The 115,343-nt window shown below is 54.1% G+C and carries 94 protein-coding genes, 1 tRNA gene and 1 pseudogene; 30 read left to right on the top strand and 66 right to left on the bottom strand.

The genetic code is table 11. The features are described 5' to 3' along the window. The 15 genes and pseudogenes from VOI14_RS05815 to VOI14_RS05885 all read right to left on the bottom strand — a co-directional run. A pseudogene (locus VOI14_RS05815) lies at positions 1-111 on the bottom strand (translation initiation factor IF-3); the annotation flags it as partial. 2 nt (positions 112-113) lie between these two features. Next, positions 114-2,039 carry a threonine--tRNA ligase gene (thrS, locus tag VOI14_RS05820; protein ID WP_323751095.1) on the bottom strand — a complete coding sequence of 642 codons (1,926 nt, stop codon included), beginning with the start codon at positions 2,037-2,039 and terminating at the stop codon, positions 114-116. Positions 2,040-2,197: 158 nt separating this feature from the next. Then, the gene (locus VOI14_RS05825) at positions 2,198-4,798 is read right to left on the bottom strand and encodes a TRAP transporter permease (RefSeq protein WP_323751096.1); all 2,601 of its coding nucleotides are present in this window, start codon (positions 4,796-4,798) and stop codon (positions 2,198-2,200) included. Between the two features lie 79 nt (positions 4,799-4,877). Next, the gene (locus tag VOI14_RS05830) at positions 4,878-5,861 is read right to left on the bottom strand and encodes a TAXI family TRAP transporter solute-binding subunit (RefSeq protein WP_323751097.1); all 984 of its coding nucleotides are present in this window, start codon (positions 5,859-5,861) and stop codon (positions 4,878-4,880) included. A 187-nt stretch (positions 5,862-6,048) separates the two neighbouring features. Beyond that, positions 6,049-8,439 carry an efflux RND transporter permease subunit gene (locus tag VOI14_RS05835; RefSeq protein WP_323751098.1) on the bottom strand — a complete coding sequence of 797 codons (2,391 nt, stop codon included), beginning with the start codon at positions 8,437-8,439 and terminating at the stop codon, positions 6,049-6,051. A 45-nt stretch (positions 8,440-8,484) separates the two neighbouring features. Next, the gene (locus tag VOI14_RS05840) at positions 8,485-9,633 is read right to left on the bottom strand and encodes a WD40/YVTN/BNR-like repeat-containing protein (protein ID WP_323751099.1); all 1,149 of its coding nucleotides are present in this window, start codon (positions 9,631-9,633) and stop codon (positions 8,485-8,487) included. 133 nt (positions 9,634-9,766) lie between these two features. Then, positions 9,767-11,155: a DUF1329 domain-containing protein gene (locus VOI14_RS05845; protein WP_323751100.1), complete on the bottom strand. Its 1,389-nt coding sequence runs from the start codon at positions 11,153-11,155 to the stop codon at positions 9,767-9,769. A 202-nt stretch (positions 11,156-11,357) separates the two neighbouring features. Next, complete coding sequence (pepN, locus tag VOI14_RS05850) at positions 11,358-14,000, bottom strand: aminopeptidase N (protein ID WP_323751101.1); 2,643 nt, start codon at positions 13,998-14,000, stop codon at positions 11,358-11,360. 31 nt (positions 14,001-14,031) lie between these two features. After that, positions 14,032-14,868: a DUF2797 domain-containing protein gene (locus tag VOI14_RS05855; protein WP_323751102.1), complete on the bottom strand. Its 837-nt coding sequence runs from the start codon at positions 14,866-14,868 to the stop codon at positions 14,032-14,034. Continuing rightward, positions 14,865-15,167, bottom strand: coding sequence for a YeaC family protein (locus tag VOI14_RS05860; protein WP_323751103.1), 303 nt, complete (start codon positions 15,165-15,167; stop codon positions 14,865-14,867). Before VOI14_RS05860 ends, VOI14_RS05855 begins: the two co-directional genes overlap by 4 nt. Positions 15,168-15,312: 145 nt before the next feature. Continuing rightward, complete coding sequence (locus tag VOI14_RS05865; protein ID WP_323751104.1) at positions 15,313-15,996, bottom strand: rhomboid family intramembrane serine protease; 684 nt, start codon at positions 15,994-15,996, stop codon at positions 15,313-15,315. Positions 15,997-16,013: 17 nt separating this feature from the next. Then, positions 16,014-17,027 (bottom strand): metallophosphoesterase, encoded by a 1,014-nt coding sequence (locus VOI14_RS05870; RefSeq protein ID WP_323751105.1) that lies wholly within the window; start codon positions 17,025-17,027, stop codon positions 16,014-16,016. Between the two features lie 2 nt (positions 17,028-17,029). Further along, complete coding sequence (locus tag VOI14_RS05875; protein ID WP_323751106.1) at positions 17,030-17,914, bottom strand: NAD(+) kinase; 885 nt, start codon at positions 17,912-17,914, stop codon at positions 17,030-17,032. A gap of 113 nt (positions 17,915-18,027) precedes the next feature. After that, positions 18,028-19,251 (bottom strand): DNA repair protein, encoded by a 1,224-nt coding sequence (locus VOI14_RS05880; protein ID WP_323751107.1) that lies wholly within the window; start codon positions 19,249-19,251, stop codon positions 18,028-18,030. 133 nt (positions 19,252-19,384) lie between these two features. Continuing rightward, positions 19,385-21,448, bottom strand: coding sequence for an NADPH-dependent 2,4-dienoyl-CoA reductase (locus VOI14_RS05885; RefSeq protein ID WP_323751108.1), 2,064 nt, complete (start codon positions 21,446-21,448; stop codon positions 19,385-19,387). A 138-nt stretch (positions 21,449-21,586) separates the two neighbouring features. On the opposite strand from VOI14_RS05885, the gene VOI14_RS05890 reads away from it, so the two are divergent. Continuing rightward, complete coding sequence (locus VOI14_RS05890; protein ID WP_323751109.1) at positions 21,587-22,630, top strand: AraC family transcriptional regulator; 1,044 nt, start codon at positions 21,587-21,589, stop codon at positions 22,628-22,630. Positions 22,631-22,666: 36 nt separating this feature from the next. On the opposite strand, the gene VOI14_RS05895 is transcribed toward VOI14_RS05890, so the two are convergent. Further along, positions 22,667-22,743: transfer RNA gene (locus tag VOI14_RS05895), tRNA-Asp, on the bottom strand. A gap of 119 nt (positions 22,744-22,862) precedes the next feature. Beyond that, the gene (locus tag VOI14_RS05900) at positions 22,863-23,894 is read right to left on the bottom strand and encodes an AraC family transcriptional regulator (protein WP_323751110.1); all 1,032 of its coding nucleotides are present in this window, start codon (positions 23,892-23,894) and stop codon (positions 22,863-22,865) included. Positions 23,895-24,158: 264 nt separating this feature from the next. Here VOI14_RS05900 and VOI14_RS05905 point away from each other — a divergent pair, with 264 nt between their 5' ends. Next, the gene (locus tag VOI14_RS05905; RefSeq protein ID WP_323751111.1) at positions 24,159-25,037 is read left to right on the top strand and encodes a MaoC/PaaZ C-terminal domain-containing protein; all 879 of its coding nucleotides are present in this window, start codon (positions 24,159-24,161) and stop codon (positions 25,035-25,037) included. Positions 25,038-25,085: 48 nt separating this feature from the next. Here the strand turns inward: VOI14_RS05905 and VOI14_RS05910 are convergent, their stop codons facing one another. From VOI14_RS05910 to VOI14_RS05920, 3 genes are read right to left on the bottom strand one after another with little or no spacing between them, the layout of a single operon-like run. Then, positions 25,086-26,651, bottom strand: a complete 1,566-nt coding sequence (locus VOI14_RS05910; protein ID WP_323751112.1) for a response regulator — start codon at positions 26,649-26,651, stop codon at positions 25,086-25,088. A gap of 52 nt (positions 26,652-26,703) precedes the next feature. Then, positions 26,704-27,324, bottom strand: a complete 621-nt coding sequence (fixJ, locus tag VOI14_RS05915; RefSeq protein ID WP_114333194.1) for a response regulator FixJ — start codon at positions 27,322-27,324, stop codon at positions 26,704-26,706. Positions 27,325-27,362: 38 nt separating this feature from the next. Next, on the bottom strand, positions 27,363-29,771 hold the full coding sequence (locus VOI14_RS05920) for a Lon protease family protein (protein WP_323751113.1): 2,409 nt from the start codon (positions 29,769-29,771) through the stop codon (positions 27,363-27,365). A gap of 239 nt (positions 29,772-30,010) precedes the next feature. Here VOI14_RS05920 and VOI14_RS05925 point away from each other — a divergent pair, with 239 nt between their 5' ends. Beyond that, complete coding sequence (locus tag VOI14_RS05925) at positions 30,011-30,388, top strand: PilZ domain-containing protein (protein ID WP_323751114.1); 378 nt, start codon at positions 30,011-30,013, stop codon at positions 30,386-30,388. Here VOI14_RS05925 and VOI14_RS05930 read toward each other — a convergent pair whose 3' ends face one another. The 4 genes from VOI14_RS05930 to VOI14_RS05945 form a co-directional block, all read right to left on the bottom strand. Beyond that, on the bottom strand, positions 30,389-30,850 hold the full coding sequence (locus VOI14_RS05930) for a flavodoxin family protein (protein WP_323751115.1): 462 nt from the start codon (positions 30,848-30,850) through the stop codon (positions 30,389-30,391). 22 nt (positions 30,851-30,872) lie between these two features. Further along, a complete protein-coding gene (gene recA, locus VOI14_RS05935) occupies positions 30,873-31,919 on the bottom strand; it encodes a recombinase RecA (RefSeq protein WP_133006085.1) in 1,047 nt (348 codons plus the stop codon). A 166-nt stretch (positions 31,920-32,085) separates the two neighbouring features. Further along, positions 32,086-32,586, bottom strand: a complete 501-nt coding sequence (locus VOI14_RS05940; protein ID WP_323751116.1) for a nicotinamide-nucleotide amidohydrolase family protein — start codon at positions 32,584-32,586, stop codon at positions 32,086-32,088. Continuing rightward, positions 32,561-33,694 carry an FAD-dependent oxidoreductase gene (locus VOI14_RS05945; protein ID WP_323751117.1) on the bottom strand — a complete coding sequence of 378 codons (1,134 nt, stop codon included), beginning with the start codon at positions 33,692-33,694 and terminating at the stop codon, positions 32,561-32,563. The genes VOI14_RS05940 and VOI14_RS05945 overlap by 26 nt, the downstream gene beginning before the upstream one ends. A 128-nt stretch (positions 33,695-33,822) precedes the next feature. Between VOI14_RS05945 and VOI14_RS05950 the strand changes: the two genes are divergently transcribed. The 4 genes from VOI14_RS05950 to fdxA all read left to right on the top strand — a co-directional run bounded on the left by VOI14_RS05950 (position 33,823) and on the right by fdxA (position 38,375). Further along, on the top strand, positions 33,823-34,521 hold the full coding sequence (locus VOI14_RS05950) for a TIGR04283 family arsenosugar biosynthesis glycosyltransferase (protein ID WP_323751118.1): 699 nt from the start codon (positions 33,823-33,825) through the stop codon (positions 34,519-34,521). Beyond that, entirely contained in the window at positions 34,518-35,147 is a 630-nt protein-coding gene (locus VOI14_RS05955; protein WP_323751119.1) for a TIGR04282 family arsenosugar biosynthesis glycosyltransferase, read from the top strand. The genes VOI14_RS05950 and VOI14_RS05955 overlap by 4 nt, the downstream gene beginning before the upstream one ends. A gap of 100 nt (positions 35,148-35,247) precedes the next feature. Beyond that, positions 35,248-37,890, top strand: a complete 2,643-nt coding sequence (gene mutS / locus VOI14_RS05960) for a DNA mismatch repair protein MutS (protein ID WP_323751120.1) — start codon at positions 35,248-35,250, stop codon at positions 37,888-37,890. 161 nt (positions 37,891-38,051) lie between these two features. Further along, complete coding sequence (gene fdxA, locus VOI14_RS05965) at positions 38,052-38,375, top strand: ferredoxin FdxA (RefSeq protein ID WP_133006102.1); 324 nt, start codon at positions 38,052-38,054, stop codon at positions 38,373-38,375. Positions 38,376-38,463: 88 nt separating this feature from the next. Here fdxA and VOI14_RS05970 read toward each other — a convergent pair whose 3' ends face one another. The 4 genes from VOI14_RS05970 to VOI14_RS05985 form a co-directional block, all read right to left on the bottom strand. After that, on the bottom strand, positions 38,464-39,492 hold the full coding sequence (locus VOI14_RS05970; RefSeq protein WP_323751121.1) for a hypothetical protein: 1,029 nt from the start codon (positions 39,490-39,492) through the stop codon (positions 38,464-38,466). 133 nt (positions 39,493-39,625) lie between these two features. Beyond that, a complete protein-coding gene (locus VOI14_RS05975) occupies positions 39,626-40,576 on the bottom strand; it encodes a DegV family protein (RefSeq protein WP_323751122.1) in 951 nt (316 codons plus the stop codon). A 191-nt stretch (positions 40,577-40,767) separates the two neighbouring features. Then, positions 40,768-42,144, bottom strand: a complete 1,377-nt coding sequence (locus VOI14_RS05980; RefSeq protein ID WP_323751123.1) for a solute carrier family 23 protein — start codon at positions 42,142-42,144, stop codon at positions 40,768-40,770. Positions 42,145-42,237: 93 nt separating this feature from the next. Beyond that, positions 42,238-43,866 carry an acyl-CoA synthetase gene (locus tag VOI14_RS05985; RefSeq protein WP_323751124.1) on the bottom strand — a complete coding sequence of 543 codons (1,629 nt, stop codon included), beginning with the start codon at positions 43,864-43,866 and terminating at the stop codon, positions 42,238-42,240. A 147-nt stretch (positions 43,867-44,013) separates the two neighbouring features. On the opposite strand from VOI14_RS05985, the gene VOI14_RS05990 reads away from it, so the two are divergent. The 4 genes from VOI14_RS05990 to VOI14_RS06005 are packed head-to-tail and all read left to right on the top strand — an operon-like array spanning position 44,014 to position 48,242. Beyond that, positions 44,014-45,510: a PAS domain S-box protein gene (locus VOI14_RS05990; protein ID WP_323751125.1), complete on the top strand. Its 1,497-nt coding sequence runs from the start codon at positions 44,014-44,016 to the stop codon at positions 45,508-45,510. Then, on the top strand, positions 45,503-46,153 hold the full coding sequence (locus VOI14_RS05995) for a response regulator transcription factor (protein ID WP_323751126.1): 651 nt from the start codon (positions 45,503-45,505) through the stop codon (positions 46,151-46,153). The genes VOI14_RS05990 and VOI14_RS05995 overlap by 8 nt, the downstream gene beginning before the upstream one ends. Before the next feature lie 45 nt (positions 46,154-46,198). Then, positions 46,199-47,005: a PhzF family phenazine biosynthesis protein gene (locus tag VOI14_RS06000; protein ID WP_323751127.1), complete on the top strand. Its 807-nt coding sequence runs from the start codon at positions 46,199-46,201 to the stop codon at positions 47,003-47,005. Positions 47,006-47,051: 46 nt separating this feature from the next. Then, positions 47,052-48,242 (top strand): NAD(P)/FAD-dependent oxidoreductase, encoded by a 1,191-nt coding sequence (locus VOI14_RS06005; protein ID WP_323751128.1) that lies wholly within the window; start codon positions 47,052-47,054, stop codon positions 48,240-48,242. 5 nt (positions 48,243-48,247) lie between these two features. Here the strand turns inward: VOI14_RS06005 and VOI14_RS06010 are convergent, their stop codons facing one another. From VOI14_RS06010 to VOI14_RS06020, 3 genes are all read right to left on the bottom strand, one after another. Further along, a complete protein-coding gene (locus tag VOI14_RS06010) occupies positions 48,248-49,807 on the bottom strand; it encodes a phospholipase D family protein (RefSeq protein WP_323751129.1) in 1,560 nt (519 codons plus the stop codon). Between the two features lie 15 nt (positions 49,808-49,822). Continuing rightward, entirely contained in the window at positions 49,823-50,674 is an 852-nt protein-coding gene (locus VOI14_RS06015) for a universal stress protein (RefSeq protein WP_323751285.1), read from the bottom strand. 77 nt (positions 50,675-50,751) lie between these two features. Then, a complete protein-coding gene (locus VOI14_RS06020) occupies positions 50,752-52,239 on the bottom strand; it encodes a SulP family inorganic anion transporter (protein ID WP_323751130.1) in 1,488 nt (495 codons plus the stop codon). Between the two features lie 324 nt (positions 52,240-52,563). On the opposite strand from VOI14_RS06020, the gene VOI14_RS06025 reads away from it, so the two are divergent. The 3 genes from VOI14_RS06025 (at position 52,564) to VOI14_RS06035 (ending at position 56,297) form a co-directional block, all read left to right on the top strand. Continuing rightward, on the top strand, positions 52,564-53,844 hold the full coding sequence (locus VOI14_RS06025) for an MgtC/SapB family protein (protein WP_323751131.1): 1,281 nt from the start codon (positions 52,564-52,566) through the stop codon (positions 53,842-53,844). A 114-nt stretch (positions 53,845-53,958) separates the two neighbouring features. Next, positions 53,959-54,741: a co-chaperone DjlA gene (gene djlA, locus VOI14_RS06030; RefSeq protein ID WP_323751132.1), complete on the top strand. Its 783-nt coding sequence runs from the start codon at positions 53,959-53,961 to the stop codon at positions 54,739-54,741. Between the two features lie 134 nt (positions 54,742-54,875). Continuing rightward, complete coding sequence (locus VOI14_RS06035) at positions 54,876-56,297, top strand: amidase (RefSeq protein WP_323751133.1); 1,422 nt, start codon at positions 54,876-54,878, stop codon at positions 56,295-56,297. Here the strand turns inward: VOI14_RS06035 and VOI14_RS06040 are convergent. Further along, positions 56,294-57,013: a pseudouridine synthase gene (locus VOI14_RS06040; RefSeq protein ID WP_323751134.1), complete on the bottom strand. Its 720-nt coding sequence runs from the start codon at positions 57,011-57,013 to the stop codon at positions 56,294-56,296. The genes VOI14_RS06035 and VOI14_RS06040 overlap by 4 nt on opposite strands. 108 nt (positions 57,014-57,121) lie before the next feature. Between VOI14_RS06040 and VOI14_RS06045 the strand changes: the two genes are divergently transcribed. Next, positions 57,122-58,747 carry a methyl-accepting chemotaxis protein gene (locus VOI14_RS06045; protein WP_323751135.1) on the top strand — a complete coding sequence of 542 codons (1,626 nt, stop codon included), beginning with the start codon at positions 57,122-57,124 and terminating at the stop codon, positions 58,745-58,747. Positions 58,748-58,755: 8 nt separating this feature from the next. On the opposite strand, the gene VOI14_RS06050 is transcribed toward VOI14_RS06045, so the two are convergent. Beyond that, positions 58,756-61,833 (bottom strand): efflux RND transporter permease subunit, encoded by a 3,078-nt coding sequence (locus VOI14_RS06050; RefSeq protein ID WP_323751136.1) that lies wholly within the window; start codon positions 61,831-61,833, stop codon positions 58,756-58,758. A gap of 5 nt (positions 61,834-61,838) precedes the next feature. Beyond that, positions 61,839-62,921, bottom strand: coding sequence for an efflux RND transporter periplasmic adaptor subunit (locus VOI14_RS06055; RefSeq protein WP_323751137.1), 1,083 nt, complete (start codon positions 62,919-62,921; stop codon positions 61,839-61,841). A 331-nt stretch (positions 62,922-63,252) separates the two neighbouring features. Here VOI14_RS06055 and ilvG point away from each other — a divergent pair, with 331 nt between their 5' ends. From ilvG to ilvD, 3 genes are all read left to right on the top strand, one after another. Next, on the top strand, positions 63,253-64,953 hold the full coding sequence (gene ilvG / locus VOI14_RS06060) for an acetolactate synthase 2 catalytic subunit (RefSeq protein WP_323751138.1): 1,701 nt from the start codon (positions 63,253-63,255) through the stop codon (positions 64,951-64,953). Next, entirely contained in the window at positions 64,950-65,228 is a 279-nt protein-coding gene (locus VOI14_RS06065) for an ACT domain-containing protein (protein WP_323751139.1), read from the top strand. The genes ilvG and VOI14_RS06065 overlap by 4 nt, the downstream gene beginning before the upstream one ends. A gap of 161 nt (positions 65,229-65,389) precedes the next feature. Then, entirely contained in the window at positions 65,390-67,066 is a 1,677-nt protein-coding gene (gene ilvD, locus VOI14_RS06070) for a dihydroxy-acid dehydratase (protein WP_323751140.1), read from the top strand. 49 nt (positions 67,067-67,115) lie between these two features. Here the strand turns inward: ilvD and VOI14_RS06075 are convergent, their stop codons facing one another. From VOI14_RS06075 to VOI14_RS06085, 3 genes are all read right to left on the bottom strand, one after another. Further along, the gene (locus VOI14_RS06075; RefSeq protein ID WP_323751141.1) at positions 67,116-68,294 is read right to left on the bottom strand and encodes an acetyl-CoA C-acyltransferase; all 1,179 of its coding nucleotides are present in this window, start codon (positions 68,292-68,294) and stop codon (positions 67,116-67,118) included. 403 nt (positions 68,295-68,697) lie between these two features. Beyond that, a complete protein-coding gene (locus tag VOI14_RS06080; RefSeq protein WP_323751142.1) occupies positions 68,698-69,846 on the bottom strand; it encodes an acyl-CoA dehydrogenase family protein in 1,149 nt (382 codons plus the stop codon). A 23-nt stretch (positions 69,847-69,869) separates the two neighbouring features. Then, positions 69,870-70,631 (bottom strand): SDR family NAD(P)-dependent oxidoreductase, encoded by a 762-nt coding sequence (locus VOI14_RS06085; RefSeq protein WP_323751143.1) that lies wholly within the window; start codon positions 70,629-70,631, stop codon positions 69,870-69,872. 320 nt (positions 70,632-70,951) lie between these two features. Here VOI14_RS06085 and VOI14_RS06090 point away from each other — a divergent pair, with 320 nt between their 5' ends. The 8 genes from VOI14_RS06090 to VOI14_RS06125 all read left to right on the top strand — a co-directional run bounded on the left by VOI14_RS06090 (position 70,952) and on the right by VOI14_RS06125 (position 80,416). Then, complete coding sequence (locus VOI14_RS06090) at positions 70,952-71,404, top strand: MerR family DNA-binding transcriptional regulator (protein WP_323751144.1); 453 nt, start codon at positions 70,952-70,954, stop codon at positions 71,402-71,404. Between the two features lie 37 nt (positions 71,405-71,441). Continuing rightward, on the top strand, positions 71,442-72,608 hold the full coding sequence (locus VOI14_RS06095; RefSeq protein ID WP_323751145.1) for an isovaleryl-CoA dehydrogenase: 1,167 nt from the start codon (positions 71,442-71,444) through the stop codon (positions 72,606-72,608). Positions 72,609-72,778: 170 nt separating this feature from the next. Then, the gene (locus tag VOI14_RS06100; protein WP_323751146.1) at positions 72,779-74,386 is read left to right on the top strand and encodes a carboxyl transferase domain-containing protein; all 1,608 of its coding nucleotides are present in this window, start codon (positions 72,779-72,781) and stop codon (positions 74,384-74,386) included. Positions 74,387-74,398: 12 nt separating this feature from the next. After that, positions 74,399-75,205, top strand: a complete 807-nt coding sequence (locus VOI14_RS06105; RefSeq protein WP_323751147.1) for an enoyl-CoA hydratase/isomerase family protein — start codon at positions 74,399-74,401, stop codon at positions 75,203-75,205. Then, positions 75,205-77,193 (top strand): acetyl/propionyl/methylcrotonyl-CoA carboxylase subunit alpha, encoded by a 1,989-nt coding sequence (locus tag VOI14_RS06110; protein WP_323751148.1) that lies wholly within the window; start codon positions 75,205-75,207, stop codon positions 77,191-77,193. The genes VOI14_RS06105 and VOI14_RS06110 overlap by 1 nt, the downstream gene beginning before the upstream one ends. Continuing rightward, complete coding sequence (locus VOI14_RS06115) at positions 77,193-78,101, top strand: hydroxymethylglutaryl-CoA lyase (RefSeq protein WP_323751149.1); 909 nt, start codon at positions 77,193-77,195, stop codon at positions 78,099-78,101. Before VOI14_RS06110 ends, VOI14_RS06115 begins: the two co-directional genes overlap by 1 nt. Beyond that, positions 78,098-78,676 (top strand): peroxidase-related enzyme, encoded by a 579-nt coding sequence (locus tag VOI14_RS06120; RefSeq protein ID WP_323751150.1) that lies wholly within the window; start codon positions 78,098-78,100, stop codon positions 78,674-78,676. Before VOI14_RS06115 ends, VOI14_RS06120 begins: the two co-directional genes overlap by 4 nt. Positions 78,677-78,733: 57 nt before the next feature. Further along, on the top strand, positions 78,734-80,416 hold the full coding sequence (locus VOI14_RS06125; RefSeq protein WP_323751286.1) for an AMP-binding protein: 1,683 nt from the start codon (positions 78,734-78,736) through the stop codon (positions 80,414-80,416). Between the two features lie 58 nt (positions 80,417-80,474). On the opposite strand, the gene VOI14_RS06130 is transcribed toward VOI14_RS06125, so the two are convergent. After that, positions 80,475-81,383, bottom strand: coding sequence for a bestrophin family protein (locus tag VOI14_RS06130; protein WP_323751151.1), 909 nt, complete (start codon positions 81,381-81,383; stop codon positions 80,475-80,477). A gap of 167 nt (positions 81,384-81,550) precedes the next feature. Between VOI14_RS06130 and VOI14_RS06135 the strand changes: the two genes are divergently transcribed. Continuing rightward, positions 81,551-82,264, top strand: a complete 714-nt coding sequence (locus VOI14_RS06135) for an SGNH/GDSL hydrolase family protein (RefSeq protein ID WP_323751152.1) — start codon at positions 81,551-81,553, stop codon at positions 82,262-82,264. 108 nt (positions 82,265-82,372) lie between these two features. Continuing rightward, on the top strand, positions 82,373-83,680 hold the full coding sequence (locus tag VOI14_RS06140) for a short-chain fatty acid transporter (protein ID WP_323751153.1): 1,308 nt from the start codon (positions 82,373-82,375) through the stop codon (positions 83,678-83,680). A gap of 69 nt (positions 83,681-83,749) precedes the next feature. Here VOI14_RS06140 and VOI14_RS06145 read toward each other — a convergent pair whose 3' ends face one another. From VOI14_RS06145 to VOI14_RS06200, 12 genes are all read right to left on the bottom strand, one after another. After that, on the bottom strand, positions 83,750-84,745 hold the full coding sequence (locus VOI14_RS06145) for a branched-chain amino acid ABC transporter permease (RefSeq protein ID WP_323751154.1): 996 nt from the start codon (positions 84,743-84,745) through the stop codon (positions 83,750-83,752). Between the two features lie 2 nt (positions 84,746-84,747). Then, positions 84,748-85,635, bottom strand: a complete 888-nt coding sequence (locus VOI14_RS06150; protein WP_323751155.1) for a branched-chain amino acid ABC transporter permease — start codon at positions 85,633-85,635, stop codon at positions 84,748-84,750. Positions 85,636-85,740: 105 nt separating this feature from the next. Further along, positions 85,741-86,952 carry an ABC transporter substrate-binding protein gene (locus VOI14_RS06155; RefSeq protein WP_323751156.1) on the bottom strand — a complete coding sequence of 404 codons (1,212 nt, stop codon included), beginning with the start codon at positions 86,950-86,952 and terminating at the stop codon, positions 85,741-85,743. 72 nt (positions 86,953-87,024) lie between these two features. Next, complete coding sequence (locus VOI14_RS06160) at positions 87,025-87,747, bottom strand: ABC transporter ATP-binding protein (protein WP_323751157.1); 723 nt, start codon at positions 87,745-87,747, stop codon at positions 87,025-87,027. Further along, complete coding sequence (locus tag VOI14_RS06165) at positions 87,744-88,550, bottom strand: ABC transporter ATP-binding protein (protein WP_323751158.1); 807 nt, start codon at positions 88,548-88,550, stop codon at positions 87,744-87,746. Before VOI14_RS06165 ends, VOI14_RS06160 begins: the two co-directional genes overlap by 4 nt. An 82-nt stretch (positions 88,551-88,632) precedes the next feature. Then, positions 88,633-89,052, bottom strand: coding sequence for a PaaI family thioesterase (locus VOI14_RS06170; RefSeq protein ID WP_323751159.1), 420 nt, complete (start codon positions 89,050-89,052; stop codon positions 88,633-88,635). Beyond that, the gene (locus VOI14_RS06175; protein ID WP_323751160.1) at positions 89,049-90,698 is read right to left on the bottom strand and encodes an AMP-binding protein; all 1,650 of its coding nucleotides are present in this window, start codon (positions 90,696-90,698) and stop codon (positions 89,049-89,051) included. Before VOI14_RS06175 ends, VOI14_RS06170 begins: the two co-directional genes overlap by 4 nt. Positions 90,699-90,822: 124 nt before the next feature. Then, positions 90,823-91,710: a 3-hydroxyisobutyrate dehydrogenase gene (gene mmsB, locus VOI14_RS06180; protein ID WP_323751161.1), complete on the bottom strand. Its 888-nt coding sequence runs from the start codon at positions 91,708-91,710 to the stop codon at positions 90,823-90,825. 40 nt (positions 91,711-91,750) lie between these two features. Then, complete coding sequence (locus VOI14_RS06185; RefSeq protein ID WP_323751162.1) at positions 91,751-92,833, bottom strand: enoyl-CoA hydratase/isomerase family protein; 1,083 nt, start codon at positions 92,831-92,833, stop codon at positions 91,751-91,753. A gap of 12 nt (positions 92,834-92,845) precedes the next feature. Then, positions 92,846-93,625 (bottom strand): enoyl-CoA hydratase, encoded by a 780-nt coding sequence (locus VOI14_RS06190; protein ID WP_323751163.1) that lies wholly within the window; start codon positions 93,623-93,625, stop codon positions 92,846-92,848. 30 nt (positions 93,626-93,655) lie between these two features. After that, the gene (locus VOI14_RS06195; protein ID WP_323751164.1) at positions 93,656-94,822 is read right to left on the bottom strand and encodes an acyl-CoA dehydrogenase family protein; all 1,167 of its coding nucleotides are present in this window, start codon (positions 94,820-94,822) and stop codon (positions 93,656-93,658) included. Positions 94,823-94,844: 22 nt separating this feature from the next. Beyond that, a complete protein-coding gene (locus tag VOI14_RS06200; protein WP_323751165.1) occupies positions 94,845-96,338 on the bottom strand; it encodes a CoA-acylating methylmalonate-semialdehyde dehydrogenase in 1,494 nt (497 codons plus the stop codon). Between the two features lie 147 nt (positions 96,339-96,485). Between VOI14_RS06200 and VOI14_RS06205 the strand changes: the two genes are divergently transcribed. After that, complete coding sequence (locus tag VOI14_RS06205; protein ID WP_323751166.1) at positions 96,486-97,388, top strand: AraC family transcriptional regulator; 903 nt, start codon at positions 96,486-96,488, stop codon at positions 97,386-97,388. Between the two features lie 100 nt (positions 97,389-97,488). Next, positions 97,489-98,466, top strand: a complete 978-nt coding sequence (locus VOI14_RS06210; protein WP_323751167.1) for an XdhC family protein — start codon at positions 97,489-97,491, stop codon at positions 98,464-98,466. On the opposite strand, the gene VOI14_RS06215 is transcribed toward VOI14_RS06210, so the two are convergent. The 16 genes from VOI14_RS06215 to VOI14_RS06290 form a co-directional block, all read right to left on the bottom strand. Next, positions 98,450-100,489, bottom strand: coding sequence for a CocE/NonD family hydrolase (locus VOI14_RS06215; RefSeq protein ID WP_323751168.1), 2,040 nt, complete (start codon positions 100,487-100,489; stop codon positions 98,450-98,452). The genes VOI14_RS06210 and VOI14_RS06215 overlap by 17 nt on opposite strands. Positions 100,490-100,732: 243 nt before the next feature. After that, positions 100,733-101,101, bottom strand: coding sequence for an STAS domain-containing protein (locus VOI14_RS06220; RefSeq protein WP_323751169.1), 369 nt, complete (start codon positions 101,099-101,101; stop codon positions 100,733-100,735). Then, positions 101,092-101,520 (bottom strand): ATP-binding protein, encoded by a 429-nt coding sequence (locus VOI14_RS06225; RefSeq protein ID WP_323751170.1) that lies wholly within the window; start codon positions 101,518-101,520, stop codon positions 101,092-101,094. The genes VOI14_RS06220 and VOI14_RS06225 overlap by 10 nt, the downstream gene beginning before the upstream one ends. Next, the gene (locus tag VOI14_RS06230) at positions 101,517-103,841 is read right to left on the bottom strand and encodes a GAF domain-containing SpoIIE family protein phosphatase (RefSeq protein ID WP_323751171.1); all 2,325 of its coding nucleotides are present in this window, start codon (positions 103,839-103,841) and stop codon (positions 101,517-101,519) included. Before VOI14_RS06230 ends, VOI14_RS06225 begins: the two co-directional genes overlap by 4 nt. A 6-nt stretch (positions 103,842-103,847) precedes the next feature. Further along, positions 103,848-104,948: a peptidoglycan-binding domain-containing protein gene (locus tag VOI14_RS06235; protein ID WP_323751172.1), complete on the bottom strand. Its 1,101-nt coding sequence runs from the start codon at positions 104,946-104,948 to the stop codon at positions 103,848-103,850. A gap of 211 nt (positions 104,949-105,159) precedes the next feature. Next, positions 105,160-106,965 carry a pilus assembly protein TadG-related protein gene (locus VOI14_RS06240; RefSeq protein WP_323751173.1) on the bottom strand — a complete coding sequence of 602 codons (1,806 nt, stop codon included), beginning with the start codon at positions 106,963-106,965 and terminating at the stop codon, positions 105,160-105,162. Further along, positions 106,943-107,215: a hypothetical protein gene (locus VOI14_RS06245; protein WP_323751174.1), complete on the bottom strand. Its 273-nt coding sequence runs from the start codon at positions 107,213-107,215 to the stop codon at positions 106,943-106,945. Before VOI14_RS06245 ends, VOI14_RS06240 begins: the two co-directional genes overlap by 23 nt. Further along, the gene (locus VOI14_RS06250) at positions 107,215-107,913 is read right to left on the bottom strand and encodes a hypothetical protein (RefSeq protein WP_323751175.1); all 699 of its coding nucleotides are present in this window, start codon (positions 107,911-107,913) and stop codon (positions 107,215-107,217) included. The genes VOI14_RS06245 and VOI14_RS06250 overlap by 1 nt, the downstream gene beginning before the upstream one ends. A 56-nt stretch (positions 107,914-107,969) precedes the next feature. Further along, positions 107,970-108,842, bottom strand: a complete 873-nt coding sequence (locus tag VOI14_RS06255; protein WP_323751176.1) for a type II secretion system F family protein — start codon at positions 108,840-108,842, stop codon at positions 107,970-107,972. Then, a complete protein-coding gene (locus VOI14_RS06260; RefSeq protein ID WP_323751177.1) occupies positions 108,835-109,752 on the bottom strand; it encodes a type II secretion system F family protein in 918 nt (305 codons plus the stop codon). Before VOI14_RS06260 ends, VOI14_RS06255 begins: the two co-directional genes overlap by 8 nt. Next, positions 109,749-110,942: a CpaF family protein gene (locus VOI14_RS06265; protein ID WP_323751178.1), complete on the bottom strand. Its 1,194-nt coding sequence runs from the start codon at positions 110,940-110,942 to the stop codon at positions 109,749-109,751. Before VOI14_RS06265 ends, VOI14_RS06260 begins: the two co-directional genes overlap by 4 nt. Before the next feature lie 14 nt (positions 110,943-110,956). After that, on the bottom strand, positions 110,957-112,132 hold the full coding sequence (locus VOI14_RS06270) for a response regulator receiver-like protein (protein ID WP_323751179.1): 1,176 nt from the start codon (positions 112,130-112,132) through the stop codon (positions 110,957-110,959). Between the two features lie 13 nt (positions 112,133-112,145). Next, complete coding sequence (locus tag VOI14_RS06275) at positions 112,146-113,330, bottom strand: type II and III secretion system protein family protein (protein WP_323751180.1); 1,185 nt, start codon at positions 113,328-113,330, stop codon at positions 112,146-112,148. Then, positions 113,320-114,255: a Flp pilus assembly protein CpaB gene (gene cpaB / locus VOI14_RS06280; RefSeq protein WP_323751181.1), complete on the bottom strand. Its 936-nt coding sequence runs from the start codon at positions 114,253-114,255 to the stop codon at positions 113,320-113,322. Before cpaB ends, VOI14_RS06275 begins: the two co-directional genes overlap by 11 nt. A gap of 54 nt (positions 114,256-114,309) precedes the next feature. Beyond that, positions 114,310-114,786, bottom strand: a complete 477-nt coding sequence (locus VOI14_RS06285; RefSeq protein WP_323751182.1) for a TadE/TadG family type IV pilus assembly protein — start codon at positions 114,784-114,786, stop codon at positions 114,310-114,312. Between the two features lie 35 nt (positions 114,787-114,821). Beyond that, positions 114,822-115,025, bottom strand: a complete 204-nt coding sequence (locus VOI14_RS06290; RefSeq protein ID WP_323751183.1) for a hypothetical protein — start codon at positions 115,023-115,025, stop codon at positions 114,822-114,824. Positions 115,026-115,343: the final 318 nt, after the last annotated feature.

The raw sequence follows: 115,343 nt of genomic DNA on the forward strand, positions 1-115,343 counted from the left end.
AACAACACCAACCTGATTGCCTTCGGCATCGATCAAGCGGACTTCAGTTGCGTCAATATTCTCATTGATAGGCGCTTTTGGAGTACGCCCCCGATTCGCTCGCTGTTTAATAATTAGATCTCCGTTTTAGTTTTGCCTTTGCGTTGAATGTCATCAGCCAATAGCTGTTCAAACGCTTCAAGCGATAGGGTCCCTAAATCTTCACCTTTACGGGTGCGCACGGCCACCGCATTGTTCTCGATTTCCTTGTCGCCTACAACGACAAGATAGGGAACCTTGTTAAGAGTATGCTCGCGGATTTTAAAGCCGATCTTCTCGTTTCTCAAGTCAGCATTTACCCGATATCCCAAAGAATCCCATTTTTTGGCCAAATTCTGACAATAATCACGCTGATTATCCGTGATATTCAAGACCGCAATCTGTGTCGGGGCCAGCCAGGTGGGGAACGCACCTTCATATTCTTCGATCAGTATACCGATAAATCGCTCAAAAGACCCGAGAACGGCACGATGCAGCATAACCGGCGTTTTCCGTTCGGAATTATCGGCCACATACTGAGCACCCAAACGGCCGGGCATCGAGAAATCTACCTGAATCGTACCGCACTGCCAAACACGACCGATGCAGTCTTTCAGAGAGAATTCAATTTTGGGTCCGTAGAAGGCACCTTCGCCCGGCAACAGTTCCCAGTCAACACCTGCACGGTTCAACGCTTCTTCCAGTGCGGCCTCTGATTTGTCCCACACCTCATCTGAACCTACACGTTTTTCCGGGCGGGTGGATAATTTGTAGAGAATTTCGGAGAAGCCGAAGTCTTCATAAACTTCGTGCAGCAGATGGATAAACGCTGACACCTCTTGCTGAATCGCATCCTCTTCGCAGAAGATGTGAGCATCATCCTGAGTAAACCCGCGAACTCGCATCAAGCCGTGCAGCGCACCGGAAGCTTCGTTACGGTGACAGGAGCCAAACTCGGCCAATCGCAGCGGCAAATCCTTGTAGCTTTTGAGTCCTTGGTTGAACACCTGCACGTGACAGGGGCAGTTCATCGGCTTAATGGCGTAATCGTGCTTCTCGGATTCGGTGGTAAACATGGCGTCTGAGAACTTGTCCCAGTGCCCGGATTTTTCCCAAAGGGTGCGAGAAACCACCTGCGGTGTTTTGATTTCCTGATAACCATGATTGCGCAGCTTACCGCGCATATACTGCTCGATCTCCTGATACAGCGACCAACCATCCGGATGCCAGAACACCATACCCGGCGACTCTTCCTGCATATGAAACAGCTTCAGCTTTTTACCGATCTTCCGGTGGTCACGCTTTTCAGCTTCTTCCAGACGATTCAGGTACGCCTTGAGTTCCTTTTTATTACCCCAAGCCGTGCCATAAACCCGCTGCAGCTGCTCATTGTTATGATCGCCACGCCAGAAGGCACCAGCTACCTTGGTCAGCTTGAACGCTTTCAGCTTGCCAGTGTTTGGCACGTGAGGGCCACGACACAAGTCGATGAAGTCACCCTGACGATAGAATGACAAGTCCTCATCACCGGGAATGTCTTCGATGATCTGAACTTTGTAATCCTCGCCCATGCCTTCAAATAGCTTAACGGCATCCTCTCGGGACATCACCGAACGGGAAACCGGAATATCCTGTTTGGCCAACTCTTCCATCCGCTTTTCAATACGCGCCAAATCTTCGTTGGTGAACGGACGATCGTATTTGAAATCGTAGTAGAAACCATTGTCCACAACTGGCCCGATGGTCACCTGAGCTTCAGGGAACAACTCTTTCACCGCCATTGCCAAAAGGTGAGCGGTAGAGTGTCGAACAACATCCACGCCGTCTTCATCACGCTCCGTTACGATAGCCAGCTCAGCATCGTCTTCAATCAGATGGCTGGTATCCACAAGCTGACCATCCACTTTCCCTGCCAAGGCTGCTTTCGCCAAGCCTGCGCCGATATCAGCGGCAACGTCGTGAACGGTAACGGGTTCTGCAAAACTACGGTGACTGCCATCTGGCAGGGTAATGACGGGCATGGAGTTCTCCTGATGGTTTCTCAGCGGTGATCTATACCAAAGATCACATGGTTGTCAGCTTCCGCGACACAAACCGCGGGCCGATTTGACGGCGAGTTTAACAGAAAAAAGCCCGGCAACAATGCCGGGCTTCTACCAACACTAACCTACCCTTGAATTTACGCGGGCTGAGGCTGAGTTTCTTCTCTGGCCTTGCGCCTCAGCTGGCCATAAGCCACAAACCCGAGCAACATCAAGGCAGGAATAAACACCAACTCCCGCGGCGGCCGATCCAGCCTTGCCTGAACCGCTTCAATGGTCCAACCAAACTGAATACCCGCTTTTTCGGCAGGGCTACCGAAGTTGACGAAGTCCACCGCCAATGCGCCATCAAACTCCGACACTTCCAGACCCGCAGCGGCCAATCGCTCCGCGCCAGTCTCCCCAGCAGGCATATCAAGCTGCACGTAGGTGGTTACGTCGCTGCCGTCGAGAGACATTCCCGACACTCTGAACACCACATCCTCGTCTTTAGGCGCTGTTTCAACATACTCCATGATGGCTTCGCCCTGACGCTCTTCATAGGGAGGGTAAACCATGTCCCAGAAGAACCCGGGGCGGAACAAGGCAAAGGTAATCAACAACAGCGCCAGAGTTTCCCACCAACGCGTACGGGTGAACCAGAAGCCCTGTGTGGCCGCCGAGAACACCAACATCGCCGTCACTGCGCTGGCAATGGTGACCAACAGATCAATCCATCCTGTAAGCCCAATCAGGAGCAACTGCGTGTTGAAGATAAACATGAACGGCAAAATGGCTGTCCGAATATCGTAGGTAAAGCCCTGAATACCCGTTCGTATCGGATCTGCTCCGGAAATGGCGGCCGCCGCATAGGCGGCCAACCCCACGGGCGGCGTATCATCCGCCAGTATTCCAAAATAAAATACGAACAGGTGGACCGCAATTAGCGGGACCAACAGGCCATTTTGAGCGCCGAGGGTCACAATCACCGGCGCCATCAGAGTAGACACCACAATGTAGTTTGCCGTGGTCGGCAGCCCCATGCCCAGCACCAGGCTGATCACCGCTGTGAACAGAAGCATCAACAACAGATTGCCGCCGGACAAGAACTCCACGAACTGGGTCATCACCAACCCAATACCCGTCAGCGTCACCGTTCCCACCACGATGCCAGCCGTCGCGGTCGCGACGCCGATGCCGACCATGTTACGGCCGCCGGTGGCAAGCGAGTGGAATAGATCTGAAATCCCGCCAACAAACTCGCTCATCAAGCCGCCGTGTTTGCGGAAGAAGGCTTTCAGAGGCCGTTGAGTTATAACGATAAAGACCATGAACAAGGTTGCCCAGAAAGCGGACAACTGCGGCGAAAAACGCTCAACTGTCAAACACCAGACCAACACAACAACCGGCAACAGGTAATACAAGCCGGTTTTGACCGTTGGCCCCACCTCCGGAAGCTCACCCATATCCTTTTCAGGGTCGTCGACTTCCAGTTCCGGGAACTTCGTGGCGTATCCGACAAGCACACAGTAAGTAATCAGAAGAGCACCGCCAAGCACCCATATCGCAGCCGAGCCCAAATACTCTTTGGTCCAACCGATGCCGAAGTAAACGATTGCCGTTAGGGCAAACAAACCAAGTAACACAACCACCCAGTTCAACATCCGCTGCGCCAGTGTTGGGCGATTCAATCGCTCAATGCCCTGCATGTTCAATTTGCAGGCCTCAAGGTGCACGATGTAAACCAAGGCAACGTAGGAGATAAGCGCTGGAAGAATGGCATGTTTAATAACTTCCAGGTAGGAAATACCAACGTACTCAACCATCAGGAAGGCCGCAGCGCCCATGATTGGAGGCGTTAACTGGCCATTGGTAGACGCCGCCACTTCAACCGCGCCGGCTTTGGTGGCCGGAAAACCCACACGTTTCATCAATGGAATGGTGAACGTACCCGTTGTCACCACATTGGCAATAGATGAACCGGAGATAACACCACTGAGGCCGCTCGACACCACCGCAGCCTTAGCCGGCCCACCTTTCATGTGCCCAAGCATGGCGTAGGCTACTTTGATGAAGTAATTACCCGCTCCTGCGCGCTCCAACAAAGCGCCGAAGAGCACAAACAGGAAGACGAAGCTGGTGGAAACGCCCAACGCGACGCCGAAGACACCCTCGGTGCCCAGCCATTGATGGGAGGCCAGCTTATTAAGGCTCACACCTTTGTGAGAGATCACGTCCGGCATATATGGGCCGGCCAGCGAATAACCAATAAACACCGCCGCGACAACCGTTAACGGGAGTCCAAGTGCTCGACGGGTGGCTTCCAAGAGCAAAACCAAACCACCCAAAGCGACCCAGAGATCTTGAGTAATGGGTGCCCCGGGACGTTGAGCGAGTTGATCGTAGAAAACGTATAGATAAGAGGCCGCAGCCGCGGCTGCGGCTGCCAAGACCCAATCGTAAATGGGCACTTTGGTTGTGTGCACACCCTTTAACATAGGGAATGCAGAAAAAGCCAAAAACACGGCAAACGCCAAATGGATTGAACGCGCTTCTGTAGAATTGAAAATGCCGAAATTCAGAATGAACGGAAGTGGTGATGCAATCCAAAGCTGAAACAAAGACCAGCAAACTGGAATGATAAAGAGGATTACTGCCGCAGGCCCGACAAGCGCCCTGCCCCCGGTTTCCGTCTGTAACACCTGTTCAACTTTGGCAGCATCCACACTCGCGCCGGGACCGGAGTCATTCTTTGTCATTGAATGTACCTGTGATGTGTAGATAACTCGATGGGGAATTCAGGGCGAGCCAAGCTCGCCCTGATACGTGCACAGCCTGTTAGTCGATCAGACCGGCTTCACGATAGTACTTGGCCGCACCCGGGTGCAGAGGCGCACTCAGGGCATCAGCAACCATCTCTTCTTTCTTCAGGTTGCCAAACGCAGGATGCAGACGCTTGAAGCTATCGAAATTCTCGAACACCGCCTTCACGACCGCGTAGACCACGTCATCCGGCACGTCAGTGGACGACACGAATGTTGCAGCCACACCAAAGGTAGTTACGTCCTGGTCGGAGCCACGATACATACCGCCCGGGATGGTCGCTTGACGATAATACGGGTTGTCTGCGATCAACTTCTGGCTGGCTTTGTTGTCAACGTTCACGACAACACTGTCGCACGAGGTGGTCGCTTCTTTGATGGCACCAGACGGGTGACCAACGGTGTAGAAGAAGGCGTCGATGTTACCATCACACAGAGCCTGGGACTGCTCTGCTGCCTTGATTTCAGCGGCCAGAGAGAACTTATCCATATCCCAGCCCATGGCATCCATCAATACTTCAGCGGTCGCACGCTGACCTGAACCCGGGTTGCCTACAGAGACCCGCTTGCCTTCCAGGTCTTCAAAGTTCTTGATACCGGAGCCCTTGCTGGCAATTACGGTAAACGGCTCTGGGTGCAGAGAGAAGACCGCGCGCAACTTCTCGTTCTTGCCGGCATCTTCGAACTGACTTGTTCCGTTAAATGCGTGGTACTGCCAGTCAGACTGGGCAACAGCCAAGTCCAGCTCGCCAGCGCGGATAGCGTTCAGGTTGTATACCGAACCGCCGGTACTCTCAACAGAACAACGGATACCGTGCTCTTTGCGATCCATATTGACCAGACGACAGATTGCGCCACCTGCCGGATAATAAACACCTGTTACGCCACCGGTACCGATCGTCACAAAACGCTGGTCCTGGGCTGAAACAGAAGTGGATGCAGATCCAAGGCTAATGGCGGCTGCTACGGCCATTGCGGACGCTTTGAGTTTCAGTGTCATGTGTACTCTTCCCTTTCTAGGTGATTATTGTCACTCGCCCATTCATTCCTACGGGCAAATCTTTCGCTCGAATTAAAACATAGAACACATCGGTCGATAAATAAAGAAACGATTGTGTCGCTAAACAGCTGAACGGAAAACAAAAAAAGCCCGCAAATGCGGGCTTTTTCATAGTTTTAAGCCACTATCAGGACTTGGCAGCTGCTCTTGCCTTGGCCAGCATTTTATCTGGCCGCAACAGGAACCTCGCCAACGCTGGCAACAGCCATATGGCACCTACCATGTTCCACAGGAACATAAAGAACAGCAGGAAGCCCATATCGGCCTGGAATTTGATCGGTGAGAATATCCAGGTCACCACACCAAGCCCCAGTGTTACACCAGTAAAGATAACAGCCTTGCCTGTTGAGCGTAGAGTTTCATAGTACGCCTCTTGCAAGGTTTTCCCTTCCAGCAGGAAGTGCTCCAGCTTGCTGTAGATATAGATGCCGTAATCCACACCGATACCAACACCCAGAGCAATGACCGGCAAAGTTGCCACTTTAATACCGATACCAGACATTGCCATGATGGCTTCACACAGAATCGAGGTCAGCCCCAGCGGTATCACGATACACGCTACTGCGCGCAGCGAGCGGAACGTCAGGAAGCAAAGCAAACTCACCACGCTGTATACCAACAAGAGCATGATGTCTTTGGCGCCCGAAATCACTTCGTTAGTGGCGGCTTCGATACCTGCGTTACCGGCGGCCAGCAAGAACGTATGCTCTTCGTTGCTGTTAGCCTGAGCGAAGGCCTCGGTCCGTTCGATAACGGTCTGCAGGGTCTCTGCTTTGTGGTCTTCCAAGAACACCAAGACCGGAGTCAAATCGCAACTTGTGTTAATCAGGCCCGAAGGCGCATCACGAATGGAAGCGTTGATAATGGTCTGGTTACGAGAAATCTCAAACCATTTCCAGTTACCTTCGTTAAGCGCCTTGGTCACCAATTTAGACACGTCCGCCAACGACACAGAACCCTGAACACCCGGGGTGTTCTGTAGTTCCCACTGCAGGCTATCCATCGCCCGAAGCACGTTGTACTGAGTACATTGCTCTTCCGGCGTCTTCACCATGACAACCAACACATCAGCACTGGTGGAGTAGTTGTCGATGATAAAGGCATTGTCTTTATTGTAACGGGAGTCTGCTCGCAGCTCGGGCGCACCTTGATCAAGGTCACCGACTTTCAAGTCCTGCTTGTAGTACATACCCAGCCCAAGACCAATGACAGCGATCAGCAACGAGATGGGAGCCACACCCGGATGGGAGAAATAAGACATGATGCGCCACTTGCGATCCTGCTTCTCACCATGATTCTGTACGTGGCGCACACCACCCTTCGAAATGCCAATGTAAGACATGATCAAAACGTGCAGCACGAGATTGGTCACGATAACGAACGCAACACCCAAGCCCGCCGCCACGGCCAAGTCGCGGATGACGTCGATCTCGATGAACACCAGAGTCAAGAAGCCCATAGCGTCAGAAATCAAAGCCAGCATGCCCGGGATATACAAAGCACGGAAGGCCAGACGGGCCGAGGTAACAGCATCGAAGCCTTTGGCCGACTCAACGGCCATCGCGTTAACGATCTGAACACCGTGACTGATACCAATGGCGAAAACCAAAAAGGGAACCAATACCGAATATGGGTCCAAGCCATACCCCAGCAATTTCAGTGCACCCAGTTGCCAAAACACGGCAATGATCGAAGTGAACACCGGCACCAGCGTTCCAGCGATGCAGCGTGAGTACCAAAACAGCAGCAGTGTGGTCAGCAGAATCGTAATACCCGCGAACCAAGCGATCGAACCGATACCTTCAATCAAGTCACCCACTTTCTTGGCAAAGCCAACGATGTGGATACTGATTTCAGGGTTTTGCCCCTCATACTTGCTGCGAATTTTCTCTTCTAGCTGACGAGAGAACTCGGCGTAGTCCAAAGCCTCGCCGGTTTCAGGGTTTTTCTCATACAGCGGTGCGTACACCACAGTTGAGCGGAAGTTGTCTGAAATCAGACGCCCGACTTCGTTAGAACGCAGTACGTTCTGACGCAACTTCTCAAGACTTTCCCGGGACCCGTCGTAGTTATCAGGGATCACCGTACCGCCCTGGAAGCCCTGTTCGGTGACTTCTACCCAGCGAACGTTTGACGTCCAAAGTGACTTCAGGCCCGAACGATCCACGCCGTTGAGATAAAACATCTCATCAGTGATCTGCTTCAGGGTTTCCATATACTCGGGGTCAAAAATATCGCCGTCCTCAACCGCTACGGCAATGCGGACAAAGTTGCCCAGATTTTCCAGATCATCCCGATGGTCGAGCATGTTCACAATATATGGATGCTCAAGCGGTATCATCCGCTCAAAGCTGGCATCCGGCTGAATCTTGGCCGCGTTGTAGCCAAGGAACAGCGTCAGCACGAAAAATCCGATTAGAATCAGTGCCCGGTTATTAAAAAGCAAACGCTCAAGAAACGGTTCCGCTTTTGGCGTTGTCAGGTAATGGTCACCCCTGTCATGCATCGGGTCAGACATTAATAAGCCCTCTATCCTTTAATCCGTTGATGCCACACCAGGGCGTTATTTAAGGTTCTTGCCGTGAGAATCGGCGAATTTCACTCCGCCCTCACCGACCAGCAAAAGATTGGTCCCGGACAGCGGAACGGCACCCATGACACTTCCCCGATCATTGCGGAAGTATGCATCGAAGCTTTGACCGCCATTGGCACTCATCAAAACAGCGCCACCGTTGCCCACCAAAGTAATGCGACCATCTTCTGTCACGATCGCATTATTCAATGTGGTATTGCCTTCATTCGGAACGATGGTCCAGCTACGCCCCAAATCACTTGAAAAAATCGTGGTGCCACGCAGGCCGAATGCCAATATTTCATTGGCACTGCCGGTGCCAGTAACACCAAACAGCGATCCCGGGTATGGGCTTTCGCGCATTTCCCAGGTATCACCGTTATCGACAGACACATGAATCTGCCCCGCTTCCCCTACCAGCACGAGCGCACCACCGGCAACCCGATTAATGCTGTTGTAGTGAAAGTTTTGCGCGTTATCGATGAAAGGTGACCAGTCCTGCCATGATTCACCACCGTCCTGAGTGCGCAGAATCATGCCGTAGGCCCCCACTGCAAAGCCGTGTTCATCATTCTCGAACCAGACATCGAGCAGGGGGTTAACAGGCCCCACTTCCAAATCGGCTTCCGCATTTTCGAGGGTAAAGATCAAATCATCCAGCGCCCACTCAAGATCGTCTTTCTGATCTTCGGGGGCCTGTTCGATGACCTCTTCCATTTCCGCAATCTGCTCTTTCTTGCTTTCAATGGTCAAAGCTGCAGCCTTGAGACCATCGAACTGCAAGGTCCAGTTTTCACCAGCATCTAACGAATGCAGCAGAACACCACTATGCCCAACGGCCCAACCATGGTTTTCGGTACCAAAATCCAAGGCCGTCAGTGTTACCGAAACAGGCACATCAGCCTGAGTCCAGGTTTCACCTTCGTTATCGGAGTAAATAATGTGGCCACGCTCACCAACCGCAACAATACGATCACCAGCGCGGGTCACATCATTCAGCAACGACTCGGGAGCCAGCTCGGTATCCCGTGCTGGAATATCAATGATATCTGTGAGCGCAGACGCCGAGGGGGCTGCCAATGCCATGGAGAGGCCCAGACAGGCAGAACCCAGTGTCGCGCACTTGAACCTATTAGCCATTCAAATTGCCTTTACGTTGATTGAATCATGAAACGGTTGCCGCAGATGCCGCAAGCAGACCGCAAGCACTATGCTGTCGGTCTTGATCACACTTCCTACTGCAGCGACAAGCTGTCGCCCGCCGCCTTTCGATTTATCGCACACTGCGCCGACGCAAAGAGGACGGTGAGAAATAACGTCTATTCGGGACATCGTCGGTGAAAACGCGCGTATTCGGCTCTTCAGTATCCAAGCCAAGTACGTGATATCGACGAGCCTGAAGATCATGATAGACATCAAGCGCCGTCCAAACGCCAGGCAGCTCATAGTAGTTCTTCAGAATACCCATGGTGACACGCCATAAATTGCCTCGACCGTCATATTGATCCAACAGAGCCGTATTCCAGCTATCCGCATCGACATAGAAACGGCGCTTTCCGTAGATATGACGCTCATCGTCTTTCAAGGTAGCCTCGACAACGTGGACACGATGCAGCTCCCAGCGGGTGAGGTCCGGATTAAGGTGGGTCACTCCCAGAATCTCGGAGTAAGGCGTGTCTTTCTCGCCAATCCGGTAGTTGTTATAGGGAATGTAAATCTCTTTCAAACCCTCGTAGTTCCAGTTGTAGCGATCCATCGCACCGTTAAAGATATCGGTGTCGTCGGCCGTACGCAGGTTATCCGCAGCAGCGATTGGTGAGTCATACCCAAGGTTAGGCGCACGGCGAACACGACGCTGACCCGCGTTGTATCCCCAGCCGTTACGCGGACTCACAATCTGATTAAGGGTTTCATGGACCAGAATAGCGCCACCCGCCAATCGCGGTGGAGACTGGGTGAACGACAGGTAATAGAAGATCACGTTATCCAGATCTTTTTCACCGCCTTCAGGATTGTAGAAATTGACGAAGGCTTCTTGCTGTGAGGTAACCAGACTGTAGTCGCCATTGGTTTGCACAGCCACTTCGCTGCTACGACGGGTAACTGAGATACCGCGCCAGCGCACCAGATGGTTCCAGATTACCTGCCATGCTTTTTCTTCATCCGATCCGTGCAAAATCGGGAAGGGATAACCGCCGAAAGCGCCCTCCAGGCCTTCTGCTTCGCCCACTATCCGGGCGTTGGTAGCATTTTTCTTGATATTTTTTTCAATCCAGCCTGGCACCGCATGAGTACGGCGCGACTGATAAACCGGAATCCGGAAAGTCGTCGGGTAGGTTTCGAACATGGCCTTGACGCCATCGGACAGATGTTCGCTGTACTGCTCCATATTGGAAGCATTAATTTCGAACAGGACCTCGTCGTCCGGGAATGGATCAATGTGATGCTGCCCACTGCCTTCATAGCCGGCAGGTGGCTCTGTCAGACCTCCGGTCCAAGCTGGAATCGTTCCAGCGTCGTTACCCGCCTTTATCGATCCCATTGGTGTGAGATCATTACCAAGACGTGCGGCCTGGCTTGAAGATACGGCGGCAGAAACCGGCAACGCAGCGAATGACAATGCCAACAGCCCACCGAGCCATACACTCTTCTTATAGTTCATTGTGTAACCTTAAAGTCGTCTGAAAGCCTCTAACGGGCCGTCTTGTTATTGTCTGACACTACTCAAACTTTCTTTCAGGTTAGCCGATTGAGCAACAAAGTCTATCGACCAAAAGTGCGATTTTGTATCCAGTCAGTGTCCGCCACCGTTGGCCCCACCCTCTACACGGGGCCAACGGCGTCTTGGTTCCATTACCTCTGCATCAATCGGCCAAACTTTTCACAACGACCTCATAAACATCGCGGGAAAGCTCATTTTTATTGCGTACACGCTCTAAAGCAGCCTTCATCTGTTCCCCATACTGAGGGGCAAATTTTTTCCATCGAGTCAGGGGTGAAATCAAACGTGCAGCAATCTGTGGATTGCTATCGTCGAGCCTGCACACCTGGTCCGCCAGGAACTGATAACCGCTGCCATCCGCATTATGGAACGCTGCCAGATTCTGACTGGCAAACGCCCCAACCACCGAACGAACCTTATTCGGGTTCTTCCAATCGAACGCTGCATGCTGAAGAAGCTCCCGAATTTGTGGCAACTGCCCAGCCTGATGACTAGCGGCCTGAACCGAGAACCACATTTCAACGACCTGAGGATCATCGCTGAACTGATCGTAGAACTCGGCCAAAGCCTGCTCACGCTCATCCACGAATTCGGAATTCACCAACGCGCGCAAGGCTCCCAAGCGATCCGTCATATTGTCAGCTGCGCGATATTGGTCGCGCGCGAAGGCCAAGCCCTGAGCATCCTTGATGTGCAGAAGCCACGCCAGTGCGGTATTGCGAAGACTGCGAAGTGCAATGGCATCCGGTGTCAGTTGGTAATCCGCTTGCATTTGGCTGCGCTGATAACACGCCACCAACTCGTCTCGAAGCGACTCCGCCAGGTGGGTCAGCACTCGCTGGCGTGCCTCATGGATAGCCGGTACATCGGCTTGCTCAGCCAGTTCGACCAAATAGGCTTCTGAAGGCAACAGCAGCATTTTCGCCACCAGCGCCTGATCCAACGAGGCATCGTTCAGCAAACTGCGATAAGCCTCCACCAATCTCGGCTCAATCTCGGCATCATCTGCCGCACCGATCAAGGACTGAATCACATCAACAGCCAGACGCTGGCCAGCATCCCAACGGTTAAACCCGTCAGGATCATGGCTCATCAAAAACAGTAACTGCTCACGGCTCCACGGATACTGCACACGAACCGGTGCGGAAAAATTCTGAAGCAACGAAGGCACCGGGCGCTCGGGCACACCATAGAATTCGAAACTGTGCTCAGTCTCGGTCAGCTCGAGCACACGCTCAACCGGCCCGCCTTGCTCGTCCGCACTCAAATTCAGCGACAGGGGCTTACCTGCTGTATCGAGCAACCCTAGAGCAAACGGTATGTGCTGGGGTTTCTTATCCGACTGGCCCGGCGTATCCGGGATGCTCTGGCGAATATTCAGGCGGTAAACACAGAGCTGCTCGTCGTAGTCGTCTGCAACCGCGACAATTGGCGTACCGGCCTGCTGATACCACAGACGGAACTGGCTCAAGTCTCGACCGGAAGCATCCTCCATGGCTCCCACAAAGTCATCGGTCGTTACCGCTTGGCCGTCGTGGCGTTCAAAGTAAAGGTCACTGCCTTTCCGGAACAACTCATCACCCAACAGGTTATGAATCATCCGCACCACTTCGGCACCCTTCTCATAAATGGTCAGGGTGTAGAAGTTAGAAATCTCCATGTAGGACTCGGGCCGAACCGGATGCGCCATAGGCCCGGCATCTTCAGCAAACTGGGCGGTGCGCAGAAGGGTTGCATCTTCAATGCGCTTAACGGTCGGCGAGCCCATGTCCGCAGAGAACTGAGCATCCCGAAACACCGTAAAGCCTTCTTTCAGGCTCAGCTGAAACCAGTCACGACAGGTCACCCGGTTACCTGACCAGTTATGAAAATATTCGTGCGCCACGATGGCCTCTATGCGCTGGAACGACGCATCGGTTGCAGTCTCCTGACTGGCCAGCACGCAGGACGAATTGAAAATATTCAGTCCCTTGTTTTCCATCGCGCCCATATTGAAGTCGTCGACCGCTACGATCATGAAAATATCCAGATCGTATTCCCGGCCATAAACCTCTTCATCCCAACGCATGGAACGCTTCAAAGCATCCATGGCGAAGTCGCACTTGGCCGCGTTTCTCGGTTCCACGTACATGCGTAAAGCGATGGTTCGGCCAGAGCAAGTCGTGAAGGTGTCTTTCTTTTCAACCAGATCACCAGCAACCAGAGCGAACAAGTAAGCCGGTTTCGGGAACGGATCTTCCCAGGTAACGAAATGGCGACCACCTTCAAGCTCACCCTGTTCTATCGGGTTACCGTTAGAAAGCAGAATCGGGTAAGCGGACTTGTCAGCCTCCACGCGAGTACGGAAGACCGCCATCACATCCGGGCGGTCCGGATAGTAAGTAATACAGCGGAAACCCTCGGCTTCACATTGGGTACAGAACATCCCGGATGATTTGTACAATCCTTCCAGACGGGTATTGTTCTGAGGTTCTATCCAGGTCACCACATTAAGCTCGAACTGGGCGGGCACTGCGTGAACCACCAACTTGTCACCCTGCTCCTCATAAGCATCGCCTGCCAGCAACGAGCCATCCAACGACACAGATTCCAGCTTCAAGCTGTCACCATTGAGCTCCAGAGGCGCTTCCGCGTGCGTGCTCTCGGGGTTTCGTCGCACGGCCATCGTGCTGTGCACCCGAGCACCGTCTTCAAACAGTTCGAAACGCAAATCCACACGGTCAACCAAGTACGCGGGAACCTTGTATTCGTTCAGGTAAATGGTTTGTGGCTGGTTGGTTCGCATTAATACTCTCCAAACAAAAAACGTGACGGGCTCAGTCAATAACCCGGAACCGGACTTCATAACCGGTAAATTTTCGAATGTTAATTACCCCGGTATCGAGCATCAGGTACTGACCTTTAATACCTTCAAGCAGACCCTCTACTTCCGGCGTTTTATCCAGATTATGGGATTTCACTTTAGCCGGCCAGACCTCCACGGGATAGCCCAGCCCAAGCGAGGCCTCGTCCACAATTCGCAGGCTGTCTTCGCCGTGTTGGCGCTTTAACTCTGCAAGATCATCTTCCACGAGAGCCAATATTCGGCGGCGTTCTTCAACAAGATCCAGCTCAGGCACATCGCCTTTCAGCATAGCCCGCCAGTTGGTGCGGTCGGCGACATGGCTCTTGCAAGCGACCTCCACCAACCCCGACAGATAGCGGCTAGACACGCGCAACATGGGAATGGCATCCACCGCGCCCTGATCAATCCAGCGCGTGGGCACCTGGGTACCTCGGGTGATGCCGACTTTCAGCCCGCTGGAATTGGCCAAATACACCACGTGCTCAACCATGCAGTTGGCTTCGCCCCATTCGGGCTCACGGCAGGTGCCCAGATGAAAGTGGCACTTCTCAGGGCTCATGATGCAGCTATCGCAGGCCGCCAACTTGCGAAAACAGGGATAACAAAAGCCCTGGCTAAAGCTCTTTTTGGTGGTGCGGTCGCAATTGATACAACGGATAACACCTTCAAAGTCCAACCGGAGCGTTTTCCCGATCAGCTCATTCATGGGAATACGGGTATCGCCCACCGCCAAGGTGTAAGCCACCGGATTGCCCGCCTCGGCAGGCATTTTCCGAAGACGCCCGGTCACATCGATGGAGTCAGTCAAACCTTAACCTCAACGAATTGATCCGGGTCTACATCGTTGCTCTGCTTTTGGAGGTCCTTCCGAAACTGCACGGACGGGTCGCAAGCCGTGCCGGCTTTTTCGCCGCGGTCCAAATACCCCACCCGCTCTTCTTCCGGCATGTTGTGCTTGTTTTCGAAATAAATGACCGCCTCGAGACAAATCGCACGCTGTTCACGAGAAATGGCTCGACCATCTGGCCACTTACCCAGCTCAATGGCCTGTTTAAGGTTGCGGTATACGGTCGGATCCAGCCGCTCAATCAGTTCGTCGTAGGTCATGACCCACCCCTTGAAAATAGGTTCGTAAAAAAATCGGCAAATCCGTTTGACAGACGCAAATGATAACGATTATTATTTTCAAACCAAATGACACTGGTCGTATCATTTGGTCTCTCTCATCAGGAGCTAATAGCTCTTTTCAGCCTCACCGTTCGGTGAGGCTTTTTTTATGGGGAGGAATCACCAGCGCCATCGCCAGCCCCCCGAGAAAGCCGCCCAAATGCGCTTCGTTAGCCATACGGCCCAATCCAACCCATTCAGGTATCGGCGTAAAACCAATGACCATCCAAACCAGCGCGAAGGTCACCAAAGCCGGCGGAAATTGAAACCGAGGGCGCCGTTGCTGACTCAACCAGCAATACCCCAAAATCCCATAAACCACCCCGGACAGCCCGCCAAACAAAGGTCCAGACACCAAGTATTGCAGTATATTGGAAGCAAGACTGGTAACCATAAACAGAGCGATCAGGCGTGCCCGGCCATCTATCCACTCAATCTGACTGCCAAGAAACCAAAGCATCACGGCATTGAATATCAGATGGGTCCAGCTGAAATGCAGAAAGTCGGGCGTTATCAGACGCCAGACTTCGCCAGCTGCCAAAGTTGCCAACAGTGCATCCCACCGTCCTTGCAGGGTCTCGAAGACATGCCAAGGCACAATTCTGGGATCTACAGCGGTCAGTTTTACCGCCAAAGCATTTTGCCCCATGCCGGTCAGCCAAACCATGACTAACGCAAGCGCAAGCACTGCGATGACAAACGGCGCATGTTTGGGCCCCGGCTGCCAACGGCCATCCGGGGTCACAGGGGAAGAACTCGGATTATCCAAACTTACCTCACTAGGGGTTATCGAGCGACACTGTCTTCGCTGATCGGGTAATCGGTTTGATCAGGACGGCTGACATCCACCCAAACAAACTTATCTTTTGACAGGGCTTTTTCACCGTCCATTCGGTACGCCACCATCCTTCCGTACTTCACGGCACTGTAATCGATGCAGGCCACGTTATGTTTCAAAGGTGCCGGCTCACTGTCCATCCAGTAATGACCAACGAAAACCGGAGGCGCATCTTGCGGGTAGGTAATCAATTGGGCCCGCTCCTCGGGCGTCAACTTCATTGCCGCCACGTCGGCTGGCAGTGGGTCTGGCTGAAACACTACATCAGCGTAGGTTTGAGGGTTGTCGGCCCAAAACTTGGTTCGAAAAAACTCTCGGGTATAGCCATCACGCCCCGTAATTTTTACGCCCTCAGGCAAACGAAGATCTGTGCCACGAAGAAGCGTATCCATGACTTGGCCCGCAAACGATTCAATCGCAGCAGACGCATGAAGGAAATCTTCATCGATGCACGCCCCACCCTGATTCTCGCGAAACAGGTCAATCAATGATTGGTCCCAGCAGGCGTGAACGGCCCGGAAGCCATCTTCTTCAATAAACAAAGGAATGGTGTAAAACCACTCCAGAAACTCATTCCATTCATGGGGGTAAGCATCAAATTGCTCGAGCGTTTCCTTAATCAACCGGTCATGGCGAGGATTGTGTTCACGCAAAAATTGCTTTCCACTGCCCGGGCGCGCGCGCGTGCAGTAGCCCAACGCATTATATTCATGGTTGCCCATCACAATCCGGGCGGAGCCGCGCTCAACCATATCCCGAACCAGGTGCAGCGATTCTCGTATTCTTGGGCCACGATCGATGATGTCACCGATAAAGATAGCCTGCCGGCGAGGGTGCTGGTAAACACCGTTTAGTTTGCGGTACCCCATTTGTTCCAGTAATTGCTCAAGGGTGTTCGCACAACCATGCACATCACCAATAACATCGTAACCGCGACTTCCGACTTCGTTTGCTCGCACCATGATCAACTCGCTGCTATCTCGCTTGCCCAACCCAGCTTGTCACGGCAGGTGGCATAGAAATTGTGATCGGTCGGATGAATAAGACGGATCTTGAACGGCTTTTTGGTGATTCGAATGATATCGCCGGGGGCACACGCAATGTTCATCTGGCCATCAAAACTGATTTGCGGATAGGTTTCATTGGTTTCGCCGATCACCAGTTTGATCTCACTTTTGCCATCCACCACGATCGGGCGACTGCTCAAGGTGTGCGGGAACATGGGAACGAGGACGACGGCATCCAGCTTGGGGTGCATGATCGGACCGCCTGCTGACAACGAATAGGCCGTAGACCCGGTTGGAGTTGCAACAATCAGCCCGTCAGAACGCTGGCTATAGACAAAGTGGCCATCAATATACAAATCAAAACCGATCATCCGCGTCGACTTACCGGGGTGAAGTACAACATCGTTCAGCGCCGAACCGTACCCCAACGGTTGGCCGTTACGCTCAACGTGGCCATCCAGCAGGAAACGCGATTCTTCCATATAATCGCCGGCCAAAACCTGCGCCAAGCGCTCCTCGAGGTCCACCGGGGAAATGTCCGTGAGAAATCCCAACCGCCCCCGGTTAACGCCGAGAATCGGTACTTTGGATTTGGCCAACTCTCGCGCCGCGCCCAGCAAACTACCATCACCACCAACCACGATGACAAGATCACAAATCTCCCCCAGCAGTTTTTTGCTGGCAACCTGAAGACCATGGCCCGGAATCATGGTGGCTGTGTCTTCTTCAATAATGACCTGATAGTTATTGGCCGTCAGGTATTGCTTGAGCTGACGCAGCGATTCAACCACCTTCACGCTGCCCATGCGGCCGATGATGCCGATATTCCTGAATTGATCCATGAAGTATCCCGTGGTGCCTATATGAGACAGGCGCAGCAATCCGCTGCCCTGATCTTTAACAAAGTTAAGGACAGTTTAACGAAACTCGCGCAGATACTAAAAAAAGTTCGACATCAGGGCTTATGGGCGTCGCAGCGATCGTCAACTCCCGCCTTGAATTCCGCCGGCTGGGTTACGCGTACGATGGGCTCACCGCAGCTCTGCCCTGCCTCAGTTTTATGAGCACAGAGCGGGTTTTCATAATGCCCCAACCACTCTTCATAAGCTTGCTCATTCAAGCCACAACGTTCAGCGGCATAGACCAACGGATTCTTGAAGTAGACACCAATATCCGCTGTTGGCAGCGTTATATGACCGACCCCGTGATGGTAGGCCACCAGAAACACCGAATGATCATCCAACTTATCCAGCAGGGAGCCCTCGAGAGGTTTTCGGTTCTTGAGCTCGTCATTCTCATGCTCCAGAGCATCAATGGTCTCGTCGCGTAGCTGCAACTCACGCTGTTTCCGCTGCAACTGCTCTCGCAACAAAACCAACTCAGCACCAGCTTTGTCATCCGATTCGGACTCGGCCTTCGCCATACTTTGTTGCATGGAAAGATACTGCTCGTTTCGCTCTGACAACCGGCGCTTCAGCTGTTCATTGGTATGCCGCATGCGCTCATGCTGCTGCTCCAGCTCAGAAAACTCAGACCGAAGCGCCTGCATTTCAAGGCGATGCTCACGCTGCAGATCGTTTAAAACATCCCGGTGCACAGTTTGGAGGGTTTTAATACGCAAACGATGTTCACGAAGCAGTTGGGCCATGCGGGCCCGCTCTTGGGAATCGTCGTCACCTTCGACTTCGGCGGGCTCGTCCAGGACAGGAATATCCCGTTCCCTTGTTTCAATTTTTTGAAACCGAAGCGAATTGGTCTGTACCGACTTTCGAATAGAATGGAAATGACTGTTTCCCGGCGTCATATCCGGGTCCCAAAGGAAGTCCTTGATCGTGGCATCCGGAGTCTGGCTCAGGCACACCAGGCGAATCGCGCCACCACCCAGATCCGGACCTTTAGAACCTTGCTCAGCCAACGTTTCAATCGGCACATTCCAAGTTCTATCAGCTTGACCTTCCTCATCAAACCAGATCTTAAAAAAAACCAGAGCCGCAATCGTCAGATCCGGGTTCAGTTTGACGAGTACCGCACGTACATCCGTTTCAGCAAGATCTGAAAGGCCCACATAACCATCCAGAAACGCATCAAATTCCGACAACCGCATCTGGCGCGCAACCTGCGCTCCATCCATAAAAAATACTGCCGAGTGGCCCTCAGCAGTTTGGCCGGCAATAACCATGAACTTTCTCCGCGTTTCGGGAACTCTATTACAAGGCGCCTTTAGAGGCGCCAAGACTCCAAATCGAGCCATCCTTCACACAGTCTAGCTAGACATATCCCGAAACACAGAGAAAAACTGAAACGTTTTGTGATCAGATTTCAGCGGCCAATCGGCTACCTTGATCGATCGCTCGCTTTGCATCCAGTTCAGCCGCCACATCAGCACCACCGATCAGGTGCACCGGCAAACCAGCCGCTTCCAGTCCCGCCTGCATATCGCGCAGCGGATCCTGACCCGCGCAAATTATCACCGTATCAACCGGCAACAATTTGTCTTCCCCTTGCTCGGCGCCTTTGGGCGTCACCGTAATATGCAGACCTTCATCGTCGATCTTTCGATAGCTCACACCCGGTATCATCTGAACATCGCGATTCTTCAACGAAGTGCGATGAATCCAGCCTGTGGTCTTGCCCAAATTCTTACCGACTTTGGAAACTTTACGCTGCAACAGGTAAACCTCGCGGGCCGGCGCTGGAACTTCAGCCTGAACACCTTTAATACCACCGCGATGTTCAACGGTCAGATCAACACCCCACTCTTTCATGAAGTGCTCGGTATTCAGCGATGGAGAATCGCCTTCGTGAACAATGAACTCGGAGACGTCAAATCCAATACCACCGGCACCGATGACAGCCACCTTCTGACCGACTGGCTTACGCTTCAGAATGGCATCCAGATAGCCGATCACTTTCGGGTGATCAATACCTTCAATTTCAGGCGTACGCGGCTTAACCCCGGTGGCAAGAACCACTTCGTCAAATCCGCCAGCCTTTAGCTCAGCTTCCGAAACGCGAGTATTCAAACGCACCTCAACGCCGTGCTTATCGAGCATGACACGGTAATAACGAAGCGTTTCGTAAAACTCTTCTTTGCCCGGTATGCGCTTGGCCACGTTGAACTGACCACCAATCTCACTGGCGTCGTCAAACACTGTCACGTTGTGGCCTCGCTCGGCTGCAACAGCGGCAAACGCAAGCCCTGCTGGACCGGCACCCACCACCGCAATCGATTTCGGCTTCATGGTTTTAACATAGGCCAATTCAGTTTCATTACAGGCGCGCGGGTTAACCAAACAAGTGGTCAGCTTGCCGCTGAAGGTATGATCCAGACAGGCCTGGTTGCACCCGATACAGGTATTGATCTCCTCGGCGCGATCTTCTGCCGCCTTCAGCACCAAATCTGCATCTGCCAGGAATGGACGAGCCATAGACACCATGTCCGCATCACCTTCCGCCAGCACTTTTTCGGCCACATCAGGCATATTAATCCGGTTTGTGGTCACCAGCGGGATACTCACCTCACCCTTCAACCGAGCGGTGACTTTCGTGAAGGCTCCGCGGGGCACTGACGTGGCGATCGTAGGCACGCGGGCCTCGTGCCAGCCGATACCGGTATTGATGATGGTGGCACCGGCTTTTTCGATTTCTTTCGCCAGATGAACCACTTCTTCCCAAGTACTGCCGTCCTCGATCAGGTCCAGCATCGACAAACGATAAACAATGATGAAATTCTCACCGACCCGCTCACGGACGCGGCGCACAATTTCGATAGGAAGACGAATGCGATTCTCATAACTGCCACCCCACTGGTCGGTACGGTGGTTGGTATGAGCAACGATAAACTGGTTAATGAAGTAACCTTCCGAACCCATGATTTCGACGCCGTCATAGCCGGCACGCTGGGCCAACGCAGAACAATTAACGTAGTCATCGATCTGCTTCTCGATACCCGCTTCATCAAGCTCTTTGGGCTTGAACGGATTAATAGGCGCCTGAATCGCCGACGGCGCAACCAACTCGGGCGAGTAGGCATAACGCCCTGCATGCAGAATCTGCATACAGATCTTGCCATCAGCCTCGTGCACGGCCTGAGTGATCACCTTGTGCTTGTCAGACTCTTCTTCGGTGCTCATCTTTGCCGCATGCTGAAACACCGAACCTTCGCTGTTAGGTCCGATTCCCCCAGTAACGATAAGACCAACGCCGCCACGAGCACGCTCCGCATAAAATGCAGCCAGGCGCTCGAACCCTTGCTTCACTTCTTCCAAGCCGGTGTGCATAGAGCCCATCAGGGTGCGGTTACGCAGAGTGGTAAAACCAAGATCCAGAGGCTCCAGAAGATGTGGGTATTTGCTTGCGCCAGGCGTTGCGGTCATCGGTGTTCTCCTCATCAATTTCAGGCGGGACAAACTAAGCCCCCGTTGTTATAGCGCTTACATTACTCAGCCACACTCAAGACAACAATATCCAAAAACAACATTTGATTATCTTTAAATAACACCGATAATAACCAGATGCCCCAAAACCCAACCTCCCCCCAGAACGCTCTTGGCGATATCAGCCTGCTTTATGTCTCGGTACTTCTGCGCGCGGTCGAAGCTGAAGGCGGCGACAGCCAAGCACTTAAGCAGCAGTTTCGCCTGAACGACCCCGCACTAGCATCTCCGGAAGCGAGAATCAGCATTCCAAGATTCATGCGCCTCGGTCACGCAGCCATCACCGCCACGGGCAACCCAGCCCTGGGACTTCGCATGGGGGCCCTGACTCGTCCAGTCGATGCAGGATTGGCCGGACTTGCCGCTGAGACTGCAAGCTCGGTCGGCCAGGCCCTGACAACGATTATTCGCTATTCACTTCTGACCAGCCAAAACTCCAGGGGAGAATCCACCCTGGACAAAGGCAAGCGACAAGCTCGGTTCTATTCGATCCAGCCTTACAACCCATACAATTATTTTGTTGTGGACTCGATACTCGCCGCCTGGACCCAAATGATCCGCCACATAACCGGCCGATACGACGTTCTCGAAGCAGTACGAATTGAATACCCCTCTATCGGGCAGGAAGAAATCTTTGAAAGCTGGTTTCGCTGCCCGGTCGAATTTGGTGCACCCGAAAATTCAATCCAACTCAAAGACAGCGTCTGGCATCACACGCCCACACAGGCTCATGCCGCGATCCACACAAAACTGACAAACTGGTGCGAAGAGGAACTCACAGAATTGCGCCAAGGCTGGCGCGTTGCGGATCGCGTTCAGCGCTTGATGACCCCCTTGCTAAGAGGCGAAGCACCAACACTGGAAACATTAGCCACGAAGCTCGGTACAACACCGTGGACGTTGCAGCGGCAGCTCGGCGCTGAAGGCACCGGATTTCGACAACTACTGGATGAGACGAGAAAAAAACTGGCTGAGGATTATCTTCAAGAAACAAACGCGTCTTTGGCTGAAATCGCTTGGCTGCTAGGCTTTGCCAACCCGCCGGCTTTTCATAAAGCATATCAGCGCTGGCACGGAATTAGCCCGGGCGAAAGACGAAAACTAAAGAGTTTTGAGAAATAAAACGAAGAGTAAAAAAACAAAGAGAAGGGATAAAAATGGCGGAGCGGACGGGACTCGAACCCGCGACCCCCGGCGTGACAGGCCGGTATTCTAACCAACTGAACTACCGCTCCGCGCGGGCTGCCTGAGCAAGCTGTTAATTGCTCGGTGACAACGAGGGCGAATTATATAGACCTCCGCCCCCATGTCAACGCTTTCTCCAAACTTTTTTAATTTTTCCCGAAACTGGTGATTAAACAGTCACTTCAGCGACATCTTTGCTCTGCGCCGTCTTGCGATACTCAATGGGCGTCATGTTCGACCACCGCTTAAACGCGCGATAAAACGTGCTCGGCTCCGAAAAGCCTGTGAGGTACACGATCTCGTCGATCGACTCATCCGTTGTCGCCAGCAGCTGCCTAGCCAACCGATAACGGAAATCGGCCAACACCTGATTAAAACTGGTGTCAGCTTCGGTCAGTCGGGTCCGAAGGGTCCGCGGCTTCATGTCCAACCGCGCGGCAACCGAGTCCAGGGTTACTTCTCCGCTGTCCAGCAGCTCAGCAACAATACGTTCCACTGAACCTACAATATCTTTCTTTTCAAGCCTTGCCACCTGCTCACTGGCAAAGCGTTCATGCAGCGCCAACAATTCGGGCTCGGCGTGAGGCGACGCATAGGAAAGCACTTCAACCGGGAAGTACAAGCGATTCTCTTCTGCGCCAAAAATGACATCACAACCCAGAACGTCTTTTGCATGCTCAACACCCCGATCTCGCTCATGTTCGAACTCAATGCGGGAAGGATAAAAACGGTTACCCGTAATCGACTTGAAAAAGATAATCACGCCCTGAACAAAACATTCATTGAAATGTTTCAGTCGGCTTACCTCATCCGAAGCCGCATCTAGAACCATGCAAGCTTCGTCGCCTTCAATCAGGAAATCGGTTTTTGCTGCATCGCTCAACAAGCGCTGATAGTTTTGGGCACGGCGCAGACCTTCGCCGAAAGTCGGGCTACTTAAAAATAGATATTCCAGCACCTGACCTTTATAGGGAGGCAAGACGGTACCGAGATGCAGCCCGATATCCGGATCGCCGGATTCGTCTTCTACGGTTTGCCAGAAGTACAACTGCGCACTGTGAGGTGTCCGGAGCTGCTCTGTGTAAACATAACTTTCGTCGACACCCAAGCGGCTAAAGACGGCATCGGTATCGACACCCTTTGTCTTCATCGCCTCATAGATCAAACGCAACATCACACCAGCATCACGTAATTCCTGCATAGTTTTTTTATATCCCTTGTAACCCGGATTTTTGTAATACAGCTACCACTTTGACCCGTCGGACACGATCCAGAGCTTCATGGGTCAATGTCCGTTGCAGTTGGGTTTGACAGACTTCTCCGCGCAGCCGCGATTGTTATCCTACATTAGTATCATATCAGGCCAGTCGCGCACAGTTGTAGTTGCTTCCAAAAAAACTTCAGGAAAGCAATAACCCCCTTTTACCAGCTGCCGGCTCACGGGCCAGCAACGGAGACAGCCTTGATGCCAGAACCCATCATCTATCGGAACACCACGCCCAGCTTGCTACCGCTTTTCGGCAGAGCCCTGCTGCCCAAGCAGCAAAAGCCCAGCGACACCACTCAGATACCAGAACTTCAAGCCGAGGTACTTGGCGTAGCGACCAACACCGACAGCTTGCCCAGCTATCGGAAAGTATGCGGCTTTAAGGCGGGCTCGCAACTGCCGACCACTTGGCCACACATCCTGGCCTTCCCTCTGCACCTGAAGCTGCTGACCGATCCGAGCTTCCCCCTCCCGCTGCTGGGACTCGTGCACATTCGCAACAGCATTACTCAACACCGACCAATTATGACCGGAGAAAACCTGGACATACGAGTGACGCTTGGAAACCGGCAGAGGACAGACAAAGGCATTGAATTTGATCTGATAACCGAGGCACGCTCAGCGGGCACGTTGATCTGGGAAGAAACCAGCACCAACCTGTTCCGCATGTCACGCCCAAGCGCAGGTGAGTCGAAGCCCAAGGCAGCGCGCACCCAACCCGAAGCCCTCCCGTTCAACGATTTAATCACCGCTCCGGAAAACATTGGCAGGCAGTACGCGAAGGTTGCAGGCGATCAGAACCCCATTCACCTGTATGCACTGACCGCGAAAGCGTTCGGCTTCCCGAGAGCCATCGCCCACGGGATGTGGAGTAAGGCGCACGCACTGGCCAAGCTGGAACAACGAAACGACTGGAAAGAAGGCGCCTTCACCATAACCTGCCAGTTCAAAACACCATTACTGCTTCCGGGAACGGCACAGCTTAACTGGCAGGAAGGTGGTGACGGCTGGGATTACCAAGTACTTAATGCAAAAGGCACCGCACCGCACTTGAGCGGGCGTATAGAGTGGCTCTAACCGAGCCAGCTCAGAAGGAATGACGACCTGAAGGTTCAGGCCGTCATTTTATTCACTGGCGCAGGCATCATTGCTTGCACCCGTGATGGGCAATGTGAAATAGAAACAGGCTCCGGTTCCGTCAGGGCGCTCGTAGCCAATATCCCCACCCTGAGCCTGAATCAAGGAACGGCATGTGGCCAGGCCAATCCCCATTCCGTCCTGTTTCGTAGTAAAGAACGGATGGAAAAGTTTGTCTTCCGCCTCTTCAGAAACACCCACACCGTGATCCCGAACCTGCACACGAACACACTGCTTACCACAGCGACGCGCACTGACTTCAACTGGCGCGGAGACCCCGGCTTCACGAGTGGACTCCAATGCATTACGTATAAAATTCAAAGCGACCTGTTGAACCTGGACGGGATCAGCCAAGACCTCAGGCAAATCTTCCTCCACCACTACTTCAATTCCGCCTTCGTTATTACGAACATCCACTTCGGCAAACTGACGCGTATCCTCAAGCAACGCCGGTACCGCCAGTGCCTCTTTCCCGGTAGCCGGCTTCTTCATAAACCGACGAATGCGGCGAATGATTTCACTGGCTCGATGGGATTGAGCTTCAATCTTTTCCATGGTTTCCTGAAGCAGGGAAAGGTCCGGATCTTCCTTAGCCATCACCCGACCTGAAACGCGGGCGTAATTCGCAATTGCTGTCAGTGGTTGATTCACCTCATGGGCGAAACCAGCAGCCATTTCACCCATGGTGGTCAGCCGTGACGTGTGGGCAAGCTGATCCCGCTGCTCCTGAACCAGAGTCCTGGCGTCTTCCAAGGCTTGTTCGTTGTTGAGTTCAACAGTGATATCACGAAACACAACCACAGCCCCATGCAACTCACCGTCATCCAACTTAGGCGTTGCACGATACTCTGCAGGGAAGCCGCCCCCACCTACGCGCTGCAACTGAATATTGCGCTGATGCTCCGCAACACCTTTCCTGCAGGTTTTCATGACAGGGAGACAGGTATCGCTTTCTGCGGCCGTAGAAAAATGCAGTTCGAAGAAGTTTTTCCCAATCAGGCTTTCAACAGGGCAACTAACAATCTCAGCGGCTGCCTGATTAGCGAACTCAATAACGCCATTCTCGTCTAACCCGTATATCCCCTCACTGATCGAGTTGAGAATGCGATCTTGATCACTGACCAGTTCACGGTTCCGCGCATGGAGTTCCCGCTCAAGTCGGATGACTTTCGCATGGGTATCTACACGCGCGATCACTTCTTGGGATTGAAACGGCTTCGAGATGTAATCGGCCCCACCCAGCGAGAACCCTTTCACCTTGGACGGCAGGTCGTCGAGAGCCGACAAAAAGACCACAGCACAGTCGGAGGTGACGGCATCAGCCTTCAGGCGCTCACACACCTCATAGCCATCCATCTCCGGCATCATGATGTCCAGCAGAATAACTTCAGGTCGGTGACGGTGTGCGAGATCCAACGCTTTCGCGCCTTCGTTGGCAATCAACAACCGATACCCTTTGTCTTTCAGGGTCTCGTAAAGGACCTTCAGATTCTGCGGATTATCATCCACCAACAGAACCGTCACCTCTGAGTTTTCACTGACAATTGCAGTCATAGTCAACCTAACCGGTTATAAACATTCTGGCATGATGACCATACCTGCCGGATCAGTCGATAAGGTCCTTTACGGACAGCACCATACGCACAAGGTGTGCGAGGGAGTGCGTACCCATCTTGTGCATCACCCGTGAACGGTGAATTTCAACGGTGCGCTGGCTGATTTCTAGCTCGATGGCGATTACCTTGTTCGCCTGACCAGCAATCATCCTATCCATGATTTCCGTCTCGCGCGGGGTAAGACTCTTCACACGACGAACAATTTCCAGACGTTCTCCTAACGTCTTGCGTTGCTCTCGGTCCTGCTCAAGCGCGGCTTCAATCTTTTCCAGAAGCGCCTCTTCCCGGTAGGGCTTTTGAATAAAGTCCACGGCACCTTCTTTCATGGCGTCAACCGCCATCGGCACGTCGCCATGGCCCGTCACAAAGATAATAGGCAGGATGGAATGTTTTTCGTTGAGTTTCTTCTGCAGCTCCATGCCATCCATACCAGGCATCCGGATATCCAGCACTATGCAGCCAGCCATCTCTTCCGAGTAATCTTTCAGGAAAGCGCCTGCATTTTCGTAGGTTTTCACTGGTTTGCTGTCGGATTTAAGCAACAGAGCCAATGAATCACGGACCGCTTCATCGTCCTCTACTACGTATACAGTCTGCGGGGTATCAGTCATGGAAATTCACTCTCCTGTGCATTTTGTTATGGGGCCGATCAGTGAATGGACGGATCTTTTTGATCGTCCCGAGCATGTTCCTGGCGCTCATGTTCACGCATTTTTTCTAATCGTTGCTGGATAATGCCAAAAACGCTGTGTTTAGGGTACCTGCCTTTGCTGTCAGCTTTACCCGCGGGCTTACCCAATAACAGTGTAATCGCGTCTTCCACACGGGCAACCGGGTACACCGAAAACTTACCGGCCTTAGCCGCCTGCTGCACGTCACTATCCAACATCAGGTTCTGAACGTTAGTGTGCGGGATAACCACCCCCTGAGTGCCTGTCAAACCGCTTTTCAGCTCACAGGTGGCATAGAAACCTTCGATTTTTTCATTCACACCACCAATAGGCTGCACCTCGCCAAACTGGTTCACCGAACCTGTGATGGCAAGATCCTGACGCACAGCAACACCGGATAGCGTTGAGATCAAAGCGACCAACTCTGCCAACGATGCGCTATCGCCATCTACTTCGCCATAGTTCTGCTCAAAGGTCAGGCTTGCAGACAAGTGCATCGGATCATTCATGGCGAAATGCGAAGACAACCAGGAACTGAGGATCATCACCCCTTTGGAGTGAATATTGCCACCCAGCTTCACGTCGCGCTCAATGTCGATGATCTCTCCATCACCATAATAGCAAGAAGCGGTTACCCGGTTAGACAAGCCAAACTCGAAACCACCCGTTGATAAAACGGATAACGCATTTACCTGACCAACGCAGGCTCCGGTAGTACTCACCAGAGTCGTGCCGTCTCGAATGGAATCGTAAAAATGATCGCGGATCCGGCTGTCGCGGTAGCGCGCACTCTCCAGCGCACGAGCGACGTGCACATCGGAAATCAATCGAGCGCCTGCCTGCCGCGCCCAGAAATCGGATTCCCGAAGCAGGTTGGCAATATCCGCTGCGTGCAATGAGAGGCGATCCTGATGTTCCGCCATACGCGCGCTGTACTCAATGATCCGGGCAACCGCTTTGGCGTTGCAGTGCAGTAGTTTTTTCTCGACCACAAGGCTGGCGATAAACTTTGCGTACTGAACCTGACTGTCGGCGGTTCGATACATTTCGTTTTCAAAGTCAGCCGTAACCCGAAATAACTCTGCGAACTCCGGGTCGTATTCCTGAAGCAACATCCAGGTTTCCCGATCCCCGAAGAGTACAATTTTCACATCCAGCGGCACCGCTTCAGGCTCAACAGAGATAGTGCCTGACAGGGTTAGCTCCCGCTCGAGGGAGTTTATTTCAATAAGGTGTGACCGTAGCGCGCGCTTTAAGGCATCCCATACGAACGGTTGCTCAAGCACCTTGTCGGCGTCCATCAACAGATAACCACCATTAGCGCGGTGCAAGCTACCCGGGCGAATCAGTGAGAAGTCGGTGAACACCGTGCCCTTGTAGGTCACGTTCTCTACATAACCAAACAGACTGTGGTACGTGGGGGTTTCTTCCACCACCACGGGCACTTCTTTGTTACTTTGATGAACCAGAAGGTTGACCAGATATCGACGTGGGGCCTTTCTATCCAACGAGGCATAGGCCATCGCTGCCTGCTCCTCGCCGTCTTCCAGAAAAATATCGAGGTTTTCAGCCAAATCTTTGCGAACCGCTTTCAGGTAGGCAACGACATCCGCATATTTCTCGTATTTGGCTTCCAGTTCATCAAGCTGATGCCCGGATATGCCTTCAAGCGTTTCCTGATTTAACGCCTGCTGCTTTTCAGCGTATTCCATTTCCCAGTCAGCCAACTTGCGAAGTGCTTGCCGGAGTTTTTTCTCCAACTTGTTAATGACTTCTTCAAATTTGTCACGCTGGGCGTCGGTCAGCTCTTTAAAGCTTTCAGGTGTGTGTGGCTGGTCACCGTTCATGGACACCAACCTATATCCGCCAGGGGTTGTGACTGTCAGACTGACTTTTTTACGCCGCGCCTGTGCAGCCACCTTCTCTAACTCGTCTTCTTGCATTTTGACGTAGTCATTCTTCAGGCTTTCAGCCCGTTCGAGAAAGCCGTCACCTTCGAATGTCTGAGGAATCATTTTGACCAGGCGGGACATCAGTTTTTCCATGTCCTGCTTCAACTGATTACCCATACCCGCCGGGAGCTTCAGCAGAGTCGGATTTCGAGGCTCATCGAAATTCGCCACATAACACCAGTCGTGGATCTGCTGCTCGGTATCGGTGTGATGCTCAAGGTAGCGAAGCATCATCGTGCGTTTGCCCAGCCCGTTTCGGCCAACCGCGTACACGTTATACCCGCCATGTGGCATGGCTAACGCAAAGCGAACGGCCTCTTCAGCACGATTTTGTCCCACAATTTCGGCCAAAGGTTCCAATTGCCGGGTCGTTTTGAATGGCAGGTCTTTCAGAACACAGGCTTTGTACAACTGTTGCAGCGGCAATGACTTCAAGTTCGGTACCCGTCGAGGTCGATTTCAAGTGATAAAAACAACCTTGCATTGTAGTGCCTGCGATCCTGACTGTCGCCTACCACTTCCGGTTTTATCCTATTAGGCCCTTAACACTGTGCAATGCGAACCAGATCACAGATCCCTGACCACTAGATTCAATGAACAGCCGCCCATCACTACACTCCATAGCACGGAGGTTTTCCGGGAATAACAAATACACGGACGTGACGCGCAAAGAAATGACGAAAAACTTCACTGATCGCCGAATTAAAGACCGATTCCAGACCTCTTGCCTGACCGTGCAGCTGCGTGAACAAGGTTTCTTCAAGCGTGGCAAACCGTCTATTGCGGTATCTTGTCTGGATTTCAACCGCTACGGCATGGCGGTACTGTGCCCGAGACCCTTAGCCCGTGGCGCACGCCTGCTTTTGGAGATCGAGGGGAAATACATCTACGAACCTCACGTTAAAGCTCGCGTCGTGACCTGTAGCCCCTACCAGACGGGCTTCCGGGTCAGTTTGCAGTTCACCTACTGCCTGAACGCCAACAACTATTCCCGGGCAGTCGACAATGCCTTGTCGCGCATAGAAGGGTTTTACAACCGACTGGCTAGCTGATCAGATCAAACCCGCATCCAGACTGACGGCAACATACATACCAAGCTCTTCACACTGTGCGACAAACTCGTCTTTGTACTCACCCCGACACGTCAAAGGCTCTTTAACCAATTTCCAGCGCAATCCGGTGGTGATACTTTCAATGGCTCGTCGCGTGCCGGTGCCATCGTGTCCAGCACGAATATAAAAGGCGAAAGGGAGACCTTGAGTCTTTTCAAGGCAGGGGTAATAACTTCGGTCGAAGAAATCTTTGAGGGCCCCCGACATATAGCCGAGGTTTTCGGTGGTACCAAGGATGATTGCATCGCAAGCCAGAACATCCTCGGGGCCGGCATCCAGCGGCGCTTTAACAAGCACTTCAACCGCTTCAATATCCGGGTGGCGGGCGCCGTTCTCAACGGCTTCCCGCAACCGCAAAGTATTCGGAGATGGGGCATGGGCTACAATAAGCAATCGCTTCATAACACACCTCCACTAACTGTTATTAGAGCAGCTCTCCGTTTGCCTCAGCCGTTGCGGCTGCAGCCTCGTCCTTCTTAACAGGCTTAGGCATCAACTTCTCACGAACTTTAGCCTCGATTTCCTGAGCCACGTCCATATGCTCTTCCAGATACTTGCACGCATTTGCCTTGCCCTGGCCAATCTTGTCACCGTTATACGCGTACCAGGCTCCGGCTTTATCAACAAAGCCTTCTTTCACACCCATGTCGACCACTTCAGCCATGTGGTAGATGCCCTTACCGTACATGATCTGGAATTCGGCTTGCCTGAACGGCGGAGCCACCTTGTTTTTAACCACCTTCACACGGGTTTCGTTACCAACCACTTCGTCCCCGTCTTTGACAGCACCAATACGGCGAATATCCAGACGCACAGAGGAGTAGAATTTCAGAGCGTTACCACCGGTGGTCGTTTCGGGAGAACCAAACATCACACCAATCTTCATACGAATCTGGTTAATGAAGACCATCAGGCAGTTGGCGTGTTTCACGTTACCGGTCAACTTACGCAAGGCTTGAGACATCAAACGAGCCTGAAGACCAACGTGACTGTCACCCATCTCGCCTTCAATTTCTGCCTTCGGCGTCAGTGCGGCTACCGAGTCGACAATGATCACGTCAATGGCGTTTGAACGCACCAGCATGTCGGCAATTTCCAGAGCCTGCTCACCCGTGTCGGGCTGTGAGACCAGCAGGTCGTCTACATTGACACCCAGCTTCTCGGCGTAGATAGGATCAAGCGCATGCTCGGCATCGATAAAGGCACAGGTTTTACCCTGCTTTTGAGCTTCAGCGATGACCTGAAGGGTCAAGGTGGTTTTACCGGAGCTTTCCGGGCCGTAGATTTCAACAATCCGGCCGTATGGCAAACCGCCTATACCCAGAGCAACATCCAGCCCCAAGGAGCCGGTAGATACCGCAGGAATGGCTTCGCGGGGCTGATCGCCCATCTTCATCACGGCACCTTTGCCGAACTGGCGCTCAATCTGGCCAAGTGCTGCGCTGAGTGCTTTCTTGCGGTTATCTTCCATTATTGCCCCACCTTGTTTACCGGAATGCCCGAGCCTCTATATGTTTGAGGTCCGCAGCGATATTCAAAAGAATACACCGGAGGCTATCCAGTGCTTTTCCTGTATATTTGAACAGTATTAAAACATAAGCGTTCGCAGAGACCAACCCCCGCCCAAGCGAAAAACATCACAGCTTTCGCAGAAATTCCGTAACCCCTTGCAGGACATACAAAACCGCCTGGCGCCGCACCTGATCTCGGTCACCACCAAAGCGTTGCACGCTGGCCTCAGTACGCTCGCCTCCCATCCCCCAAGCAAACCAGACGGTACCGACGGGCTTATCCTCGCTGCCGCCGCCGGGGCCGGCGATACCACTAATGGCCACCGCCACGTCGACCCCTACAGCCTTTATCGCACCTTCAACCATCTGGCGAACCACCGCTTCGCTCACAGCGCCATACTCTTCCAGCGCAGACGCCTCCACGCCCAGAATAGTGCGCTTGGCTTCGTTGCTGTACGTTACCAACCCCGCCATCAAATACGCCGACGAGCCAGCGCTATCGGTCAATACCTTAGCAACCCAACCGCCAGTGCAACTCTCTGCGGTCGCAATCGTTCGGCCCTGCTGCTTCAGAAGCGTGGCCAACTGGTCTCCGGCCTGCTCAAGCGCCAACTCGGATGCCTGCATCGTTCGATCTCCCGTTAAAACCGCCTACAAACCCACGATCAATTTTGTCTTTCAAGCACCAAACCCACTTTCCAGAGAAAGAGAAAGGGCCATAACTCCCGACCGCGACTTTGTCACCACAGGCAATAAGGTACAACGTATTGGTTCGAGGCTGAAAGGCTCTGAGCTTGCCAGATGCGCTTGCTGCACGCAGGTTGTCCGCCAGTACTGGCGCCGCACGAACGGCATGTACGCCAGAGCGCTTCACGGCCTGATCGACACGGCTACAGGCATCGCCGGCAGCGAAAACGTCAGGATGAGACAGGCTTTGTTGGTATTCATTCACCAGCACAAAGCCTCGGGCGTCTACCGCCAGACCACTCGTCGCCAGAAATGGAAAAGCCTCCGAACCGGTTACCGCCATAACCAGGCCCGGATCCAGGGACGTGCCATTCGTCAGAGTCAGATAACGGCCGGCAGCTTCAGCTCGTTCCTCAACAATGTCCACGCCCAGCTTTGCCAGCTTCCGACGGGTCAATTTGCGTAAACGTTGACTAAAATCCGGCAACAGCCCTTGATTGCCCGTTATCAAACTTACCCTGGTATCCGCTTCAGCACCTCCCGCTCCGACATGCGCCATGGCCATCGCCAACTCGGCACCTGCCGCACCGCCACCCACTACGACCAAATGCCGGACCCTGCCGTCAGAAGCCTCGTTGAAGCGTGACCACTGCCGGTGAAACTGTCCCAATGGCTTAATGCTCAGCAACGAGCCGGTGAACCCTCGAAGATTCTCAAGGTTGGTTTTCGCGCCAATATCGATTGAAAGCCAGTCGTAATCCAGCAGATCGCCATCCGCCAGTCGAATCTGCTTATCGTCCGCCAGGATTTCCACGACGCTACTCAGCACAAGCTTGGCACCGGCCGCTTTCGCCACAGGTTCAGCATCGACCCGGCATTGATCAATGGTGTAATGCCCGGCAATCCACCCGGGAATCATGCCCGAGTAGTATTGCCATCTTGATGGCGTCACCAGAACCAACTCGACATCGTCAAGCGGCGTCGTTATCCATTGCTTTAACGCGATCAGATGTGCGTGGCCAGCCCCCATCAAAATAAGGCGTTTCATAACAACTCCGGTGATTGTCGGCGCAGAACAAACAAAGGTATTCTCAAGTGCAGCTCCTTCTGGTTAGATAACAAGATTATCGCTTCTGACCCGCCAACCCCCAACATGTTCCGGAGTACCTCATTTACGTGCCAAACGCCTCTACGGTTAAACCCGAGCTTTCCATCATCGTACCCGTGCTGAACGAAGCGGCCGAATTACCGGATTTGTTAGCGCATTTAACGCACTGGCAACAACGGGGCGCCGAAGTGGTCTTAGTGGATGGCGGCAGCACAGATCAAACCTCAAACATGGCCCGTGACGCCGGCTTCGAGGTTGTAGTCACCTCAGCTGGCCGCGCCAATCAGATGAACGCCGGGGCGCTAGCCAGCCACTCAGAACAGTTGCTCTTTCTTCACGCAGACACCCGTCTTCCTGACGATGCCGACCAACTTCTGAGCCAAGCCTTCAGCTCGGGCTCTTCCGGTTGGGGGCGCTTTGATGTGGTGATTGAAGGGCGCTCAAAAATGCTGCCGGTGATCGCGGCATTGATGAACGGGCGTTCGAGGCTCAGCGGCATCGCTACCGGAGACCAGGCCTTGTTCATGACACGAAAGCTATTCAACAAAGCTGGCGGCTTTCCGGAGCAACCACTGATGGAAGACATTGAAATCAGTAAGCGGTTGAAACGGATCTCCCGACCGATTTGCCTGTCGCAAAAAGTAACCACCTCCGGGCGAAGATGGGACACTCGAGGCAGCTGGCCAACCATCCTGCTCATGTGGCAACTTCGCTGGGCATACTGGAGGGGCGTACCAACCCAACAACTTGTAGAGCGCTACCGATGAACCCCATCCGAATCATCATTATGGCTAAAGAGCCGCAACCGGGCCGAGCCAAAACCCGCCTAATACCGGCCTTGGGCGAGGTGGAGGCAGCAGCACTGGCAGACCGGCTGTTTCACAGAGCGCTGCAACAAGCGTTAGCCGCCAATCTGGGGCCGGTTGACCTGTGCATCACACCGGACCCGACAGCCCCCTACTGGCGCGAACTGCCCGACGTAGAAAACTGCAGACAGTTCTTACAGGTGAACGGCGATCTGGGCGCCCGCATGTCGGCGGCGGCTCGGAACGGTCTTGATCAAGGATCAGCCGTACTGATCATGGGTACTGACTGCCCGGACCTTGATGCCGAGCGGCTTAAAGACATGGCAGAATCACTGCAAAATCACGATTGTTGCCTATGCCCGGTCACCGATGGTGGCTATGCCCTCATCGGCCTACGACAGTTTTCCGATACGCTTTTCAGCGATATCCCATGGAGTACAGCACACGTTGCCCCGATCACAAGGGATCGGCTCAAAACGCTCGGCTGGTCATGCTATGAAAGCGAACCATTAAGCGATGTAGACGAACCAGATGATCTGGCGCAACTGGCCAAAAACTATCCCAAACTGGCTAATCCAGACAACTAATCCGAGTTTACCGTGAATCGCCAGGAAAGAACCTTCGAGCCCACTCCCGCTCGTGATAACATCCCCCCTTTTACACGATTGCCCCAGTTATCGAGGACATATGACGGCATCCGCGAAGAACCCGGCCAAGCAGGACTCACCAAAGCACACCCCAATGATGCAGCAGTACCTCAAGATCAAAGGTGAGCACCCCAATGAGATGGTGTTTTACCGCATGGGGGACTTTTACGAGCTGTTTTACGACGATGCCAAGAAAGCCGCTGAGCTTCTGGACATCACCCTAACGGCCCGTGGCCAATCTGGCGGCAACCCAATCCCGATGGCTGGTGTGCCTTTTCACGCAGCAGAAGGCTACATAGCGCGCATGGTCCGGGCCGGGCAATCCATTGCCATTTGTGAGCAAATTGGCGACCCGGCCACCAGCAAAGGCCCGGTTGAACGCCAGGTTGTCCGCCTTGTTACGCCCGGCACGCTCAGTGACGAAGCGTTTCTGGAAGATCGCAGAGACAACTTGTTAGCGGCCATCTACAGCCACAAAGAGCAGTTCGGGTTTGCATCACTCGACATTTCCAGCGGCCGTTTTGCGGTGTCCGAGCTTGATAGCCTCGAGGCCCTGCAGGGTGAACTTCAGCGTCTGCGGCCTGCGGAAATATTGATCAGCGAAGACTTCCCCTACGGCGAGATTCTCGAAGGCTTTACCGGGGTTCGCCGACAAGGCCCCTGGTTGTTCGAAATGGATACCGCGCACCGGATTATCACCCAGCAGTTGCAGGTAAAAGATCTGACCGGCTTTGGCTGCGAAGACTTACATCTGGCCGTCTGCGCCGCTGGCTGTCTGCTGCAGTACGCCCGCGAGACTCAGCGCACCGCTCTGCCCCACATTCGCAAGCTGACCCGGGAACGTCGGGAAGAGGCAGTGATTCTGGACGCGGCCAGCCGCCGAAATCTGGAAATTGATACCAACCTGATGGGTGGCCACCAGTACACCCTCGCCTGGGTGATGGACCGCACCGCCACCGCGATGGGCGCTCGAGAACTGCGCCGCTGGCTAAACCGCCCCCTGCGGGATATCCATGTGGTACGCCAGCGTCAGCAAGCTGTGACCGCATTGTTGGACGGCTTCCACTACGAACCTACTCACGACCTGCTCAAGCGCGTGGGGGACATTGAACGCATTCTCGCGCGGGTTGCCCTGCGATCGGCACGCCCCCGGGATTTGGCCCGTCTTCGTGACGCTTTCCAAACCCTGCCCGATCTTCAGGAAACCCTGAAGGCCGTTCAATCGGAGCATATCGCGCATCTTGCGAGTACTGTCAGTGAGTACCCAGAGCTGGCTTACCTGCTTGAACATTCCATTATCGAGAACCCGCCCGTGGTTATCCGAGATGGTGGTGTGATTCGCGAAGGTTTTGATGCCGAGCTGGACGAGTTGCGCAACATCAGCGAAAACGCTGGTCAATACCTGCTTGACGTGGAAACCCGTGAACGCGAACGCACCGGCATCAACACCCTGAAAGTAGGCTACAACCGGGTACACGGTTACTACATCGAAATCAGCCGAGCACAGTCCGAGCAAGCCCCGGTGGATTACATCCGCCGTCAAACCTTGAAAAACGCCGAGCGCTTCATCACTCCCGAACTGAAAGAGTTCGAAGACAAAGCCTTAAGCGCCAAGAGCCGCGCTCTTGCTCGGGAAAAGGGCTTGTACGAGGAAGTGCTCGAAGCCGTCGCCGAACAATTGGCCCCGCTACAGGACGCAGCTCAAGCTCTGGCCGAGCTGGACGTGCTCAGCAACTTTGCCGAACGAGCCACCAGTCTGCGCTTCACGGCACCGGAGTTTAGCGATGAACCCGGCTTTACCGTCGAGGAAGGTCGCCATCCGGTGGTCGAACAACTACTGGACGAGCCATTCGTTCCGAACAACCTGCTGATCGACGACAAACGCCGCATGCTGGTCATCACCGGTCCGAACATGGGTGGTAAATCGACCTATATGCGCCAAGCCGCACTAATTGCGTTGCTCGCCTATACCGGAAGCTTCGTGCCGGCCGACCGCGCAGTATTAGGGCCGGTGGATCGGATATTCACCCGCATGGGCTCATCCGATGACATTGCCGGTGGCCGCTCCACCTTCATGGTGGAGATGACCGAAACCGCCAACATTCTGCACAACGCAACCGAGCACAGCTTGGTGTTGATGGACGAAGTGGGCCGAGGCACTAGCACCTTTGACGGTTTATCCCTGGCCTGGGCTACCGCAGAGCATCTGGCTAAGGAAATTCGGTGCTACACCTTATTTGCGACCCATTACTTTGAGCTGACTCAGTTGGCGGAAGACCTGGAGCATGCTGTCAACGTGCACCTGACCGCAACCGAGCACGATGACAGCATTGTGTTCCTGCACAATGTACACGATGGCCCTGCGAGCCAGAGCTACGGCCTTCAGGTCGCTCAGCTCGCGGGTGTGCCTCAGGACGTCATTCAACATGCAAAAGCTCAACTGGCGCATTTGGAAGGCAGTGCCGGCCCCGCGGCTGAGCCGAAAACAGCCGAACCCGCACCCGTCCAAGCTCCGACACCTGCTGCAGGCGTTGCTGACCACAGCGCGTTCCAAAGCGACATGTTTGCCAGCATGGAACCGAGCGACGTCGAACGCGCTTTGCATAAGCTGGATGTTGACGGTTTGAGCCCAAGAGAAGCCTTAAATCAGCTGTATGAACTCAAAGCATTGTTGGGAAACTAGCGGGAATAAACGTTAAGTTGACCTAAGTAATAAGGTTATAGCGGTCTAAGGCTTGCGGCTGCGAGGGGCGCTCCCTACAATATCGCGCATAAATTAAGAATGGGGCCGATTTTTACGAGCTCCTGATGAGACTGTTTGTTCTACGAACCAGGGATCCGACTATGGCGTTTATCGTTACTGATAACTGCATCAAGTGCAAATACACCGACTGTGTAGAAGTCTGTCCGGTAGACTGCTTCTACGAAGGCCCCAACTTTCTGGTTATCGACCCGGACGAGTGCATTGACTGTGCTCTGTGCGAACCAGAATGCCCGGCAGAAGCCATTTTCTCGGAAGACGAACTGCCTGCTGGCCAGGAAGCATTCGTAGAGATCAACGCCGATCTCGCGGGCAAGTGGCCTAACATCACGGAAAAGAAAGACCCGCTGCCAGACGCAGCAGAATGGGACGGAAAAACAGACAAGCTTCAGTATCTGGAGCGCTGATTCCAGCCGATTCCTAATGAAAAAAGGCCGGAAGATTTACGTCTTCCGGCTTTTTTTTGCTCTACGGTCACCCGATGCCTGCAAACGGTTACTCAGCCAGCAATTTCTTGGCCGCTGCAGAGCGGTAAAACGCCCCTAATCGTCGGCGCAACAACGCTTCCAAATAGCCCTCTTCTCGCAGGACATCAACCACCGGCAAGGCCAGTTCTTTGAGCTCGGTCACGATCACTTCGCGGGTGACACCCAAATCTTGCAGCAGTTCCATAACCGGCACACTGCCATACTTCTCATAAAGGTGGTCAACCACGGCTCTCGCACATCCCTCGAAATAAGGTGTTTTCCGAAAGTTCAGCCAAAACTCATAACCCAGCACGACAAATTCCTGAAGCCGAACATCCCCCATCCCTTCGTTCAGCTCAGCGATGGTGGTTCCTTCCAGCGAAACCCACGCCGCCATCACGCTATCCCGAAGCTCATCATCGGTCAGTGCTTTCTGCAGAAACTGCTCACTCCGGGTAATCAGCCCCGGCAGGCTGTCAGACAACCAAGATTTAATACGCCGTTCAAAGGTTTCATCCAAGCCCGGCACCGCTTTGTTGGCGACCTTCTTGCCGAACTTCATCATCGAACCCACGCCAGGCACTGAGCGGGTCAGCAAGTTGTCTTCATACAGATAATTGACCAAACCGTGGTACACCACATTAGAGACCAGCTCCTGATAAACCGGGTGCGCCATAATTTCAGCAATGAAGCGTTCGCGTTGCTGCCGAAGCTCCAGAGTTTCCTCAACGAAGGCGGCAGCCTGCTCGCGCGACAAAAGTTCGCCCAGAGTGGTCTCGGCCTGCACTGGCGCGCTGGTCACTTTCGCTGCCATTTCGCCCGCCAGTTCGGGGATACCTGCATCCAGCTCCATGTTCACCACGATGCGTCGAATCACCCCCATCACCTGCTCCGCGCTGACGAGTTGTTCCAGCGTAATGGAGCCAGCGTGATCGAGCAGCTCATCCACTTCAGTTTCCAGGAACTTGGTCAGCTTTGCGCCTTTCAGAGACGACAACTCATGTTTAACGTGTGCCTCAAAAAGCGCGTCAGCTAAGCTTGGCGTAGATTGGGTCATAAAAATGCCATCCTTTCGGGGGGTTCCGGGAAATTAAGAAAGGAGGCTAACACGGATGCTAGCCGTCAGCGTTTGCCAAAATTACCAAACACCAAGTGAAACAGAGCCAGTCTGATCAACTGGCTCGAGATTACTACTGAAACTCCTGAAAAGTATGAGGCTCAGCAGCCAGACACAGGCATATGCTTCCAGGGCCGACATAAATCGAGCTGGTAATCCCCATTTGCGACAACAGCAGCTCAACCCCATTACGCTCACAGCTCTCACGCAAACGATCAAGCCCGGGCAACCCTTCAATCTCCTCCCAACTCAGCCCGCACGACATGCTCACATAAGGCGTTAGCAGCCCTGCCTCAATACGACCGATGGCATAATTCATCACCCTCTCGACGGCCACATCGAAGTTAAAGGTTTTCGCCACCGGCTTTCCTTCTGCCCCTTGGCCAAAAATCACCGGCGTAAGATTTAAGGCCTTACCTAAAAATGCGGCAACGGCCGAAACACTTTTATCGCCTCGACGTCGGGCGCGTTCGCGAATGTAGTGGATATCCCGCGGAATCACGCAGGTGAAAATGTTATCGGCAAAATTTTCGACTTCGTATTTCAAGGCATTCTTGGAGACTTTTTGCTTAATCAGTTTTAGCGTATGAGCCGCTAACAGCCCCTGCCCCGCAAAAATCTGTTTGCTGTCGATTACCCTCATGGAAAACTTGCCCGGTCGACCGGACGCCTTCCGGGCAACTTCGTAGTTCGCCATGACGGTGTGCATTGCGTCACTGGCATTCTGGTAAATCAAACTGCGGCTGCGTGTAACGGTCTCACAGATGGCGATATCGAATTCAGGAACGATCTTTTCCATAAACAGATCCTGTATCTGTTTAACCGAAAAGGCCTCTGTTTCGGCATGATGCCCTTTTTCTAGCAGGCCACTCCGATAGAACTGCTGGGTCAGCGCCGGATCATGAGTATCTATGTAGGTTTCGCCATTAATAATGGCGGTTACGGGCAGAATAAACAGGTCGTGTTTGGTGGCAAACTCGTGGGGTAAATCACATGCAGAATCAACTATTAAGCCTACTCGCATATTGCACTTCTCCGGAATCAGGTGACCTTTATACCGGCACACCCTTTTTTATCATTATTGTTTGAGTGCATTAGTGTCACATATGTATACAAGCATTACAGCCGCCAGAATAGGCCAAAAAAAGGGAGGCACTAAGGCCTCCCAAGGACACACAGGGGTTGATGCCGCCGCTGCTATCAACGGCGACAGATTTAGTGCTCTTCGGCCGCCTCAGCGCCTGGCGCTTCTGGATCTGAGGTGAAGCCCAGCAGACGCGTACGCTCAATCAGGAAATACAGAACGGCACCGGTCGCCAGGCCCCAGCCTGCACCGTAAACCGCGAGTACCACACCCATGGTTCCGGCAATACCGCGCTCGGTGTTGTTCTCAAGCTGCTCAAGGCCCACCATCAAACAGATGTAACCGGTCAGCAACAGGGTCAACGACAGCGCAATTGGTAGCACAGGCTGGAAGAAGCTCACCAATGGCAACACAAACAGGGCAATGAAACCGGTGATCCAGAAGGTACCGCCACCGCTGTAAATGGAATCCATCGCGTTACGTCCATACTTGTAACGCTCAGCCATGGTCGCCGTAACCGCCGTCCAGATCGGGCCGGCCAAACCAGGATAAGGTGCAAAGAAGGCATGACCACCGTTACGCAGTGCAGTCACAAGATGCGCCCGATCAATACTGTTATCGATGCTTTCATCTTTGCGGAGATGGTCAACCCGACTCATCAGTGACTGCCCCACTACAATGTCGCCAAAAGCGATAACGTAAGCGATCACGGCCGTCGGGATGGCATACAAAAAGACATTCAAATCGGGAAAGCCAACCGTAAAGGGCAGGTAATTCCAAAGCTGGTCAAACGCAGGCGTGGTGATCCCCCACTGCACATCGGGTACGTCGTATTCACCAGTCGCGAAACCAACAAGGATCGCCACAACCATACCTGGCACCATGCCATAGTTTGCAATTTTCCGGGCAATCGCACTTTTGTCCACGAACCCTTTAAACGACACTGAGAACATCAGATACAGACACACCAGACCACCGACAATCAGCGAGATAGGCGTGTTTGCCAGCCGGCCACCGGCCTCGATCTCACCCATCAATGCCGCGATACCGGCACCAATGATGATGCCCCCTTTCATGGAACGGGGTATCCACTCAACCAACTTACTACCCAGGCGGGTTACACCCAGAATCAGGAAGATCAGGAAGACCAGAAACTGCAGTGCAAACAGCGCCTGAATGGCTTCTGGGCCAGGCTCATAGTCTGAAAGAAACAGCAGCACCACAGGGATCCCCGGGGTAATCCAGCCGGGCACCAACGGGACACCCAACAACGCAGGCAGCATGAAGCCGATGCCACAAATCACCACGTAGGCCAGTGCGACGTCGTAAGGTACACCCAGATATTTTTCAAGGAGCGGGATCATAGCCAGACTGACCACAAACATGATCAAGGCCTGAACCATCTCCGCGAATTCCCAGCGATAGTGAACAAAAGGCAGACGAATTTTAAAGGGGCCGGCCGGCCAGTACGGCTGCTCTTCGCCGTTTTTTCTCTTAAAAACTTGCATTAAGATACCTCCAGGCACACCGGTACAGGTGCCAGTCAATGTTGTTTTTGTCGTGAGGTTTAGCTGCGCCGGACGGCGCAGCCTTCAGCCCAGTCAGTTCAAATCTTTGGCCTGATCCCGAAGCACAAACTTCTGGATTTTGCCGGTCGACGTTTTAGGAAGCTCGGTGAAAACCACCGTCTTAGGTACTTTGAAGCGAGCCAGATGTTCACGGCAGAAGCTGATGATGTCTTCTGATGAAACATCACTCGCTTCCGGCTTCAGGGTCACAAAAGCACACGGCGTTTCGCCCCACTTTTCGTCTGGCCGCGCTACGACGGCAGCTTCCATGACGGCAGGATGACGGTACAAGGTGTCTTCCACCTCAATGGTCGAAATGTTCTCGCCACCGGAAATGATGATGTCTTTCAGGCGATCTTTAATTTCCAGATAGCCGTCTTCATGCCACACCGCTAAGTCGCCGGTGTGGAACCATCCGCCCCGGAACGCCTCTTCCGTTGCCGCCGGGTTCTTCAGGTAACCTTTCATCACGGTGTTTCCGCGCAAGAAAATTTCACCGATAGTTTTACCGTCTTTGGGCACTGGCTCCATGGTATTGGGATCCCCCACCATAGTTCCGCCCATGGTGTGGTAACGCACACCTTGACGAGCTTTCAGCTTGGCACGCTCATCCAGCGGCAGCTCATCCCACTCGGATTTCCAGGCACACACAGTAACCGGACCGTACACTTCGGTCAGCCCGTACACATGAGTGACCTGAATCCCGAGTTCTTCAATGGCACCGATAACCTGAGCGGGGGGAGCCGCACCAGCGGTCATGGATTTCACTTCATGATCGATACCGGCCTTGGCTTCCGGAGAAGCATTCAGCAATGCGTTCAATACAATCGGAGCGCCACACATATGTGTGACCTGATGATCACGAATCAACTGCAGAATCTTTTCCGGGTCAACACGACGCAAGCAAACATGCGTACCGGCCATCGCAGTGATCGTCCACGGGAAGCACCAGCCATTGCAGTGGAACATCGGCAGCGTCCAAAGATATACCGGGTGCATACCCATGGACCAGACCGCCTGGTTGCCCAAAGCATTAACGTATGCACCACGATGGTGATACACAACGCCCTTCGGATTACCGGTGGTACCAGAGGTGTAATTCAGAGAAATGGCTTCCCATTCATCCGCCGGGAAACTCCACCGGAACTCGGGGTCCCCTTCCTGCAAGAAGGCTTCGTAATCCAGGTCGCTAACCTGAACACCTTCGCCGTATTCCGGATCATCAACATCAATCACCAGCGGCTTGTTCTCTAGACCACTCACTGCATCTTTGATCACTTCGCCGAACTCTCGGTCCGCAATCACCACTTTCGCTTCACCGTGCTCCAGCATGAAGCCAATAGCTTCAGCATCCAGGCGAACGTTAAGCGTGTTCAAAACAGCACCGATCATCGGCACAGCAAAGTGACACTCCACCATCGCCGGAATGTTCGGCAGCATGACCGCGACCGTATCGCCCCGATGAATGCCACGCCCTTTCAAGGCAGAGGCCAAACGGCGACACCGGTCATAGGTTTCTGCCCAGTTCCGGCGAATAGCACCGTGAATGATCGCAGGATAATCGGGGTAAACGCTGGCGGTACGCTCGATGAAATCAATGGGGGATTGAACTGCGTAGTTTGCATCCCGAGGTGTCAGGCCTTCGTCAAAGATCGAAGTCATGTGTGTGGTCCTCATAATCTGGTGTTATTTTTATGTCGTCTACGGCGGAAAGGTTAGACTAGTGATAATTTCGATGCGCCAGATGGTAGACGACAGAATTGTTGCTAGTAATTATACCATCGTATTATAGGATATATTCTATATATCATGAGCAATTCAACCAAGCCCAAGGGCTTTACCCATTTACTTCCTCAAGATCCTAGCCCGTCCTTGATTGTAGACGCTCAGGCTGGCTTGCTAGCCGCCAACCCCGCAGCCAGTACCCTCTTAGCCACGCAGACGGCCGACTATATAGAGGTGCTGCCCGTCAACGCTGTCGCACTCATTAAATCGGCTCTGGGCCAGAACCGGGTAATAGATCAGGTCGAATCCAGAGTCGGAAGCATCATTTTGCTGTGGTGCTTCATTCCGGACGCCGATACTCAACAGGTGCTGATCCGCGGTCGAGATGCCACCGCAGATATTCACACCCACGAAGAAGCCATCCGTTCCAGCCGCCTTTACCGGCTAATCACCGAGAACACCACCGACCTGATTTCACGACATGCCCCGGACGGCCGCTTTATCGACGCGACGCCTGCATCATGGCGACTATTAGGCTATTGGCCTGAAGAACTGCGCGGGAAGCGCCTGGACGAAATTTTTACAGGCCACCAAACCGTCAACTTGTATACAGAAACGCGGCAAAAGCTTCGCGATGACGGTTACTCGACCCTGACGCTCGAGGTCACGCACAAGAATGGCGCTCGCCGATGGCTGGAGATCGCCAGCCGCGCCATTCGCGAAACCTACACAGGGGCCGTAGTAGAAGTTATCAGCGTGTCGAGGGACATCACCAGCCGTATCGAATCAGAAGAACAGAACCGTTTGTTAGCCGATGAACTGGCTCACACCGCGAGGCTTGCGACTATGGGTGAACTGGCCTCGAGCATTGCCCATGAGATGAACCAACCCTTGGCATCGATCGTCAATTTCGCTAGCGCGAGCCAACGTTTTCTCAAGAACCGTGACCAACAACCGGAGCAGCTGTCGAAAGTTGATGATGGCCTGCAAAAAATCATTCACCACGCCAATCGCGCCTCAGAGGTCATCAAACGGTTGCGCGCCTTCTTGCGAAAAGGCAAAAAAAGCATGGGCCCGGTGGCTCTCAACACCGTTATTACCGAGGTCACCCGACTATGCCAATGGGAGGCCGACAAACACGGCGTAAAAGTACGTAAACAGCTGGCCCAAGAAGGCCCGGTAATCACCGCCGACCCCATACTGCTGGAGCAGGTACTGATCAACCTGATTCGAAATGGCATTGAAGCGAACGTTGACGCTTGTCGCAGCCAGCAAGACGCCAAACCTTTACAAATCCTGGTCAGCACTCTCATCAACGATCAAAATGAAACCCTGATCGTGGTGACTGACGAAGGTCCCGGCCTCGATGAAAAAGGGATACGGCAGATGTTCCAGCCGTTTTACACCAGCAAACCCACCGGGCTTGGCTTGGGTCTTTCTATGAGCCGTTCTATTATTGAAGGCTTTGGCGGATTTCTGGATGCGGTGCCCGCTGAGACTGGAGGCCTGTCGCTGATCTGCCGCTTTCCGAACACTCACAGCATAAACATAACAAACAACCCGGAGCCTTTAGATGCCTGATCTCACCTCTTCTGCAACCAACACCGTGTTCGTCGTAGACGATGATGCAGGCATGCTGGAATCGACTCAGTGGCTGCTCGAATCGGTAGGGCTTCAGGTTAAGGCATACAGTGATGGTCGTCAGTTTCTGAACGACGTGAATGACAGCCGCCCTGACTGCGTTGTGCTGGACATCCGAATGCCCGGGCTCGGCGGTTTGAACGTACAGGAAGAACTGCAAAAACGGGACATTGATATACCGATCATCTTTGTTTCCGGTCACGCTGACGTGCCGATTGTCGTCAGAGCCTTCAAATCCGGTGCGTTCGACTTTATCGAAAAACCGTTCAACGAACAGTTGCTGCTCGACAGCATCCAACAAGCGATGCAGGGCTCCAACACCTCCGAAAGCCCAATGGCCGTCAGCAGCGACGCAGAATCGCTCATCAGCACCCTCACCCGCCGCGAGCGAGACGTCTTCCTCCCGCTGGCACAGGGCTATACCAGCCGGGAAATAGCCGAACAGCTTGACGTCAGCGTGAAAACCATCGACCTGTATCGTGCAAGAGTGATGAAACGCCTCAGTGCAGAACGACTGCCCGACGTCACCGGCATCGCAATTGCGGCTGGCTTGTTAAACCCGGAGGATTTACGGGCTAGCTAGCGTGTTCGTGTAAGAGAATCGAATTCCAATAGACCAGGACAAACTATGCAAACCCCGATCTACCAAATTGACGCCTTCACCAACACACTGTTTGGCGGCAACCCGGCCGCGGTCATGCCACTGGCGTACTGGTTGCCAGATTCGGTTTTGCAAGCGATTGCGGGGGAAAACAACCTTTCGGAAACGGCTTTTTTGGTACCAACCCCCGAACAGGAAGATTCTGACTTTCACATTCGGTGGTTCACGCCAACAGCGGAAGTACCTTTGTGTGGCCATGCAACCCAGGCAGCGGCTTGGGTTGCATTTAATAAACAGGAATGGCCCCACGACAAAGTGCGTTTTCAGTCAAAGTCAGGGCTATTGTCTGTTTCTCGGAGGCCGGACGACTCTCTGGAGTTAGACTTTCCAAACCTGGAATACGAGCCCTGCCCAACCCCGGAATTAATTAAAGCCGCAATGCCAGAAGTACCCAATGCAGCGTTCTTTGTTCCTAACGACACGAATTACATGGTCGTGATGGCATCAGAGGCGGAGGTCCGGGCAGCAGCCCCGGATCTTCAGGCACTCTCACGGCTAGGCAACCAAGGGCTGATCGTGACAGCTGCGGGTGACCAGTGTGATTTTGTCAGCCGATATTTTGCTCCCGGTGTCGGCATCGACGAAGACCCCGTTACCGGCTCCATTCACAGCGTGCTAACCCCTTACTGGGCCCAACAAACGAGCAAAAGATCCTTAACCGCCCGGCAACTCTCTAAACGTGGCGGCGATCTGCACTGCGAGCTTCGCGGCGACCGTGTGGCCATCTCCGGCCACGCCGTCTTCTTCATGGAAGGTTCCATACAGTTGCCCTGAGACTGATATACTGCCCGCCGGTTTTTATATCAGTGGCGGGCAGGCAATGGCAGCATCTTCATCTCACTACGACGTCATCATCATCGGCGCGGGCGCAGCCGGGTTGATGTGTGCGGCCACTGCCGGCTATCGCGGCCGCAAGGTGCTGGTGGTGGACCATGCCAATAAGCCCGGCAAGAAGATTCTGATGTCGGGCGGCGGCCGCTGTAACTTCACAAATCTGAACAGCACACCGGCGAATTTTCTTTCCGACAACCCGCATTACTGTATTTCTGCGCTGAAGCGTTACACCCCGCAGGATTTTCTCGAGCTAGTGGATCGCCATGGCGTGGAGCATGAAGAAAAAGCGCCGGGACAACTGTTCTGCAAAACCAGCGCAAAAGACATCCTTAACGTGCTGCTGACCGAATGCGAATGGGCGGGGGCGGAAATCCGCATGGCCACGTCGGTCACGCAGGTTCAGCTCTCCGGGACCGGCTACAAACTAAAAACCAGCTCGGGTTCGCTGAGTTGCGAATCACTGGTGGTCGCCTGCGGCGGGCTCTCCATTCCCACCATGGGCGCGACCGGATTCGGTTATGAGCTGGCCAAACAGCTTGGCTTAAGCGTTCTTCCCACTCGTGCCGGTCTGGTCCCGTTCACCTTGCATCCGGAGCTGAAGCAACAGCTGGCCCCCTTATCCGGGGTTAGTTGCCCCGTTGACGCCCATTGTCAAAACCAGCATTTCCGTGAGCCCATACTGGTAACCCATCGCGGCCTCAGCGGGCCGTCGATGTTGCAGATATCCAGCTACTGGCAACCCGGCGATGACATTCACATCAATCTGCTGCCGGCGCAGAGGATTCAGGAAGACTTGTTTGCACTAAGGAAGGCCAAACCTCAATCAACGTTAGCCCAGTACCTGAACCAACATTTGCCCAAGCGCTTTGCCCAAGCATTCAACGAACTTCAGGGATGGAGCCGACCACTGCAGGAATACCGGAATATAGAGCTCGAACAGGTGGCAGAAACACTCAGAAACTGGACGGTGAAACCCGCCGGAACAGAAGGATACCGCACCGCCGAGGTCACGTTAGGCGGCGTGGACACGCGCCAATTATCCTCAAAGACCATGGCCGTATTGGAACAACCTAATCTGTACTTTATTGGAGAGGTAGTGGACGTAACTGGCCACTTAGGCGGGCACAACTTCCAATGGGCCTGGGCGTCAGGCGTGGCCGCCGGTAACGCGGCCTAAACCGCTTAAAGGTACTTCTCCAGCGGCAGCCAAGACAGGAATCGAGATTTGGCTCTGCGCCAGAAACCGACATCGGGTTCGTGATCAACTTGCTGATCTGATGATTGCCACTTCAAATCCCCTCCCTCATCCAACGTCACCCGCCAACTGTTTTCCGGGGTCATGGAATGACGAATGTCACTGACAACAACGTCAGCCAGTTCCGGACTGCGAATAATGAGCGCGGTCTCGCCGTTCAGGTAGATCGAGCGAAGGTTCACGTTGAGCGAACCGATAAACACGGTGTTGCGGTCAAACACAACGGCTTTCGAATGCAGGCTAACCACTCCGTTGTCACAGGCGGCTTCATTAAGCACCCACGCTTTACAAGACTGAGCATCAGGGCGCAGCTCATAGAGTTCAATGCCATATTCAAGCATTGCTTCCCGCCACCGGGCATACGCTGAATGGTTGGTCACCAGATCGTTGGATGCCAAAGAGTTGGTGATAGCCAAGACTGAAAGTCCCGGTTTGACCACCTCGTGTAAGTCCTCAAGCTGCTCATCGGCCAACACCAGATAAGCCGACTCCACCAGAATTTCCGACTCGGCCTCTGCAACCAGGCGGTACAGGGCTTGTGCCGTCTGTTTGGGCGAATCTGCCGGGGCGGATGGATCTTCCGGTGGCATGTCGTACACCAATTCAGCCGGCGCTTGAATCAGCTCGGCGAAGCGGGTTGTCAGAAGCGCTTTCGCGGCCCCTAGCTCTTGCGGGGGAGCGGCTTTGAACGTCTGAATCTGCACGGTCTCGCTCATCAGGCGAGAGCGCGCACTGGCTGCCAACTCAGGAGCTTGGGACTGATAAATCTCCTCTAGCGAATACGACCACTGACTGTTCCAGTAGGCCTCAAAGTTGTCCGTCATACTGCCAACTAAAGGCCCCAGCGCCATCACGTCCCGGTCCCGGAAGTTCAGCGCGTGGTGCTCATCGAAATACTCGTCACCGATATTTCGGCCTCCGGCAATACCGGCGTATGCATCCGCCACAAAGGTTTTGTTGTGCATGCGCCGGTTGATGCGGTCAAAGTCCAGAATCAGGGACAAAAAACGCCCAACACCGCTGCGCGAACGAGCCGGGTTAAAGATACGCACGCGGATGTTGGGATGACCATTCAGCACAGCGAACAAGGATTCCTTGCCCGCCACATTAATGTCATCCAGAAGTAGCCGAACGCTAACGCCGCGCTCGGCCGCAGCCATCAGTCGGCCTGCCAGATACCGGCCGGTAGCATCGTCATTCCAGATGTAATATTGGGCGTCGATAGACTGGCTGGCCGACTCGATCAGTGCCGCACGGACGGCGAACGCATCCCGGCCGGTATCGAGCAACAGAAAGCCGGTATCCGGCAAATCAGCGTTTAGATGCTTCTTTGCTTGTTCAGTGAAGAAAGAGTCGGGGACCGGCCCTTTCACCCGAGCAGGCCCATGCTCAACCGGTTTTAACGCAGAAGCGCACCCCGCCAGCAACCCGAACAGCAGCCACAGACCCAGTGACTTAATGAATGAAGTCTGCAGTATGCTGGGCATGGCGAGGTTCCCTGACTAGCGAAGAATAACCATTGGTTTGGTTGCGGATTCCAGCATGGTGGTTGTGGTGCTGCCCACCAGGAACTGGCGAATACGAGAATGACCGTAAGCGCCCATCACCAGCATATCGATACCCTGCTCTTCCTGATAAGCATGCAATGTCGGTTCTACATCGCCCTGCCTAATGGCTAGCGTAATATCCACATCCGGACCGGACAGCAAGGCCTCAGCCTTTTTCAGCTGCTGCCAGTTTTCAGCGGTATCAGCCCCCACCATCACCAAGTGCAGCGGTATGCCGCGCAAGACCGGGCTTGCCGCCAGCATCTCCACACCTTTGAACGCGGTTGCACTGCCGTCAAACGCCAACATGGCGGTTTTCGGCTCGGAGAATTCATCCGGCACCAGCAGTATCGGGCGTTCAACGCTGCGGATAACGGTTTCCAGCTGGCTGCCGATGTTCAGGTTGCTGTCCGAGCTACCTTCACCGTGCAATCCCATGACAAACAACCGGGTGTCTTTTTCCAGTGCTACCAGGGATTCCGCCAGGTTGCCATGACGCTGACGCTTGACGACTTCGCCCGTGCCCGAGGCTTTAATTCGGCTTTCCGCCTGGTCCAGCATTTGGTGTCCATGCTCAAGCGCCAACTTAGAACGCTTGCGATCCAGCTCCGCCAACTCAGTCAAAAGTTGCTCACGGCTACCCAAGCCAATATTGCCCGCCAGATCCGGTTCAGCCGGATACCGCTCATCATCCAGAACGTGCAACAGCATCAGGGGTGCTTCCATGTGCCGGCTGGCCCAGGCTGAGTAATCGCACACGGCGTGCACGGCCCGGGAACCGTCGATACAGGCTACTACTCTCAACATGTCGGCCTCGCCTTGGTCAGAATTCTGTTTGTCATTATGGCATTGCCCATCCGCATTTGCGTTGACATTAGCCATGCTCAGTGTCCCATCAACTGATCGACGGCGTCCGGCTTATCGTGCACGCCGAACCGGTCGACAATAGTGGCGCTGGCTTCGTTCAAACCAATCACTTCAACGTCGGCACCTTCCCGGCGGAACTTGATAACCGCCTTATCCAGAGCCCCCACCGCTGTGATATCCCAGAAATGGGCACGGCTTAGATCAATCACTACATTATCGACCGCTTCTTTGAAATCAAAGGAAGCCGTGAATTTTTCGGACGAACTAAAGAACACCTGCCCCGTGACGGTGTAACGACGAGTATTGGTTGCCTCATCCAATTCCGAGGCGACGGCCATGTAATGGCCCACCTTGTTGGCAAAGAACAGCGAGGCCAACAACACGCCCGCCAATACACCGAAGGCCAGGTTGTGGGTCGCCACAACGACCACGACCGTCACCACCATCACGATGTTAGTCGAAAGCGGATGGTCCCGCAGATCCTTGATGGAGGTCCAGCTGAAGGTACCGATAGATACCATGATCATAACGGCCACCAGCGCTGCCATCGGAATCTGTACCAGCCATTCATCAAGCACCAACACCATGACCAGCAAAAACACACCCGCTGTCAGTGTCGACAGCCGGCCACGGCCGCCCGATTTGATGTTGATAACCGACTGACCAATCATCGCACAGCCCGCCATGCCGCCAAGCAAGCCAGAGCCAATATTGGCAATACCCTGGCCCTTACATTCGCGATTGCGATCACTGGTGGTGTCGGTCAGATCATCTACGATGGTCGCGGTCATCATGGATTCCAGCAGACCCACGACAGCCAGACCGGCGGAATACGGCAGAATGATCATCAGTGTTTCGAGGTTAAGTGGCACGTCTGGCCACAGGAAAATCGGCAGGGTATCCGGCAGTTCACCCATGTCTCCAACCGTGCGGATATCCAGATTCAGCAACATCGCCACACCGGTCATGGAGATGATGCAAACTAGAGGCGACGGGATCAGCTTGCCCACTTTAGGCACGTACGGGAACAGATAAATAATACCCAACCCAGTCGCTGTCATAGCATATACGTGCCATGTCACGTTGGTCAGTTCCGGCAACTGAGCCATGAAGATCAGAATCGCCAGCGCGTTCACAAACCCCGTCACCACCGAGCGCGACACAAAGCGCATCAAGCTGCCCAGTTTCAGGTAACCGGCCGCTATCTGAAACACGCCCGTCAGCAGCGTTGCTGCCAGCAAATACTGCAGACCGTGATCTTTTACCAACGTCACCATTAACAAGGCCATTGCGCCGGTCGCGGCCGAAATCATACCGGGGCGACCACCGACGAAAGCGATAATGACCGCGATACAGAACGACGCGTAAAGCCCGATTTTCGGGTCCACACCGGCAATGATCGAGAAGGCGATCGCTTCGGGAATCAAAGCCAAAGCCACAACAATGCCTGACAGCAAATCGCCTCGAATATTCGAAAGCCAATCTTGTTTGAGTGAGTTCACCATGGTTGGGGGTATCCAGTTACACAGAGAAAAAAGAAACAGTTACTTTGCGCAGCGATAACAGCGCATAGAAAACCTCGGGAAGCTTTTTGGTAATCCTGGCCGGGGCCTGTGAAAAACACTTGAAGCACTATGGTGGAAGTCACGCCACTTCCGACGAACTTCGCTTCAATTCAAGCCGGATTACTACAGATTTCGGGGCGCGAAGCTTATCAGAAACCGCTCAAAAAAGTAACAAACCCCACAACCATGCAGGCCAAAGGTGACCCCAGCCGCGGTAATTGCCTAAAATGGAATACAACGACTTATATTTAACGGAAAACGTGCATGGACGATGTTGCAAACCAGTTTATTACCTCAAACCAAACGGCCATCCACCTTGCGTTAGCACTGCTGCTTGGAGCAATCATCGGCCTGGAACGAGGCTGGGATGCCAGAGAACAAAAAGCCGGGGAGCGCATTGCCGGAATTCGAACGTTTTCATTGGTGGGCTTTCTTGGCGGTCTGTCCGCGGTACTGGCCACCGAAATTACCGTTTGGGCGTTCCCGGCTCTTCTTTTGAGTGTCACGGCCATTGGGTTAGTCGCCTACCGGGAAAGGCTGGTACACGTTCGCAATTTCAGCATTACCGGCCTGATCGGCATGCTACTGACCTTTTGCTTTGGCGCTGTCGCCGTTGCCATCGACCCAGTGATCGCGACAGCCGCTGCTGTCGTCACCGCGCTCATCCTGGATAACAAGCAAGAAATTCATAATTGGGTTAAAAAGCTGCAAGCCCATGAACTGGATGCTGCCCTGAAGTTGTTGCTGATTTCCGTGGTGATGCTGCCGCTGCTGCCCAATGAGCGGATGGGGCCTGGCGGGGTACTAAATCCTCGGGAAATTTGGTGGATGGTCGTGATGATTGCCTCCATCTCCTTTGTCGGCTATTTCGCGATTCGAGTCGCAGGCACCAAGAAAGGCATCTTATTCACCAGCCTTTTCGCAGGCCTGAGCTCCTCCACCGCACTGACTTTGCACTTTGCCCGCCAATCCAAGCACGCCCCGGAGCTAAACCCTCAATTTGCCGCGGGTATCCTGATCGCGTGTGGCACAATGTTCCCCCGCATTTTGGTTTACTGTGCAATCATCAACCCCGAGCTTTTGCCGACATTGGTCATGCCGGTCCTCGTGATGACCGTTTTTCTGTACGTTCCTGCGCTGTTTATCTGGAGAACAAGCTCCAAACAAAAACAGGTCAGCCAACCCACGCTTTCACAAAACCCGCTGAACGTGGCGTCAGCATTAACATTTGGCCTTTTGCTGACCGCCATATTATTGCTTGGCGAGTTCTTGAAGGGAGCTTTCGGCGATGCCGGTGTCTATGCCCTGGCAGCTACCTCGGGCATTGCCGACGTCGATGCCATCACCCTCTCGCTGACCCGCATGTCCAATAACGGTCTCGGCATGGAAGCCGCAGTTCTAGGCATTATCGTTGCCGCTTCCGTCAACAATCTGGTGAAGTCTGGCATTGCCTGGGCCATCGGCAACCGACACGTAGGTGCCCTGGTCGCCGGGCCTATGATACTTTCGCTAGCGGCTGGCTTACTATCAGCCAGCCTGCAGTAGCGTTTGGGCACCCGGATGGACAAAAGAACAAAGCGACGATGAAAGCCTGTTCATGAAGCCGTGACAAAAAACCCGTATATTTCGATTATCGATGATGACTCTAAGGAACTCTGAATGCTGTTCGCAATAATCTTTGGTGGCCTGATTGGTTACGCCTTTGGCCGCTTCCCCGGATTTTTGATTGGCGCTGCTATAGGCGCGTTCCTGTTTCAGCGTTTGAAAAGCAAGCTGGTCGGCCGCCTGCAAAACATTCAGCAGAACTTCATAGAATCGGCCTTCTCTGTCATGGGCGCCTTGTGCAAGGCCGATGGGGTTGTCAGCCGCGATGAAATTCAAATGGCTGAAACCATGTTCGTTCGCTTTCGGCTTAATGAAGAGCAAAAGGCCATCGCCAGAGCGGCCTTTAATCGCGGCAAACAGCCGGATTTCGATTTAGATGCGACGCTACAGCAGTTTCTTGCGGCCTCGGGTCGGCAGCCAGCCCTACTCCAGATGTTTCTTCAAATTCAAGTATCGGCCGTCGCGGCTGACGGTCAGGTACACCCGGCCGAGCATGAAATGCTATTGCGCATTGCCCGCGGGCTGGGCCTGCCAGAAAATCAGGTCGACCAACTTGAAGCCATGTTGCGCGGGGCCCACGCAGGCCAGACCGGCAGCAGCTCTAACTATTCGACGGACCAGCAACTGGACGATGCATATAAGGTTCTGGGGGTTTCGCCAACCGCTTCGGATGCCGAAATCAAACGGGCATATCGCAAACTGATGAGCGAGAACCACCCGGACAAACTGGCGGGCAAAGGCCTGCCCGAAAGCATGCGAGAAATGGCGGAGGAGCGAACACGAGAAATCAGCCATGCCTACGACGTGATCAAGGAAGCCCGCAAAAAGGCGTCTTAAGCCGCCCAAAAGCGCCACGCTCCGCAAATATCCATGGTTGCGCCATTCACCGTGACGACATACCTGAAATGACATGTCGTCACGTTTCTAACTGGGGTATCGTTTAGCTCCCGTAAAAATGTCGAGAGTACTCAATGGACTACAAGCAGCCTGCCCCCTTTCACTGTTTTCAGGATGACGCGCTCGGCTCGTCAGATGCGACAGAACTCGCCGAAAGGATTCGCCGGGGCGACGTATCTGCAGTCGAGGTGGCTGAAGCCGCGATCGCAAGGTCCAGGCAGGCACAGGCAGCACTCAACGGTGTAGCCACCGACAACTACGAGCAGGCACTTAAACACGCAGCAACTGTGGATGCCTCAAAAACTCCGTTCGCAGGCGTACCCACCTTCATCAAAGATAATGTGGATGTTAAAGGCTTGCCGAGCGGTCATGGTTCCGAGGCGGTGCCGCTCAATCCGGCCAAGGCCACCAGCCCATTTGTCGAACAAATGCTGGCCCAGGGATACATCTGTCTGGGCAAGAGCACCTTGCCGGAATTCGGGTTTAACGCCTCCACCGAGTTCGCCAATGCCGAGCCCACACGAAATCCATGGAACCTGGACTACTCTTGTGGCGCATCCTCCGGCGGTTCAGCGGCTATGGTCGCAGCCGGCGCGGTACCAATTGCCCACGCGAACGATGGCGGAGGATCCATTCGCATACCCGCTGCATGCTGCGGCCTGGTCGGCCTGAAACCGACCCGTGGCCGGGTGGTACTCAACGAAGCCGCGAAGAGTCTGCCTGTCGATATCGTCAGTGATGGCGTGGTTACCCGTTCGGTGCGGGATAGCGCGGGTTTTTTGGCACATGCGGAGCAGTATTTCTACAATCAGAGACTGCCCAAAGTCGGTCACGTTCAGGGCCCCGGCGAAAAGCGTCTGCGAATAGGGTTGGCACTGGACTCCATCAACGGCCACCCGACGGACGAAGACACCCGGAAAACCGTTGAGGAAACCGCCAGATTACTGGAAAAGGCGGGGCACACCGTTGAGTTAATGGCGGTGCCGGTAGCAGACTCCTTTCCCGATGACTTCGCCTTGTATTGGGGTATGTTGGCCCTTGGCATGAAACTTAAAGGACACAAAATCCTGGACCCGGATTTTGACAAACGAAAGGTAAACGGTTTAACCAACGGTCTGAATAGCAGAACACGAAAACAAATCTGGAAGCTGCCCGGTGCTATCTGGCGCCTGAAGCGCTCCTGGCACGATTACGCGCGCGCGATGGCCGATTACGATGCAGTGTTAACGCCGGTACTGGCCCACACAACCCCGCTGCTCGGACACCTGAGCCCAGCCGTGCCTTTCGATACCCTATTCGAACGGTTGGCGCAGTATTCAAACTTTACGCCGTTGGCCAATGCCACCGGCGCCCCGGCTATTTCTGTGCCTATGGGCATGACTGACAACAACTTACCCATATCGGTACAGTTCATGGCGAAACACGGAGACGAGCACACGCTGCTTGAACTTGCCTATACACTGGAAGCGGAGCACGGCTTCCCGAGCCTCGGCTAAACCGTAGGGAAAATGCTCAGTACGTCTTGAAAGCTCTGTTCTGGCAGCGCTTTCAAGACAACCTCATCGCCGGTCACCGGATGCCGAAAGCGAAGTTCTGTTGCCGCCAACAGCAACCGCCCTTGCCCGAACCGTTCGGCAAAGTAGCGGTTATGCCGCCCCCTACCATGGTTGGCATCACCGATGATCGGGTGATTGATATGTTTCATGTGCCTGCGTAACTGATGCTTTCTGCCTGTTTTGGGGTAAAGCTCAACCAGGCTATAGCGGCTGGTAGGATAACGTTCGATTTCAACGGGCAACTCGGCTGTTGCCAGCCTTCGATAATGGGTCAACGCTTCCCGTATCGGTTGCTCTTGCCCTTTCTGTCGGCGATCTTCCGGCTCGTCTTTCAGCGGGTGGTCAATCACCCCTGTCTCCGGCGTCCAACCACGCACTATCGCCAGATAAGTTTTGGTCACTTCCCCCGCCATCATCGCCTGCCCCATCACTCTGGCCGTGTCTGGGTCTCGGGCGAACAGCAATAAACCGGACGTTGGCCGGTCCAGCCGGTGAATCGGAAACACATGCTGCCCACCATTCAGTTCCCGGGCGTATTGCAGCGCGAACTCGGTTTCGTGCTTGTCGATGGGGCTGCGGTGTACCAACAGCCCGGATGGCTTATGCACGGCCAACAGCCACTGGTCACAATAAATTTCAAAAAGAGGGTTCAGCATTTCCATGGATGGCCGATAATAATGAGCTCACTACGGCAGGATTCTCCTGACCGTCCCGTACTATCGAATCATACCGTTCAAACCCTATACGAAACAGGATTCCCTCCGATGCAGTGGTACACCAAAAGTATCCTGAACCGAATTCTAACCGTTGTTGCGCTTGCCAATATCTTGGTCGCAGTTATGGCTGGCATTTATTTCAACAGTTCGCTCAAGGCACAAGACCGGTACGATCACTTGGTGAGCGTGGAAATGGTACAAGCCATACATGCCCAAGATATTCTGAGCGACTTCAAGACTCAGGTTCAGGAATGGAAAAACGTGCTGCTGCGCGGGGCGGATGACGACCAGCGTGAAAAATACTGGAGTAGATTCCAGACCATGGAAGCACACATACAGCAACAGCTTGAGCTGCTGATTCCTGAGTTAGCGGATGACGAAACGAAAGATCTCATGCAACGCTTCCAAAACGCGCACAACATCATGGGGCAGGCCTATCGAAAAGGCTTCTCTCAATTCGTTGCCAGCAGCTTCGATCACACCGCAGGCGACAAGGCCGTGGCCGGCATTGACCGGCAGCCCAGCAAGCTAATCGAAGATGCCTCAACTCACATACGAGATTATGCCGTTGCGCACTCAACGGAATTGCAGAAAAAAGCCACTGCAGACACCTGGCTCATAGGTAGCCTGTTGCTCGGTGCCATCCTTCTTGGCACTCTCGCCTGCCTGATCACACTGGTTCACTCTGTCGTGCGACCGACTCAGGAACTTATTGGGAAATTAAGTAAAATCGGCGCCGGCGATCTCTCCGATCCGGTTACCTTGGCTCGCCGCGACGAACTTGGCCGGCTGGCTGACACTGCCCGGACTCTGCACCGATTCCTTACCGATACCGGCGAACTGATGAAGCAAAATGCCGCCCAACTTGCCGATACAGGCGCCATGATCCGCACCAGCGCGGATGCTGTTTCCAGTCAGTCTGAACAAGCACACCAGCGGATCGACCAGATTGCCACCGCAATGAACGAAATGTCTGCAACGGCTCAGGATGTTGCTCATCACGCAGCGTCTGTGGCCAATCAGGTTGATGAAGCCACCAGTCAAACCCGCCACGCTGACGATCAAATCAATCTTGCAGTCAGCAGCATGGACCGCCTGACAGACCAGATCCAAAGCTCTACCGAAACCGTCGCGGAATTGGCCAAAAGCGGTCAGCGGGTCGGTGATGTCATGAAGGTAATCCGCGAAATCGCCGATCAAACCAATTTACTGGCACTGAACGCGGCCATTGAGGCTGCTCGAGCGGGCGAAGCGGGCCGGGGCTTTGCGGTTGTTGCCGATGAAGTCCGCAATCTGGCAGCAAAAACTCAAGCTTCAACCGTCGAAATCGACGGCATCATCGCCAACATTCAGTCTGGTTCCAAAGATGCCACCGAGTATATGCAGGCCTCCGGCATCGTTGCCAACGAAAGTAGCGACTCTGTCGATGCCGTCAGACAAACACTGGCGGTCATCAATCAGCGCATGCTCAGCGTGAATGACGCCACCACTCAGGTGGCAACCGCCGCCGAAGAGCAAACCAGCGTCAGTGAAGACATCAACCGAAACATAACGGAAGTGGCTGAAATCTCCGAAGCCATGTCGGAAGCAGCAGATGCCAACCTGAGAGCCGTGCCGGAACTGGAAGCCATGGCCGGTAAAGCCCAGGTCATTGCTCAACGCCTGCAACACTAACACCGGCTTTAGCCGGAGCGTTGCCTAAGCGCACGGAAGCGCTGCCCCGCCTTCTCCCCCAGAACCAGCAACGCAGGTGTCAGCAGCAAGGTAAGCAAGGTGGCAAAGGCTAGGCCGCCGGCGATGGCACTAGACAACTGTGTCCACCATTGAGTGGACGGTGCCCCCAAGCCTAACGATGGCTCCAGCAAGTTCACATTGACGCCCAACACCATTGGCATCAACCCGAGAATCGTCGTGGTGGCCGTCAACAACACCGGGCGAAAACGCAAGCAACCGGTTTCGAGCGCCGCTTCAAAAGCGTCTTTCCCTTCTTGCTTCATCTGGTTATAGGTATCAATCAGGATGATGTTGTTGTTCACCACAATGCCAGCCAACGCAATGATGCCCATACCCACCATGACGATGCCGAAGGATTGGCCATTCAGCAGCAAACCAAGCAAGACACCCGCAGTCGACAGTACGATGGCAGAGAGGATCAGCAGCGTCTGGTACAGGGAATTGAACTGGGTCAGCAGGATCAGCACCATCATGCCAATCGCCACCAGAAATGCGCTCATCAGGAAGGTGGAGGCCTGCTGTTGATCCTCATTTTCGCCACCAAAGCGCAGCGTAACGCCTTCGGGCGGTTCCGGCATTTCAGCTTGTAATGTCTTCAGCAACTCATCCATGCGTCGACCTGACGCCACGTCGGATTTGATCGTGATGGTTCTCTGGCCATCCACCCGCACAATGCTGCCGGTCTTATCACCCGGCTCAAGAGTCACGAATTCGGACAAAGGCACTTGTCCCCGAGGCGTGTTGATCGTTTGCCGCTGCAGGTGCTCCAGCTCACGCCAGTTGTTCGGTACCCGCACCGCGATATCCACCTCATCCCGCACGTCCTCGGGCCGATAAGTGGCCAAAACCATGCCGTTCGTCACCAGACGCACGGCACTACCAATACTCAGTACATCTGTACCGAAACGAGCGGCGGCCTCGCGATCCACCTGCAGCCGCCATTCAATCCCCGGCAAGCTACGGTCATCTTCGATATCGATAAACCCGCCGATGCGCTGCATTGCGCTTTCAAGCTCATCGACATAGCCATCTAGCTGGCCGCTGTCCAGGCTACTCACCAATAATTCAACGGGTTTACCTTCTGCCGGGCCACCTTCCTGTTTTCGAAAATCCAGCTCAATACCGGGAATACCTGCGGTGCGTTCGCGGAAATCTTCCAAAATGTCTGTCGCGGGGCGGCGTGTGTACCAGTCGGTGAACTGAAACTGCAACACACCAATGACATCTGGCGCCATTTTGTTACCTGTGGCCAGCATAGAGCGGGCGTACAGCGCTTTTACTTCCGGCATGTTCTGCAAGCGACGCTCCACGTCACGAACAATAGCATCCCGCTCCCAGACCGACAGGTCACCACGAGCACGCACCTGCACCTGTGCCGAGTCTGGCTCAACACTCGGAAAGAACTCTACGCCGTAGTTGAAACGCCCATAAGCCGCATAGATCATGACGATGAGCACCAAAGCCCCGACCAGAGTCAGTCCGGGCCGCCGCAGAATGTTATCCAAGGTGCGTCGATAGACCTGCATAATCCGGCCTTCTTCCGCATCTTTATGAGTGCGCCGGCCACCACTAACGCCGCCCATAACCGGCAAAAACACCAGTGCCATCGCCAGCGAGGCAAGTAAGCAGATCAAAACGGTCATCGGCAGGAATTTCATGAACTCGCCCACTACGCCCGGCCAAAACAGCAGAGGTACAAACACCGCCAGAGTGGTTGCGGTTGAGGCAATCACGGGCCAGGCCATGCGAGAGGCGGCCTCTACCCAGGCGGTCTTTACTGGCTGACCGTCCGTCAAATTACGGTCCGCCAGTTCAGACACCACAATGGCACCATCAACCAGCATCCCCGCCACTAAAATCAAGCTGAACAACACCACAATATTGAGTGTTAATCCCAAGCCCCAGATCACCAGAATGCCGGTCAGGAAAGCACCGGGAATGGTTAGCCCGACCAACAGGGCTGAGCGCGCGCCCATGGCAGCAATAACCACAATGAGCACCAGCACGATTGCCGTCAGCACGTTGTTGAGAAGGTCAGACAGCATGTCTTGAACTTCTTCGGACTGATCCATGATGTAACGAATCTCGAGCGCTTCCGGCAACTGAGGCTTCACTTGTTCGATCAAGGCGCGGATCTGGTCGATGGTCGCAATAATATTCGCGCCTGAGCGCTTTGACACTTCCAGCACCAAAGCAGGCTCGTTGTTGATACGGGCAAACCCGGTGGGATCTTTGAACGTCCGTTGCAACATGGCGACATCGCCGAAGGTTACTACCGTGTCGCCATCAACTTTGATGGGCATCGACAGAACATCTTCGATCGACTCAATTACCCCGGGCACTTTCAACGACATACGGCCACTGCCGGTGTCCAGTGAACCGGCTGCCACCAGCCGGTTATTGCGGCTCACCATCGAGGCGAGTTGATTAAAATCAATGCCGTAACTCTCCAGTACCTGAGGGTCCACGACGATTTCCAGAAGGTCCTCTCGGTCACCGCCGATGTCCACTTCCAGTACTTCGGGCACCGCCTCAATGGCATCCTGAAAGCGCCGGGCTACGGTAATTAGCTCACGCTCAGAGAGCGGTCCAGAAAGACCAATCGAAAGCACGGGAAACAGCGAAACATTGATCTCGTGAACTCGCGGTTCATCGGCCTCTTGAGGTAACTTGCTGCGGGCGGTATCAACTTTTTCCCGAACGTCTTGCAGCGCTTTATCGGCATCAAACCCGGCGTCAAATTCCAACATCACCGAAGCATGGCCTTCAGAGGCGTTGCCCCGCATCTCCTTGATGCCTTCCAGAGCGCGCAACTCCTGTTCCATGGGGCGAACCAGCAAACGTTCAGCATCTTCTGGACTGATACCGTCCAGTGTCATGGCGACGTAGATGACAGGAATGGCAATGTCGGGGCTAGACTCTTTCGGAATCACCTGGTAGGCGAGCATGCCGCCAATTAACAGGAACAAAAAAGCCAGCAGCGTCGTGCGGCTTCGGTCCATCGCGGCTGAGATAAGTGCTCTCACAATCATCAGCCCCGCTTGTCGGAACGATCAATGGGGTGCACAGTCTCTCCGGCCACAACAAATCCGGCACCACGAGTAATCAGGAGAATTTCGTCCGGCAGCCCTGTCACCCAGGCTCCATTCGTTGAAACACTGAGCAGTTTGACGGTTTCGAACACCACCTTGTCGCTGGCATCCACGTACTTCACTCCGGGACGGCCGTCATCATTGAGGCTCAAGTACGCGGGGGAAATAAACATCGCTTTCTGCTCCGGCAACCGAACATTGAGGCTCGCAGTGCCGCCTGCTGCGCGTTTGAGCTCCGGGTTCTCCACCGCCACTTCCACCGCAAAGCTCCGCGTAGCGTTATCAGCGGCGCTCGCGACAAAACTGACCACTCCCGCCAGGCGGGTGTCATCCAGCAAAATGACTTCAACAGTTTGCCCGGGTTGCACGTCTTTTACTGTTTGCTGAGGCACCCGGCCTGTGGCTTTCAAGCGATCCACCTGAACCAGTTCCATCAACGGAGTGCCAACTTTCACCAAGGTTCCGGGGTCCACTTCGCGGCGATTCACCACGCCGTCAAAAGGCGCTGCTGGTTTCAGATGCTGCAGAGCGAGCTGAGCCGCGGTCATGTCCGCCCGAGCGGCTGCAAGCTCGCTTTCAAGACTCAGAATTTCCTTTTCGGCCACCAAATTTCTGGCTTTGAGCTTACGGGCCGCTGACAAATCGGCGTCCAGCTTACGAATTCGGGCTTGCCAACTCGCAACCACCGAATCTCGTCCATCGGTGGACAGCGTCAAGAGTGTTTGGCCAGCTTTCACCTGCTGCCCCAAAGAGACCTGCAAGTCTTCAACGGTTCCTTCGGTTCGGGCACTGACCATCACCATCTGCCAAGGCTCGATCTGTCCCTGCAATTTTATCGAGGGCTGGTAGAGCTCGGCCTTCAGCATTTCCACTTCCACCTGCGTGAGCTCTGTTTCCTGCTGTTCAGGCTCTGGCGGCGCGTCATTACTGGCCACCTTGACCTCCCCGGTGGCCATCCAGATGATCAATACAACAATCACCAGAACCGATAGGCCCAGAGAACCCCACTTTGCTTTCGTCATATTCCGCTCGCCGTTTTGATTGTTCTTGGTTGCCGTAAAAGCTGGATCTGTATCAACGATTCACAATAAATGGTTGCAACCGGTTTTAAACGTGCGGTAGATTCTACACATATTGTTCAACTCTATTGAGAGCAGACTGTCGATTTTATGAACTTCACTGCTGTTATTGTCCTAGCAAAGCTAGTCCTGGTGGTCGTGGTACCGTCCGGGGGCTTTTGCGTGGACAAGCAGGTGAAATAACGACAACCTGACACAGACACCAGAAACCCCCGGCACCGAAAGGTCCCGGGGGTTTCTTTTTATGCGGCAAAAGAAAAAGGAAAAAACGACCATGAACGGCGCACAGCATATTCTTGACGCGTTTCACCGCCACAACATCAATACTGTTTTCGGCTATCCGGGTGGCTGCATTATGCCGCTCTATGATGCGCTGGTAGACGATATTGGCGTGGAACACGTGCTGTGCCGCCATGAGCAGGCTTGCGCTTTGGCGGCGGACGGATTCGCCCGCGCCAGCGGTGACATTGGCGTTTGCATTGCCACCTCCGGCCCCGGAGCGACCAACCTGATCACCGGTGTAGCCAATGCCTACATGGATTCCATCCCGATGCTGGTCATCAGTGGCCAGGTCCCCTCCCCCTTGATCGGCACCGATGCCTTTCAGGAAACCGACATTCTCGGCATGACCTTGGGCATTGTTAAGCACAGCTACCTGGTCGACGACGCGCAAGCCTTGCCCACCATTATGGAAGAGGCCATTACTCTGGCTCAAAGCGGCCGGCCAGGGCCCGTGTGGATTGATGTACCGAAGAACATTCTGCTCACAGACGTTACGGCGCCTGTAGCCACCAAGACCGATGAGCCGGAAAGCCAATGCCCGGATATTGCCGAGGCACTCGCCATGCTGCGATCCGCCAAACGCCCTTTACTTTACAGTGGCGGCGGGGTTTCCCTGGCACGGGCAGAAGATAACTTCCGTCAATTTGCTCAGGACTCTGGCATGCCTTCGGTTGTTACCCTGAAAGGGATCGGTAATGCAGGTAAAGGCCACCCTCACAACTTGGGCATGCTGGGCATGCACGGCTCCCGTGCCGCAAACAAAGCGGTTGATGAATGCGACCTATTGTTCGTGATCGGTGCCCGTTTGGATGACCGGGCTACCGGCAAACTGGATGGCTTCGCACCTAATGCCCGGATGATTCACATCGATGCTGATGCCGCTGAAATCAACAAACTTCGGCTGGCGGATCTGGCCTTGCGAGGCGATCTTAATCAGATTCTCGACGCCTTCACGACAGCTCTGGCCAAAGCACCTTTGTCGATCTGCGACTGGCAGAAACAGTGTAAAACCTGGCACACCACCGGCGGTTTTCAGGCTGCAGACAACGAAGAGTCATTGGCACCTATCGCGGGCCCGGCGTTTATCCGCCAACTGTCGAAAATTGTGCCCGATAATGCTGTTATCGCCTGCGACGTTGGCCAGCACCAAATGTGGGTGGCGCAGCATTACGAATTTGACCACCCTCGCCACCATCTGACCAGCGGCGGTTTGGGCACCATGGGCTTTGGATTGCCAGCCGCCATCGGTGCGCAGTTTGCCGACCGCAACAGTACGGTGATTAATGTCACCGGCGATGGCTCGTTCATGATGAACGCGCAGGAACTGGCCACCATTCGCCGTTACAACTTGCCGCTGAAACTGATCATTATGGATAACCAGTGTCTGGGTATGGTTCGCCAGCAGCAGGAGCTGTTCTATAAAAACCGGGAGAGTCACATCAATCTGGATGACAACCCGGATTTCGTCGCCATGGCCCGTGCCTTTGACATTCCGGCCTTGCACATTGAGCGCACGGATCAGATTCGCCGCGGCATTCAGGCCATCCTGGCCTATGACGGGCCGATGTTGCTGCACGTTGCCATCAGCCGTGAGGAGAACGTTTGGCCGATCGTAAAACCCGGTGGCAGCAACAAAGATATGATCGATGAAACCCGGCGTACCAGCGCGTCTACTAAGGAGCAGGTAGCATGAGTCCGCAAGCAGAGTGTTCTACACCCAGTTATAACTTGAATTGCCGTATGCAGTCGGAGGCGGCGGCGCTTGAGCGGTTGTGTCAGGTGGTTCGGGTTCGTGGGTTTCGGATTTCGCAGATGTCGATGAACTCCGGGAATGAGCATTTGGAGATTGCTTTGACGCTGGAGGGTTCTCGGCCGATTACGATGCTCAAGGCTCAACTGGAGAAGTTGCATACAGTGACGGAGGTTGTGGTTCAGGCACAGGTTGGGGTTCGCTCAGCTTCGGCATAAGGTATCTGGCTACTCGCTCCTAGCCTTTTGGTTGGGGCGCGGGTTTGTCGGGTGCGGGGAACTTTTTTGGCAGAGGCTATTTCGAGCGGTTGCACTTGGTTGCTTTGTGGTGTTCTCTGGGGGCTACTGTTTTTAATTAACAACTTATAAAGGTGGGTTTCATGGCTACGGATAAACGACGTCGCTATTCTGCGCCGGTGGTGGATGGCATTAACAAGTCTGCTAGCCGGGCTATGTTGCGGGCCGTGGGTTTCGAGGATGCCGATTTCCGGAAGCCTCAGGTTGGTATTGCTTCCACCTGGAGCAATCTGACGCCTTGTAACATGCACATTGACGGGTTGGCCCGTGAGGCCGCCAAGGGCGCGGATCAGGCGGGTGGTAAGAGTTTGATTTTTAACACCATCACGGTTTCCGATGGCATCGCCAACGGGACGGAGGGCATGAAGTATTCTCTGGTCTCCCGGGAGGTGATTGCGGATTCCATTGAGACGGTGGCTGGCTGTGAGGGCTTTGACGGGCTGGTGGCGATTGGCGGCTGCGATAAGAACATGCCCGGCTGTTTGATGGGTTTAGCCCGGTTGAACCGGCCGTCGGTGTTTGTCTATGGCGGGACGATTAAGCCGGGTGAGAATCACACCGATATTATTTCTGTTTTTGAAGCCGTCGGTGCACACGCTCAGGGCAAGATGGATTTGATCGAGGTGAAGCAGATCGAGGAAACGGCGATTCCAGGGGCCGGTTCTTGCGGTGGCATGTATACGGCGAATACCATGGCGTCGGCGATTGAGGCGATGGGGATGAGTTTGCCGGGGAGTTCGGCTCAGAACGCGGTCTCCAATACCAAGCTGGCTGATTGTGAAGCGGCGGGTGCTGCGGTACTGAATCTGCTGGACGCTGACATAAAACCGTCCGACATCATGACCCGCGAAGCCTTTGAAAATGCCATCACGGTCGTGATTACGCTGGGCGGTTCCACCAATGCGGTACTGCACCTGCTGGGCATGGCGAGTACCGTGGGCGTTGAGCTGTCCTTAGACGACTTTGTACGGATTGGTAAAACCGTTCCTGTGCTTGCCGATCTGCGCCCGTCGGGGCATTACATGATGTCTGAGCTGGTGGCGATTGGCGGTATTCAGCCGCTCATGAAGATGCTGCTGGATCGCGGCATGTTGCACGGCGATTGCATGACGGTGACAGGACAAACACTGGCCGAAAATCTGGCGGGCGTAACGCCCTACCCGGAGGATCAGCAGATCATTCGCGCGTTCGAGAATCCGGTCAAAGCCGACAGTCATCTGCGCATTTTGTACGGCAATCTGGCGCCTGAAGGCTCGGTGGCCAAGATCACCGGCAAAGAAGGCACGCACTTCTCTGGCCGGGCGCGGGTATTTCATTCCGAAGAAGAGGCACAAGAACGCATTCTGGACGGCAGCGTGGTGGCCGGGGATGTGTTGGTCATTCGTTACGAAGGTCCCAAAGGCGGGCCGGGTATGCGTGAAATGCTGAGCCCCACCTCGGCGATTATGGGCCGCGGTTTGGGCAGTGATGTAGCACTCATAACCGATGGTCGTTTTTCTGGCGGCAGTCACGGTTTCGTAGTCGGTCATATTACCCCGGAAGCGGCTGTCGGCGGGCCGATTGCATTGGTAGAGGAAGGCGACACCATTACCATTGATGCCGTGAACAACTCCATCGTTCTGGAAATCTCTGAGGAGGAGCTGGAGAAACGGCGCAAGGCCTGGACAGCTCCAGAACCCAGAGTGACTCGCGGGGTCTTGGCGAAATACGCCCGAACAGTCAGTTCAGCGTCCACCGGTGCGGTCACCGACCTGCCCTGATCCTGCTTAGGAAACTGGCCGGACGCCGCCTGCGTCCGGCCATCCTTGTTTAAATCAGCTCAACAGCCACCGCTGTCCCTTCGCCACCACCAATACACAGTGACGCCACACCACGCTTGAGGCCACGCTGTTTCAGTGCGTTGATCAAAGTGATCAGGATACGAGAGCCGGATGAACCGATCGGATGCCCCAGCGCACAGGCGCCGCCGTGAACGTTTACCTTTTCTGCCGGTAATTTCAGCTCATTGATCGCCGCCAGCGTGACCACTGCAAAGGCTTCATTGATTTCGAAGAGATCAACGTCGTCCACAGTCCAACCTGCTTTAGCCAGCACCTTTTCGATGGAACCAATCGGAGCCAGAGTAAATTCCGCAGGCAACCGGGCGTGAGTGGCATGAGCAACAATTCGCGCCTGCGGTGCTAGCCCGCGAGCGTCCGCTTCAGCCGCAGAGGCCAGCACCAGCGCCGACGCACCATCACTGATGGAGCTGGAATTGGCCGCAGTTACCGAACCATCTTTGGCGAAGGCCGGTTTCAGGTGAGGAATTTTCTCGGGCTTGGCGTTACCGGGCTGCTCATCAGTATCGACTTCAGTGTCACCACCACGGCCAGACACCGTGACCGGGGCAATTTCGTCGCAGAACCAGCCGTTCTCGATTGCGGCCAACGCCTTCTGCAGAGAACCGATGGCAAACTCGTCCATGCTTTGGCGGGTGATATTGAATTCATCGGCCGTACGCTGGGCGAATACGCCCATCAGACCACCCTCGTAGGCATCTTCAAGACCATCCAGAAACATGCTGTCCATCACCTGACCATGCCCCATGCGCATGCCAGCTCGGGCCTTGGGTAACAGGTACGGGGCCTGGCTCATGTTTTCCATGCCGCCGGCAATCATGATGTTGTTGGTGCCGGCTTTGATTTGGTCGTGGGCCATGATGACAGCCTGCATGCCGGAGCCGCACATTTTGTTGATGGTAGTGCAACCAGAGCTATCTGGAATACCGGAGGCACGGGAAGCCTGTCGCGCAGGAGCTTGCCCCAACCCACCCGGGAGTACGCACCCCATGATCACTTCCTGAATATCGGCCGGCTGCAGTCCGGACCGTTCAATGGCGGCCTTGATAGAGATGGCGCCCAGTTCCGGGGAGCGTACGGAGCTTAATGAACCCATCATGCCGCCCATCGGAGTTCGAGCGGAGCCTGCTATTACGACGTCATTGTTCATGGTTTTTGTTCTCCTTATGCAATGGGAGGAATCTGCTTAACAGAATCTTGTTACTGCCCTGTTCGCTTTTTCGAATGGCCCGTTTTCCGTTTCAAGACTTCCGGTTGTGCGGGCGGGCTTGCGCGCTGGCCTTTTCATTTTTTTGAAAAAGAACTCGCTTCGCTCAGACATCATTTTATGGCAAAAAATGAAAAGACCACCCCGCGCCGACGGGCATTGGCGGGTTCACCGGGAAAAATCCCTATTCCTGTGCTGCCCGTCGGTAGGGGGGGTGTTTTTCTGGCAGGGAAAAGATGTCTGAGCGAAGCAAGTTATTTTTCCCAGAAGAAAAACACCCCATACCCCGCGTACCCGCCCGCACACCCCAAAGGCTAGGGGCCCAATTCAGGCGTTGGGAAAGCCATCAGCGCCCCAGCACCGAACGGGCAATAATTTCTTTCATCACCTCAGAGGTACCGCCATAGATACGCTGCACCCGGGCATCGATGAAGTTTCGGGAAATCGGATACTCGGTGGTGTACCCGTATCCGCCAAACAGCTGCAAACAGCCATCCGCCACGCGACACTGCATTTCCGTGGCACTGTATTTGGCCATCGAGGCCGTGGGCGCATCGAGTTCGCCGGCCTCGTACTGGCGAATGCACTGATCCACGAATGCCTTGTTGATGCGGTAGTCGGTTTCCATCCGGGCGATTTCAAAACGGGTATTTTGGAGCTGGCTGAGCTTCTGCCCGAACAGTTCCCGCTCCTGAGTGTATTGAATAGTCATGTCCAACGAGCCGCGGGCTGCTGCGACGCCCAATGCGCCGATCACCAGCCGTTCGCGGGGCAACTCACGCATTAGATAGGCAAAACCCTGCCCTTCCTCACCCACCAGAGCGGAGGCCGGAATGCGCATGTCCGAGAAGAACAGCTCCGAGGTGTCTCCCGAATGCTGACCGATTTTGTCGAGGTTACGGCCGCAGCTGAATCCCGGCAAAGACGTGTCAACCAGAAACAGGCTGATGCCCTTGGCACCGGCACTCGGGTCGGTCTTCGCAGCGACGATGACCATATCGGCATGTTGACCATTGGTGATAAAGATCTTGGAGCCATTGAGGATGTAGTCGTTACCGTCTTTGACCGCACTGGTGCGAATGGCTTGCAAGTCACTGCCGGCGCCCGGTTCGGTCATGGCGATGGCACCCACCGCCTCACCGGAGACCATCTTGGGCAGCCACTGCTGTTTCTGGTCGTCGGTGCCGAGATGACTGATGTACGGCGCCACTATGTCAGAGTGCACCATCACGTTAGTGGACAGCGCACCAAAGCCCATGCGAGCCAGCTCTTCGCCTACAACAACCGAATACTGGAAGGGCGCACCGCAGCCGCCGCAGTCTTCGGGTACATCAACACACAACATGCCCGCCTGGCCCAGAGTGTTCCAGAGTTCCCGCGGCACAATGCCGTTCTTTTCCCAGACGTCATAATGCGGCGCAACTTCGGTGTCCAACGCCTTAATGACCGAATCCCGGAACAGGTTCAGCTCTTCTTGATCGACAGGGTTCGTCATACTTGTCACCTGTAGTTATTGTTTTAGCGTGGCGCCATACGCAAAGCGCAGTCCAACCGAACAACTTCGCCATTCAGTATAGGGTTGCGCACCATCTGGTCGACCATCATGCCGAACTCTTCCGGTTTGCCCAGACGCTTCGGGAACGGCAGGGTCGCAGCTAGGCTGTCCTGAACTTCTTGCGGCATGCCCGCCAGCATCGGAGTCATGAACAAGCCCGGCGCGATGGTGTTTACTCGAACACCTTCCCGAGCCAATTCACGAGCAGATTGAAGCGTCAACGCCACCACACCACCTTTGGAGGCACTGTAACCCGCTTGTCCAATCTGACCTTCATAGGCAGCGACAGATGCAGTGTTGATGATCACTCCCCGCTCGCCATCGTCGTTAGGCTCGCGCTGCGCCATGTCGGCCGCAGCCAGTCGAAGAATATTAAACGTGCCTATCAGGTTCACCTGGATTACCCGGCTAAAGTTTTCCAGCGGCATAACGCCGTCCCGGCCCAGAATCTTTTCTGCTGGCCCAATCCCGGCACAATTGATCGCTACGCCACACAGGCCATGAGCTTCTCGGGCTGCGGTGACTGCAGCGTCTGCGCTGTCGGCGGAGGAAACGTCGCAGTTCAGAAAGATGCCACCGATCTCGGCAGCGACTTTTTCACCCTGCTCTTTATTCACATCCAGAATGGCAACTTTGCAACCAGCCGCGGCCAGCGCACGAGCAGCGCCTTCACCCAGTCCTGATGCGCCGCCGGTAACGATGGCCGGAACGTCTTTGAATTCCATAACGTACTTTCCTGTAATTAGTCACGTTGCGCCAAATACTTTAATAGCACCTGACACACCTTTAGTTTACGTTAACGTAAACATTAACCCGAATCCAACGCCGGAAACAACTCCCGATTTAGTCCACACGCCAGACAACCCGTAAGTTACCTTGCCCGCCTCCCCACAAAGGTCAACGCTGTCACCCCGCTCGACTCATCAAAGCGCGTACAATCGTTACCAGACAAGGGCTATCAGCCTAAATTCGATTTCGGCCCAACATCACACTTTACGTTTACGTAAACTTCATCTAACCTTAGAAAAAACTTACTGGAATGGTCATGAACGACAAACGAACCTTCAGCATCAGCGAGCTTTCACAAGAGTTCGACATCACAACCCGGAGCATCCGCTTCTATGAAGACCAAGGCCTGCTGAAGCCTTCGCGGCGCGGCCAGACCCGTATTTTCAGCACCAAAGACCGGGTCCGTTTGAAACTGATCCTGCGCGGCAAACGAATGGGGTTTTCTCTAGGCCAGACCAAAGAGCTGTTTGACCTCTGGGACGAAACCCTGACCGGCAACGAGAAGCAGCTGCTGAAGATGCTGGAAATCCTGGCCGACCGACGAGCACATTTTGAACAACAAAAAGCCGACCTCGCTATGGCCGAAATGGAAATGGATAACGCCGAAGCAAGATGCCGAGAAGCGCTTGCAGAGGTTCAAAAAAGGAAAGAAGCCCACGATCAGGGCACACAAAAACATGAGGATGCTGCCGCCGAAAGTGGCAGATGACCCAAACACCATATCAAAACAAAAAAGGTAGCCGACCATGAAGTCACAATACTCAGAGCTGAATTTCGGCCTTGGTGAAACCCTCGACATGCTGCGAGAGCAGATCAACAGTTTCGCTGCTGCCGAAATCGCCCCCCGAGCGGAAGAAATCGATCGCAACAACGAATTCCCCATGGACCTGTGGCGGAAAATGGGCGATATGGGCTTGCTGGGTATTACCGTCAAAGAAGAATACGGCGGATCCGACATGGGCTACCTGGCGCACGTCATCGCGATGGAAGAAATCAGCCGAGCATCGGCCTCGGTCGGTTTGTCCTACGGCGCCCACTCCAACCTGTGTGTGAACCAGATCCACCGCAACGGCACCGAAGAACAAAAACAGAAATACCTGCCCAAACTCGTCAGCGGTGAACACATCGGCGCCCTAGCCATGTCCGAGCCCAACGCCGGCTCCGATGTTATTTCCATGAAACTCCACGCCCGCGACGAAGGCGACCACTACGTCCTCAACGGCAACAAAATGTGGATTACCAACGGGCCGGACGCAAACACCTACGTTATCTACGCCAAAACTGACCCGAAAGGCGGCTCTAAAGGCGTCACTGCCTTTATCGTCGAACGCGACTACCCCGGCTTCAGTCGCCACCAGAAGCTCGACAAACTCGGCATGCGCGGCTCCAACACCTGCGAACTGGTGTTCCAGGACTGCAAAGTGCCAAAAGAAAACATCCTTGGTGGCTTGGGTAACGGCGCAAAAGTACTGATGAGCGGCCTCGACTACGAGCGTCTGGTCCTGTCCGGAGGCCCGCTGGGCATCATGCAAGCCGCTATGGACGTAACCGTGCCTTACATCCGCGAGCGCACACAGTTCGGCCAAGCCATCGGCGAATTCGAACTCGTACAAGGCAAGGTCGCCGATATGTACACCTGGATGAACAGCGCAAAATCCTACGTCTACATGGTTGCCATGTCCGCGGACCGCGGCGAAACCACCCGCAAAGACGCCGCCGGCGCTATCCTCTACTCCGCCGAAATGGCCACCAAACTCGCGTTGGATTCCATCCAGCTCCTAGGCGGTAACGGCTACATCAACGAATACCCCACAGGCCGACTGCTTCGCGACGCCAAGCTGTACGAAATCGGTGCGGGTACGTCTGAAATCCGGCGCATGCTGATTGGCAGAGAGCTGTTCCTGAACAAGTAAAACGCAGCAATTCCAGCTCCCAATGTATGACCAGGGTCTGCTGAGCTTCCCTTCCGGAAATTTCGAAGGCCATGGATGGCCGGAGAGAAGCGCACATAAATGTGCTCGTAGCGGCTTCCGGAAGGGAAGCCCAGCAGACCCGCGCCCCAAACCTGAGGGATTGAGAAGCCATGACTGTGCTCCAAAACAAAATAAATCCAAGATCGGACGAATTCCTGGCCAACCAAGAGGCCATGCAACAAGCCGTCGCCGACCTCCGGGAAAAAGCCGAAAAAATCCATCAAGGCGGTGGCCCCTCCTACCAAAAGCGCCACACCGACCGCGGTAAACTCCTGCCCCGTGAGCGCATCAACCGCTTGCTGGATGACGGCTCACCGTTCCTCGAAGTCGGTCAGTTTGCCGCCTATAACGTCTACGACGAAGAAGTTCCCGCTGCGGGTGTCGTCGCAGGCATTGGCCGCGTATCCGGCACCGAATGCATGATCATCGCCAACGACGCCACCGTTAAAGGCGGCAGCTACTACCCGCTGACGGTCAAAAAACATTTGCGGGCGCAGGAAATCGCCATGGCTAACCGCCTGCCCTGCATCTATCTGGTGGATTCCGGCGGCGCCAACCTCCCGAGGCAGGACGAAGTCTTCCCCGACCGCGACCACTTTGGCCGCATTTTCTACAATCAGGCCAGAATGTCCGCCGACGCCATCCCTCAGATCGCCGTCGTCATGGGTCTGTGCACCGCCGGGGGCGCCTACGTGCCAGCCATGGCAGACGAATCCATCATCGTTCGCAACCAGGGCACCATTTTCCTGGCCGGCCCACCGCTGGTTAAAGCCGCCACCGGTGAAGTCGTCAGCGCGGAAGACCTTGGTGGCGCCGACGTTCACTGCAAAATCTCTGGGGTTGCCGACCACTACGCCGAAAACGACGCCCACGCTCTTGATATCGCCCGCCGCTGCGTTGCCAACCTGAACCAACGCAAACCCGTGCCGGTGGAAGTGCAAAAACCCAAAGCACCGCTCTTCGACCAGAACGAAATCTACGGCATCGTCGGCACCGACCTGCGCAAACAGTTTGATGTGCGAGACGTCATCTCCCGCATCGTCGACGGCTCCGAGTTTGATGAGTTCAAACGCTACTACGGCTCTACCCTCGTCACTGGCTTTGCCCACATTCACGGCTACCCGGTGGGTATCATCGCCAACAACGGAATCCTGTTCAGCGAATCCGCCCAGAAAGGCGCGCACTTCATAGAACTCTGCTGCCAGCGCAACATACCTTTGCTGTTCCTGCAGAACATTACCGGCTTCATGGTCGGACAGAAACACGAAGCCGAAGGCATTGCCAAACACGGCGCCAAAATGGTGATGGCCGTGGCCTGTGCCAACGTACCCAAAATCACGGTATTGATTGGCGGCAGCTACGGCGCCGGCAACTACGGCATGTGTGGCCGCGCCTACAGCCCGGACTTTCTATGGATGTGGCCCAACGCCCGCATCTCCGTGATGGGCGGTGAACAGGCCGCTGGCGTATTGGCCCAGGTTCGCCGTGAAGGCCTGGAGCGCAAAGGCCAGAGCTGGAGCGCAGAAGAAGAAGCCAAATTTAAAAAGCCGATCACCGAAACCTACGAGCACCAGGGCCACCCCTACTACGCCAGTGCACGGCTGTGGGATGACGGCGTGATTGACCCCGCCCAAACCCGCGAAGTGGTCGCGTTAAGCCTGTCTGCCACCCTCAACCGACCCGCCAAGCCAACGCGCTTTGGCGTGTTCCGCATGTAAAGGAGCGCCGACATGTCACAACAACACTCAGCGGTTCTGATGCACCAGCGGGATAACGGTCTCTCCGAAATCGTGCTTAACAGACCGGACAAACGCAACGCGTTCGACGACGTCGTGATTCAGCAGCTCATTCAGGCTTTTGAATACGTCGACCGGGACCCAGAAATCCAAGTCGTGGTCTTGCGCTCCGAAGGCAAACACTTCTCGGCGGGCGCGGATCTCGGCTGGATGCGCCGTATGGCCGAGAATACTCGTCAGGAAAATCTGGACGACTCTCGGGAACTGGCCCGACTGATGAGCACGCTCAACCACCTGTCCAAGCCGGTGATCGGTCTGGTTCAGGGCGCAGCCTTCGGCGGCGCGGTAGGCCTGGCGGCCTGTTGCGATATCGTGCTGGCAACCCAGTCTGCCAGTTTCTGCCTCAGCGAAGTCAAACTAGGGCTGATCCCCGCCGTCATTAGCCCGTACGTTGTTCGCGCCATAGGTGAGCGGCAGGCCCGGCGCTACTTTCTGTCAGCCGAGGTATTCAACGCGAATGAGGCCCAGCAATTCGGGCTGGTGCATATCGTTTGCGACGACGAACAGGCTCTGCAGAGTCGATGCAATGAACTGCTTCAACAACTGGCCAATAACGGTCCCGAGGCTATGAAAGCCGCCAAAGATCTGATTTTTGCCGTTAGCCACAAGCCCATCAGCATAGAGGTGATCGACGACACCGCACAGCGCATCGCCGACATTCGCGTGGGCACAGAAGGTCAGGAGGGGCTCAGTGCATTCCTGAACAAACGAAAGGCCAGTTGGATTCCGGAGACACAATAATGTTTAACAAGATCCTGATTGCCAACCGGGGCGAAATCGCCTGCCGGATTATCCAGACCGCCCACCGTATGGGCATCCGCTGCGTCGCGGTCTATTCTGAGGCCGACGCTAATGCCCGGCATGTCGCCTTGGCAGACGAAGCCTTTCTTATCGGCCCCGCAGCCAGCTCAGAGAGCTACCTGAAAGCCGACAAAATCATCGAAGTCGCGAAGCAAAGCGGCGCCCAGGCAGTCCATCCAGGCTACGGATTCCTGTCAGAGAACACCGATTTCGCAGAAGCCTGCGAGGCCAACGGCATTGCTTTCATTGGGCCGCCCTCGTCGGCCATTGCCGCCATGGGCTCCAAGTCAGCCGCCAAGGCGATCATGGATAAAGCCGGGGTGCCGCTGGTGCCGGGCTATCACGGCAGCGACCAGACACCGGAATTGCTGAGAGAAGAAGCGGAGAAGTGCGGCTTCCCCTTGCTGCTTAAAGCCGTTGCCGGTGGTGGCGGCAAAGGGATGCGGGTGGTAGAACAGATGTCCGAATTCAACGACGCGCTGGCCGCCGCCCAACGCGAGGCCAAGAACGCCTTCGGCAACCCGGACATGCTGATCGAGCGCTACCTGACCCAACCCCGACACGTCGAAATTCAGGTGTTCTGCGACCAGCACGGTAACGGCATCTATCTAGCCGAGCGCGACTGCTCCGTGCAGCGCCGACACCAGAAGGTGCTCGAAGAAGCCCCGGCACCGGGACTGAGCGAAGACACCCGTAAAGCCATGGGCGACGCTGCTGTGCGTGCCGCCCAAGCCATCAACTACGTGGGTGCCGGCACCGTCGAGTTTCTGTACGACGTAGACGGCTCCTTCTTTTTCATGGAAATGAACACACGCCTGCAGGTGGAACACCCGGTCACAGAGATGGTCACCGGGCAGGATTTGGTGGAATGGCAGCTGAAAGTAGCCTGGGGTGATCCTCTGCCCTTGGTTCAGAAGCAAGTCAAAACCCGTGGCCACGCCATCGAGGCGCGAATCTATGCCGAAGACCCGGACCAGGACTTCCTGCCGGCTACCGGCACCCTTCGTTACCTGCGCACCCCAGCCGAATCCGCTCACATTCGGGTCGATACCGGGGTGACCGAAGGCGATGAAATCAGTATTCATTACGACCCAATGATCGCCAAACTGATTGTCTGGGACGAAACCCGCGAGCAGGCCGTAAACCGCATGGTGCAGGCGCTCGAGCATTACCGTATTGCTGGTTTGAAAACCAACATCCGGTTCCTGCACGCCACGGTGGACAGTCAGCCGTTCCGCCAAGAGGATCTGACCACCAACTTCATTGCCACTCACGAATCGTTGTTGTTTCCGAAGCCCAAGCTGGATCTGGATAAAGCCCTAGTGCTGGCAGCCGGTTTCATTCTGGAACACCGGAAATCCGTCGAGCCGATCACCGCTGACCGATGGTCGCCCTTTGGCCGCAAAAACAGCTGGCGTATGAATTCGGAATTCGCCCAACCCCTGTCCCTGAAGGTGGGTGATGACATCCGTGAGCTGAAAATTCTGGAGCGGGATGACCGCTATCAAGTGCTAGCAGGTGGCAGCGTTTATCACCTGAACGCCCGTCTGGATGAGGACTATCTGCAAGCGGTACTCAACGGCCACCGATTGAGCGTCCACGGCAACCTGCACAACAACGAACTGGTGCTGTTTTACGAAGGCGACACCTTCAAATGTTCCGTGTATCAAGAGTCCTACGGCCTGGAAGATGTTGCGGGTGAAGGTAGCCTGGCCGCCCCCATGAACGGTGCTATCGTCGCCGTGCAAGCCAAAGTGGGAGACAAGGTAAGCGCGGGTCAAAGCCTGGTGATCATGGAAGCCATGAAAATGGAACACGCCATCAAGGCTCCGGCCGACGGTGTGGTGAGCGAAATCTTCTACGCGGAAGGTGATCAGGTGGCCGAGGGTGCGGAATTGATCGCCATCGACACCGAGGAGTCAGAGTAATGGCCTTCCCAAAACAGGTTCGGCTGGTGGAAATGAGCCCTCGGGACGGTCTTCAAAACGAGCCCGGCGCAGTGATTGCCACCACCATCAAAACCGGCTTGATTGACCGTTTGGCGGATTGCGGTCTAAGCCACATCGAAGCCGCCAGCTTTGTGTCACCGAAATGGGTGCCGCAAATGGGCGATGCGGCTGAGGTTATGGCCGGCCTCACCCGCAAAGCCGGCGTTCGTTACTCGGCTCTCACCCCGAATCTGAAAGGGTTCGAAGGGGCCCTGGCGGCAAAGGCTGATGAGGTTGCGGTTTTTGGCGCGGCCTCAGAGGCTTTTACGCAAAAAAACATCAACTGCAGCATTACTGAAAGCCTGGAACGATTTGCACCTGTCGTTGAAGAAGCCCGTAAACACGGCATTCCCGTGCGGGGCTATGTGTCTACAGTTATAGGTTGCCCTTACGAAGGTGACATTGCCCCTGAAAAGGTCGCCACAGTGGCCAAGGCGCTGTACGACATGGGCTGCCACGAGATTTCTCTGGGCGACACCATCGGCGTGGGTACGCCACAGAAAGCCAAGCGAATGCTGGAAGCGGTAGCCACCCATGTGCCGATGAATAAACTGGCTGCACACTTCCACGACACTTACGGTCAGGCGCTGGCCAATCTGTATGCCGTACTCGAAGAAGGTGTCAGCGTGATCGATGCCTCGGTAGCGGGGCTGGGTGGCTGCCCCTACGCCAAAGGCGCTTCTGGCAACGTGGCCACTGAAGACGTGCTATACCTGCTGAATGGTTTGGGTATCGCCACAGGCGTCGATCTTGAAAAACTGGTTGCCACCGGCGACTGGATAAGCCAGCAACTGAACCGTCCTAACGGCTCGAAAGTCGGTCAGGCATTAGGAGGACACTGCCAATGAACCAAAATAACAACGTTGTTGCCCTGGACCTGCCGATCCCCGAGATCAGCGATCTACCCGAAGACACCAAGAAGTACTTCCAAATCTGCCAGGAAAAGTTGGGCATGATTCCCAACGTACTGACCGCATACAGTCAGAATTTGCCACAACTGGAAGGGTTTACCCGCCTGTACAACGAGCTGATGCTGGGCGAAGGCGAACTCTCCAAGCTCGAGCGGGAAATGGTCGCGGTTGTGGTCTCTTCCGAAAACAAATGCTTTTACTGTTTGGTTGCCCATGGCGCCGCAGTGCGCGTACTCAGCGGTGACCCGGCACTCGGCGAGCACCTGGTGATGAACTACCGAAGCGCCAAACTGGATCAGCGACAGCGTGCGATGCTGGATTTCGCCGCCCACCTCACCCGCTCACCGGCCACAGTCACTGAAAAGGAAACCCAAGCTTTACGCGATGCCGGATTCAATGATCGTGCCATTTGGGATCTGAGCAATCTGGTGGGTTTCTACAATATGTCCAACCGTGTTGCGATCGCCAGCGATATGCAGCCCAATCCTGAGTATCACAGCCAGAGCCGCTAGCAAGTACGTGATTTGCCAGCCCTCGAATACAAAAATAATGGAGGCAGTGAGATGAGCATGACTCTTCCAAGTTACACCAGCGGCGTTGCCGATAAGCCCCTACTGGGCATGACCATCGGTGACATGCTGGACAGGACCGCCCAACAGTACCCAAACAACGAAGCCTTGGTGTGCCTGCATCAAAACATTCGCTGGACCTATCAGGAATTTGTCGAAAAGGTGAACGAAGCAGCCCGCGCGTTCCTTGCCATGGGCGTAAAAAAAGGCGATCGGGTTGGTATCTGGTCACCCAACCGCTACGAATGGACGGTCACCCAATTCGCCACTGCCAAAGTGGGTGCGATTCTGGTCAACATCAACCCGTCTTACGGCGTACACGAGCTCCAGTTCGCGCTCAATCTGGCCGGTATCAGCGTGCTGGTGACTGCCGACAGTTTCAAAGCATCCAACTACCGGGAGATGCTCTATCAACTGGCCCCGGAGCTGAAGCAAAGCGAGCCCGGCAAGCTCCAAGCCAAAGATGTGCCGGACCTGCGTGCGGTGATCAACGTGCACGGCGAAAAACACGAAGGCATGTGGACCTGGCCGGAGTTCCTCGGCTTTGCCGACAACGTGTCTTCAGCTGATCTGGAGACACGCCAAAACGAACTGCAGTTCGATGATCCGATCAATATCCAGTTCACCTCCGGCACCACCGGCAACCCCAAAGGCGCCACCCTCACCCACCACAACATTTTGAATAACGGCTACTTTGTGGGTGAAAGCCAGCGCTTAACCGAGAAAGACCGACTGGTCATTCCGGTGCCGTTGTACCACTGCTTCGGCATGGTCATGGGCAACCTTGGTTGTGTCACCCACGGCAGTGCCATGATTTACCCAGGCGAGGGTTTTGAACCTAAAACCGTGTTGCAAGCCGTGCATCAGGAGAAGGCTACCGCGCTCTATGGCGTGCCCACCATGTTCATCGCCGAGCTGGCCGAGCCGGACTTCGATAGCTACGACCTTTCCTCGCTGCGAACCGGCATTATGGCGGGCTCCATTTGTCCTGCCGAGGTGATGAAGAAGGTCAACGGCAAGATGAACATGAAGGAAGTTCAGATCGCTTATGGCATGACGGAAACCAGTCCGGTGTCCACCCAGACCAGCTCACAGGACCCTTTCGAGAAGCAGGTCACGACGGTGGGCCGCACCCAACCCCACCTGGAAACCAAAATTGTCGACCCGGGCAACGGCAACACAGTGCCGCGGGGCGAAATTGGCGAATTGTGTACTCGTGGCTACAGCGTGATGCTGAAGTATTGGAACAACGACGAGAAAACCAGCGAAGCCATTGATGAATCCGGCTGGATGCATACCGGCGATCTGGCCACCATGGACAATGAAGGTTACGTCCAGATTGTTGGCCGCATCAAGGACATGGTGATTCGGGGCGGCGAAAACATTTACCCGAAGGAAATCGAAGAGTTCTTCTACACGCACCCCGCCATCGAAGAAGTCCAGGTCACCGGTATTCCCGATGAAAAATACGGCGAAGAACTGATTGCCTGGGTCAAGTTCCGGCCAGACGCCGAACCGGTCGGCCCGGACGACCTGCAGGCTTTCTGTCAGGGGAAAATCGCGCACTTCAAAATTCCCCGGAACTACAAGTTTGTGGATGAATTCCCCATGACCGTGACGGGGAAAATCCAGAAGTTCAAAATGCGGGAAGTGTCTATTGAAGAATTAGGGCTGAAAAAATAGGTCCGTCGCAACCTTGGCAGAAACCAATGACCTCAGGGAATTCCCTGAGGTCATTGTCTTATTGCAGCTGGAAATCTTTCGGCTGTAACGGCTCAGGGGCGTGTTCACCCAGAGCCTCCGCAATACTGATCTCGTGAATCCGACAGATGGCATCCAGTGGCAAATCATTCGTGTGGCGGCCGAACGGAAACTCCAATTGCTCAGATAACCGGTCCAACCCAAAAAAGGTATAGGCCACAATTGCCGTAAATACCGGCGTGAACCAGCCAGCAACACCGACTAAACCAAACGGCAGCATGTAGCAGTACAGATAGGCGGTTCGATGCGCTAACAAGGTGTAGGCGAACGGCAGAGGCGTGTGGGCGATACGTTCGGAGGCCGCCTGAATACCGGCCAAACCATGCAAGTGTTTGTCTATGGCAGCAGCAGCGATAGAGTCCAGATCTCCGGCTTTGTGTGCTTCTGCGACCACCTCTCCTGCTTGCTGTAACATAAACGCTGCGGGATTCCTCGTGCGCACGGTGGCATCGACCAGCTCCTTCGATAACGAAGCTGGCAGCTCCGGCCGCACGTCTTCGCCCCGCAATTGGCCTCTCAGCAGATGAGTATGCGCCAGGCATCTCATCAGCAGTTCTCTGCGCCGCTCCGAGTTCAGATAGATGCCGCCGGTCCTTGCCAGGCTTCGGATTTCAAAGACCATATGGCCCCACTGCTTTCGGGCTTCCCACCAGCGGTCATAGGTGGCCGTGTTCCGCACACTCAAAAAAATCGACAGCGCTATGCCCATAATGGTGAATGGCAACAGGCTGTATTCCACAATGCCATCCAGATAATGTTGGCGGGATACCCAAGTAACCGCTGTCGCAAACAAACCGGTCAGCAGCATGTGAGGAAGGATATGGGGAACCACCGACCCCTTCCATGCCAGCATCAGCCTGAGGGCACCGGGGCGATCACGTACAATCATGAAACTGGTCTCCAGATAAAAGCCGGGGCGAAATCAATCAGGGCGGAATTACACCACATCGCCGAGGACAGCCGCAAAGCCTTTCACTGAAGCCGCGGCAGCCGATATCCCCCTCTTCAAACCATTCGCGCTATCATAAACCTTTTCATCCTTTACAAGGACGCCCTATGCACGCCCCTTTCTGGCTGACCACGGCCTTGCTGTTTCCCATACTGTTATATCAAGGCAAACGTGCCCGTCGAGTCACACCCAGATTACCTGAGGCTGGTGGTGAGACGAGCGGTCAGTACGGAGAGGGAGCTCCGAAGTTTCGTCTACAGGTCATTGGTGAATCCACGGCTGCCGGCGTTGGGGTGTATGCCCACAGTGACGGCCTTGCCAGTCAGCTGGCCCTAAGGCTCCATGAGCGCACCGGCAAAACCATTGGGTGGCAAACCTTTGGAGTGAATGGCATTCGCCTGGGCGACCTGCTTCAAACGCTGGCGTCAGAGAAGCTGTCACACGCAGATGCGGTATTGCTGTGTATGGGTGTTAACGACACCACCGGCTTTACCTCCCGAGCCCGGTTCCGGCAACACTTGAAAACGTTGCGCAGTGCGATCTTACCGCTATCCAGGGCCCCGATAACCCTGCTCAGTGTCCCACCCATGGAAAAGTTCACAGCCCTGCCCTCACCGCTTAGGCATATCATGGGCTGGAGAGCACGACAGCTGGACCGGATCTACCGTGACCTTGCCTTGCAAGCCCCGGCCGACTTCCGCTATTTCAATTACCCCATCGCCGAAGACCCATCCTTGCTCGCCAACGATGGCTATCATCCCAGCCAACGCGGTTATCAGTTCATCGCAAAGGCTCTTGCTGAGAGGGACTGGGGGCTTTAACCAGCGCCTTTTTATCCCAACGCTAATGGCGTTGGCCTTTGGTCGATAATGCGCTTTCCTAAATGCTTGGTAAGATGAGCAAGTACAAAAATAACAAAGGAGTACAGCATGCTAGAACGCGCATCAAAACCCATGGTAAGCCTGGTTGAGAAGTATCTACCGGACCCCTACCTGTTTGTAATTATTCTCACCCTACTCACGTTCGTTTCAGCCATCATATTCGAGGGTCATGGACCCATGGCGGTTATCGAGATGTGGGGCAACAGCTTCTGGAATTTGCTGACATTTTCCATGCAAATGCTGCTGGTGCTAGTCACTGGCTTCATGATGGCCAGTACGCCACTGGTTCGCGGCATACTGAACCGCATCGCCAGCCTGGCTAAAACGCCCGGGCAAGCCATCATTCTGGTGACCTTTATTGCTCTGGTGGCAAGCTGGATCAACTGGGGGTTTGGCCTCGTCGTCGGTGCTCTTTTCGCTAAGGCGTTGGCTCGCCAGATCCGGGTTCATTACCCGTTGCTGGTTGCCAGTGCGTACTCCGGTTTCCTTGTATGGCACGGGGGCCTGGCTGGCTCGATCCCTCTGACCATCGCCACAGATGGGCATTTCAGCGCTAACGTGATCGGCATCATCGATACCAGCGAAACAATCTTCGCATTCTTTAATCTGGCCATCGTTGTAGCTCTGTTCATCGTCGTGCCACTGGTGAATCGTCTCATGCTTCCCGAGGAACGCGACAGCGTCTATGTGGACCCCAAATTGCTCGATGACGAACCAGACACGGCTGTGGTGATTAACCGCCCCGCTGATTATCTTGAGAACAGTCGGATACTGGCTTGGCTGATCGGCTTCAGTGGTCTTGCGTTCATTTTCCAGTATTTTACTGAGAATGGCGGCCTGAACCTGAACATCGTGAACTTTATGTTCCTGTTCATCGCGATAATCCTTCACCAGACCCCAAAACGTTTGCTGGCGAGTTTGAACGAAGGGGTTAAAGGTGGCGCCGGTATCGTCATTCAGTTTCCCTTCTATGCTGGCATCATGGGTGTGATGACCGCGTCGGGCCTGGCGGCCAGCATTTCTTCAGGTTTTGTTTCCTTCGCCAGTGCTGAAAGCTTGCCGTTCTGGAGCTTCCTCAGTGCGGGACTGGTCAATATCTTCGTACCGTCCGGCGGCGGCCAGTGGGCGGTACAAGCGCCCGTGATGTTGCCGGTTGCTCAGGAACTCGGCGTGGATACGGCCAGAGTTGCCATGGCCGTCGCTTGGGGAGATGCCTGGACCAACTTGCTGCAACCGTTCTGGGCCCTACCGGTGTTGGCCATTGCGGGACTCAAAGCCAAGGATATTATGGGCTACTGCCTGATGCTGTTGATCATTACCGGGATCATTATCAGCATCGGCCTGACCTGGCTCTGATAGGCCTTGTGCATAAAAAAACCGGGAGCAATTGCTCCCGGTTTTTCTTTACCTCCAATGCCTTTCAGATCACCCCATATTCTTACGCAGGAACTTCTGGATCTCACCCACAATACCGCTTCGAAACGCCAGGACCGTCAGTACGAAGATACCGCCGAGAATCGGGTCTACCCAATCTCGCAGCGGCCCTTGGGCCAACTGATATTCCACGTTAACCACGAAGGTGGCGCCCACGACCGGGCCGAGAAGCGTGCCCATGCCACCGACCAGCGTCATCAGGATGACTTCGCCCGACATGTGCCAATGGGCATCGTTCAGAGACGCCAACTGGAACACCACGGACTTCATAGAACCGGCCAGCCCGGCCAGTGCCGCCGAGATCACAAAGGCGAGGATTTTGTAGCGATCCACGTTGTAACCCAGTGACACCGCCCGTGGCTCGTTCTGCTTGATCGCCTTCAGTACCTGCCCATAGGGGCTGCTGACAATCCGCTGCACCAGCAAGTAACAACCGATGAAGACCGCCAACACGAAGTAATACATGTTCAAGTTGTCGTTCAGGTCGAGCACACCAAACAACTTACCTCGCGGGATGCCGTGCATGCCGTCTTCGCCACCGGTGAAATCCGACTGCACGTAGAAGAAGAACACCAATTGAGCCAGAGCCAATGTGACCATCGCGAAGTAGATGCCCTGCCGGCGAATGGACAGCAACGCGAAAGCGGTGCCCATCACGGTTGCAGCAAGCGTACCTGCGATAATCCCCATTTCCGTGGTGAGTCCGGAATAGTTACTGAGCAAGTAACCGGTGGTGTACCCCCCGGTCGCCAAGAATGCCGCATGCCCGAACGACAGCAAGCCGGTAAACCCGAACAGCAGGTTGAACGCCACAGCAAACAGTGCGAAGCACAGGATCTTCATCAAAAAGACCGGATACAAAGCAAAAGGTGCGGCCAACAACAACAACAGCAAGACGCCGTTCACCATCATTTTCTTGCGATCTTGTGCCTTTTGTTGCTCAACAATGGCCTTGTGGATGTCGGCAGAGTTAACAGAGTTATTCACGGCTATGCCTCCTTACCGAACAGGCCGTTGGGGCGAAACATCAATACAACAACCATCACCAGAAAGATAACGGCAGAGGATGCAGGCGGGTAAAAGGTTTTGGTGAGGCCTTCAATTACTCCCATCAGAATGCCCGTGATAATGGCACCGCCAATAGACCCCATACCACCGATAACCACCACTGCAAACACCACAATGAGCGTGTTGGAGCCCATCACCGGGGTTACTGAGTAAATAGGTGCAGCAAGAACACCCGCGAAAGCGGCCAGCATGACGCCGAAGCCATAGGTTAGACTCACCAGCAGCGGCACATTGATGCCAAACCCCTGCATCAGTTGCGAGTCTTCGGTACCGGCTCGGAGATAGGCACCGAGCTTGGTTTTTTCGACCACAAACCAGGTCCCGAAACACACCAACAAAGCCATCACAATCACCCAGGCCCGATAGTACGGCAGGAACATAAAGCCCAGATTAATGCCGCCCTTGAACATATCTGGCATGGCATAGCGCAGGCCGGATACCCCGTAAATGTTCGTCAGCACGCCTTGGATAATCAGCGCAACACCGAACGTCAGCAACAAGCTGTAGATATGATCCTGACCGGCTATGCGCCGAAGCAGAAAATACTCAATAAGTACGCCGAATGCGCCCACCAATAACGGGGCGAGAAACAGCCCTACCCAGTAATTGACACCCATCAGGTCGAAAAGAACCACGGTGACCAGCGCGCCAAGCATATACATGGCACCGTGAGCGAAATTGATAATTTTCAAAAGGCCAAAGATAATCGCGAGGCCAAGGCTCAACAGGGCGTAGAACGCGCCGTTGATTACGCCAATTAAAAGCTGGCCGGAAAGCACAGCAAGGGGGACGCCGAAAATCATGGTCATATTGCTTTCTCCACAAGCAGTGCAGGCGTTATTGTTATTTGTTCAGTCAGTTGGCGGCTGCCCGGCGAAGCCTGCCTTAAGGCCTGCCGGACACCGTTTAGTGACTTACATATTTACCAGTTTGCACTTGCTTTCTGAGAGCGGGCGGTAAGCCTCATCGGCCGGGATGGTTCGCAGAATTTTGTATAGATCCCAGTCAGATTCAGACTCAGCCGGCGTTTTCACTTCCGCCAGATACATGTCATGCACCATGCGGCCGTCAACACGGATTTTGCCGTTCTTGGCAAACATGTCGTTGATCGGCGTATCCATCATCTGCTTGCGCACAGCCTGAGCATCGTCTGAACCGGCAGCCGCTATCGAGTTAAGGTAATGCAGCGTGCTGGAATAGATACCCGCATGTACCATGGTCGGGCGCACACCGGTTTCTTCCATGAAGCGATCAGACCATTTGCGGGTTTCATCGTTCATATCCCAGTACCAGCCTGTCGTCAGCTGGATACCTTGCGCCGTTTCAGCGCCCAGCGCGTGAACGTCAGTCAGGAACAGCAGCAGTGCTGCCAAGGTCTGGCCAGACTGGGTCAACCCGAATTCACTGGCGGTGGTGATCGCGTTGGTGGTGTCAGCGCCCGCGTTGGCCAACCCCACCACATCCGCGCCTGAAGCCTGAGCCTGGAGAATGAACGATGAGAAATCCTGCGTCGGGAATGGATGGCGTACGGCACCCACCACTTCACCCCCATTCGCTTCAACCACTGCTCTGACGTCGCTCTCAAGCGAATGTCCAAACGCATAGTCGGCGGTCAGCATGTACCAGCTCTTGCCACCCTCTTTTACGACCGCACTGGCCGTGCCGTTAGCCAGCGGATAGGTATCGTAAACGTAGTGAATGTGATTCGGCGTGCAGTGCTCATTGGTGATACTGGAGGCTGCCGAGCCTGAAATAATGCCCAGTCGATCGTTCTCTTCCAGAATTTTACTGACGGCAATCGAAACGGATGAAGCAACCATCCCGGCCACCAAATCAACGTCTTCATTTTCGACCCAACGCCGAACGGTGCTCGACGACGTGTCCGGGCTGTTCCGGTCATCGGCACTAACTACTTCAATCTTGGCACCGTTCACCTTACCGCCATAATCTTTGACCGCCATTTCCAGCGCTTTCAAGCCATTCGGTCCCGCCAGATCGCGGTAGGTACCGGACATGTCAGCCAGGTAGCCTATCTTCACCGTGTTGTTCGAGATCTCTGCCTGGGCGCCGCCCACCATCAAAGCTGATGCAACGGCTGAAGCAAGAAGCTTTTTCATCATTGTCATTGTTATATCTCCGCTACTGTCTTGCGTTGGTTCGGTTTATTGTTGCTTTTGTTGCTCTCGATCTTTCCGGGTTCAGACTCCCAGATAGCCATCCAGCACCGACTGCTTGTCAGCGAGTTCACTGGCCTGAATTTCTTCCACAATCTGGCCGTGCTCCATCACGTAATGCCGGTCTGCCAAAGGCGCTGCAAAATGGAAATTTTGCTCCACCAGCACGATGGTCAGCCCTTTGTTCTTCAGGGCGATCAGCACTTCACCGAGCTTTTCTACGATCACTGGCGCCAGCCCTTCGGTAATTTCGTCCAACAACAGCATGTTGGCACCCGTGCGCAGAATCCGGGCCATTGCGAGCATCTGCTGCTCACCACCAGAAAGCTTAGTACCTTGGCTGAACCGGCGTTCGTATAGGTTCGGGAACATGGTGTAGATTTCTTCCAAGCTCAAGCCGCCACTGCGGACGATTGGCGGCAAGGTCAGGTTTTCCTGAACACTGAGCGCTGCGAAAATGCCCCGATGTTCGGGGCAATACCCAACCCCTAACCTGGCAATGTGGTGCGGCGCGCATTTCATGGTTTCTTCACCATTAATCATGATGGAGCCGGTGCGCCGGCCGACCATGTTCATAATGGCCTTGAGGGTTGTGCTCCGCCCAGCCCCATTGCGGCCCAGCAAAGTCACAAGCTCGCCTCGGTTCACCACCATGTCTATGCCGTGCAGGATGTGCGACTCGCCGTAGAAGGCGTGCAGTCCTGACAGGCGAAGCTGTTCGTATTCACGATCTGAATTCTGGCTCATTGGGCCGCCTCCAGATTGTCATCACCGGCTCCGACAGTGCCTCGTTCACCACTGCCATCACTGCCCATATAAACCTCCCTCACCTGAGGATTGGCCGACACGGCCTGATAATCACCTTCGGTCAGGACCGCGCCCTGAGCGAGCACCGTGATCCGGTCGCACAACTTGCTCACGACACTGAGATTGTGCTCCACCATCAATACGGTACGCCCTTTTGCCGCCTTACGAACGAGTTCAACAACCCGATCCACATCTTCAGAGCCCATGCCCTGAGTAGGCTCATCCAGCAGTAAAAGTTCAGGTTCCATCGCCAGGGTTGTCGCCAGTTCCAGCGCCCTTTTCCGACCGTAAGCCAGCTCGACAGTCGTGGTGTTGGCGTATTCAGCCAACCCCACCGATTCCAACAATTCCATGCAGCGCTCATTGAGCTTGTGCAAAGAGTTCCCTCTCTGCCAGAAGCTAAAAGAATTGCCCTCAGCGGTTTGTAGAGCAACTCGTATATTTTCCAGCGCTGTCATGTGCGGGAATACGGCGGAAATCTGGAAGGAACGGATGATGCCTTTGCGAGCAATGGCGGGGGATTTCAACGACGTGATGTCTTCGCCTTTGTAAAGAATCTGACCACGGGTGGGGATCAGGAATTTGGTCAGCAGGTTAAACACCGTCGTCTTCCCGGCCCCGTTGGGTCCGATCAGAGCGTGGATGTCACCTTGACGGATCTTCAAGTTGACGTCATTAACGGCAACGAAGCCCTTAAATTCCTTGATCAGGTTGCAGGTCTCGAGAACGTAAGGTTCACTCATGAGCCACTTGACCTTTTTATTGTTGTATTAATGAACTAACCACAGGTTAGATTTACGTGCACGTAAACGTCAAGAACTAAATTTAAATTTTGTTCGGGGGTATGGAGTAGGTAATGGTGGAGTGCGCGACCGGCTCCTTCATTCCCTCTGAATAGATAAACACATCACCGACGGCCATGGTCCGGCCAACCTTCAGCAACGACGCTCTGGCCCGAATGGGCTCATGGGCGACCGGCTTTCGCAGGAAGTTAATATTCAGATTAGTCGTTACGGCCAAAGGCACCAGCCCAATTCGGCCAAGCAGCGCTGCATACATGGCAACATCAGCGAGCGCCATCATGGCGGGCCCGGACACCGTGCCGCCCGGGCGCAGATGACCCTCGTCCACGTTTAACACCATCTCCGCCCAGCCATCCCCAAGATCCGCCAAAGCGCCATAAGCGGCGCCTTGGGGAAAATGGTCCTCGAGGAAGGCGTTCAGCTCCTCGAAGCTCAACTTCATGCCGAAACCTCCTCCTCGGCACGATTGCGAAGCATAAAGCGCTGAATTTTACCGCTCGGTGTTTTCGGCAACTCGTCCACAAATTCAATTTCCCGAGGGAAGGCATGGGTCGACAGGCGACGACGCACCAATTCCTGAAGCTCGTCTTTCAGGCTTTGCTCGTCCACCGGTTCCTGCCCAGCTTTGATAACAACATACGCCTTGATAATGGAACCACGCTTTTCATCCGGCTTCGCAACCACGCCAGACTCTGCCACGGCCGCATGCTCCAGCAAGGTGCTTTCCACATCCGCAGGGCCAACCCGATAGCCAGCCGTGCTGATGATGTCATCATCCCGGCCACTGAATGAGAAACTGCCATCACCATGGCAAACCACCATGTCTCCGGTCAGATAATACCCATTGGCGAAAGGATCTTTTTCACCCCAGGTATAGCCATCGAAATGGAACAAGGGCGAAGCTTTGGTGTCGACTGCCAGCTCACCAATCTCACCTGCGGCCACTTCTTCGTATTTAGTATTGAGCGCAACCACACGATGACCCGGGGAGGCGTAGCCCATAGCACCGTCTCTGACAGGGTGCTCCACTGCATGAAAATTGCAGCAGGTCATGCCCGTTTCTGTCTGGCCATAATGATCTTTCACGGCACAACCAAAGCGACGATCAATCCAGTTCACCACCTCAGGATTCAGCGGCTCGCCAGCGCTGCTGCAGACACGCAAACCGAGCGTCTCCCCTTCCGGCAGCGCTTGGTCGTTCGCTTTCAGCAAACGGTAAGCCGTCGGAGCCGCTGCCAGATTGGTGATCCGGTATTTGCGGATCATGTCGTAGGTGGATTCCGGTGTGAACGGATTCGGATTGAAATGAGTGGCGTGGCCCATCAACAGCGGCCCGGTCACTGCATAGTAAAGGCCGTAAGCCCAGCCGGGGTCCGCAACATTCCAGAACACGTCATCTTCACGCAATTCGATGGCGTATTTCATGTAAACATAGAAAGCCAGCAAAGCTTTCGCTGGCACTGCAACGCCCTTGGCCTTACCCACGGTGCCAGAGGTGAACATCTGCAAGAAGGGATCACTGCCGTTGATCAAAACCGGTTCGAACTCCGGCGACTGGGCGCTCAGTACCTTCTCAAAATCAGGTACTTCGTTACCAGTCGCTGCGGCATTGAGGCAGAGCACCGGCGGACAGCCCTGTACGTCGGTCAACTTGGAGTAATTTTCCGGATCCGTAACCACCAGACGGGTTCCCGCTTTTTCCAGACGATATTCGATCGCACCCGAGCCAAACGCCGTAAACAGCGGCTGGTACACCGCCCCTATACGCAAGGTACCGGCAATCACAATCAACAGCTCGGGACCTCGGGGTAGCAAGCCGGCCACCCGGTCACCCTTGTTGACGCCAAGGGACTGCAGGTAGTTGGCGAAACGAGCAGAGGCCACTTTCAGCTCGGCAAAGGTAAGAACACCGTCGCCGCCGTCAGTTTTCTCATAGTAGAGCGCAACCTTTTGCGGGTCGGTCGCCCACTTGTCACAAATCTCATGACAAACGTTCAAGCCATCGTCTAACCGGCCGTCCAGAACTTCTGACTCCAATGCGGCCGCATCAAAGTTGCTGTAAACATCGTTATATTGCGGAAGGCTCATCGTCCACTCCTATTGTTGTTGTCATCGGTTGCACTCACTTCCTACAGGTTTAGCACGACTTACATTTTACGTAAAGGTAAACCTTGGGAAGAAAAAAAGGCAACCAAAGGTCGCCCTTTCCTATTCACTCCGGCTGAAAAAGTCTCAGAATGCTGGAGAAATCCAGCTCTCCGTTGCCTTGCCCAGCGTGTAGCTGGAACAGATTCCGGGCCATTGACCCCATTGGAATGGAAGCCTGATTCGTGACGGCGTTATCAAATGCCAGCCCCAAGTCCTTGGCCATCAAATTCACCAGGAAACCGCCTTCATAATTCCGTGACGCGGGTACACCTTCCATGACTCCTGGCCAAGGGTTATAAACGTTCAACGCCCAATTGCCGCCGGAACTTTGCTTCATCACTTCCGACAGCACAGCGGGGTCCAGCCCGTTTTTGGCACCCAGAGCCAGCGCTTCGCTGGTGCCTGCCATCAGAATTGCCAACAGCATGTTGTTACAGATCTTCGCGACTTGCCCGGCACCAAAGGGCCCGGCATGGAAGATATTCTTACCCATATCTTCAAGAATCGGCTTCGCCTTCTCGAAGGTGTCGGCTTCGCCACCACAGATAAACGTCAAAGTACCGGCCTTCGCGCCCCCTACACCGCCAGACACCGGCGCATCGATAAACGCCAGTCCCTTGGTCGTAGCGGCTGCTGCCACACTACGTGCTGTTTCCGGCGCGATAGTGGAGGAGTCGATCACTAACGTCCCGGCCGGCAAGGCCGAGAGCAGCCCTCCCTCGCCCAAATAAACAGCTTCCACGTGCTTGCCTGCCGGCAGCATGGTGATCACACACTCTGCACCTTCCGCGGCAGCTTTGCCGCTTTCAGCGCTGCTTGCGCCTTCAGAAACCAAGGCCTCGACAGCAGACGCCGACAAATCGAATACGGTAACCTGATGCCCGGCTTTAACCAGATTGGAGGCCATGGGCGCACCCATGTTGCCTAGGCCGATAAACGTGATCTTCGCCATAATGCTTCTCCTTGTTATTGTTGCAATCCGCCGGGTGTGGTTACCCGGCGTTCAGGCTGAAAAACTCTTCAATCCACTGACTGTCCATTTCCGCCAATGAGGCGTAACGCCAGCGTGGCTGCATATCTTTGTCAATTAACAAGGCCCGAATGCCTTCGGCAAACTCACCCTTCTTCAAACAGTTTTTAGACAGCACCAGTTCGTTATCCAGCACCTGTTTCAAACCATCCCCCTTGCTGCGATGATAGTGTCGCCAGGTCAGCGCCAGTGCCGTTGGTGAGGCTTTCGTTACCCCTTTTACCGTTTTCCCTAGCCAGTCATCGCGACGACCAAGCTCCTGCAACTGCGCGACGACCTGCTCCACGGAACCGGCATCCGTCACTTGCTGAATCTCATCAAAGTGCTTACGAACCGGGGATTCCGGCAGCGCCTCCGCACTTTGTTGTTCAAACTGTTTGAGTACCCCGCTAACCACACTGTAGCTATCGCTGCTTTGCCAACTCGCGGCTTTCAAGCCTTCGATCACCAGCCCTTTCAGGCCGTGCGTGATGAATCGGTCGGCCATATCCACAAACAACGCATCGGCGGCGTTCATGCGGGCGCCGCTCAACCCAAGAAACAAGCCTGTGCGCATCGGCATCCGGTTCAGGAACCAACCGGCTCCAATATCCGGATACAGGCCAATGCTGGCTTCCGGCATGGCCAGTTTGGAGTTCTCGGTCACAACCCGATGGGAAGCTCCAACCATCAGACCAACACCACCGCCCATGACGATGCCATTGCCCCAACATACGATGGGCTTGGGAAAAGTATGGATCAGGTAATCCAATTCATACTCTTCGGTAAAAAACTGTTCGCCCTCGCCCAACTTGCCAGGTTCGGTCATGCTGCGGTACAGCGAAACAATGTCGCCGCCCGCGCAAAAGGCTTTGTCGCCCTCTGCTTCCAGCCAAACACAGCGAACGCCAGGGTCTTCTGCCCAACGTTCCAACTGCGGTTTAAGCAGGCGGATCATATCCATGGACAAGGAGTTGAGGTTACGTGGCGTGTTCAGCCGAGCCACCGCAATGCGCGTATCGTCACCGCTGTTCCACTCGTCAAATACTATCGGTTGATCGCTCATAACTGCCCCGGGTTATCGGTTTTTCCATTCCGGCTTACGCTTTTCCAGAAACGCGTTTACGCCTTCTTTCTGGTCTTCGGTGTGGAACAGCTCCACGAACAACTCACGTTCCATACGCCAGCCATCGGAGTGGCTGCGACCGTCCCGGGCGCTCATCACCAACTGTTTGCAGCGAGCGATAGACGACGGGCTCTGCTTGCAGGCGCCTTCCGCCAGCTTTAAAGCTTTGTCCAGAGACTGGCCAGCCGGCACAACTTCTTCCACCAGACCAATTTGCTGCGCTTTCGCCGCATCCACACGTTCACCGCACAGAATCATCCGCTTCGCCCACCCTTCACCGACTATCCATGGCAGGTTCTGGGTGCCACCGGCACAGGGCAGTAAACCGACACTAGCCTCTGGCAGTGCCATCTGCGCATGCTCTTCGGCAATGCGGATGTCACAGGACAGCGCACACTCCAGGCCCCCACCCATGGCGTAGCCGTTAATAGCGGCGATAGAAACACCCCGAAAGCCGGTCAAAGCCGCAAAGGCTTCACCAAACCGTTGGGCCATGTCATTGGCCTTTGCCCGATCGCCGTCTGAGAAGGTCTTCAGATCAGCGCCGGCCGAGAAGAATTTCTCGCCCTGCCCGGTCACCACCAGCGCGTAGATGTTCTGGTCATCGTTAAGCTCTGCAACCATCTTTTTTAATGCGGCTAACGAATCCGCTGTCCAGGTGTTGGCCGGCGGGTTGGCAATGGTAAGAATCGCAATATGGTCGCGTTTTTCGAGTTGGATCAGTTCACTCATGATGGAATCCTTTTGTTATTTAGCGGCCCGTCACTGAATGGCTTCAGCCACGCCATCTTCAAGCAATCGACGGGCAATGATCATGCGCATGATTTCGTTAGTGCCTTCGAGAATCTGGTGCACCCGCAAATCCCTGACATAGCGCTCAAGAGGGTATTCCCGGATATAACCGTAACCGCCGTGCAACTGCAGCGCCTCGTTGGCCACTTCAAAACAGGCATCGGTTGCAAACCGCTTGGCCATGGCACAATGCAGGGTCGCTTCGGAGTCTTTAGTGTCCAGTTTGAAGGCGCCCAAACGCACCATTTGGCGCGCAGCAATCAGGTTGGTCGCCATGTCCGCCAGCTTAAACTGCAGCGCCTGAAATGCGGCCAGAGGCTTGCCGAATTGCTGACGCTCATGCAGGTAATTACGAGCCCGAAGCAGAGCTGCTTGAGCCCCACCCAGAGAACAGGTGGCAATATTTAATCGGCCACCATCCAGCCCCTTCATAGCAATGGTAAAGCCGTCGCCTTCTTCGCCCACGCGGTTGCTGGCAGGAATTCGAACGTCTTCAAGTGTGACCATGCGGGTCGGCTGGCTGTGCCAGCCCATTTTCTCTTCATTTTTGCCGTAGGAGACCCCTTCAGCATCGGCCGGAATAACAAAGGTGGAAATGCCTTTCGCTCCGCTGTCAGCATCCCCTGTGCGGGCCATCAGAACCAGCACGTCGGTGGCACCGGCACCGGAAATGAACATCTTGCTACCGTTGACTACATAACTGTCGCCATCGCGGACCGCTTTGGTTCGCAAACTGGCTGCATCCGAGCCGGCACCCGGTTCAGTGAGGCAATAAGACGCCAGCCACTCTCCGCTGGCCATCTTCGGCACAAACGTTTGCTTAAGCTCGTCATCGGCAAAGCTGGCCACCATCCAGGTGGCCATGTTGTGAATAGTGATAAAGGCGGCTGTGGACGGGCAGGCCATGGCCAGCTCTTCCACAATCACTGAGGTGTCCATCCGGGACAGCCCCATGCCACCGAGGGCTTCCGGGGTATAAATCCCCATAAAGCCCATCTCGCCCGCCTGTTTCATCACCTCCACCGGGAAGGTGTGGTCCACATCCCACTGCCCCGCGTGCGGAGCCATGGTTTTTTCAGCAAAGGCGCGGGCAGCTTCCCGAAACGCCAGCTGATCTTCTGTCAGGTTGAAATCCATCACTCGACTCCTGACTGCGCGATTAGCGCAGCTGAATAGAGAAATTGGCTTCCGACGACGTGGCCTCACTGTTGAACCAACGGGAGGTCACCGTTTTGGTTTCGGTGTAGAAGCGAACGGCCTGCTTACCATAAGCGTGCTGATCACCGTAGAAGGAGCCCTTCCAACCCGTGAACGAGAAAAACGGCAGGGGCACCGGGATCGGGATGTTCACACCCACCTGCCCCACCTCGATTTCATGCTGGAACCGGCGAGCAGCGCCACCGTGATTGGTGAAGATCGAGGTACCGTTGCCGTATGGGCTGTTGTTGATCAGCTCAATCGCGTCGCCGAGTGAATCTGCGTTCATGCAGCAGAGCACGGGGCCAAAGATTTCTTCATTGTAGACATCCATCTCAGGTGTGACCTCGCTGAACAGCGTTGGCCCTACCCAATGCCCCTCCGGCAGACCTTCAACGGTACAACCACGGCCGTCCAGCATCAGCTTCGCCCCCTGAGCTTCACCCGTGGCGATCAATGATTCAACGCGTTCCTTGGCCTTGGTACTGATCACCGGGCCGTAGCTTGCACCGGAATCGTTCCAAGCACCCGGGCGAACCTTGGCCATGGCTTCTTTCAATTCAGGAATCCACTCCTGAGCCGCACCCACAAACACCGCGACAGAAATCGCCATACAACGCTGCCCTGCAGCTCCAACGGAGGCGCCAACCAGAGCATTGAGAACCTGCTGCTTGTCGGCATCCGGCATGATCACCATGTGGTTCTTGGCGCCAGCAAAGCTCTGTACACGCTTCATGTTGCGGGTACCGGTTTCATAGATGTAACGGCCAACAGGCACAGAACCTACGAACGAGATCGCCTTGACCGCCGGGTCGTTCAGCAGAGTGTCCACCTGCTCTTTGGCACCGTGCACGACCTGCAGAACGCCTTTGGGCGCCCCGGCTTCTTCAAACAGTTCCGCCAGACGCATTGGCGTCAGAGGGTCCTGCTCGGACGGTTTGAGAATGAAGGTGTTACCGCACGCAATGGCCATGGGGAACATCCACAGAGGAATCATCGCCGGAAAGTTGAAAGGCGTAATACCGGCACAGACACCCAGAGGCTGAATCCATGAGTGGGTATCAACTTCACGGGCAACGTTTTCAACCGTCTCTCCCATCATCATGGATGCAACATTCGCAGCGTGCTCGACCACCTCAATGCCGCGCCATACATCGCCCTTGGCATCCTCAAACGTCTTACCGGTTTCCTGTGACAAAATTTCGGCGATCTCGTCGTGATGCTCTTTCAGCAGAGCCTGGTAACGAAGCATCACCCGCGCACGATCTGAAACCGGCGTTTCTTTCCAGCTTTTGAAGACTTCACCGGCGTTATCGATGGCCTGACGCATTTCGTCGGTGGTCGCACAGGGAACCTGGGCAATGACTTCGTTGGTCGCGGGGTTGGTCACATCGATCCAGTTCTGCGTCTGGCTCTGCGCGAATTCACCAGCAATATACTGAGGTACTTTTTTCATGATCATGTCCCGTAGTGGTTGTTGTTATCAGGAACGCCCTAGCCGGTCTTTTCAGACCTATGCTACGGCGATGATTTACACACAGACTAGCACGCACCTCAGCGTTTGGTGATTGACTAAATTTCGCTCTTGATGGATTATTTTTCGATGGCAAGAAAAGCAAATCTCTCGCAATCAACACAAACCTCTCAATGGCCAGTGCCGGCGGACAGCGTCCGATATGTTATCCCTGAGCCAATCGTTCGGCTTCTCGCCGGTCATGACCTGACCCGGGAACTGTATCCTCTGGCGTTTGGCCACTACCGAAAAGCCTTTGGCCACCATATGCATCGGGAGCATCACCGTGACAATCTTTTGATCTATTGCACGGATGGCAAAGCCTTTCTGAGCGTAGAAGGAGAGCCTCACACTGTTAGCTCCGGTGATCTACTGCTCTTGCCGGCCGGGGCCAGCCACCGGTACACGGCTGACCCGGACAACCCCTGGTCCATTCATTGGGTGCACTACTCTGGCCCCCTAGCCGAGGCATTTCGCCAGCACATGGGTTTCACCAATGGCACACACATTCGTCACTTGGGGCGGCAACCCCGTTTGCTAGTCGACTTCAACGGCTTGCTGTCGGTGCGTCAGACCGGCTTTCGGACTCAAGGGCTAATCCACGCCAGCAACCGCTTACGTCAGCTGCTGGCCGCGGTACCGATCAATGCCGACGAAACCGGGCAGGCCCGGCAAGCTGAACTGGAAATTATCCATAACTACATGCGCGAACATCTTGAAGAACGACTAACGCTGAATGAATTAGCCGAACTCGCCGGCCTGTCGCCCGCTCATTTTGCTACCCGTTATCGTGAACAAACTGGCACTGCGCCCATCCAGCATTTCTTGCACCTGAAAGTAGAACGCGCATGCGAACTACTGGATACCACCGGCCATACTTTTGTGGATATCAGCCGACAACTGGGTTACGACGATGCTTATTATTTTTCCCGGCTGTTCAAGAAGGTGATGGGGAAATCACCCAGCGATTACCGCCATACCGCCAGGCATTGATTCAGTGCTTCCTCCCTCTCCGGCTTTCGCCCTGCTATAGTTGGCACCGCCGTATAATTCGCGTAGCAACATGGTTAAAACAACCTTTCGGGAGACATCAATGCAGCCGCTGGACATTCAGGTTGTTGAGCAAGCCATCAGCTGGAGCAAAGCCGGTCAAGATTTCTGGCTATGCACCGTGCTGAGCACCTTTGGCTCCTCACCGAGAGCACCAGGCTCCTGGCTGATCGCGAAATCCGATGGAGCCCATTGCGGTTCACTCTCTGGCGGCTGCGTTGAAGAAGATTTCCTTGCCCGATTGAGCGACGGTGATTTCAAAGGACGCCTGAACCGAGTTCGATACGGTGCCTCGGACAGCCCCGACAACCCGCGCGTCAGCCTCCCCTGCGGCGGCGTTCTGGATGTACTGGTGGAGCACTGGTCAGCTAATAACCAAACGCTTGAGCACTTTTTGGCACTCAAAAAAGCATTGGAGGGTACCGGCGCCCTGGTTCGAAACCTGTGTTTAGAGTCCGGTACGGTTGAGCTGACGCCGGATGACGGCTTGGGCAGCAAAGTCGAAGAAGATCAAAGCGAGCAGAGAGTGCGCCTGCGAGTGGGCCCCGTTTCGAGACTGATCATTGCAGGACTTTCGCCCGTTTCCACAGTGTGTGCGAGTTTCGCCCACAGCCTCGGATTTGAAGTGATTGTCTGTGATCCTCGACCCGAAGAAGTTCGCCATTTCAATGTGCCAGGCGTCACCCTTCGCCAAGAACTTCCGTCGGTATGGATTGCCCGCGAAGGCTGCCACCGGGCAACCGCCGTTGTGGCACTCACCCACGACCCCAAAATAGACGACACTGCGCTCATTGAAGCGATCAAAACCGAGGCTTTCTACATCGGCGTTATGGGGTCTCAACAAACCTCCGAAAAACGCCGGGAGCGCCTGTTGCGCATTGGCGGGTTATCAGAGGCCCAAGCCGATCGAATTCACATGCCCATCGGCCTGGACATCGGAAGCAAAACGCCCGCAGAAATCGCCCTTTCGGTGATGGCGGACGTTGTTCGGGTACGCCAGGGCGTTACGGTGCCCGCATAGCATCCAGCTTTGCCGAAGGCACAACTGGCAGGACCACACTTGAAGGCGTCTCTGGCCCGGTGTGCAACGTCATTACACCCAACAAAGAGTCGAGAGCGGTGAGCAGTGGCGGCAGACCTTGCGCAATGTTGCTGGTATTAACCGACACTCTCAAGCTTGATCCTTGCGGCACAAACGCACTGCTGGGGAAAATTTCTACGGACACCTTGCGCACCTCTCCGGACTCATAAGGCTGAGTATCTTCCTGACTGAAGGTATGCCAAGGCTGAATCATTTCCCCGTTTACAAACCGGGAACGCGTTTCATCAACGGAGTTCATTCCAGCGGTAATGAGGCCGTTCGTAATCGGCGTGGTTGTGCCATCCGGGTTTACGATATCCAGCCTCACGGAAACCTGAACGTCATTCGCTGTGGTCGAAACCCAAAGGTCCGCCTGCATCGGGCCGTTCAGATACAGACCATCTTCGCCGGCCTGCAACTCATACTTCGCTGCTGCAATCTCTGAGAAGGTATTGTCTTGCTCGCATGGAAGAGGAAGCATACCGCCCAGCCCCGCGGTCCACTGATCAAGGCTGGAAGAACACACTCCATTTAAAAGATGCTGCAGTACCATTTCTGTTCCCGCATCGTCGGGAGCCTGGGACTGCATCCGACCAACCCGAGACAGGCCTTCATCCGGACTCAAGTAGAAGCGTTCAGCCTGCATGTCCGGGTGAGGCCAATGGCTGGTAGTGTCGTATTCGTCCAGCCCGAGAACGAACTGGGTGACGTCTGGCTGATTGCGAACACCGGTATCCAGCCCCATGACGAACTCATCAAACCACTGTAGCCGCAGCGTATCCAGATCCGGCACATCGTGCTTGGCTTCATCGTCATTACCCATAAAGCCGACACCCGCGGCACCAAGGTGGTCCCATGGGCCGATCAGCAGCTTGGTGTATACCCGACCGCTCAGCTGCTCAAACCAAAGCGGCTCACTACGCTGAAACAGGTCAAATAATCCGCCCACAATAAACGTTGGCACGTTGATTTGATCGGCCCCTTCAAGCGGAGAGCGAACCGCCCAAAAATCCGTATCGTAAGCGGTTTCAGACTCACCGGTTAGAGCGTTAACAACCGTGGGCAATTGAAAACCGGCCAAGGCGCCATACAGGCGTTCAGGTAAAGCTTTGAGAAATGCTTCAGGGTCAACGGCAGCCATTTCAGCGGGAATAAGGCCAAAGCCCGTAACCATACCCAGCCATAGCGGAATGAATGTTGCGTTCACGTTACCGCCGGTAAACACAATGTCTCGATAGCCATCGCCGATCGGGACGATCGGGAATGCCGCCTTCACCGCCGGGTGATTGTGCTGCGCCGTCAGTACCGACGTGATACCCAAATAGGAGATACCTTCCAAACCAACGCGGTCCTGAGCCCAGCCCTGCTCTACCACCCAGTTCAAGACTTCCAGATAATCTTGCTGTTCTTGCTCATTGAACGCTGCCCAACTGCCACCAGAGTTACCAGTACCACGAACATCCACAACAACGTGGGCATAGCCACGCTTCACCAGATATTCGTTTGCGCCACCGATTTGCGGCACGTACTGCCCCAAAGATGTGTTGTAGGAAGTTTGCGTGAGCACCACCGGAAAAGGGCCCGGAGCAGCTTCATCTTCACTGAAACCGGGCAGCGTGACTTTGGCAAACAACTGGGTTCCATCAGACATGGTGATCGTCTGACCCGCCATAGTGACTGAGTGGGTAAACTCAGGGGCCCGTTCATAGTTCTGCCACTGGCGTCCATCATCGGCGTATACATCAACCAAACGCGATTCTGAATGCCGATTCCCCAAAGTCATGCTTTGGCCAGCAACTTGTCGGCCCTCGGATGTCTCAGAAGAAGATTCATCACCGACTTCGGGCTCAGACGAAGCGCCTGCGCTAGCCTGTGGACTGTCGGAAGATTCCCCGCCACAACCTGCCAGCACTAACACCAATGCCAGCAACCAAGACACTGCATTCTTATTTTTATCCATCATTACCCGCTCCTGTCCTCAAAAAGGCCAGGCCTGCCTCGCAGAACAATTCATGCACTTGAAGCCGGCCAATTCTACGGAGCTTACCAGCGCCTCTTCGTATAGCATTGACGCTTCTGACACCTGACGCTGGCAAAAATAGGTAGGGTTACAATTTGCTTGAAAGGATGGGGCAATTAGAAGGGGGAGGCTCGGCCAGAGCCGGCATAGCTCTGGCGAAGACCTTAGAAGCCTAGAAGTGAAGGATCAACTGTCTTCCGCCTTCTGAAGCGAGGCCAGATATTCATCCATTTCTTCAGAATTTCCGAAAACAGAAAGATCAGGCATTAGCTTAACGACCTCAAACACCTTCTCCACTCCGGGGTTCATTTCTGTAACCATTAGCTGGCCATCCCGGGACTTCATCAACTTCAGCATTTTAAAAACAATCCGTAAACCCGCTGAACTGATAAAGCTGACTCCCGACATATTGAGGCCCAAATACGAGATTGACTCGTGAACCATCTCACCCAGCTTGGCTTCCAATTCCGGTGCTGTGTCGCTATCCACAGTACCATCCAGCCGCAGCCCTAACGCCTCATCACTCTCTTGAATTACTGTAATATCTAACGACATAACAATGTTTCCTTCGAGTCACTTTCCAAGTTCCATCTGACCAGCATCGTATTCATTCCATTATGATAGTTGTAGCGAAAGTCATCACTGAGAGCGGATATCAAATTCAGCCCCATGCCACCGTCTTCTTGTGACTCAGGCAAGTCACCGGCCAGAGGCCGCGGGTGAGTCGGATCAAAATGAGGGCCCCGGTATTCCACCGCCAAGTCCAAAAAACCCGTTTTTACTTCAACCGATAGTGTCCATGTCAGATCAGGGTAATCCGGAAGCACATGCATCTTAATATTGGCATATATCTCATCAATAACGACTTGTAGATCATGGATCAGAGACCTCGCCACACCTAGTTTCTGCACTTCTTCGGTTACAGCGCCCAGAACGCTACCGACTGAATCTTTCGCGCTTACATGCAGCATCATAGTCCCAGGCGGCTCAATATCATTATCGTTATATCGTCGGACTGCTCTACGCCTTCGGTATATTCCACCAAACGCTCACGAATATCGGTCAAAAAACACTCTTCGTGATTATGCGGTCTGCCGCCAAGACTCAAAAGTCGCTGTTCACCAAACTCTTCGCCAGCGACATCAAACGCTTCCGTAACACCATCCGAGTATAGTACAAGACTGCCGCCCTCGGGGATTTGAAGAAACTCCGTCGTTAATTCAACATTTTCATACAATCCGAGAGGGGCGATGGTCTCGCCATTCCACAGGTGGGGCAATTGATCACTGTATCGCTGCATGGGCATGGTGTGGCCTGCGTTAATCATTTCAACCCGGCCCGTTTCCTTGTCCACCAACACCATAACCAGTGTGACAAACATACAGGCATCGTTACCCCGACAAAGCTCTTGATTCAGGGCTGCCGTTATACTGATCAAGTCACCGTCTTTGTTATGAGCCAAAAAATTCAACAGACTGATCGTTTTTGCCATAAACAGTGCCGCCGGGACGCCTTTGTCCGACACATCTCCAACTGCCGCTAGAAAACGCCCACGCGATAGTGGTATCACCTCGTACAAATCGCCCCCTACTGCACTGGCCGGGTTTAGCCAAGCTTCAACCCTCCAGTCCCAAAGCTCTTTCACAAACGAGCCGTTCCCGGGAACCATCGACATCTGAATACTTTTCGCAACCGCCAATTCACCCTCGAGCTTCTTTCTCGCCCGGCGTTCGGTATCAGCGGTGTCGGCCAAACGCTCAACCAAACGCTGGTTGATAAGACTCGTTTTTATAACAGAACCAATGACGCTCAGATGCTCAATCGTCGATTTCGCCACATACTGGAACTGTGACTCGACCACTAAAAAGCCCAGTAGATAGCCCGTCGACGCATCACTGTGAAGCGGCAAAACCATCACCGGCCTGGATGTTTTGTGGGCTCTCAATAGCCCGTACAAATCATCTTGGGGAGTGACATACTTCGGGTCACGACTCGTGAACAAATCATTGAAGCGCTCCAATGCAATCGGGCCACGCACGCCAACCACTGAACCTTCATCAACCTTTAAGTCTGTGCCACTAACCGGCACAATTTCTTCCTGCTCAGACTCCGCTCGCCAAACTTCTATGGACCCCAGCCCATACTTTTCCTTAATTCCATGGAGAACACCGGTCAGTCCCGAAGAGAATTCGTCCGAAGGTACATTGACTATGGCGACGCTGATTTCTCGAACAAACCGCTCGTTTTCAGAGGACGCCTCTAGCTCCACTCTCCATTGTTCACGTTCAATCGCTAAACCCAACAGCGAAACAGCAAACGAAAAGTGCGCCACCACATCATTGTCCGGACGCTTCTGCGCCTCACTGAACAGTGTTATGACCGCTTGTAAGCTGCCCGCTTCGCTCAAAACAGGTTCAGACCACGACGAGGCTACGCCCAGTGTTTCCATAACGTCAGCATAGCCCTGCCACTGGAGATCTTCACTGAGCTTTTGGCAATTCACGCTTTGAAGCGTATGGGCGGCTGAACCAATAGATGTTGCTCCGTATCGAGCTGAAACCGAGGGAACTTCCAGGCAAAACGCGCTGGCAAACTCGCTCCCGCCTTGCGTTATTAGGCTATCGGTCTGTTCGTCGTATAGTGAGATAACGCAATGGGTTCCCTCAATCTGGGCTTCTAAAAGCTTGGATACCCGTTCGATGATGCTTTGAAGGGAACTTCCATCGCTTACGCTGAACAGTGCTCTTTGACGCAAGCTATCGGCGATACTCTGAAGTTTCCTGTGATGAATATTCACGCCGGAGAAGATTAAAGCTGGCACCCCGGCAAAGACGGTAAGTGTTAGCTCGCAGTCCATCCACAAGCCTTGGTTAGGACCCGCTGAGAAATACCATTCCTGCCGCTCAAGACCCTGATCGCGCCCCCGGGATAACATGTTTTCAAAATCTAACAAACTGTGAGGCGCAGCTTGCCAGGCGTCTGGGTTACCGAATACGTTATCCATCAACTCTTGTTCACTACTGCATCCGAATAACTCCAACGCCTGGCGGTTAGCAAACAACACCTTGGGCCACTGTTTCTCAAAAATTAAGATAACATCGGGCAATTTGTTCAGGAGAGCACGAGTGTCTTTAAGGGAAGAATTGTACTGACGGCGGAATTCTTGAAGGCGGGAGGCTAAACTTTGATATCGAGCTGCTTCAGATTTGCGAAAACGCAAATGAACCAGAAGCACAAGAGCTGTTATGGCCATGGCCAAACCCAACAACGGCAACACAAGTGCTTCTGGCAGCATTATTTATTATTCCATTAATTCGAGATGCTCTAGCGTTTCAATGGTAATTGCACCCGAGGCCAACCCATTTTCCCGTTGGTACAAGGTAAGCGCATCCAAGGTTGCAGGGCCAAGAAGCCCATCCTGCTCGCCAGGCGCATAGCCCTGATTCGCCATACGCTGCTGCATTTTCAGCACCATTTCACTGGTCAGGTTGCGGTCGCACACAGCCTGCCGGGCTACGATCTTGGGCTTACCTTCGTAGCGTTTAACGTTCATTGAAAGTACTTCGGCCGGTATTTCCTGCTGAACGGTTTCAGCAGGCTTGACCAACTCCGCAATTTCGAGAGCGTCGATCTCGTCTTGCATAGTGACCGGAATAACTTCTGCCGGTTCATCAACTTCCCAGCGAGTGACCGTTTTATACTCGGCAGGGATCACTTCCGTCCTAGTTGTTTCCGGCTTAACCAACTTGGTTACCGTAACAGTCTTCGTCTTAGCGGGAATTTCCTTGGCACAGAACCCAAAAGCAGAAGACGCCCGGGCATATGCCGCCGCACCCGATGTACGGCAAGGCTCTAGTTCGGTGCGGGCTTCTTCCAAAATGACTTCTTCTTCAACATCTTCGTAAACCGCAGGCTCTACCACCAAGCGCGTTGTTTCCGGTTTTATTTCAACCTTTTCGACAATTTCTTTATAGGTAGCCGGTTTAACACGGTAGGTTTTGGTGCCTTGTTTCGTGACCACCTTCTTCAATCCACGGCGAAATTCTGCCGGTGTTACTTCCAGGCGTACTTCAGAGTCGCGAACCTTAACTTCAAGGTTGTCCTGCACCGAACGCGGGTGAATTTGCGCATACACCCAGCACTGGCCGGGCTGAATGTCCATAACCGGCTCACCTAACGCTTGCATCCCCGACTCTGCATCGGCAGTCGCCGCAGCCTTCTGAGCCGGCTCCGCTGGCACCGGCGATTGGTTTTCTGTCCGAGCTTCGGATGCCACTTGTTTTTGTGGAGTGTCATTCCCGTCTTTAGGCAGCGACGTCTTCACCTTTTCGGGCTGGTAGCTCGATGCGTTCGAAGACTCGACCGGCCGGTTGATGGGCACCGAAGCAGTTTGAGGTGCCACGGACCTACGGGGTTCTACCTGGTAGGAATAGATACCGCTAACGCTCTGTTCCTCTGTGTAAGGCTCTAGTGCGCACCCTGAAACGGTGATAGCCAACATCGGTAACCAATAATATTTACGTAACACGCGCCTACCTTTGTTCATAATTTGTATTGTGGTTGCCTATCGAAAGAGAGGCAGAAAGTTATTTAGTGGCGTCAGTATATCAACTTTACAGCTCTACATTCTCAACCAACTGGGTACTGAGCTGGTCCGCTCCCGTCATGGTAATGTCCAATCCGGAAAGATCTACTCCCAACGCCATCAACAGTGGTGATACAACATCTTGTAGCACCACCGTAGTCACAAGGTTAAGCAGTTCTTCTATGGGTGGCGTAAGCAGATTGATAACAGAGTTCAAAATACTCGTTAGACCGGATACACCGCAGTCCAAGGCCAAGTTCTGGACACTCAGATCCAGCCCTTGAATACTGGTTGACTGGTCGTTCGTCAATTTCTTTTCACATTGCCCGGCTGGGCAATACAAGGGAACACCGGTCAAGGAATGGACTTGTTCAGCAACCGGAATATTCGCCGCCAGATCGGCATCTAAACACACATTAGCAAGCGACAAACCCAACAACTCAAGCCTTAAGATGTCTGCATGTATGGGCTCCCTTGCCACCGTCCCGTCAGGCTGTATGGTTCCTGCCTCTACATTGGCCACCGAGGGATAAGCCACCACTTCAACATCGATTTCGTTTCTATTACTCCGCGCACAACCTGCCCCGACAAATTCCGCTCGCCCACCACCCACGCTAACGGCCAGTGGTATCCGAATGTTATCAAGCAGCTCTACATTAATAAGCCCCAGAGAAAGTCCCGATATCAAATTCCCAATCGAGCCAACGGATAACTCGAGATCTGCGAGCGCTTCCAGCGTTATATCCGATGACCGAATCTCCGTTAACCACTCACCCTCCTCATCTTGTCGCGCGGGTCCAATCACAACAGTGGGAGGATTATCCACCGATAAGTTTAAGGCCAGATCAAGATCACCTAACAACCCATTATCTAGCAAAGGCGCCAGCGCCGGAGCGGAGTTGGTATCAATATCCAACCCAATCAAACCTGCGCCCGATGCCTTTCCCAATTCATGCGCGCTATTCAAGACTACGCTCATGATAAAATCGTAAAGCGGGATCTCAGCGCTCCGGGCGGCTTCTTTATTGCCCACCACCTCAAGCACAGAGGAAAGTTCAAGCGCTGAAAGCCCTGCGGCACCCGTCAAATCATCGACAAGCGCCCCCAACGGAGTCGTAACCCCGCCCACAACATCAACTACGCCATCCAGCACTTCAATGAGCGGGCGATCTAGCAGTGCCGTAACATTGTCCACACCAAGATTAGCTAGAAGATCATCAACCCCGAGTAACGTGGACTCAAGGCTGCTCAAACTCGTTGGATCCAGGACGTAATTACTCTGTCCCAGAACACCGCCGAGCAGGTTTCCCAAAAGACCATCGGTAACCTTAACGGTGGAGCTACTGGCACTCAGAGTCGCGTAGAGCTCTTTTCGCGCTGCGGCATTCACCGAAAGCTCGACCGGCTCGAAAAAATCTTCCGGTAAAAACCATGACACTCGCTCATTTCGTGTGTAGCGAACAACGGCCGCGTTGCTCTGATTAGGAGTTGTTTCTTTGAATTCGAGCTCGCTGGTATTGGCATCGCCCGGGTCGAGCACACCGACAATCAGTTCGAGGTCACTGTCATCGCCGTCGAATCCGACTCGTTTCGCTGCCGCCAACGCGCGCGAGCGCATCAGGCTGACATCACCGACACCACAGGACATAGCCTCGTCAGCCGCCGCAGTTGCCGCAGCGTTAACAATTGACTGCATGTCCCCTTTAACGCTGTATAGCCGCGAGGCATCCATTGCTAAGGTTGCAACGACTGCAAGAACCACCAGCAAAAAGGGCATCAAGAAAATCAACACGCCCTTTTGGTGCTTGATGTCACTCACCGCTAGATGACTCATTTATACGATCAGGCATGGCCTGATCGAAAGAGTCCGCCAGGCGCTTTTGCGTTTTTGCGTAGAGAGCCATACTCAACTCACCACCTTTGCGTGGCTGCTCCGCTTGCTCGTCAAAAATCTTCCTGACCGATGTTCGCGTATCCCGTTCAAAATCAACGCCGGATATACCAAGATCCGTTTCAGCATCTGTTGCCATGGCATTTGATGCCGCAAGCACAACCACCGAAAAACAACAAACTTTAGCGAGCATCAGGCACCCCCAGAAAACCGTTGTGAAAACTCTTTACCCGCTGACACCGCCTCATGACTCAACCCCAACTCGCGTTGAAGCTTAGCAACGGAATCATCTCCACCATGCAAATAATAAGCAGCGATCATATTTCTACCTACGGTCTCTTTCTTACCGGAAAGTTCGTAGGCTGTGCGCAATTCGAAAGCAGCCTGACCAAAGAAACCGCCCTGCATGAGAACTACACCGAAGTCGTTTCTCATGTCTGCGGACGCAGGCTCTTTTGCCTTCGCCGTTCCCAGCGCTTTTAATCCCTCTTCAATTTTTCCACCCTTCACATAAACCACACCTAAGCCGTGATAGGCCTGGGCACTGTCGCAGGTTTCGGCAATCTGCTGATACACCTCTTCGGAATAATCCAGCTGCTCCACTTTCGCGAGCAACTGAGCCCATCGCAACCAGTGATGTTGAGTCTGGAACGAAAGCGCTTCCAAGCGAGCCAAAGCCGCGTAATTTTCCGACCCATTCATCATCGAATCGATAGCGTCTAATTCAACGCGATGTTCGGGTGTCATGTTGGTGGAGCAGTTGACCTGCAAATAACTGCCTGAAGTCCGCGTTTCCATCTCAGAGTCTTGTTCTGGTGGAAGAGCACAACCCGAGACCAGAGCGGCAGTAAGGAATGCTGTCGAAAACAGGCAGGCCTGCTTGTACTTCATCTGTTGCTCCTTGAATTAAATACGGTAACGTTAAATTTGTCAGAATCTATGACGCCCTACCGTTGTAGTGCGTCCAAAATTGATAGTACGGCAGGCCCGCCAATTAATATAAACAAAGAGGGCAGCATAAAGGCCATCATGATAATTGTCATTCGGGCACCAACTTTATTCGTTTCTTCTTTCAGTTTGCTGCGCTCTTCGTGGTGAGCATCTTTAACGATTTGCTCCAAGGCCCCGGAAACCCCAGCCCCAAGCGTGCCCGCCTGTTTCATGAGCGTAACATAGCTACGCAAAACCGTGAGGTTCCGGTTTCGCCCTAACTCGTCGAGCGCCCGGCTCCGATCAGCCCCGCTCTCCATCACTCGATTGAAACGGTCAATCCTTGTTATCAAAAGAGGCATAAGCTCTCTTGCCTGATGCGAGATCAGCTTCAACGAACGCTCGGGGCTGAGGCCTGCTTCCATCAACATCCGGGTCATCTGGCATAGCTCTATGGACTCACGGTTCTGTTGTTTTTCAGCCGTGCGCCCCGAACTTCGGATAAACTGCCGCGAAAGATAAAACGCCATCATGAAGGTGACCGCCGTCACCATGACGCCTGAAAACATGATTGCGGTCAGAGTCAGAATTAAGGGCACAACCCAACAGGTGGTAATATAATACTGCCGAGCCCGATACGGTGTTTTGCCCGTTGCATCCAAGGCGGGTTCCAGCTCTTTGAAATCACCGGCCAATAAAGGGCGCCCTACTAACCAGTAAACAAAGGTTTCCAGAGGCGGGCTACCTGTGTCATCTTCTGTGGTTAGCTGTCGATGGAAAAGACGAGCTCGCACCCGCGACTGCAGCGCCCAAGCCGGGGCCCAGACCCACAGGTAAAGTACCGAGGCAATCGCTAAAACAATCGCTCCCACAAACCAAAGATTAACCACGGCCCACTCCCCTGATCAGGTTCCAGACCAAAACCGTTCCGATGACCTGCAACACGCCAGCCGTAATCATCATCGTATGGCCCGTTGACGTGTTCAGAAGCGCCTCAGAAAACTCTTCATTCATTAGAACAACATAGGCACCCAACCCCGGGGGCATAATGGCAAACACAACGGCTGTGAAACGGGTTTCAGCGGTAGCCGCCATAAACTCGCGACGTAATTCTTCACGAGACCGGATCGCTTTCGACACTTCTTCAAGTACAGGCCTGACCGGGGAACCAAAACGAGCCGATGTTCTTAAAGCAATCGCCATCTGGGTAAGTGGAGGAATACTATAAAGTTCTGCAAAACCATCAAGAATCTGAGTGTAGTCACGGCCCTGACTGATAGCGCCTCGTAACCGAAAAGAAAGCGGCTCGAACGCCGACGACGCGTCATCGAAAGCAGCCAACATACTTTGCTCAACTGAGCGCCCGGCGGACAGCGAGCGCAAAACGGCATCAACGATACCTGGAAGCTCTTCGAAAATCTGGCGCCGCATACGCTCAAACTTCACCCGCCAGAGCGTGACGGCAATCATGATAAACGCTATCACCGCAACGACAGCCTCTATCGGACCTCGAACAACGACGATAGTAACAATGACCGCCAACGCACCCACAACAAGCACGAAAAACCGGGGAACAGAAGCCTGTATACCGGCTTTTATTATCAACTGCTCAATGGGACCGAAACGAATGCCAGCGACTGTTTTCTCTTCGACCACATCTTGAGGGGCCAACCGGCGCAGGCTTTGCTTTTGAAGATTAGCCATTCCCTGATAGTAGCCGACCACAAACTGCAGCAAGACAACCACAACGGCTAAAAAGCCCATGGCCAAGGCCGACAACCACAAGATCTGCACACTCACTGCGCTTCAGCCTCTACAAACTCATCCCTGACATCCGCGGCTTGATACAAGGTATTCATCTGATAGGGATTGGATTTAGTCGGTGTCATTTCAACGACTTCGCTCACAATACGACGCCCATTTGAGAGACGTTTCAGCTGAACGAGCACATCCAAAGACGAACCGATCAAACGTCCAATTGCCTGCTCTCCGGCATCATAACCGTTTACGGCCAGCAATGTTTCGATTCGAATCATTGCGTCCTTAGATGAGTTCGCGTGAATCGTGCTCATGGAGCCTTCGTGCCCCGTGTTCATCGCCTGCATTAACTCAATAATTTCACCGGAACGGACCTCACCTACAATGACCCGATCAGGCCTCATTCGAAGGGCGTTGATCACCAACTCACGAGCACTGATGCGCCCGGAACCCTCCGCATTGGCCGGCCGGGTTTCCAAGCGAACAATGTGGGGGTGATCTAGCTGTAGTTCAGCGGAATCCTCGATCGTCACAATCCGTTCATCCTTGGGGATAAACTGACTCAGAAGGTTAAGAATTGTTGTTTTGCCTGTGCCTGTACCACCACTGACAAGCAGGTTTCTTCGCCCCTGCACGATTTTAACCAGTAAATCCAAGCACTCGCGAGTCAAGGATCCGAGGTTCACCAAGTCCGTTGCAGCCAAGTGCTTTTGAGTGAATTTTCGAATCGAAATAGATGGCCCATCCAGAGCTATCGGCGGGATAATGGCGTTAACCCTAGAACCATCCTGAAGCCGGGCATCCACCATGGGGCTGCTCTCATCCAATCGCCGACCTAATGGCGCCAATATTCTTCGGATGATGCGCATCACATGATCGTCATCGATAAAGCGGGTCTGCGCCTTTTGCAGAACACCAGCCACTTCCACGAACACGTTTAAGGGGCCGTTAACAAGGATATCGTTCACTGCCCCATCGGCCAATAGCGGCTCGAGAGGACCCAGCCCAACTATCTCTTCCAGGGTTTCGCGAGCTAGCATGCTCTGTTCAGCCGTTGCCAGCGGTATACGGTGATGAGCGATGTACTGGTTAACGTTGGCTTCTACGAATTTTTCAAGTTGACTGGTTTCTGTCCGCTCGACTTCAAACCCTTCTTCATCCAATCGCTCGATCAGATGAGAATGCATTTGCTTTTTTAACTGTTGATACTCTTCATCGACACGAGTTGCCACGAATTATATGCCCCTCAGCGTTTTTTGAAGAAGGAGAAGGGCCCCTTCAACGAGTGCGTACTCATATAATGCTTATGAACAAACTCCACCAGCTTTTTCTGATAAGGAGATGATCTTGGCAGAGCCCCCAACGGCACGCCGGCATTTATGGAGTCCAATCGGTTAAGCCATTCAACAGGAAGACGCAGACTTGCTTCCAGCCCTATATTTTTCTCTATGTCCTCGAGCTTTAAGGTTGCCCCTTTCCTGTAACCATCGACGACCACCAAGCTCTCACAGTTCGAACCCAGCCACTTTTGGCTCTGCTGGAGCATAGCTTCGGTATACTGGACCTGGTCGACCACTGGATGGGCCAAAATCACCAGCTTGGTAATATCCGACCCAAGAATCTTCAGCCAGGCCTTCGCCTGGTGTTCCACCACCCGGATTACCATGTGATCAAACAGCTCGGCCAACCTCGATATCGCAATGAACAAATCTGCCGCATCATCACCTGTGAGCGTCTCGGCCATGATATTGCCGGACAGCAAACGCAATCCGGGGGAATACTCTTCCAGTGCGGTATTAACAAATGAATGATCGATCGCATCCGTTCGCTTAACCAAGTCGTTCAAACTTAACCTGTTCAGGCTATCCAAATAAAAGGACCGGTTTTCCGTGGCCATGGTGTCAATAGCCAATACGGAACCCTTGGATTGCTGACCACTAAGTTCGCAAGCCAGGTTCTGCGCAAAAAAACGGGTATCGACAACCGAAGCCGCTCCAAGCACTAGCGTTAAAGAGCCAGCCTTGCGTTCCGGCTTGGATACCGCATCAACGGCCGACAACTGCGAAAGAGCATAGATTCTTTCGCTGGCTCTATCTCCGTCAACTCCGGTAATGAAACAGTCTCGTGCACCTGCTCTCATAACTTCCAGCAACAACTCTTGGGAAATATGCTGAGCAACCGCCACCAAATTCACCCCGGGATTAGAGGTCCGAATGGCGGAAAAAAGCTTGGCCGAACGGCCCGGCTCTGTCTCGTTCAGAGCCGCGACAACTACCTTGGCCTGGCTCGCTTGAACCAAGCGATTGACACGCGACAGGTCACCGGCTGAAACGAATTCAAGACTCCACGTGTCCCCCAGCACTCGTTCGAGCCAGGCGCGAATACCCACTTCCTCAGCAATACAGATCAGAGTTTCACTCATGCTACCCGGCTCCTTACCAGCTCAAGCCATTTTCAAGGGGCTCGGTACCGTCCCGTGAGTTAATGAGCATATCGCCCCACTCGGTACTGCTGTATTCATATTTTTTCCCAAAACTCTTAACGTCTTCAGACAACTCCTTCTTGCCACTCACAAACCGTGGTGTAACGACCATGATGAGTTCTCGATCCTCGCTGGAAATACGATCTGAACGGAACAATGCCCCCAGAATAGGGAGGTTTCCCAAGCCGGGCAGTTTGTCACTGTTATTAAACGTGGAACGACTCACCAAACCACTGATCACAAAGCTCTCGCCCGGAGCCATAGACACCATGGTTTCGGTTCTGCGCACTCGCAACCCCGGCACAGAAACACCGCCGCTTGAAACGCCCGAGGTAAAATCAAGGTCGCTCACTTCCGGTGCCACTTTGAGTATGATTTGGTTTTCATCAATAACGGTGGGGGTCAGTGACAGGCTCACACCATATTCTTTATATTCAATCTCAACTTCACCATCATTTCCGGATATCGGCACTGGGAATTCACCGCCGGATAAGAAGGTCGCATTTTGGCCACTCAAACTCACCAATGACGGCTCGGCCAAGGTATAAGCGAAACCACCGGATTCCAAGGCATTAATAATACTCAAGTGACTGGAACCAAAACTGAAGAGATTAAATCCATCAGTACCTAATCCCTGAGATCCACTTGGAATTCCACCGGGGCTGGTAAAGCTGCCGCCGCTTGGAGAAATACCAAACGCGTTATTGCCGCCATTGAATAACTTTGCGTAGTGAAAACCTAAGGTATTCAATTGTTGGCGACTGACCTCAACAACCCGAATATCGGTTTGTACCTGCATTGGCACCGGATGCCGCTCACCAGCGGTAGAACTGACCAGATAGTCCGTTGTGCTTGGCGAGGAATTGCCTTTAGGCCAGACTCTTACCGTCACAGCGCCTGAAGTTTTAGCCGTGACCAAGACTTCCTTTTCGCCACTGACTTGCACAGACGCAACGTCTGGATTCGATACCGCCACTTTTTCGAGCTTATTGGTAAACGCGATAATGTGTTGTTGCCCTGGCGATAACACGACAACCCCATCAGCATCTGCAAAGGCTACCTGAAAACCAGCCAATCCAATCACCATCGCACAAACAGTAATGACCAGTCGCTGCGCAACTCTCATGTTAGCGAACATACACTGTCCTTGTTTCTGAACCTTCAAAAACCTGCACTTTCAACCCAGGCTGCTCTTCTTTTTTAGCTTGCTGGTTTCGTGCTTTCTTCTCCGCCGCCTTTTTGGCCTTAGCTTCGGGGGACAGTGGGCGAATATCGGCTAGGAACACAACCGCCTCCTGCACGTCATCTGACTTGATCGGTGTTTCAGCCTCAACGCTTGAACCGTCTGCCGGATCCAAAGCCACAACACTCCCTCCATGGCTTGTTGCCACAAATTTCAAACTGGCTTCGGAGGCAGCCAGCGCCAAACGCCCTACTTGATCATCCGGTACCGCTAACACCATCGTGGCATTTCTGCGACCGTCATCCTCTGCCGTTAACTGAGCTGGATCGGTCGAGCCTTTTACCGCTAGCACTTCAATTTCACGAAGTATGGTGGATGAAGATGGGCCGTCTTGAGAGTCACCTCGAAAGGTCGCAACCACATCAACCACATCGCCAGGCTGCAACAAACCGCCAACACTCGAAATAGGAGTAAAATCAAAAGCCACGGCCCGCATACCTTCGTCAAGAATGGACTGCAGTGTACTGGAGTTCTCTAGGGTGGATTGACTTAGAGGATTGCCTGCACGAAGCGACGTTGTGGTCGCATCCCCAAATGGAGCGTCATCAACCGTCAACATGTCATGCAGCCGAACCGTGGTTTCAACCTCTGCAAAAAGCTCCGGCACCAGTTCCGTACCCGCGTCAATATCTTCGAGTGCAAAGAGGTAGCGGTAGGTGGGAAGCGACGGCTCGTCACTGGGAAGCGGAGGCGAAGATTCGATACCTGCAGCAACTGAGGAATGCTCTTGGTTGTATCTAACCAATCCGACGATCGCCAAGACTACAGCAGCCGTCGCAAGCAGGAGCGCCGGCAAGGCCGAGACAAATTTCGCCCTCATTATTATTCCTATCCTTGTGTGCTTGTTATAAAACTTTTGAACGCTGGCGGTTATTTAAAACGCTACAGCTGCAGATACGGATAGTTTCTCGGGCTGGGGTGGAAAGCTTCCTAAGAACCCCAGTTTGAGCTGCGGCAAAAACGCTTTGGTACCGTCTGCACTGAGCCTACACTCCAGCAGTCCCACACCATCCTCAACCACGTTTTCACAAATTTTATCAGAATCCGATATGCGTTCCTGAAGTCGCGCCGGCAGATTTTCGACTAATTTATTAAGCCGTATATTGCTGTGGGCTACTGCCGTCGCTCCATATGCCTCTACCTCACCCTCTTTAAAACTGGGATAGTTCCGGCGATCCAGATTAAAAACCGACGCAGCGGCCTGACTTACCGCATTCTGCATTTCCTGTTTATGAAAAAACAGAAGCCCGTAAACCAAACCACCGTAGAGAAGCCCAACCAAAAGTGGAAATATAAAGATAAACTCCAGAGCTACAACCCCGGAGTCCTTTCTTCGTACAGTAATATCCAACGACGGCCTCACAACGCCAGCCCTCATCAATATTATCAGGTACCAGTGACGTCAGACGCTTCCGTGAAGATGCCCTTAAACCACGTAGAAAACTCAGCACCTATCCCTGACTGGGACACGACCACAAGAATAGCAACCAGCACTCCCGCCAACATTATGTACTCAAGAGACGAAGCACCCTTCTGCTTCTTAGGAGCTGCATTTCTGATCCGAGCTACTACTGTTTTATCAAGCTTCATTAAAATTTCCTCTAACTGCAGGGTTATTTTTGTTGATTCAGAGAAACAAAGGCTTTTAGTTTATTTATATTCCTTTCCAAAACGCTCAATAGCGCGCCCTTCAGAACATCCTGCCAAGATCTTGCTGATGTCAGACTAACACCGCCTGCACACTACAATCATTATCATTTCCGTTAGTGGCCTGAGATGAGATGAAATGTAACCAAGTATCTCGTTTTTTGACTATATACGTGAATCTCCTCACAAATCAACAGAATTTAAGGTCTATTTTTTTAACCGACGCCTGTCTTGCCAAACCTCCTTTTGAAAACCTGCAAA

Source organism: Marinobacter sp. (assembly GCF_034669625.1).
In the GTDB taxonomy this organism is placed as follows: domain Bacteria; phylum Pseudomonadota; class Gammaproteobacteria; order Pseudomonadales; family Oleiphilaceae; genus Marinobacter.

Excerpts from the sequence above, each read along its gene's own strand:
- VOI14_RS05885 (WP_323751108.1), bottom strand. The coding sequence starts at position 21,448 with ATGACCGCAACGCCTGGCGCAAGCAAATACCCACATCTTCTGGAGCCT.
- VOI14_RS05890 (WP_323751109.1), top strand. The coding sequence starts at position 21,587 with ATGCCCCAAAACCCAACCTCCCCCCAGAACGCTCTTGGCGATATCAGC.
- VOI14_RS06140 (WP_323751153.1), top strand. The coding sequence starts at position 82,373 with ATGCTAGAACGCGCATCAAAACCCATGGTAAGCCTGGTTGAGAAGTAT.
- fixJ (WP_114333194.1), bottom strand. The coding sequence starts at position 27,324 with ATGACTGATACCCCGCAGACTGTATACGTAGTAGAGGACGATGAAGCG.
- VOI14_RS05910 (WP_323751112.1), bottom strand. The coding sequence starts at position 26,651 with ATGACTGCAATTGTCAGTGAAAACTCAGAGGTGACGGTTCTGTTGGTG.
- VOI14_RS06270 (WP_323751179.1), bottom strand. The coding sequence starts at position 112,132 with ATGAGTGAAACTCTGATCTGTATTGCTGAGGAAGTGGGTATTCGCGCC.
- VOI14_RS05995 (WP_323751126.1), top strand. The coding sequence starts at position 45,503 with ATGCCTGATCTCACCTCTTCTGCAACCAACACCGTGTTCGTCGTAGAC.
- VOI14_RS06130 (WP_323751151.1), bottom strand. The coding sequence starts at position 81,383 with ATGATTGTACGTGATCGCCCCGGTGCCCTCAGGCTGATGCTGGCATGG.
- VOI14_RS06105 (WP_323751147.1), top strand. The coding sequence starts at position 74,399 with ATGTCACAACAACACTCAGCGGTTCTGATGCACCAGCGGGATAACGGT.
- VOI14_RS06185 (WP_323751162.1), bottom strand. The coding sequence starts at position 92,833 with ATGAGCGATCAACCGATAGTATTTGACGAGTGGAACAGCGGTGACGAT.
- VOI14_RS06015 (WP_323751285.1), bottom strand. The coding sequence starts at position 50,674 with ATGTTGAGAGTAGTAGCCTGTATCGACGGTTCCCGGGCCGTGCACGCC.
- VOI14_RS06025 (WP_323751131.1), top strand. The coding sequence starts at position 52,564 with ATGGACGATGTTGCAAACCAGTTTATTACCTCAAACCAAACGGCCATC.
- VOI14_RS06275 (WP_323751180.1), bottom strand. The coding sequence starts at position 113,330 with ATGTTCGCTAACATGAGAGTTGCGCAGCGACTGGTCATTACTGTTTGT.
- VOI14_RS06210 (WP_323751167.1), top strand. The coding sequence starts at position 97,489 with ATGCAGCCGCTGGACATTCAGGTTGTTGAGCAAGCCATCAGCTGGAGC.
- VOI14_RS05925 (WP_323751114.1), top strand. The coding sequence starts at position 30,011 with ATGACGAAAAACTTCACTGATCGCCGAATTAAAGACCGATTCCAGACC.
- recA (WP_133006085.1), bottom strand. The coding sequence starts at position 31,919 with ATGGAAGATAACCGCAAGAAAGCACTCAGCGCAGCACTTGGCCAGATT.
- VOI14_RS05880 (WP_323751107.1), bottom strand. The coding sequence starts at position 19,251 with ATGGTTATTGCCGGCCAAACTGCTGAGGGCCACTCGGCAGTATTTTTT.
- VOI14_RS05930 (WP_323751115.1), bottom strand. The coding sequence starts at position 30,850 with ATGAAGCGATTGCTTATTGTAGCCCATGCCCCATCTCCGAATACTTTG.
- VOI14_RS06195 (WP_323751164.1), bottom strand. The coding sequence starts at position 94,822 with ATGGATTTCAACCTGACAGAAGATCAGCTGGCGTTTCGGGAAGCTGCC.
- VOI14_RS06200 (WP_323751165.1), bottom strand. The coding sequence starts at position 96,338 with ATGAAAAAAGTACCTCAGTATATTGCTGGTGAATTCGCGCAGAGCCAG.
- VOI14_RS06155 (WP_323751156.1), bottom strand. The coding sequence starts at position 86,952 with ATGACAATGATGAAAAAGCTTCTTGCTTCAGCCGTTGCATCAGCTTTG.
- VOI14_RS05970 (WP_323751121.1), bottom strand. The coding sequence starts at position 39,492 with ATGACCCAATCTACGCCAAGCTTAGCTGACGCGCTTTTTGAGGCACAC.
- VOI14_RS05840 (WP_323751099.1), bottom strand. The coding sequence starts at position 9,633 with ATGGCTAATAGGTTCAAGTGCGCGACACTGGGTTCTGCCTGTCTGGGC.
- VOI14_RS06250 (WP_323751175.1), bottom strand. The coding sequence starts at position 107,913 with ATGAAGTACAAGCAGGCCTGCCTGTTTTCGACAGCATTCCTTACTGCC.
- VOI14_RS06035 (WP_323751133.1), top strand. The coding sequence starts at position 54,876 with ATGGACTACAAGCAGCCTGCCCCCTTTCACTGTTTTCAGGATGACGCG.
- VOI14_RS06100 (WP_323751146.1), top strand. The coding sequence starts at position 72,779 with ATGACTGTGCTCCAAAACAAAATAAATCCAAGATCGGACGAATTCCTG.
- VOI14_RS06220 (WP_323751169.1), bottom strand. The coding sequence starts at position 101,101 with ATGTCGTTAGATATTACAGTAATTCAAGAGAGTGATGAGGCGTTAGGG.
- VOI14_RS06010 (WP_323751129.1), bottom strand. The coding sequence starts at position 49,807 with ATGCCCAGCATACTGCAGACTTCATTCATTAAGTCACTGGGTCTGTGG.
- VOI14_RS06190 (WP_323751163.1), bottom strand. The coding sequence starts at position 93,625 with ATGAGTGAACTGATCCAACTCGAAAAACGCGACCATATTGCGATTCTT.
- VOI14_RS06095 (WP_323751145.1), top strand. The coding sequence starts at position 71,442 with ATGAAGTCACAATACTCAGAGCTGAATTTCGGCCTTGGTGAAACCCTC.
- VOI14_RS05980 (WP_323751123.1), bottom strand. The coding sequence starts at position 42,144 with ATGCAAGTTTTTAAGAGAAAAAACGGCGAAGAGCAGCCGTACTGGCCG.
- VOI14_RS06075 (WP_323751141.1), bottom strand. The coding sequence starts at position 68,294 with ATGAACAATGACGTCGTAATAGCAGGCTCCGCTCGAACTCCGATGGGC.
- VOI14_RS06175 (WP_323751160.1), bottom strand. The coding sequence starts at position 90,698 with ATGAGCCTTCCGCAATATAACGATGTTTACAGCAACTTTGATGCGGCC.
- VOI14_RS05975 (WP_323751122.1), bottom strand. The coding sequence starts at position 40,576 with ATGCGAGTAGGCTTAATAGTTGATTCTGCATGTGATTTACCCCACGAG.
- VOI14_RS05875 (WP_323751106.1), bottom strand. The coding sequence starts at position 17,914 with ATGGATCAATTCAGGAATATCGGCATCATCGGCCGCATGGGCAGCGTG.
- mutS (WP_323751120.1), top strand. The coding sequence starts at position 35,248 with ATGACGGCATCCGCGAAGAACCCGGCCAAGCAGGACTCACCAAAGCAC.
- pepN (WP_323751101.1), bottom strand. The coding sequence starts at position 14,000 with ATGCGAACCAACCAGCCACAAACCATTTACCTGAACGAATACAAGGTT.
- VOI14_RS06115 (WP_323751149.1), top strand. The coding sequence starts at position 77,193 with ATGGCCTTCCCAAAACAGGTTCGGCTGGTGGAAATGAGCCCTCGGGAC.
- VOI14_RS06170 (WP_323751159.1), bottom strand. The coding sequence starts at position 89,052 with ATGAAGTTGAGCTTCGAGGAGCTGAACGCCTTCCTCGAGGACCATTTT.
- VOI14_RS05985 (WP_323751124.1), bottom strand. The coding sequence starts at position 43,866 with ATGACTTCGATCTTTGACGAAGGCCTGACACCTCGGGATGCAAACTAC.
- cpaB (WP_323751181.1), bottom strand. The coding sequence starts at position 114,255 with ATGAGGGCGAAATTTGTCTCGGCCTTGCCGGCGCTCCTGCTTGCGACG.
- VOI14_RS06120 (WP_323751150.1), top strand. The coding sequence starts at position 78,098 with ATGAACCAAAATAACAACGTTGTTGCCCTGGACCTGCCGATCCCCGAG.
- VOI14_RS06215 (WP_323751168.1), bottom strand. The coding sequence starts at position 100,489 with ATGATGGATAAAAATAAGAATGCAGTGTCTTGGTTGCTGGCATTGGTG.
- djlA (WP_323751132.1), top strand. The coding sequence starts at position 53,959 with ATGCTGTTCGCAATAATCTTTGGTGGCCTGATTGGTTACGCCTTTGGC.
- VOI14_RS05945 (WP_323751117.1), bottom strand. The coding sequence starts at position 33,694 with ATGAAACGCCTTATTTTGATGGGGGCTGGCCACGCACATCTGATCGCG.
- VOI14_RS06040 (WP_323751134.1), bottom strand. The coding sequence starts at position 57,013 with ATGCTGAACCCTCTTTTTGAAATTTATTGTGACCAGTGGCTGTTGGCC.
- VOI14_RS06160 (WP_323751157.1), bottom strand. The coding sequence starts at position 87,747 with ATGAGCCAGAATTCAGATCGTGAATACGAACAGCTTCGCCTGTCAGGA.
- VOI14_RS06245 (WP_323751174.1), bottom strand. The coding sequence starts at position 107,215 with ATGCTCGCTAAAGTTTGTTGTTTTTCGGTGGTTGTGCTTGCGGCATCA.
- VOI14_RS05835 (WP_323751098.1), bottom strand. The coding sequence starts at position 8,439 with ATGTCTGACCCGATGCATGACAGGGGTGACCATTACCTGACAACGCCA.
- VOI14_RS06135 (WP_323751152.1), top strand. The coding sequence starts at position 81,551 with ATGCACGCCCCTTTCTGGCTGACCACGGCCTTGCTGTTTCCCATACTG.
- VOI14_RS06290 (WP_323751183.1), bottom strand. The coding sequence starts at position 115,025 with ATGAAGCTTGATAAAACAGTAGTAGCTCGGATCAGAAATGCAGCTCCT.
- VOI14_RS06055 (WP_323751137.1), bottom strand. The coding sequence starts at position 62,921 with ATGACGAAAGCAAAGTGGGGTTCTCTGGGCCTATCGGTTCTGGTGATT.
- fdxA (WP_133006102.1), top strand. The coding sequence starts at position 38,052 with ATGGCGTTTATCGTTACTGATAACTGCATCAAGTGCAAATACACCGAC.
- thrS (WP_323751095.1), bottom strand. The coding sequence starts at position 2,039 with ATGCCCGTCATTACCCTGCCAGATGGCAGTCACCGTAGTTTTGCAGAA.
- VOI14_RS05845 (WP_323751100.1), bottom strand. The coding sequence starts at position 11,155 with ATGAACTATAAGAAGAGTGTATGGCTCGGTGGGCTGTTGGCATTGTCA.
- VOI14_RS06225 (WP_323751170.1), bottom strand. The coding sequence starts at position 101,520 with ATGATGCTGCATGTAAGCGCGAAAGATTCAGTCGGTAGCGTTCTGGGC.
- VOI14_RS06090 (WP_323751144.1), top strand. The coding sequence starts at position 70,952 with ATGAACGACAAACGAACCTTCAGCATCAGCGAGCTTTCACAAGAGTTC.
- VOI14_RS06005 (WP_323751128.1), top strand. The coding sequence starts at position 47,052 with ATGGCAGCATCTTCATCTCACTACGACGTCATCATCATCGGCGCGGGC.
- VOI14_RS06110 (WP_323751148.1), top strand. The coding sequence starts at position 75,205 with ATGTTTAACAAGATCCTGATTGCCAACCGGGGCGAAATCGCCTGCCGG.
- ilvG (WP_323751138.1), top strand. The coding sequence starts at position 63,253 with ATGAACGGCGCACAGCATATTCTTGACGCGTTTCACCGCCACAACATC.
- VOI14_RS06065 (WP_323751139.1), top strand. The coding sequence starts at position 64,950 with ATGAGTCCGCAAGCAGAGTGTTCTACACCCAGTTATAACTTGAATTGC.
- VOI14_RS05940 (WP_323751116.1), bottom strand. The coding sequence starts at position 32,586 with ATGCAGGCATCCGAGTTGGCGCTTGAGCAGGCCGGAGACCAGTTGGCC.
- VOI14_RS06125 (WP_323751286.1), top strand. The coding sequence starts at position 78,734 with ATGACTCTTCCAAGTTACACCAGCGGCGTTGCCGATAAGCCCCTACTG.
- VOI14_RS06080 (WP_323751142.1), bottom strand. The coding sequence starts at position 69,846 with ATGACGAACCCTGTCGATCAAGAAGAGCTGAACCTGTTCCGGGATTCG.
- VOI14_RS06165 (WP_323751158.1), bottom strand. The coding sequence starts at position 88,550 with ATGAGTGAACCTTACGTTCTCGAGACCTGCAACCTGATCAAGGAATTT.
- VOI14_RS05825 (WP_323751096.1), bottom strand. The coding sequence starts at position 4,798 with ATGACAAAGAATGACTCCGGTCCCGGCGCGAGTGTGGATGCTGCCAAA.
- VOI14_RS06000 (WP_323751127.1), top strand. The coding sequence starts at position 46,199 with ATGCAAACCCCGATCTACCAAATTGACGCCTTCACCAACACACTGTTT.
- VOI14_RS06045 (WP_323751135.1), top strand. The coding sequence starts at position 57,122 with ATGCAGTGGTACACCAAAAGTATCCTGAACCGAATTCTAACCGTTGTT.
- VOI14_RS05830 (WP_323751097.1), bottom strand. The coding sequence starts at position 5,861 with ATGACACTGAAACTCAAAGCGTCCGCAATGGCCGTAGCAGCCGCCATT.
- VOI14_RS06205 (WP_323751166.1), top strand. The coding sequence starts at position 96,486 with ATGGCAAGAAAAGCAAATCTCTCGCAATCAACACAAACCTCTCAATGG.
- VOI14_RS06020 (WP_323751130.1), bottom strand. The coding sequence starts at position 52,239 with ATGGTGAACTCACTCAAACAAGATTGGCTTTCGAATATTCGAGGCGAT.
- VOI14_RS05900 (WP_323751110.1), bottom strand. The coding sequence starts at position 23,894 with ATGCAGGAATTACGTGATGCTGGTGTGATGTTGCGTTTGATCTATGAG.
- mmsB (WP_323751161.1), bottom strand. The coding sequence starts at position 91,710 with ATGGCGAAGATCACGTTTATCGGCCTAGGCAACATGGGTGCGCCCATG.
- VOI14_RS06240 (WP_323751173.1), bottom strand. The coding sequence starts at position 106,965 with ATGAGTCATCTAGCGGTGAGTGACATCAAGCACCAAAAGGGCGTGTTG.
- VOI14_RS05870 (WP_323751105.1), bottom strand. The coding sequence starts at position 17,027 with ATGGTGCGAGCAAACGAAGTCGGAAGTCGCGGTTACGATGTTATTGGT.
- VOI14_RS06085 (WP_323751143.1), bottom strand. The coding sequence starts at position 70,631 with ATGGAATTCAAAGACGTTCCGGCCATCGTTACCGGCGGCGCATCAGGA.
- ilvD (WP_323751140.1), top strand. The coding sequence starts at position 65,390 with ATGGCTACGGATAAACGACGTCGCTATTCTGCGCCGGTGGTGGATGGC.
- VOI14_RS06230 (WP_323751171.1), bottom strand. The coding sequence starts at position 103,841 with ATGCTGCCAGAAGCACTTGTGTTGCCGTTGTTGGGTTTGGCCATGGCC.
- VOI14_RS06150 (WP_323751155.1), bottom strand. The coding sequence starts at position 85,635 with ATGACCATGATTTTCGGCGTCCCCCTTGCTGTGCTTTCCGGCCAGCTT.
- VOI14_RS05955 (WP_323751119.1), top strand. The coding sequence starts at position 34,518 with ATGAACCCCATCCGAATCATCATTATGGCTAAAGAGCCGCAACCGGGC.
- VOI14_RS05860 (WP_323751103.1), bottom strand. The coding sequence starts at position 15,167 with ATGACCTACGACGAACTGATTGAGCGGCTGGATCCGACCGTATACCGC.
- VOI14_RS05905 (WP_323751111.1), top strand. The coding sequence starts at position 24,159 with ATGCCAGAACCCATCATCTATCGGAACACCACGCCCAGCTTGCTACCG.
- VOI14_RS05990 (WP_323751125.1), top strand. The coding sequence starts at position 44,014 with ATGAGCAATTCAACCAAGCCCAAGGGCTTTACCCATTTACTTCCTCAA.